General features: G+C 72.7%; 77 protein-coding genes and 1 riboswitch (1 of these 78 only partly in view). Of the genes, 29 read left to right on the top strand and 48 right to left on the bottom strand.

What is annotated here, in order from left to right:
* Nucleotides 1-217 precede the first annotated feature (217 nt).
* Nucleotides 218-1,693, bottom strand: a complete 1,476-nt coding sequence (locus ACFPL3_RS34710) for a DHA2 family efflux MFS transporter permease subunit (protein WP_343940960.1) — start codon at nt 1,691-1,693, stop codon at nt 218-220.
* Between the two features lie 144 nt (nt 1,694-1,837).
* On the opposite strand from ACFPL3_RS34710, the gene ACFPL3_RS34705 reads away from it, so the two are divergent.
* A complete protein-coding gene (locus ACFPL3_RS34705; protein WP_343940961.1) occupies nt 1,838-2,665 on the top strand; it encodes an NAD(P)H-binding protein in 828 nt (275 codons plus the stop codon).
* Between the two features lie 205 nt (nt 2,666-2,870).
* On the opposite strand, the gene ACFPL3_RS34700 is transcribed toward ACFPL3_RS34705, so the two are convergent.
* Nucleotides 2,871-3,662: an SAM-dependent methyltransferase gene (locus ACFPL3_RS34700; RefSeq protein ID WP_343940962.1), complete on the bottom strand. Its 792-nt coding sequence runs from the start codon at nt 3,660-3,662 to the stop codon at nt 2,871-2,873.
* A gap of 7 nt (nt 3,663-3,669) precedes the next feature.
* A complete protein-coding gene (locus tag ACFPL3_RS34695; RefSeq protein WP_343940963.1) occupies nt 3,670-4,419 on the bottom strand; it encodes an alpha/beta fold hydrolase in 750 nt (249 codons plus the stop codon).
* Nucleotides 4,420-4,511: 92 nt separating this feature from the next.
* Between ACFPL3_RS34695 and ACFPL3_RS34690 the strand changes: the two genes are divergently transcribed.
* Nucleotides 4,512-5,147: a DUF47 domain-containing protein gene (locus ACFPL3_RS34690; protein ID WP_343940964.1), complete on the top strand. Its 636-nt coding sequence runs from the start codon at nt 4,512-4,514 to the stop codon at nt 5,145-5,147.
* A complete protein-coding gene (locus tag ACFPL3_RS34685; RefSeq protein ID WP_343940965.1) occupies nt 5,148-6,143 on the top strand; it encodes an inorganic phosphate transporter in 996 nt (331 codons plus the stop codon).
* A gap of 12 nt (nt 6,144-6,155) precedes the next feature.
* On the opposite strand, the gene ACFPL3_RS34680 is transcribed toward ACFPL3_RS34685, so the two are convergent.
* The 3 genes from ACFPL3_RS34680 to ACFPL3_RS34670 are packed head-to-tail and all read right to left on the bottom strand — an operon-like array spanning nt 6,156 to nt 9,622.
* On the bottom strand, nt 6,156-7,625 hold the full coding sequence (locus tag ACFPL3_RS34680) for an amidohydrolase family protein (protein ID WP_343940966.1): 1,470 nt from the start codon (nt 7,623-7,625) through the stop codon (nt 6,156-6,158).
* Nucleotides 7,626-7,649: 24 nt separating this feature from the next.
* Nucleotides 7,650-9,008, bottom strand: coding sequence for an MFS transporter (locus ACFPL3_RS34675; RefSeq protein ID WP_343940967.1), 1,359 nt, complete (start codon nt 9,006-9,008; stop codon nt 7,650-7,652).
* Between the two features lie 29 nt (nt 9,009-9,037).
* Nucleotides 9,038-9,622: a CGNR zinc finger domain-containing protein gene (locus ACFPL3_RS34670; protein WP_343940968.1), complete on the bottom strand. Its 585-nt coding sequence runs from the start codon at nt 9,620-9,622 to the stop codon at nt 9,038-9,040.
* Nucleotides 9,623-9,731: 109 nt separating this feature from the next.
* Between ACFPL3_RS34670 and ACFPL3_RS34665 the strand changes: the two genes are divergently transcribed.
* Both ACFPL3_RS34665 and ACFPL3_RS34660 read left to right on the top strand, forming a co-directional pair.
* On the top strand, nt 9,732-10,175 hold the full coding sequence (locus tag ACFPL3_RS34665; protein WP_343940969.1) for a VOC family protein: 444 nt from the start codon (nt 9,732-9,734) through the stop codon (nt 10,173-10,175).
* 50 nt (nt 10,176-10,225) lie between these two features.
* Nucleotides 10,226-11,176, top strand: a complete 951-nt coding sequence (locus ACFPL3_RS34660) for a pyridoxamine 5'-phosphate oxidase family protein (RefSeq protein ID WP_343940970.1) — start codon at nt 10,226-10,228, stop codon at nt 11,174-11,176.
* On the opposite strand, the gene yjfF is transcribed toward ACFPL3_RS34660, so the two are convergent.
* From yjfF to ACFPL3_RS34635, 5 genes are all read right to left on the bottom strand, one after another.
* The gene (gene yjfF / locus ACFPL3_RS34655) at nt 11,073-12,074 is read right to left on the bottom strand and encodes a galactofuranose ABC transporter, permease protein YjfF (protein ID WP_343940971.1); all 1,002 of its coding nucleotides are present in this window, start codon (nt 12,072-12,074) and stop codon (nt 11,073-11,075) included. The genes ACFPL3_RS34660 and yjfF overlap by 104 nt on opposite strands.
* On the bottom strand, nt 12,071-13,126 hold the full coding sequence (locus ACFPL3_RS34650) for an ABC transporter permease (RefSeq protein ID WP_343940972.1): 1,056 nt from the start codon (nt 13,124-13,126) through the stop codon (nt 12,071-12,073). Before ACFPL3_RS34650 ends, yjfF begins: the two co-directional genes overlap by 4 nt.
* Nucleotides 13,119-14,642 carry a sugar ABC transporter ATP-binding protein gene (locus ACFPL3_RS34645; protein WP_343940973.1) on the bottom strand — a complete coding sequence of 508 codons (1,524 nt, stop codon included), beginning with the start codon at nt 14,640-14,642 and terminating at the stop codon, nt 13,119-13,121. Before ACFPL3_RS34645 ends, ACFPL3_RS34650 begins: the two co-directional genes overlap by 8 nt.
* The gene (locus ACFPL3_RS34640; protein WP_379590262.1) at nt 14,642-15,640 is read right to left on the bottom strand and encodes an ABC transporter substrate-binding protein; all 999 of its coding nucleotides are present in this window, start codon (nt 15,638-15,640) and stop codon (nt 14,642-14,644) included. Before ACFPL3_RS34640 ends, ACFPL3_RS34645 begins: the two co-directional genes overlap by 1 nt.
* Nucleotides 15,641-16,381: 741 nt before the next feature.
* The gene (locus ACFPL3_RS34635; RefSeq protein WP_343940974.1) at nt 16,382-16,807 is read right to left on the bottom strand and encodes a hypothetical protein; all 426 of its coding nucleotides are present in this window, start codon (nt 16,805-16,807) and stop codon (nt 16,382-16,384) included.
* A 166-nt stretch (nt 16,808-16,973) separates the two neighbouring features.
* Between ACFPL3_RS34635 and ACFPL3_RS34630 the strand changes: the two genes are divergently transcribed.
* The gene (locus tag ACFPL3_RS34630) at nt 16,974-17,222 is read left to right on the top strand and encodes a hypothetical protein (RefSeq protein WP_343940975.1); all 249 of its coding nucleotides are present in this window, start codon (nt 16,974-16,976) and stop codon (nt 17,220-17,222) included.
* Nucleotides 17,223-17,245: 23 nt separating this feature from the next.
* Here the strand turns inward: ACFPL3_RS34630 and ACFPL3_RS34625 are convergent, their stop codons facing one another.
* Nucleotides 17,246-17,944 (bottom strand): FadR/GntR family transcriptional regulator, encoded by a 699-nt coding sequence (locus ACFPL3_RS34625; RefSeq protein WP_343940976.1) that lies wholly within the window; start codon nt 17,942-17,944, stop codon nt 17,246-17,248.
* Between the two features lie 181 nt (nt 17,945-18,125).
* On the opposite strand from ACFPL3_RS34625, the gene ACFPL3_RS34620 reads away from it, so the two are divergent.
* The 6 genes from ACFPL3_RS34620 (at nt 18,126) to ACFPL3_RS34595 (ending at nt 25,070) form a co-directional block, all read left to right on the top strand.
* A complete protein-coding gene (locus tag ACFPL3_RS34620) occupies nt 18,126-19,373 on the top strand; it encodes an aminotransferase class V-fold PLP-dependent enzyme (RefSeq protein ID WP_343940977.1) in 1,248 nt (415 codons plus the stop codon).
* Nucleotides 19,370-20,671 (top strand): ABC transporter substrate-binding protein, encoded by a 1,302-nt coding sequence (locus ACFPL3_RS34615; RefSeq protein WP_343940978.1) that lies wholly within the window; start codon nt 19,370-19,372, stop codon nt 20,669-20,671. The genes ACFPL3_RS34620 and ACFPL3_RS34615 overlap by 4 nt, the downstream gene beginning before the upstream one ends.
* Before the next feature lie 2 nt (nt 20,672-20,673).
* Entirely contained in the window at nt 20,674-21,660 is a 987-nt protein-coding gene (locus ACFPL3_RS34610; protein WP_343940979.1) for a carbohydrate ABC transporter permease, read from the top strand.
* Complete coding sequence (locus ACFPL3_RS34605) at nt 21,657-22,493, top strand: carbohydrate ABC transporter permease (protein WP_343940980.1); 837 nt, start codon at nt 21,657-21,659, stop codon at nt 22,491-22,493. Before ACFPL3_RS34610 ends, ACFPL3_RS34605 begins: the two co-directional genes overlap by 4 nt.
* A 67-nt stretch (nt 22,494-22,560) precedes the next feature.
* On the top strand, nt 22,561-23,916 hold the full coding sequence (locus tag ACFPL3_RS34600) for a glutamine synthetase family protein (RefSeq protein WP_343940981.1): 1,356 nt from the start codon (nt 22,561-22,563) through the stop codon (nt 23,914-23,916).
* A complete protein-coding gene (locus ACFPL3_RS34595; RefSeq protein WP_343940982.1) occupies nt 23,913-25,070 on the top strand; it encodes an amidohydrolase family protein in 1,158 nt (385 codons plus the stop codon). Before ACFPL3_RS34600 ends, ACFPL3_RS34595 begins: the two co-directional genes overlap by 4 nt.
* Nucleotides 25,071-25,079: 9 nt before the next feature.
* Here the strand turns inward: ACFPL3_RS34595 and ACFPL3_RS34590 are convergent, their stop codons facing one another.
* On the bottom strand, nt 25,080-25,808 hold the full coding sequence (locus ACFPL3_RS34590; protein WP_343940983.1) for a GntR family transcriptional regulator: 729 nt from the start codon (nt 25,806-25,808) through the stop codon (nt 25,080-25,082).
* An 88-nt stretch (nt 25,809-25,896) separates the two neighbouring features.
* On the opposite strand from ACFPL3_RS34590, the gene mtnA reads away from it, so the two are divergent.
* The 7 genes from mtnA (at nt 25,897) to ACFPL3_RS34555 (ending at nt 33,368) form a co-directional block, all read left to right on the top strand.
* Nucleotides 25,897-26,934 carry an S-methyl-5-thioribose-1-phosphate isomerase gene (mtnA, locus tag ACFPL3_RS34585; RefSeq protein WP_343940984.1) on the top strand — a complete coding sequence of 346 codons (1,038 nt, stop codon included), beginning with the start codon at nt 25,897-25,899 and terminating at the stop codon, nt 26,932-26,934.
* Between the two features lie 27 nt (nt 26,935-26,961).
* On the top strand, nt 26,962-28,086 hold the full coding sequence (locus tag ACFPL3_RS34580; RefSeq protein ID WP_343940985.1) for a substrate-binding domain-containing protein: 1,125 nt from the start codon (nt 26,962-26,964) through the stop codon (nt 28,084-28,086).
* Nucleotides 28,087-28,102: 16 nt separating this feature from the next.
* A complete protein-coding gene (locus ACFPL3_RS34575) occupies nt 28,103-29,638 on the top strand; it encodes a sugar ABC transporter ATP-binding protein (RefSeq protein WP_343940986.1) in 1,536 nt (511 codons plus the stop codon).
* A gap of 6 nt (nt 29,639-29,644) precedes the next feature.
* Nucleotides 29,645-30,703, top strand: coding sequence for an ABC transporter permease (locus ACFPL3_RS34570; RefSeq protein ID WP_343940987.1), 1,059 nt, complete (start codon nt 29,645-29,647; stop codon nt 30,701-30,703).
* A 10-nt stretch (nt 30,704-30,713) separates the two neighbouring features.
* Nucleotides 30,714-31,970 carry an S-methyl-5-thioribose kinase gene (gene mtnK / locus ACFPL3_RS34565; RefSeq protein ID WP_343940988.1) on the top strand — a complete coding sequence of 419 codons (1,257 nt, stop codon included), beginning with the start codon at nt 30,714-30,716 and terminating at the stop codon, nt 31,968-31,970.
* Between the two features lie 203 nt (nt 31,971-32,173).
* The gene (locus tag ACFPL3_RS34560) at nt 32,174-32,563 is read left to right on the top strand and encodes a hypothetical protein (protein WP_343940989.1); all 390 of its coding nucleotides are present in this window, start codon (nt 32,174-32,176) and stop codon (nt 32,561-32,563) included.
* 25 nt (nt 32,564-32,588) lie between these two features.
* Nucleotides 32,589-33,368, top strand: a complete 780-nt coding sequence (locus ACFPL3_RS34555; RefSeq protein ID WP_343940990.1) for an alpha/beta fold hydrolase — start codon at nt 32,589-32,591, stop codon at nt 33,366-33,368.
* On the opposite strand, the gene ACFPL3_RS34550 is transcribed toward ACFPL3_RS34555, so the two are convergent.
* Nucleotides 33,355-34,245, bottom strand: coding sequence for an alpha/beta fold hydrolase (locus ACFPL3_RS34550; protein ID WP_343940991.1), 891 nt, complete (start codon nt 34,243-34,245; stop codon nt 33,355-33,357). The genes ACFPL3_RS34555 and ACFPL3_RS34550 overlap by 14 nt on opposite strands.
* An 81-nt stretch (nt 34,246-34,326) precedes the next feature.
* On the opposite strand from ACFPL3_RS34550, the gene ACFPL3_RS34545 reads away from it, so the two are divergent.
* On the top strand, nt 34,327-35,007 hold the full coding sequence (locus ACFPL3_RS34545; RefSeq protein ID WP_343940992.1) for a TetR/AcrR family transcriptional regulator: 681 nt from the start codon (nt 34,327-34,329) through the stop codon (nt 35,005-35,007).
* Between the two features lie 15 nt (nt 35,008-35,022).
* Here ACFPL3_RS34545 and ACFPL3_RS34540 read toward each other — a convergent pair whose 3' ends face one another.
* Entirely contained in the window at nt 35,023-35,571 is a 549-nt protein-coding gene (locus ACFPL3_RS34540) for a TetR/AcrR family transcriptional regulator (protein ID WP_343940993.1), read from the bottom strand.
* 90 nt (nt 35,572-35,661) lie between these two features.
* Here ACFPL3_RS34540 and ACFPL3_RS34535 point away from each other — a divergent pair, with 90 nt between their 5' ends.
* On the top strand, nt 35,662-36,357 hold the full coding sequence (locus ACFPL3_RS34535) for a molybdopterin-dependent oxidoreductase (RefSeq protein ID WP_343940994.1): 696 nt from the start codon (nt 35,662-35,664) through the stop codon (nt 36,355-36,357).
* 7 nt (nt 36,358-36,364) lie between these two features.
* On the opposite strand, the gene metH is transcribed toward ACFPL3_RS34535, so the two are convergent.
* The gene (gene metH / locus ACFPL3_RS34530; RefSeq protein ID WP_343940995.1) at nt 36,365-39,970 is read right to left on the bottom strand and encodes a methionine synthase; all 3,606 of its coding nucleotides are present in this window, start codon (nt 39,968-39,970) and stop codon (nt 36,365-36,367) included.
* A gap of 19 nt (nt 39,971-39,989) precedes the next feature.
* Nucleotides 39,990-40,068: riboswitch (S-adenosyl-L-homocysteine riboswitch) on the bottom strand.
* 225 nt (nt 40,069-40,293) lie between these two features.
* Between metH and ACFPL3_RS34525 the strand changes: the two genes are divergently transcribed.
* Nucleotides 40,294-41,103, top strand: a complete 810-nt coding sequence (locus ACFPL3_RS34525) for an alpha/beta fold hydrolase (protein WP_343940996.1) — start codon at nt 40,294-40,296, stop codon at nt 41,101-41,103.
* Here the strand turns inward: ACFPL3_RS34525 and ACFPL3_RS34520 are convergent.
* The 9 genes from ACFPL3_RS34520 to ACFPL3_RS34480 all read right to left on the bottom strand — a co-directional run bounded on the left by ACFPL3_RS34520 (nt 41,100) and on the right by ACFPL3_RS34480 (nt 49,807).
* Complete coding sequence (locus ACFPL3_RS34520; protein WP_343940997.1) at nt 41,100-42,269, bottom strand: acyl-CoA dehydrogenase family protein; 1,170 nt, start codon at nt 42,267-42,269, stop codon at nt 41,100-41,102. The two genes, ACFPL3_RS34525 and ACFPL3_RS34520, sit on opposite strands and share 4 nt — an antisense overlap.
* Before the next feature lie 106 nt (nt 42,270-42,375).
* Complete coding sequence (locus ACFPL3_RS34515; protein ID WP_343940998.1) at nt 42,376-43,578, bottom strand: cytochrome P450; 1,203 nt, start codon at nt 43,576-43,578, stop codon at nt 42,376-42,378.
* A gap of 129 nt (nt 43,579-43,707) precedes the next feature.
* The gene (locus ACFPL3_RS34510; RefSeq protein WP_343940999.1) at nt 43,708-44,739 is read right to left on the bottom strand and encodes a uroporphyrinogen decarboxylase family protein; all 1,032 of its coding nucleotides are present in this window, start codon (nt 44,737-44,739) and stop codon (nt 43,708-43,710) included.
* A 38-nt stretch (nt 44,740-44,777) separates the two neighbouring features.
* A complete protein-coding gene (locus ACFPL3_RS34505; RefSeq protein WP_343941000.1) occupies nt 44,778-45,731 on the bottom strand; it encodes a quinone oxidoreductase family protein in 954 nt (317 codons plus the stop codon).
* Entirely contained in the window at nt 45,728-46,090 is a 363-nt protein-coding gene (locus tag ACFPL3_RS34500) for a hypothetical protein (RefSeq protein ID WP_343941001.1), read from the bottom strand. Before ACFPL3_RS34500 ends, ACFPL3_RS34505 begins: the two co-directional genes overlap by 4 nt.
* Nucleotides 46,087-46,947 (bottom strand): DODA-type extradiol aromatic ring-opening family dioxygenase, encoded by an 861-nt coding sequence (locus ACFPL3_RS34495; protein WP_343941002.1) that lies wholly within the window; start codon nt 46,945-46,947, stop codon nt 46,087-46,089. The genes ACFPL3_RS34500 and ACFPL3_RS34495 overlap by 4 nt, the downstream gene beginning before the upstream one ends.
* Entirely contained in the window at nt 46,940-47,755 is an 816-nt protein-coding gene (locus ACFPL3_RS34490; protein WP_343941003.1) for a citryl-CoA lyase, read from the bottom strand. The genes ACFPL3_RS34495 and ACFPL3_RS34490 overlap by 8 nt, the downstream gene beginning before the upstream one ends.
* On the bottom strand, nt 47,748-48,917 hold the full coding sequence (locus ACFPL3_RS34485; protein ID WP_343941004.1) for a CaiB/BaiF CoA transferase family protein: 1,170 nt from the start codon (nt 48,915-48,917) through the stop codon (nt 47,748-47,750). Before ACFPL3_RS34485 ends, ACFPL3_RS34490 begins: the two co-directional genes overlap by 8 nt.
* Nucleotides 48,918-49,000: 83 nt before the next feature.
* Nucleotides 49,001-49,807, bottom strand: a complete 807-nt coding sequence (locus ACFPL3_RS34480; protein WP_343941005.1) for an IclR family transcriptional regulator domain-containing protein — start codon at nt 49,805-49,807, stop codon at nt 49,001-49,003.
* A gap of 160 nt (nt 49,808-49,967) precedes the next feature.
* On the opposite strand from ACFPL3_RS34480, the gene ACFPL3_RS34475 reads away from it, so the two are divergent.
* Genes ACFPL3_RS34475 through ACFPL3_RS34465 form a run of 3 tightly spaced genes read left to right on the top strand, consistent with a single transcriptional unit; the run spans nt 49,968 to nt 53,640 of the window.
* Entirely contained in the window at nt 49,968-51,425 is a 1,458-nt protein-coding gene (locus tag ACFPL3_RS34475; protein ID WP_343941006.1) for an amidohydrolase family protein, read from the top strand.
* Nucleotides 51,422-52,684, top strand: a complete 1,263-nt coding sequence (locus ACFPL3_RS34470) for an MFS transporter (protein WP_343941007.1) — start codon at nt 51,422-51,424, stop codon at nt 52,682-52,684. The genes ACFPL3_RS34475 and ACFPL3_RS34470 overlap by 4 nt, the downstream gene beginning before the upstream one ends.
* Before the next feature lie 56 nt (nt 52,685-52,740).
* Entirely contained in the window at nt 52,741-53,640 is a 900-nt protein-coding gene (locus ACFPL3_RS34465; RefSeq protein WP_343941008.1) for a ketopantoate reductase family protein, read from the top strand.
* Here ACFPL3_RS34465 and ACFPL3_RS34460 read toward each other — a convergent pair.
* From ACFPL3_RS34460 to ACFPL3_RS34405, 12 genes are all read right to left on the bottom strand, one after another.
* On the bottom strand, nt 53,637-53,981 hold the full coding sequence (locus tag ACFPL3_RS34460; RefSeq protein WP_343941009.1) for a VOC family protein: 345 nt from the start codon (nt 53,979-53,981) through the stop codon (nt 53,637-53,639). The genes ACFPL3_RS34465 and ACFPL3_RS34460 overlap by 4 nt on opposite strands.
* A complete protein-coding gene (gene hepT / locus ACFPL3_RS34455; protein WP_343941010.1) occupies nt 53,978-54,511 on the bottom strand; it encodes a type VII toxin-antitoxin system HepT family RNase toxin in 534 nt (177 codons plus the stop codon). Before hepT ends, ACFPL3_RS34460 begins: the two co-directional genes overlap by 4 nt.
* Complete coding sequence (mntA, locus tag ACFPL3_RS34450; protein ID WP_343941011.1) at nt 54,454-54,840, bottom strand: type VII toxin-antitoxin system MntA family adenylyltransferase antitoxin; 387 nt, start codon at nt 54,838-54,840, stop codon at nt 54,454-54,456. Before mntA ends, hepT begins: the two co-directional genes overlap by 58 nt.
* A 322-nt stretch (nt 54,841-55,162) precedes the next feature.
* Entirely contained in the window at nt 55,163-56,137 is a 975-nt protein-coding gene (locus ACFPL3_RS34445; RefSeq protein ID WP_343941012.1) for a glycine betaine ABC transporter substrate-binding protein, read from the bottom strand.
* A gap of 12 nt (nt 56,138-56,149) precedes the next feature.
* Nucleotides 56,150-56,911: an ABC transporter permease gene (locus tag ACFPL3_RS34440; RefSeq protein ID WP_343941013.1), complete on the bottom strand. Its 762-nt coding sequence runs from the start codon at nt 56,909-56,911 to the stop codon at nt 56,150-56,152.
* On the bottom strand, nt 56,908-58,086 hold the full coding sequence (locus tag ACFPL3_RS34435) for an ABC transporter ATP-binding protein (RefSeq protein ID WP_343941014.1): 1,179 nt from the start codon (nt 58,084-58,086) through the stop codon (nt 56,908-56,910). Before ACFPL3_RS34435 ends, ACFPL3_RS34440 begins: the two co-directional genes overlap by 4 nt.
* Nucleotides 58,083-58,727, bottom strand: a complete 645-nt coding sequence (locus tag ACFPL3_RS34430) for an ABC transporter permease (protein ID WP_343941015.1) — start codon at nt 58,725-58,727, stop codon at nt 58,083-58,085. Before ACFPL3_RS34430 ends, ACFPL3_RS34435 begins: the two co-directional genes overlap by 4 nt.
* Before the next feature lie 143 nt (nt 58,728-58,870).
* The gene (locus ACFPL3_RS34425; RefSeq protein WP_379590230.1) at nt 58,871-59,965 is read right to left on the bottom strand and encodes a Gfo/Idh/MocA family protein; all 1,095 of its coding nucleotides are present in this window, start codon (nt 59,963-59,965) and stop codon (nt 58,871-58,873) included.
* Complete coding sequence (locus ACFPL3_RS34420; RefSeq protein ID WP_343941018.1) at nt 59,962-60,654, bottom strand: ThuA domain-containing protein; 693 nt, start codon at nt 60,652-60,654, stop codon at nt 59,962-59,964. The genes ACFPL3_RS34425 and ACFPL3_RS34420 overlap by 4 nt, the downstream gene beginning before the upstream one ends.
* A gap of 15 nt (nt 60,655-60,669) precedes the next feature.
* Complete coding sequence (locus ACFPL3_RS34415) at nt 60,670-61,467, bottom strand: carbohydrate ABC transporter permease (protein ID WP_343941090.1); 798 nt, start codon at nt 61,465-61,467, stop codon at nt 60,670-60,672.
* A gap of 121 nt (nt 61,468-61,588) precedes the next feature.
* On the bottom strand, nt 61,589-62,482 hold the full coding sequence (locus ACFPL3_RS34410; RefSeq protein ID WP_343941019.1) for a carbohydrate ABC transporter permease: 894 nt from the start codon (nt 62,480-62,482) through the stop codon (nt 61,589-61,591).
* Nucleotides 62,479-63,801, bottom strand: coding sequence for an extracellular solute-binding protein (locus tag ACFPL3_RS34405; RefSeq protein ID WP_343941020.1), 1,323 nt, complete (start codon nt 63,799-63,801; stop codon nt 62,479-62,481). The genes ACFPL3_RS34410 and ACFPL3_RS34405 overlap by 4 nt, the downstream gene beginning before the upstream one ends.
* Nucleotides 63,802-64,019: 218 nt before the next feature.
* Between ACFPL3_RS34405 and ACFPL3_RS34400 the strand changes: the two genes are divergently transcribed.
* Nucleotides 64,020-65,108: a LacI family DNA-binding transcriptional regulator gene (locus tag ACFPL3_RS34400; RefSeq protein ID WP_343941021.1), complete on the top strand. Its 1,089-nt coding sequence runs from the start codon at nt 64,020-64,022 to the stop codon at nt 65,106-65,108.
* Nucleotides 65,109-65,237: 129 nt separating this feature from the next.
* The gene (locus tag ACFPL3_RS34395) at nt 65,238-66,881 is read left to right on the top strand and encodes an alkaline phosphatase family protein (protein WP_343941022.1); all 1,644 of its coding nucleotides are present in this window, start codon (nt 65,238-65,240) and stop codon (nt 66,879-66,881) included.
* A 19-nt stretch (nt 66,882-66,900) separates the two neighbouring features.
* On the opposite strand, the gene ACFPL3_RS34390 is transcribed toward ACFPL3_RS34395, so the two are convergent.
* Nucleotides 66,901-68,070 carry a C45 family peptidase gene (locus tag ACFPL3_RS34390; RefSeq protein WP_343941023.1) on the bottom strand — a complete coding sequence of 390 codons (1,170 nt, stop codon included), beginning with the start codon at nt 68,068-68,070 and terminating at the stop codon, nt 66,901-66,903.
* Nucleotides 68,071-68,093: 23 nt separating this feature from the next.
* Nucleotides 68,094-68,645, bottom strand: a complete 552-nt coding sequence (locus ACFPL3_RS34385) for a GNAT family N-acetyltransferase (RefSeq protein WP_343941024.1) — start codon at nt 68,643-68,645, stop codon at nt 68,094-68,096.
* A gap of 142 nt (nt 68,646-68,787) precedes the next feature.
* Between ACFPL3_RS34385 and ACFPL3_RS34380 the strand changes: the two genes are divergently transcribed.
* Entirely contained in the window at nt 68,788-69,708 is a 921-nt protein-coding gene (locus ACFPL3_RS34380) for a GntR family transcriptional regulator (protein WP_343941025.1), read from the top strand.
* 4 nt (nt 69,709-69,712) lie between these two features.
* Here ACFPL3_RS34380 and ACFPL3_RS34375 read toward each other — a convergent pair whose 3' ends face one another.
* From ACFPL3_RS34375 to ACFPL3_RS34345, 7 genes are all read right to left on the bottom strand, one after another.
* Complete coding sequence (locus tag ACFPL3_RS34375; protein ID WP_343941026.1) at nt 69,713-70,876, bottom strand: acyl-CoA dehydrogenase family protein; 1,164 nt, start codon at nt 70,874-70,876, stop codon at nt 69,713-69,715.
* A complete protein-coding gene (locus ACFPL3_RS34370; protein WP_343941027.1) occupies nt 70,861-72,099 on the bottom strand; it encodes a CaiB/BaiF CoA transferase family protein in 1,239 nt (412 codons plus the stop codon). The genes ACFPL3_RS34375 and ACFPL3_RS34370 overlap by 16 nt, the downstream gene beginning before the upstream one ends.
* Nucleotides 72,096-72,626 carry a MaoC family dehydratase gene (locus ACFPL3_RS34365; RefSeq protein WP_343941028.1) on the bottom strand — a complete coding sequence of 177 codons (531 nt, stop codon included), beginning with the start codon at nt 72,624-72,626 and terminating at the stop codon, nt 72,096-72,098. Before ACFPL3_RS34365 ends, ACFPL3_RS34370 begins: the two co-directional genes overlap by 4 nt.
* A complete protein-coding gene (locus tag ACFPL3_RS34360) occupies nt 72,623-73,969 on the bottom strand; it encodes an MFS transporter (protein ID WP_343941029.1) in 1,347 nt (448 codons plus the stop codon). The genes ACFPL3_RS34365 and ACFPL3_RS34360 overlap by 4 nt, the downstream gene beginning before the upstream one ends.
* Before the next feature lie 5 nt (nt 73,970-73,974).
* Complete coding sequence (locus tag ACFPL3_RS34355) at nt 73,975-75,909, bottom strand: oxidoreductase (protein WP_343941030.1); 1,935 nt, start codon at nt 75,907-75,909, stop codon at nt 73,975-73,977.
* A 172-nt stretch (nt 75,910-76,081) separates the two neighbouring features.
* Complete coding sequence (locus ACFPL3_RS34350) at nt 76,082-76,420, bottom strand: DUF3870 domain-containing protein (protein WP_343941031.1); 339 nt, start codon at nt 76,418-76,420, stop codon at nt 76,082-76,084.
* Between the two features lie 13 nt (nt 76,421-76,433).
* Nucleotides 76,434-77,099 (bottom strand): hypothetical protein, encoded by a 666-nt coding sequence (locus ACFPL3_RS34345; protein ID WP_343941032.1) that lies wholly within the window; start codon nt 77,097-77,099, stop codon nt 76,434-76,436.
* Nucleotides 77,100-78,085: 986 nt separating this feature from the next.
* Between ACFPL3_RS34345 and ACFPL3_RS34340 the strand changes: the two genes are divergently transcribed.
* On the top strand, nt 78,086-79,510 hold the full coding sequence (locus tag ACFPL3_RS34340) for a serine/threonine-protein kinase (protein WP_343941033.1): 1,425 nt from the start codon (nt 78,086-78,088) through the stop codon (nt 79,508-79,510).
* Nucleotides 79,511-79,515: 5 nt separating this feature from the next.
* Here ACFPL3_RS34340 and ACFPL3_RS34335 read toward each other — a convergent pair whose 3' ends face one another.
* Together ACFPL3_RS34335 and ACFPL3_RS34330 are read right to left on the bottom strand one after the other, a co-directional pair.
* On the bottom strand, nt 79,516-81,036 hold the full coding sequence (locus ACFPL3_RS34335) for a tripartite tricarboxylate transporter permease (RefSeq protein WP_343941034.1): 1,521 nt from the start codon (nt 81,034-81,036) through the stop codon (nt 79,516-79,518).
* A 1-nt stretch (nt 81,037) separates the two neighbouring features.
* Nucleotides 81,038-81,474: the 3' portion of a tripartite tricarboxylate transporter TctB family protein gene (locus ACFPL3_RS34330; RefSeq protein ID WP_379590259.1), read on the bottom strand. Its footprint extends 58 nt past the window's final position; only the last 437 of its 495 coding nucleotides appear in the window; the start codon falls outside the window, past its right edge — the gene reads right to left on this strand; the stop codon is at nt 81,038-81,040.

The following is an 81,474-nucleotide window of genomic DNA, read 5'->3' as shown; positions in this document are numbered from 1 at the left end:
AGTCGTAGATCGCGTCAACCACGGATGCGTCAACCCCCAGAGGACACAACGGGATCATGAATGGCCCGCGGGTCCGCCGGGATCACGCGAGGCGGCGCAACAGTACTGCCGCTGCCCGAACCGTTCGCGCGCACCCCACCCATTCGCAAAAACGCACGAACGGCACATTCGTACGACCTTAACGGACGAATGTGCCGTTCGTGCGAAAGCAGCTGGATCAGTGCGCGGCGGGCACTTCCCCGGACGCCGTGCCGCGGACGAAGAACGCGCCGGCGATCGCGGCCAGCGACAACGACGCCGCCACCAGGAACGCGCTGTGGATGCCGCCCGCCGTCTGCTCCACCAGCGACGCCCCCTGCTCCGCCAGCGCGCTCGAGCGGACCGACATCATGCTCACCAGGAGCGCGACGCCCGCGGCGCCCGCCAACTGCTGGGTGGTGCCGAAGATCGCACTGCCGTAGGAGTACAGCCGCGGCTCCACGGCGCCCAGCCCCGAGGTGAACAGCGGGGTGAACACGAACGCCAGCCCCACCGACAGCAGCAGGTGGAAGCCCAGGACCTGCAGCATGGTGCTCCCCGCGGTGAACAGCGTGGTGGACCACAGGGCCGCGCTCGTGGCCACGGTGCCGGGCACCAGCAGCGCCCGCGCGCCGAACCGGTCGTACAGGCGCCCGACGACCGGCCCGAGCAGCCCCATCAGCAGGCCGCCCGGCAGGAGCAGCAGGCCGATCGTGAACGTGTCGAGCGCGAGCACACCCTGCAGGTAGATCGGCAGCAGCACGACGGTGCCCAGCAGCACGGCCATCATCAGCATCATCATCGCGCTCGCCACGGAGAACGTGGGCGAGCGGAACGTGCGCAGGTCGAGCAGCGCGCGGTCGTCGCGCTGCAGCACGACCTGCCGCGCGACGAACGCCACGAGCCCGGCGACGCCGATGCCGAACGCCGCCCAGAGCGTGGCCTGCGAGGCGCTCTCGGCCGAGTGGCCGACGCTGCTCAGCCCGTACACGAGCCCGCCGAAGCCGAGCACCGACAGCACCACCGACGGCACGTCGATCGGGGCGGACGTGGAATCGCCCACGTCGGTGATCAGACGCATCCCGAGCAGCAGGGCGGCGAGCGCGATCGGGAGGACCAGCCAGAACATGTAGCGCCACCCGAACTGCGTGAGCACGATGCCCGACACGGCGGGGCCGATCGCGGGCGCGACCGAGATGACGATCGAGATGTTGCCCATCACCGCGCCGCGGCGGGCCGGCGCCACCAGCGTCATCACGGTGGTCATCAGCAGCGGGAGCATGATCGCGGTGCCGCCCGCCTGGACGACCCTGGCCGCGAGCAGCACGCCGAAGCCCGGGGCGACCGCTGCGAGGAACGTGCCCGCGCTGAACAGAGCCATCGCGATGCCGAAGAGCGCGCGCGTGCGCACCCGCCGGATGAGGAACCCGGTGACCGGGATGACCACCGACATCGTGAGCAGGAACCCCGTGGTGAGCCACTGGCCCACGCTCGCCGACACCGCGAGCTCCGTCATGAGGGTGGGCAGCGCCACGCTCATGATCGTCTCGTTGAGGATGACGACGAACGTGGAGACGAGCAGCACCCCGATCACCGTGCGGTCGCGGGCGCTCAACAGGCCCGCGGGATCTGGTGTGCTCGACGCGGGGTCGAGCACGTCGGACTGCTGTTCCACTGGGTCCCCCACAGAGAGTCTTCGGCCGGCGCGGCCGGTGGGCCCGGCGCCGGAGGTGCAATCTATGGAGTAGGACCGACGAAACGCGCAGGATTAATCCCTGCCCCGGAGGAGTCGCGCGTCACTCGCCGTAGGCTCGCGTCCGTGATCCTGGTGAGCGGCGCCACAGGCAACGTCGGGCGCGAGCTCGCGCGCGCCCTCGTCGAGCGGGACGTGCCGGTGCGGGCGCTGGCGCGCAGCCCGGGCGGCCCGATCGAGGGGGCCGCGCGCGTGGTCGGCGACCTCGACCACCCCGACACCCTCCAACCCGCGCTCGAGGGCGTGTCAGGGCTCTTCCTGCTCCCCGGCTACCGGGACATGCCCGGAGTGCTCGCCGCGGCCCGCGCGGCCGGGGTGTCGCGGGTGGTCCAGCTCTCGGGAGGCTCCGCAGGCAGCGGCGACACGGGCAACGCGATCTCGGCCTACATGATCCGCACGGAGGAGGCGGTGCGGTCCGCCGGGATCCCGTGGACCCTCCTGCGCCCCTGCGGCTTCATGACCAACGCGCTCGAGTGGGCACCCCAGCTGCAGGCCGGGGACGTGGTGCGGGCCCCGTTCGGCGGCGTCCGGGTGGCCGTGATCGACCCCGCCGACATCGCCGCCGTCGCCGCGGCGGCGCTCGTGGAGCACGGGCACGCCGGCCGGATCCACGCGCTGTCCGGGCCGGAGGCGCTCCTGCCGGCCGACCGCGTCCGCGTGCTCGGCGAGGTGCTGGGGCGCGACCTGCGGTTCGAGGCGCAGTCCGACGAGGAGGCCTGGGCCGACATGACGGCCCGCATGCCCGAGCCCTACGTGCGGGCGTTCTTCGACTTCTACGTCGACGGCTCGCTCGACGAGTCCACAGTGCTGCCGACCGTGCAGGAGATCACGGGCAGGGCCCCGCGGACCTTCCCCGACTGGGCCCGCGCCCACGCCGACGCGTTCCGGGGCTGAACTCGGCCCGGCCGTGCTGGTGCCGGCCCTGAGGGCGGTCCGGTAGTCCAGGAAAGCCACATCCAGGGCCTCTGCGGCCCTCGGCACGGAGATGCGGCGCCTGATCGGCGGATTGGCGCGTTTCCCGACGTGAGGTGTCGGGAACGCGCCAGACCAGTGATCATGGCCTTCGGGCGCTGCGCTGGGCGCTTCCGGGCGGGCGCCGTCAGCCGATCCGGCCGACGCCGCCGAAGAGGTACACCGGAGCCGGCCGGCCGTCGCTCGAGACCTCCGCGCGCCACTGGGAGCAGGACACCACGCCGGGTTCGAGCAGTTCCATCCCGTCGAAGAAGCGCTCGATCTCCGCGCGGGTGCGGGCGCGGATCGGGGTGCCGCCGCGCGCGGTGGTCTCGCGCATCACCTCGAGCATGGGCTCGCCGTGGACCTCCGCCGTGGAGTGGGTGAACACCAGGTGGCTGCCCGCGGGCAGCGCCGCCACCAGCCGGCCGACGCAGGAGTACGCCTCGTCGTCGTCCATCAGGTGGTTCACGACGCCGAGCAGCATCAGCCCGACGGGCCGGCTGAAGTCGAGGGTGCGCTCGGCGGCGGCGAGGATCGCGTCCGGTTCGCGCAGGTCGGCCTGCACGTAGTCGGTGACGCCCTCGGGGGACCCGACGAGCAGGGCGCGGGCGTGCGCCATGACGAGCGGATCGTTGTCGACGTAGACGATCCGGCAGGTGGGGTCGGCCTCCTGGGCCACCTCGTGGGTGTTGTTCAGCGTGGGCAGCCCGGTGCCGACGTCGAGGAACTGCCGGATGCCCGCCTCGCGCACGAGGTAGCGCACCACGCGCATGAGGAAGGCGCGCTCGGCGCGGGCCCCGTCGGCGATGTCCGGGATCTTGGCCAGCACCTCGTCGCCCGCGGCCCGGTCGGCGGCGTAGTTGTCCTTCCCGCCGAGCCAGTAGTTCCAGATGCGCGCGGACTGCGGGACGGACGTGTCGATCTGCGCCGGCTCCATGGCGCCATCATGGCAGGCCGTCGACGGAGGACCAGAACGAGCGCAGCGCCGCCGCGGCCGCGGCCGGGTCCTGCAGCATCCACCAGTGGCCCAGCCCGTCCAGCCGGTGCGTGCGGGCGCCGAGCCGGGTGGCGACCTCTCCGGATCGGGCGGCGTCGTCGTAGGGGTCGGCGGTGGGCTGGAGCACGAGCCCCGGCGCCGGGGCGGCGCGGTCGAGCTCACGGCCCCAGTCGGCGTGCGGGTTGGGCACGGCGGAGCGGTAGAGATCGAGGATGCAGGCCGCCATCGTGGCGTCCTGGGCCGCGGCGAGCGCTCCGGCGGCCTCCTCCGGCACCCCCGCCGCCTGCAGGCCCTTCGCCCGCATCTCCGGGGTCACGGCCAGGTTGGCCGCGTTGCGCTCCTCCCCCGCGCCCGCGGTCTGCCACACCTGCGCGAGCTCGTGCCAGACGTAGTCGGGGTGGAACACCGCGCCGACGTCCACGGCCCAGCTGCGCACCGGGACGTCGGCTGCGGTGGCCACCCGCAGCACGAACCCGGCGCCCCAGTCGTGCCCCACCAGGTCGACCGGACGGCCGAACCTGCGCAGCTCGCCCGCGAGCCACCCCGCGTAGTCGTCCTTCGTCGCGCCGAATCCCGCGGGCCGCGGCGTGCCGAAGCCGGGCAGGTCCACCGCGATCGTGTCGCCGTCGAGCCGGTCGCGCACCCCCCGCCAGATCGCGCCGGTCTCGGGGACGCCGTGTACGAAGACCACCGTCATACCCGCCATCCTCATCCCACGGGGCGCCCCCCGAACAGGTCGGACCCCCCTCGGTTCAAGCGCACCCGAGGGGGGTGGAGTACAACCTGGCAATGGCATTCAGGTTGACGCCGCACGAGCGCGGCTTCTACCCGCTCTTCACCCGGGCGGCCGAGAACATCGCCCGGGCGGCGGACGACCTCGCGGCGCTGGTGGCGGCACCCCCCGCCGAACGTGCCGAGCTCGCGAAGCGGGTGAAGGATGCCGAGAGCGCGGGGGACGACGTCACCCACGAGATCATGATCAAGCTGAACAAGACGTTCGTGACCCCGTTCGACCGCGAGGACATCTACCGGCTCACCTCGTCGCTCGACGACGTGATCGACGCGATGGAGGAGGCCGCCGACCGGATCGTGCTCTACCGGCTCGAGGAGCTGCCCGCCGGCATGAAGGTCCAGACCGACGTGCTGCAGCGCGCGGCCGCGGCCACCGCGGACGCGATGCCGCGGCTGGCCACGATGGGCAAGCTCCAGGAGTACTGGGTGCACGTCAACTCGCTCGAGGACGAGGGTGACACCGCCTACCGCAATCTGCTGGAAGAGCTGTTCTGCCCGCCGCACGACGTGGACGCCACGGGCGTGCTGACGATCCTCAAGCTCAAAGAGGTCATCGACTCCCTCGAGGAGGCCGCGGACGCGTTCGAGACGGTGGCGAACACCGTCGAGAGCATCGCGGTCAAGGAGTCCTGAGTGGTACTCGCCATCATCGTGGTGGTGATCGTGGTGGCACTCGTCTTCGACTACACCAACGGTTTCCACGACGCCGCCAACGCCATCGCCACATCGGTGGCCACCCGGGCCCTCACCCCGCGCGCCGCGCTGCTGATGGCCGCGGTGATGAACCTGGTCGGGGCCTTCCTCGGCACCGAGGTGGCCTCCACCGTGGGCAGCGGCATCATCGACCCGCCGCAGGGGATCGCTGGCCTGGTCGTGGTGCTCGCGGCGCTCGTCGGGGCGATCATCTGGAACCTGATCACCTGGTGGTTCGGCATGCCGTCCTCGTCGTCGCACGCGCTGATCGGCGGGCTCGTCGGCTCGGCGCTGGCGGCGGCGGGCACGGTGCACTGGGAGGGCGTGCTCGACAAGGTCGTCATCCCGATGGTGCTCTCGCCGGTGGTCGGCTTCGCGCTCGCCGGGCTCCTGATGACGGCCCTGTTGTGGATCTTCCGGCGGGCGCACCCGCAGCCGCTGAGCCGCGGCTTCCGTCACGCTCAGACGATCTCGGCGGCCGCGATGGCCCTCGGGCACGGCCTGCAGGACGCCCAGAAGACCATGGGTGTGATCGTCCTTGCGCTGGTCGTCGGCGGCTACCACGAGGGGTTCGAGGTGCCCTGGTGGGTGATCCTGCTCGCGGCGGGCGCGCTCTCGGCGGGCACGTACGCGGGCGGCTGGCGCATCATGCGCACGCTGGGGCGGCGGATCATCGACCTCGACCCGCCGCGCGGGTTCGCCGCGGAGGTCACGGCGTCGGCGGTGCTCTACACCACCGCGTTCGCCTTCGCCGCGCCGATCTCCACCACCCAGACGATCACGTCGTCGATCCTCGGGGTCGGCGCCACCAAGCGGCTCTCGGCCGTGCGGTGGGGCGTGGCGGGCAACATCGTGGTGGCCTGGGTGCTCACGATCCCGATGGCCGCACTCGCCGCCGCGATCGCCTTCTGGGTGCTGCACGCCGTGCTGGGCTGACGGAACCCTCGCTCAGCCACCCCGGACGGCCCGGCCTGGCAGCGCGCCCGGGTCGAGCTCGCCGTCGCGCACCACGAACGTGCCCCCGACCAGGACGTGCCGGATCCCCGTGGACGGGCGGGTGGTGTCGGCGTAGGTCGACCGGTCGCTCACCGTGGCGGGGTCGAAGACGGTGACGTCGGCGTCGCCGCCGGGCTGCAGCCTGCCCTTGCGGCGCATCGCCGGGGCCGCGTCCTGCACCACGCGGGCGGGCACGAGCGTGCAGCGGCGCACCGCCTCGGGGAGGCTGAGCAGCCCCAGCTCCCGCACCAGCAGCCGCAGGGTGCGACCGAACGTGCCCGCGGTGCGTGGGTGGGTGGCCACCTGCGGCGGCAGCGGCCACCGCAGCGGGTCGTGGTCCCCCGCGGGCCACTGGGGCGCGATCGCGTCGCTCGCCACCGCGGCGTCCGGGAAGGCGAGCGCGCGGTGCACGGCCCCGAAGGCGCGCGGGTCGGCCTCGTCGGTCTGGTGCACGAACGCGAGCGCGCCCGGGTCCTCCGAGCGCACCCGCCGCAGCTCGTCGGCGTCGGCGATGCGCCTGCCCAGGGCGAGGTGGCCGATGGAGGCCGGGGTCAGCCCGCGCCGGTGCAGGTTCTCCGGCGCGAGGAACGCGGCCCCGATGCCCGTCATCCCGGCGCCGTAGGGGTAGGCCTCCGTGGTGACCGTCGCGCCCTCGGCCCGCACCCGCTCCACCAGGGCGAGCACGCGGTCGACGTGCTGACCCGACGTCGAGTTGAGGTGGCAGTAGTGCATGTGGGCCCCGGTCTCGCCGGCCGCCCGCACGATCTCCTCGGCGCCGTCGACCGGGACGTCCGGGGTCATCTCCACCAGGTCGCGGGCGTGGGTGTAGGTGGGCACGCCGTGCCGGGCGGCCAGCGCGGCCACGGCGAGGTACTCGGAGGGGTCGGTGCCCGGGGCGTACCCGACGAGCACGCCGATGCCCAGCGCCCCCGCGGCGAGGTCGGCCTCCAGCAGCCCGAGGACGCGCTCGACGTCCGCGGGTGACGCCGCGGCCTGCCACCGCGGGTCGGCCACGTGGACGAGCAGCTCGTCGAGGTCGGCCACCGGGGGCGCGCCCGCGAGCACCCGCATCCGCGCCCCGGCCCACGACGTCGAGAACCCGTAGTTGACGGGCCGGCCGGCCGCGGCGGCCCGGCGGTAGGCGTGTTCCACCGGGAAGGCGCCCGCCTCCAGCTCGAGGGCGGTGGTGACGCCGTCGAGGGCCTGCAGCCGCCCTCCGGGGACGTCCTGGCTGTGGCTGTGGAGGTCGACGAAGCCGGGGCTGACCACCAGCCCCGACACGTCGACGGTGGCCGAGCCCTCGAGGTCCTGGCCGATCTCCCGCACGGTGCCACCGGTGATCCCGACGTCGCGCACGGCGTCGAGCCCGGACTCGGGGTCGATCACCCGGCCACCGCTGAGGACGAGGTCGTGGACGGTCATGGGCCGATGATCGCACCGGGCGGGTCAGGCCGCCGCGAGCTCGGGGGTGGGCGCGGCCGCCGGGACGTCGCGGTAGTGGCGGGAGAGGAGCCGGTACTGGCGCGAGCCGAGCGCCACGAGCGTGAGGACCAGGCCGAGGACGCCCGCGATGGTGAACAGCAGCGCCATGCCCCGCTCGGGGCCGGTGCCGAACCACGGGCCGAGCCACTCGGCACCGGCGCCGTCGGTCATGAACGGCATGAACACGAACTGGGCCACAGGGCTGATCAGGAAGGCGGTGAGCGGGGACGCGGCCTGCTCCACGCTCTGCGCGAAGCCGAACACGCGGCCCTGCCGCTCGAAGGGCACCACCTTCTGCAGCACGGTCTGCTCGGACGCCTCGGCGTAGGGCACGACGCACATGTAGATGAAGAACCCGACGGCGAGCAGGACGATCGAGGACCGCAGGGCGAAGACGCTGCACACACCCCAGAGCACGAGGTTCGCCAGCAGCAGCGTGCGCAGCGGGTTGCGCCCCAGCCCGCGCTTGCTGATGGCGAGCCCGCCGATGATGAATCCGGTGCTCAGCACGCCGAAGAGCAGGCCCCAGACCTCGACCGACACCAGCGACAGGCCGTAGGGGTCGGCGAGGGCCATCAGGACGCCGCCGAGCAAGTTGTTGATCGTCGAGAACGCGATCAGGGCGAGCAGGCCGGGCACGGCGGCCACGAGGGCGACGGTGCCGCGCAGATCGGTGCGGCGGCGGCCCCCGCCCGCGGTGGGCACGGCGCGCACCTCGGGGATCGTCAGGGTCGCGAGGTGCGCGATCACGGCCGCGGTGGCCGTGAGCGCCACGAGGAGCACCGCCAGCATGCCCGCCATGCCGATCAGCAGGCCGCTGATCACGGAGGTCACGAGGAACGCGACGCCCGTGACGGTGCCGACCATCCCGTTGGCGCGGTCACGCTCGGGCTCGGGCACGAGCAGCGTCACCACCGTGGACATCGCGATGCCGCGGATGTTGCCGACGATCACGCCGCTCATCAGCAGGAGCACGAAGCCCCACAGCACCGGGCCGGTGGGGTCGCGGAAGGGCTCCGGTCCGGCGGCGAGGTACACCGCGAGGCTCGCCGCGTACAGCCCGAGCGACGCGACGCTGGAGCCGATCATGACGTCGCGCTTGCGGTGGTGGTCGACGAGGCCCCCGAACCAGACGCCGGACAGGGCCGTGAGCCCCAGGAAGATGCCGGAGATGACGCCGGTGGCGAACACCGAGCGGGTCTCCAGGTACACCCAGAACGTCACCGCGAACCAGACGGTGGAGTTGACGACGGACGCCACGAGCGTGTTGGCGAGCGCATGCTGGAAGGTGCGGCGGGAACGAGGGCTGCTCGTGGCGGTCATGCACTTGAGACCCCCGGCCGCCGCGGAACTCATCGGTGGCGTCGGTGCCTGTCGTAGTGGCGCGCCACCCGGGCGCGGTTCCCGCAGCCCGCCGAGCACCACCCGCGCCGGGGGTGGTCCTTGCGGAAGTACAGGACGCACCCCGGCCCGTGGCAGGCCCGCAGCAGGTCCGCCTCCGCGCCGCCGAGGAGGCGTGCGGCCTCGAGCGCGAGCTCGGCCCGGGCCCGGTCGGCCTCCCGCCCGCCGGCGTGCCACCGCAGCACGGGGCGGCCATCGGCGTCGAGCACGAGGGCGGGCATGCACGCGGCGGCCTCGGCGTTCACGGTCGCCAGCGCGGCGTCGAGGTCGTCGGCGCCCGCGGACGCACCGGGCCGGTCGTCGCCGGTGACGTGGGCGGCGATGCGGCGCACCGCGTCGCGCAACCGCCGCAACGCCGCCAGGTCGGCCGGCTCGAGCTGCTCCGCCCCGGGCAGGCCCGTGCGCTCGAACCAGAGCCGGAGACCGTCGACGGTGGCCAGGTCGTCGTGCACGCGGTGCCGGCCGGCCCAGACCGTGTTCATCAGCCGCACCGGCAGCGGCTCGTCGGGCAGCAGGTCGCCGATCTCCTCAGGCACGAGCCCGAGCCTACCGCCACTTCTAATGTCACACTGGCTTGACTCCATTAGACACACCGTGCTGCGATGTCCCTAACGGCACCTCCTCCAGCATTCATTAGGGGAATTCATGGCCTTCCGCACCGGCCACATCGCGCTCAACGTCACCGACCTGGCCCGCTCCACGGCCTTCTACCGCACGGTCTTCGGCTTCGACGTCGTCGGGGAACGCACCGACGGCGACCGGCGGTTCGCGTTCCTCGGCCAGGACGGCACGCTCGTGCTCACCCTCTGGGAGCAGAGCGCGGGCACGTTCGCCACCGACCACCCCGGGCTGCACCACCTGTCGTTCGAGGTGGCGGGTATCGACGCCGTGCGCCGGGCGGAGACCGTGCTGAAGGGCCTGGGCGTCGAGTTCACCCACGACGGCGTGGTCGCCCACCGCGAGGGCGCCTCGTCCGGCGGCGTGTTCTTCACCGACCCCGACGGCATCCGGCTCGAGATCTACACCCCGACGGGCGCCGAGAGTGCCCCCGCGCCCACTGCGGACGCCCCGACCTGCGGGTTCTTCTGATCCGGCGCCGAGAGAGGACACCCCCCATGGAGCACAGGGGAGAACGAGCGGTGCAGCTGCGAGCCGGGTTCCCGGACCGGGCGTGGGGCTCGGCCCGAGTCGGGGACGCGGTGCCGCCGGTCGCGGCCGACTTCCTGCGCGGCAGGCAGCTGGTCGTGATCGGCGCCGCCACGCCGGACGGCGCGGTGTGGGCGAGCCCGCTCACCGGCCCGCCGGGGTTCGTCACCGCGGTCGACGAGCGGACGGTCGCGGCGCGGCGGGCCCCGCTGCCCGGCGACCCCCTCGCGGACGTGTTCGCGGACGAGCACGACATCGGGATGCTCGCGATCGAACCCGCGACCAGGCGCCGGATGCGGGTCAACGGCCGCGGCCGCCAGGTGGACGACCTCCTGGTCGTGCACACCGAGCAGGTCTACGCCAACTGCCCGAAATACATCCAGGCCCGCGCCGCCGAGGGCCGCGGGGGCGCCGCTCCCGGCGCCGTCGTGGAGTCCGGGGGCCTCGCGCCCGAGCAGCAGGCGTGGATCGCGGCGGCCGACACGTTCTTCGTGGCCACGCACGCGCCGGGGCTCGGCGCCGACGCCTCGCACCGCGGCGGAGCGCCGGGGTTCGTGGCCGTGGCCGGAGAACGGCACCTGAGCTGGCCCGACTACACCGGCAACTCCATGTACATGACGCTCGGCAACCTGGAACTCGACCCGCGAGCCGGCCTGCTGTTCCTCGACTGGGAGCGGGGCCGCTCCCTGCAGCTGTCCGGGCGCGCCTCGGTCGACTGGGACCCCGCGCGCGCCGCCCGCGTGCCGGGCGCGGAGCGGATCGTCGACTTCGCGGTGGAGCGGGTGGTGCAGATCGACGGCGCGGTGCCGATCCGCTGGTCGGCACCGGAGTACTCGAAGTTCAACCCGCCGTTCGACCCGCCGACCGGCGCGCCAGCACCCGCTGCAGCACCACGAACACCAGCAGCAGGAGCCCGATCACGATCCGGGACCACCACGAGCTGAGTGTGCCCTCGAACGACAGGATCGTCTGGATCGTGCCGAGCACCAGCACGCCCAGCAGCGAGCCGAGCACGAACCCGGAGCCGCCGGTGAGCAGCGTGCCCCCGATGACGACGGCGGCGATCGCGTCCAGCTCCATGCCCACGGCGTGCAGGCTGTAGCCCGAGAGCATGTAGAAGGTGAACAGCAGCCCCGCGAGCGCCGAGCAGGCGCCGCTGATCACGTAGACGCCCACACGGGCCCGGGCCACGCTCAGGCCCATGAGCATCGCCGACTGCGGGTTGCCACCCACGGCGTAGACGGTGCGGCCGAACCGGGTCATGTGCAGGACGTAGCCGGCCACGGCCACCACCAGGAGCGCCACGAGCGCGCTCGGGGACAGGAACAGGTCCTCACCGAGCGGCACCGCCGTCTGCGCCACCGTGCGGAACAGCGGGTCCTCGATCGGGATCGACTGCAGGTCGATCACGTAGCACAGGCCCCTGGCCAGGAACATCCCGGCGAGGGTCACGATGAACGGCTGGATCTCCAGGTAGTGGATCACCGCGCCCATCGCCAGGCCGAAGAGCGCACCGCCCGCGAGCACCAGGAGGATCACCACGACCGGCGACCACCCGGCGCGCAGCAGCGCGGCCACCACCATCGTGGACAGCGCCACGACCGACCCGACCGACAGGTCGATGCCGCCGGTGAGGATCACGAACGTCATGCCGACCGCGAGCACCACCAGGAACGCGTTGTCGATCAGCAGGTTGAGCAGCACCTGTCCCGACGCGAACGACTCGTAGCGCAGCCCTCCCCCGGCGAACATGAGCACGAAGAGGGAGAACGTGACCACCACGGGCAGGAAGCGGGTGGGCACGCGCCACCCGGCGCGGACCCGTTCGGCGAGCGCGGTCACCGGCTGCTCCCCGTGGTCTCCGCCGCGGCCGCCTCGACCGGCGAGGCGGGCGGAGTGGGCGGTGGCGCGGCCCGGCGGCGGCGCGCGAGCAGCGCGCGCACCTTCGGCGCCTGGGCCAGGAACACCAGGATCACGACGACGGCCTTGAACACCAGGGAGACCTCCGGCGGGATGCCGACCGAGTAGATCGTGGTGGTGAGCGTCTGGATGGTGAGTGCGCCCAGGAGCGTGCCCGCGATCGAGTAGCGCCCGCCCGCCAGGGAGGTGCCCCCGATGACGACGGCGAGGATCGCGTCCAGCTCCAGCCACAGCCCCGCGTTGTTGGCGTCGGCGGCGTGGACGTTCGCGCTGACCATCAGCCCGGCCACGGCGGCGCAGAGCGCGGCGAAGACGTAGACCGTCCACACGATGCCTCGCGAGCGCACTCCGGCCAGCCGGCTGGCCTCGGGGTTGATGCCGACCGCCTCCACCAGCGTGCCGAGCGCCGTGCGCCGGGTGACGAGCGCGACAGCCGCGTACACCGCGGCGGCCACGAGAACCGTCACCGGCACGGTGAGCAGCGCGCTGCCGCTGATGCCGGAGAACGTGGGGTTGTTGACGGTGACGATCTGACCGTCGGTCACGAGCTGGGCGAGCCCACGGCCCGCCGTCATCAGCACGAGCGTCGCGATGATCGGCTGGATCCCCAGCCCCGCCACGAGGAAGCCGTTCCAGGCCCCGAGCGCCACCGCGAGCCCGAGCGCGAGGCCGATGCCCGCGAGCGCGGCGCCGGGGCTCGCCGGGTCCGGACTGCCCGCGATCCACGTGCACGTCACCGCGCCCGCGATCGCCACCACGGCCCCGACGGACAGGTCGATCCCCCGCGTGGCGATCACGAGGGTCATCCCGAGCGCGGTCAGCGCCAGCGGGGCGCCGTTGTGCAAAATGTCGATCAGGCTCCCGTAGAGCCGCCCGTCCTGCACCCGCACCGCGAAGAAGCTGGGCGTCACGGCCAGGTTGAGCAGCAGCAACGCCACGAGCGGCCAGATCGGCTTGCGCAGGAGCTCACGCACCGGTCTCACCTCCGGTGGCGATCAGCTCCATCACCCGGTCGGTGTCCACGTCCGCGCCGGCCAGCTGCCCGGCGGGCGTGCGGTCGCGCAGCACGAGCACCCGGTCGGACAGGCGCACCACCTCGTCCAGCTCGGCGGAGATGAACACGACAGCGGTGCCCGCGCGGGCCTGCTCGGCCACCAGCGCCTGGATCTGGGCCTTCGCGCCCACGTCGATGCCGCGCGTCGGCTCGTCGAGGATGAGCAGGCGAGGTTGCGTGATCAGCCACCGCGCCAGCAGCACCTTCTGCTGGTTTCCGCCCGACAGGTTGCGCAGCAGCGCGTCCGGGTCGGCCGGGCGGATGTCGAGCAGCTCGATCCAGCGCCGGGCGAGCTCGTCCTGCTTGCGGCCGGGGATGCGGCGCATCCACCCGCGCGAGGCCTGCATGGCGAGCACGATGTTGTCGCGCACCGTCAGGTCGCCCACCACCCCCTCGGCCTTGCGGTCCTCGGGGCTGAACGCGATGCCCGCGTCGATCGCCGCGCGCGGGCTGCGGATCCGCACCGCCGCGCCGTCCACCACGATCTCTCCGTGGTCGGCGCGGTCGGCACCGAACAGCAGCCGGGCGAGCTCGGTGCGCCCGCTGCCGAGCAGCCCGGCCAGCCCGACCACCTCCCCGGGCCGCACCACGAGGTCCACCGGGTCGAGCGCGCCGCGCCGCGCCAGCCCGACGGCCTCGAGCACCGGCGTCTCCTGCTCACCCGCGGGGGCCGCAGGAGCGCGGTCGAGCCGTTCCAGCGCCTCCAGCTCGCGTCCGACCATCGCCGACACCAGCTGCATCCGGGAGATCTCCACCGTGCGGTGCTCACCGACTAGCCGTCCGTTGCGCAGCACCGTCATCCGGTCCGAGATCGCGTAGACCTGCTCGAGGAAGTGCGAGACGAACAGGATCGCCACGCCGTCGTCGCGCAGCCTGCGCACCACCCGGAACAGCTCGTCGACCTCGCTCGCGTCGAGGCTGGACGTCGGTTCGTCGAGCACGAGCACCCGGGCGTCCACCTCCACGGCCCGCGCGATCGCCACCAGCTGCTGCTGGGCGATCGGGTGCGAGCCCAGCGGCGAGGCCGGGTCGAGGTCGAGGTGCAGGCCGGCCAGCACGTCGGCGGCCCGCCGCCGGGCGCCGCGCCAGTCGATGCGACCGGCGCGGCGCGGCTCGCGGCCCAGGAGGAGGTTCTCCGCCACCGAGAGGTTCGGGCAGAGGTTCACCTCCTGGTACACCGTGCTGATCCCGGCGGCCTGCGCCGCGGCGGGCCCGCTGAACGCCACGGGCTCGCCCTGCACCCTGATCTCGCCCGCGTCCACCGGGTGCACACCGGTGAGGGCCTTGATCAGCGTCGACTTCCCGGCGCCGTTCTCCCCCATCAGCGCGTGCACCTCGCCCGGGTACAGCCGCAGGTCGACCCCGTCGAGGGCCTGCACCGGCCCGAACGCCACGGAGATGCCGCGCATCTCCACCAGCGGACGCGAGCTCGCCATCAGTACTCGCGGCTGGGCAGCGCGGCCTTGGCGGCGGCGGTGTCGAACGTCGTCTCCTCGGTGACGACGCGCGCCGGCACCTCCTCGCCCGCGGCCACCTTCTTGACCAGGTCCATCAACTGCGGGCCGAGCAGCGGGTTGCACTCGACGATGAAGTTGATCTTCCCGTCGGCCAGCGCCTGCATGCCGTCCTTCACCGCGTCGACCGTGATGATCTTGATGTCGGTTCCGGGCACCTTGCCCGCCGCCTCGATCGCCTCGATCGCGCCGAGCCCCATGTCGTCGTTGTGGGCGTACAGGACGTCGATGTCCGGGTGCGCCTTCAGGAACGCCTCCATCACCTGCCGGCCGCCCGACCGCGTGAAGTCACCGGTCTGCGACGCGATGACCTGGTAGTTCGGGTTCTGCGCGATCGCGTCGGCGAAGCCCTGCTGGCGGTCGATCGCCGGGGCCGAACCGGTGGTGCCCTGCAGCTCCACGATGTTCACCGGGCCCGCGGACGCGTCGACGTTCGCGAGCAGCCACTCGCCTGCCTTGCGACCCTCCTCGATGAAGTCCGAGCCGAGGAACGTCTTGTAGAGCGAGGTGTCGGCCGAGTCGACGGCGCGGTCGGTGAGGATCACCGGGATGTTGGCGCGCTTCGCCTCCATCAGCACCGTGTCCCACCCGGACTCCACGACCGGGCTGAACGCGATCACGTCGACCCGCTGCTGGATGAACGAGCGGATCGCCTTGATCTGGTTCTCCTGCTTCTGCTGCGCGTCGGAGAACTGCAGCTCGATGCCCGCCGCGGCCGCCGCGTCCTGCACCGACTTCGTGTTCGCCGTGCGCCACCCGCTCTCCGCGCCGACCTGCGAGAAGCCGAGCGTGATCGGCTCCTCGCCCCCGCCGGACGCCGAGCCACCGCCGTCCCCGCCCCCGCCGCCGCACGCGGCCAGCACCAGCACGGCAGCGGCTGCCGCCGCGAGCGCAGCGCCCCGCTTCCGGAGCGCGAACAACGTCGTCGTCGTGCGCACAGCGCCTCCCAGGCGTTCAGTGTGATGTGGGTCCCACCCCGGCGAAACTGTGAGCGCTAACATGCCCCGGCGTCAAGTGTGGGGCGCGTCAAGAGCCGATAACTTTTGCGGCCCCGGGCGCGGCGACCCGAGGGCCCACACGCTGGTCGTCACGCCCCGCACACCGGTCGCAGTCGCTGGGTGACCACACGATTTCGATGTGCGAGCGCGCCATCGCCTGCCGCCGGGGGCTCGCACACCACCAGTCGAGCCGACACACCGGTTGCAGTCGGTGTGTCGGCACCGAAGTCGATGTGCGAGCCCACCGACGCCCGCGGCTCGAGGGCTCACACACCACCAGTGGCGCCGACACACCGACTGCAGTCGATGTGCCAGCACCGAACTCGGTGTGCGAGCGCGCCATCGCCTGCCGCCGAGGGCTCACACACCACCAGTCGAGCCGACACACCGGTTGCAGTCGGTGTGTCGGCACGAATACCGGTGTGCGAGCCCACCGACGCCCGCGGCTCGAGGGCTCACACACCACCAGTGGCGCCGACACACCGACTGCAGTCGATGTGCCAGCACCGAACTCGGTGTGCGAGCGCGCCGTCGCCTGCCGCCGAGGGCTCACACACCACCTGTGGTGCCCACACACCGGTTGCAGTCGGTGTGTCGGCACGAATACCGGTGTGCGAGCGACGCACGCCGCCACGGCACGTGACTGCCTCCGGCCAGCAGCCGTCAGGGGCCTGCAGCGCCCTGTGCGGCTCGACGGCCGGCGAGGTTCACGTTCGCGGCGAACGCACGCGCCGCGGCGCTGGACTGCTCGATCAGGATCGGTGGGATGTCCGGGGCGAACGACCACGCGAAATCCGGGCCCTCGACGGTGATGTACAGCTCGCGGCCCTCGCCCTGCTCCACGCGTGCCCGGGCACCGGCGACGGGCTGCTCCTCCGGTCGCGATGGGCGGATCATCAGGATGCGGTCGGCGAAGAGGTGGAGCGTGACGGCCTCGCCGCGATCCACGTTCATCCCCAGCTTGTCGATCACCGCATCGCGGTGGGTCCTGACGTACTGCTCGAGCGCCTTCCGCTTCTCCAGCCGCTCGTCCCGCGCTGAGCGCGACGCACGCGTGCGGTCACGCCACGCCTGCCAGATTCCGGTCACGCCTGCACCACCGATCCACCGCGACGGGCCACCACGGGCGCCGCGACGATATCCGCGGACGATCGCGTACACGAGCGGCGGAGCCGGTCCAGCGCCACCGCGACGGCGTCATGGTCACGGAGGGTGGCGAACGGACGCCCCCACGGTAATCCGGTTGAATGAGGGCGTGCGTCACAACGGCACTGGTGACGATGAGCCGACCGGACCGCTCCCCGGCTGGTCGGCGGCGCCCGACGGCCTGTCCGCGGCGACCGACGATCTCGCGCCCGGCGACGTCTGGGAGTCCGAGGGCCCCGGCAGCACCGCGGCGGCCGCGCGCGGCTGCCTGTGCCCGATGCTGCCGAACGACCCGCGCGCCGGCCTGGGCGTGCTGATCGCGCCGGACTGCCCGGTGCACCGGTCGCAGCTGGAGTGACGCAGCCGGGGTGAAGGCGCCGCTCAGCCGGGAGCCGTCTCCTCCACCGGGGGCTCGAGGGCGCGCAGCCAGCGTTCGGTCTGCGCGACGTGGGCCTCGGCCGCGCCCGCAGCGGCGGCCGGGTCGCGTTCGGCGATGGCGGTGGCGAGCACGCGGTGGTCCTGGTCGCTGCGCTGCCGCAGTTCGGGGCCTTCGGGGAGGGTGAAGATCTGGTACTTGCGGGAACGCGCCCGGAAGACCGCGAGCAGAGAGGCGAGCGCGGGGTTGCCGGCGCTGCTGGCGATCTCGGCGTGGAAGCGGTGGTCGAGTTCGGAGGCCTCGGCGGGGTCGTCGGTGGCCTCCATCGCCTCGATGAGGGCGAACAGCGTCTCGACGGTCTCCGGTGTCCGGCGGGCGGCGGCCTTCGCCGCGACGTGGGCCTCGAGGACACGGCGGACCTCGTACATCTCCAGCAGGCCCGACAGCGGCAGGAGTTCGAACGTGAGCGACAGGCTGCCGATGACGTCCTCGGGGCGCAGCGGGGACACGTAGGTGCCGGAGCCGTGCCGCGGTTCGAGCACGCCGAGGGCCGCGAGCATCCGGACGGCCTCGCGCAGCGACCCCCGCGAGACCCCGAGCTCGGCGCAGAGGTCGCCCTCGGGCGGGATCCGCTCGCCCGCGCCGAGCCGGCCGGTGGCGATCATGTGCCGTAGGCCGTGGAACGCCTTCTCCACTGCGGACATCGACTGCCTCCTCCCCCGAGGCCACTGTAGCGAGTCATCAGAACTCTCGGACATCAAGGCGCAGAGTCATCTTATGACTTGTGCGTAACAGCCCTTGTTTGCGCAGATCTCCACTGCCAGGCTGTCGAGTCATCGGACATGCCGGGTCTGGTGTCCGATGACATCGAGGCATGGGAGTCATGTGAGCAAGACCGAGGTCGTCACCGCCCCGGGGCCGCTGCGGCTGGCCGATGGCAGGCCGGCCGCCGAGGCGTGGTCGCTCGACCCCACCATGACGCACCTGAACCACGGCTCGTTCGGCGCCGTGCCGCTGTCGGTGCAGGAGCTGCAGAACCAGCTGCGCGCGGAGATGGACCGCGCCCCGATCATCTGGTTCCCGGAGCTGCCGGAACGGATCGCCGCCGCGCGCGCCGAGATCGCCGCCTTCCTCGGGGTGGCGACGGGCGACCTCGCGCTGGTGCCCAACGCCAGCGCCGGCGTCACCGTTGTCCACGCCGCGCTCACCCGCCGCCGGGGCGGCGAGATCGTCGTGACCGACCACGGCTACGGCGCGGTGACCATGAGCGCCGAGCGCCTGGCGCGCCGCTGGGGCGGCCGGGTGCGCACCGCCCGCGTGCCGCTGGACGCCGGCGAGGAGGAGGCCGCCGAGGCGGTGCTCGCCCAGGTCGGCGACGCCACGGACCTCATCGTGCTCGACCACGTCACCTCGCCGACCGCCCGGTTGATGCCGGTGGAGCGCATCGGTGCGGAGGCCCGCAGGCGCGAGATCCCGATGCTCGTCGACGGCGCGCACGCGCCCGGCATCCTCGCCACGCCGCTGGCCGGGCTGACCTGCGACTTCTGGGTGGGCAACCTGCACAAGTGGGGCTGCGCGCCCCGCGGCACCGCCGTCCTCGTGGCGCGCGGTCCGCTGCGCGAGCAGCTCCACCCGCTGATCGACTCCTGGGGGGCGGCCGAGCCGTTCCCCGACCGGTTCGACCACCAGGGCACCATCGACGCCACCAGCTACCTGGCCGCGCCCGCGTCCCTCGACCTCATCGAGCGCACCTGGGGCTGGGACACCGCCCGCCGCTACATGAGCGACCTCGCCGACTACGCCGAGCAGGTCGTCGGCGCCGCCTTCGCCGAGATCACCGGGAACGCGAGCCCGGTCGACGTCGGCATGCCGGTGCCGGGGATGCGGCTGGTGCGGCTGCCCGAGGGCCTGGCCGACCACCGCGAGGCCGCCGACCGGCTGCGCGACCGGGCAGCCAGGGAGCTGGGCGTCGAGGCGGCCTTCACCAGCTTCGACGGCACCGCGTACATGCGCCTGTCCGCCCACGTCTACAACACCGCCGCCGACTACGAGCACTTCGCCGACGCGTGCGTCCCCGTCCTCGCCGAGTGGGCACGCACGGACGCACAACCAGTGGAGAAGGTCAGCCCATGAGAAGAACGAAGGCAGCGCTCGCGCTCGGCGTGGCCGCCGCGATGCTCCTCCCCGCCTGTTCCGCGTTCAGCGGCGGGGACAGCGGGACGGTCACGCTCACCATGGTGGAGAGCCTCACCAACCCGTCCCGCACGGAACTGCTGGAGGGCCTCATCGAGGACTTCGAGCAGCAGCACCCGGACATCGACGTGAACCTGGTGTCGCCGCCCACCGAGCAGGCCGACGAGAAGCTGCAGCAGATGCTCATGTCGGGCAGCGGCATCGACGTGCTCGAGGTCCGCGACATCACCGTCGGCCCCTTCTCGACCAACGGCTGGCTGCACGACATGAAGGCCGACCTCGAGAGCTGGGACGGCTGGCAGGCCATGACCGAGAACGCGGTCGACGCCGCCCAGGACGGCCAGGGCCGCACCTTCTACGTGCCGTACGGCTTCTACGGGCTCAGCCTGTTCTACCGCACCGACCTGGTCGCACAGGCCGGCTTCAGCGCCCCGCCCACCAACTGGGACGAGCTGCTGCAGCAGGCCGCGGCGATCAACGACCCGGCACAGCGCCGCTACGGCTACGCCTTCCGGGGCGGCAAGAACGCCAACAGCAACGTCACCGCCGCGATCTCGGCCTACGTCGCCGACCGGATCGACCCCGCCAACGGCTTCCAGCTGGAGGACGGGACCAGCATCTTCGCGGCGCCCGAGGCGCAGCAGGCCGTCGAGACCTACTTCCAGCTGTTCCGCACGGCGTCCGCGGAGTCGTCGGTGTCCTGGGGCTACCCCGAGATGGTGGAGGCCTTCGCCAACGGCTCCACCGCGTTCCTGCTGCAGGACCCCGAGGTGATCGCCACGGTTCGCGAGTCGCAGGCGATCTCGCAGGACCAGTGGACCACGGCCCCGCTGCCCACCGGGCCGAGCGGCAAGACCGTGCAGCCGCTGGCCAGCGCGGGCTGGGGCGTCGCGGCGTCGAGCTCGCACAAGCCCGAGGCCGTGGAGCTGGTCAAGTTCCTGGCCGGTGGTGACGCCGCGGCGGCCTTCGCCAAGGGCAACAGCCTGGTGCCGACGCAGCGGGCGGCCGGCGAGGACGAGTTCTACAAGACCGGTCCGTGGGCCAGCTACGTGACGATGACCGAGAACCCGCAGACCTACCTCAACATCACCCAGCCCCGGGGCGTCGCCTGGTGGACCGAGTGGGAGCAGAAGGCCGACGCCGACGTGCAGCAGGTGCTGCTCGGCACCATGACGCCCGCCCAGCTGCTGGCCGAGTGGGACGCGTTCTGGACCCAGAAGTGGCAGCAGGGGAAGTAGGCGTGCCCACCCCGGCGACGACCGAACGCGCGGCGGGGCGCCGCTCCCCCACGGGAGCCGCCCCGCCGCCGGGCGGGACGCGCCGCAAGCGCGAGTTCACCACGGGCCGCGGCCTCGTCATCGCCGCCTACCTGGCCCCGGCCGCGATCTTCGTCGCGATCTTCACCTACTACCCGGTGATCGCGGGCAGCCAGATGGCGTTCCGCAACTGGAAGCTGACCGACCTCACCGACACCGCGTGGGTGGGCCTGCAGAACTTCCGCGACGTCTTCGCCGACCCCGCCTGGGGCAGGGTGCTGGTCAACACCGTCGTGTGGGTGGTCGGCTCGATCGTCCCGCAGTTGGTGATCGGTTTCGCGCTCGCGCTGTGGCTGCGCCGGAAGTTCCGCTTCCGCGGCCTCTACCAGGCGTTGATCTTCTTCCCGTGGGCGGTCTCCGGCTTCCTCATCGGCATCCTCTTCCGCTGGCTGTTCAACAGCGAGTTCGGGGCGGTCAACGACCTGCTGCAGAAGGCCGGCCTGATCGACACCCCGATCCCCTGGCTGGCCTCGCCCGACACGGCCCTGACCGCCGTCGTGATCGCGAACATCTGGTACGGCGTCACGTTCTTCGCGATCATGATCCTGGCCGCGCTGCAGTCCATCCCCGACGAGCTGTACGAGGCCGCGGCCCTCGACGGGGCGGGCAAGGCGCGCACGCTGTTCCAGATCACCATCCCCTTCATCCGCACCACGCTCGTCCTGACCGTGCTGCTGCGGGTGATCTGGACCTTCAACTTCCCCGACCTGATCTTCGGCATGACCGGGGGCGGTCCGAACAACCAGACGCACATCGTGACCACGTGGATGATCCAGACCACGCAGCAGGGCGACTACGGCCGGGCCTCGGCGCTCGGGCTGCTCATCGTCGCCGGGCTGCTGCTGTTCGCGATCTTCTTCCTGCTGGCCACGCGCGAGCGGAGAGAGGTGAAGGGCGTGATCGGCTCGTGATCGGCAAGGAGACCGCCGCCGGGCGCACCACGAAGTTCGTGTTCCTGGGGCTGTGGCTGCTGTTCACCGTGTTCCCGCTCTACTGGATCGCGGTGACCTCGATCAAGGCACCCGGCGACGTCTTCGCGTGGCCCATCGCCTACTGGCCCGAGACGTTCTCCCTGGAGAACTACCGGGGCCTGTTCGACAAGGCCGACTTCGGGATCTACCTGGCCAACAGCCTCGTCATCTCCACGCTGGCCGCCGCGGCCGCCACCGTGATCTCGATGCTGTCCGGGTACGTGCTGGCCCGCTTCGAGTTCCGCACGAAGTCGGCGCTGCTGATGGCCGCGCTGGTCACCCAGATGATCCCGGCGTTCATCGCGCTCGGGCCGCTCTACCTGCTGATGACCGACCTGAACCTGGTGGACAACCGGTTCGGGCTCGTCCTGGTCTACATCGCCGTGTGCATCCCGTTCTGCACGGTGATGCTGCGCGGCTTCTTCGCCAACATCCCCGAGGCCCTCGAGGAAGCGGCGATGATCGACGGGCTCTCCCGGTTCGGGGCGCTGTTCCGGGTGCTGCTGCCCGTGATGCGCCCCGGCATCGTGGCGGCGTTCATCTTCAACTTCGTGAACTGCTGGAACGAGCTGTTCCTGTCGGTGACGCTGATGAACAGCGACGCGAACAAGACCATCCCCACCGCGCTCAACGGCTTCATCTCCAGCTTCAACATCGACTGGGGCTCGATGTCGGCGGCGGCCGTGCTCACCATCCTGCCGACGATGGTGCTGTTCGCGTTCGCCAGCCGGCACATCGTGCAGGGGCTCACCGCGGGCGCGGTCAAGGGCTGACGACCCGCCGCCACGGCCGCGGCGAAATCGGTCCGACGTGCAATTCGGAGCGGTAGCCTGCGCATTCGTGACCACGTACCCGATGCCGGTCCTCGCCGCCGAGGAGCTGACCACGGTGGCGGCCCGCCTGGAGGACGCCGGGGTCCGGATGGTCTCCGGGTCCGTCGTCGACCCGGCCGGGGTGGTCCGGGCCAAACACGTCCCGGCCCGCCGGGTCGGCGCGTTCCACACCGCGGGGATGGGCGCCTCACCGAGCTGGAACGTGTTCTGCGTCGACAACGCCATCGCGTTCACCCCGCGGTTCGGCGTGGTCGGCGACCTGCGGCTGCGCGCCGACCTCGCCGCCCTGCGCCTGCTCGGCGACGGGGTGGCCTGGGCGCCCGCGGAGATGTTCGAGCAGGACGGGGCCCCGGCCCCGGTCTGCACGCGGGGGCTCCTGCGCCGGACGGTGGCGGAACTCGCGCAACGGGGCCTCGAGGCCCGCGTCGGGTGCGAGGTGGAGATGGTGCTCACGCCCCGAGGTGGCCCGGGGTGGAACGCCTACGGGCTCGGCGCGCTGCTGGACGTCGAGAGGTACGTGCTCGACCTCCTCGCCGCCGCCGACCGGGCGGGGCTGCCGGTGGAGCAGATCCACGCCGAGTACGGCGACGGCCAGCTCGAGTTCTCGATCGGCCCGACCGACCCGCTCACGGCCGCCGACCACGTCGTGCTGGCCCGGCTGATCGCCTGCCGGGTGGCCCGCCGCCACGACGTCGCCGTGTCGTTCTCGCCGCTGCCGTTCGCGGGCGGCAGCGGGAACGGCGCCCACCAGCACCTCTCGCTGTCCCGGGCCGGGGCGCCGCTGTTCTCCGGGGGCGACGGGCCGCACGGGCTCACCGCCGACGGCGCCGCCGCCATCGGTGGGCTGATCGCCGGGCTGCCGGAGCTGACGGCCGTGTTCGCGGGGTCGGTGCTGTCGCCGCACCGGCTGCAGCCCGGCCACTGGTCCGGCGCCTACGCCTGCTGGGGACGGGAGAACCGGGAGGCGGCGGTGCGGCTGTGCGCCGACACGCGCGGCAACCCGCACGGCGCCAGCGTCGAGCTCAAGTGCATCGACCCGTCGGTCAACCCCTACCTCGCCACCGCGGTGTTCCTCGGGCTCGCCGCCGACGGCCTCGACCGGGGTGCGACGCTGCCGCCGGAGGTCACCGTCGCGCCGGACGCGCTCAGCCCCGAGGACGCGGCCCGCACCGCCACCGTGCGCCTCCCGGCCGACCAGCGGTCCGCGCTCGACGCGCTGGAGGGCTCGGACCTGGCCCGGCGCCTCGTCGGCGAGGAGACCCTCGAGGCGCTCCTCGCGGTGCGCCGGTACGAGCTCGACACCTACGGCGGGCAGGACGCCGCGGAGGTGGCCGAGACGCTGCGGTACGCCTGGTCAGCGTGACGACCGCCCTCGCCGAGCACGTCGACCAGCTGCAGCTGGTCGACCACCACGTGCACGGGGCGTTCATCACACCGCTCACCCGGGCGGCGTTCGAGACGCACCTCAACGAGGGCTCGCCCGACCCCGTCCCACCCTGGATGACGCAGTTCGACTCCCAGCTCGGGTTCGCGATCCGCCGCTTCTGCGCACCGCTGCTGGACCTCCCGCCGCACGCACCCGCCGACGAGTACTGGGCGCGGCGCGCGGAGCTCGGCGTGTCCGAGGTGACCGAACGGTTCCTGCGGGCCGCCGGCGTGTCGGACTGGGTCGTCGACACGGGCTACGGCGCCGGCTCGATCCTCGACGTCCACGGCATGGCCGCCGCGTCCGGCGCCCGCGGCCACCTGGTCGTCCGGCTGGAGTCCCTCGCCGAGGGGCTCGCCGCCGACGGCGTGGCCGGTGTCGACTACGCCGACGAGTACGGCGAGCGGCTGGAGCGGGCCACGCGCGACGCCGTGGCCGTCAAGTCGATCCTCGCCTACCGCGCCGGCCTCGACATCGACCTGTCGCCTCCCGCCCCGCACGCGGTTGCCGACGCGTCCCGGCGCTGGGTGGACGACCTCGCGCACACGGGCGAGGGCATCCGGCTCGTCGACCCGGTCCTGCTGCGCCACGGCCTGCACGCCGCCGTGCAGCGGGGGCTGCCGATCCAGATCCACACCGGCTTCGGCGACCGCGACCTCGACCTGCACCGCGCGAACCCTATCCACCTGCTGGACTTCCTGCGCACACCGGCGGTGGCCGACGTGCCGGTCGTCTTGCTGCACTGCTACCCCTTCCACCGCGAGGGCGGCTACCTCGCGCAGGCGTTCCCGAACGTCCACTTCGACGTCGGGCTCGCGCTCAACCACCTCGGGACGCGCGCCACGCAGGTGGTGGCGGAGTCGTTCGAGCTGGCCCCGTTCGCGAAACAGCTGTACTCCTCCGACGCCTGGGGCCTGCCCGAGCTGCACCACCTGGGCGCCGTGCTGTGGCGGCGCGCGGTCACCCGCGTGCTCGACGGCTGGGTGGCCGAGGGCGAATGGTCGGCCGCCGACGCCCTGCGCGTGGTCGACATGGTCGGCCGGGACAACGCGCGCAGGGTGTACGGGCTCGACCCCCTTGCGAGGTCGTGACCGGGGCCCTCAGTTGGAGCGCAGCACGACGAACTGGAACCGCCCCTCGACGAAGTAGGTGCGGCTGTGGGCGACCGCGCTGCCGCGCCGGCTGAAGTGCACCTGGTCGAGCAGGACGTAGAGACCCGGCACCGGCTTCTGCGGGCCCCACCCGATCGTCTCGTCGCTGATGGCGTGCACCTCGGCGAGCGCGCGGCTCGGCAGCAGACCCGCAGTGGAGAGCGTGGCGAACAGGCTCCCCGTCCCGAGCTCGTCGACCAGCCCGGCCGGGAACCCCTGCAGCGGCACCACGTCGTAGGAGTACGCCACCGCTTCCCCGTCGGCGAGGATCATCCGCTCGACGGCGAGCACCTCGGCGCCCTCCGGGATGCCGAGCTTCGCCGCCTCCACCGCGGTCGCCGGTCGCCGCGCCCGCGAGTGGCGCTCCATCCCCGGCTCGTGGCCCATCTCGCGGATGGTCTCGCTGATCGAGCGCAGCTCCTGCAGCCCGGCACGGATCCCGGTGCCGAAGTCGCTGACGAACGAACCGGTGCCGTGGCGGATGTCGACGAGCCCCTGCGCCTCCAGCGTGCGCAGCGCCGTGCGGACCGTGACCCGGGAGACCTCGTACCGGCGCACGAGCTCGGCCTCGCTGGGCAGCCGCTCCCCCGGCGCGTACTCCCCCGACATGATCCGGGCCCGCACGTCCTCGGCGAGCCGGCGCGCCAGCGAGGTGCGGGAACCCAACGACGTCGACACGGCCACAGCGTAGCGGCGGTTGACAGTCGTCCTACATCTCCATAGCGTGCGCGGCAGTCGTAGGACGACTGACAGCTCGGGAGGCCGCGTGGCCGTCAGGACGGTGGAGTGGCTCGACGAGCCGGTCCCGGCGGTGCGGCTGCTCGACCAGACCCGCCTGCCGGCCGAGGAGGTCCACCTCACCGCGGCCGACGTCGACACGCTCGTCGACGCGATCAGCCGCCTGGCCGTCCGCGGCGCCCCCGCCCTCGGTGCGGTCGGGGCGCTCGGCGTCGCGGTCGCGCTCGCCCAGGGCGCGCGGGAGGGCTGGGACGACGCCCGCCTGCGCCACGAGATCACCCGGCTGCGCGAGGCCCGCCCGACCGCGGTGAACCTCGCCTGGGCCGTCGACCGCGTACTGGCGTTCCTGCCCGACGGGCCGGAGGCGGTGCTCGCCGAGGCCCGGCGCGTGTTCGACGAGGACGAGGCCGCCAACCGGGCGCTGTCCGCCCACGGGGCCGACTGGCTGCTCCGGCGCTGCCCCGACCGCCCGCTGCGGGTGCTCACCCACTGCAACACCGGGACGCTCGCCACCACCGCGTGGGGCACCGCCCTCGGCGTCATCCGCGAGCTGCACGCGCGCGGACGGATCGAGCTCGTGCACGTCGACGAGACCCGGCCGCTGCTGCAGGGCTCGCGGCTCACCGCCTGGGAGCTGCGAGCCGACGGCATCGACCACGTCGTGCAGGTCGACAGCGCGGCGGCGGGCGCCATCCTGCGTGGGCTGGTGGACGCCGTCGTGATCGGCGCCGACCGCATCGCGGCCAACGGCGACACCGCCAACAAGGTCGGCTCCGTCGGGCTCGCGCTGGCGTGCGCCGACGCGGGCATCCCGTTCGTCGTGGCCGCGCCGTGGTCCACGGTCGACCTGGCGACACCGGACGGGGCGGGCATCACGATCGAGGAACGCGCTCCCGACGAGGTCGTCGCGATCGGCGGGGTGCCCGTCGCGCCCGCAGGCAGCCGGGTGTTCAACCCGGCGTTCGACGTCACGCCCGCCCGCCTCGTCGACGCGATCGTCACCGAACGCGGCGTCGCCGAGCCGAAGCTCCGCCCTGACATGACGGCGGTCCAGCAGCCCCTCTGACCAGCGCCTCCGACGAAGGAGATGTCAATGACGACACCTGTGACGCGCCTCCGGACCACGGTGCGAGGCGCTGCCGCCCTGCTGGGCTCCGCCCTGCTGCTCGCCGGCTGCTCCCAGGACCTCGGCCCGGGCGGCGGGCAGGCCGCGGCACCGGAGACGGCCACCGTGCAGGAGGCCACCGGCGAGGCCCCCGCCCCGTTCGCGGGCGACGAACCCGTGCGCGTCGCGCTCGTGCAGAACAGCGGGGCGGGCGACTACTTCCAGCAGTGGACCAACGGGGCCCGCCAGCAGGCGGCCGCGCTCGGCATCGAGCTGCAGGTCTACGACGCGCAGGCCGACAACGCGCGCCAGGCCACGGACATGCAGACCGCGATCGGCTCGGGTGTCGACGCGATCATCGTGGACCACGGGCAGTCCGACACCATGTGCCCGCTCATCAACGACGGGCTGGCCGCCGGGCTCCCCGTCGTCATCTACGACGTCGAGATCACCGAGTGCGCCCCGGACGCCGTCGAGACCGCCCAGGACGACGCGAACCTCGCGAGCCTGATCCTCGGCAAGATGACCGAGGACCTCGGGCCGGGGAAGCCGGTGGGGTACGTCAACGTGCTCGGGATCGCGCCGCTCGACCGCAGGCACGCCGTCTGGGAGCAGGTGCGCGCGCAGAACGGCTGGGACCAGAAGTTCTTCGTCGGTGAGTTCACCAACTCGGTGGCCACCGACAACGCGCAGCTGGTCGACGCCGCACTGAAGGCGAACCCCGACGTCGCGGGCATCTTCGCGCCCTACGACGAGCTGACCAAGGGAACGGTCTCCGCGGTGCAGCAGAACGGGCGCGAGGCCGACATCCGCGTCTACGGCGTGGACATCTCCACCGCCGACATCGAGGTCATGACGGCCGAGGGCAGCCCGTGGGTCGCCACCGCCACCACCGACCCCAACGCCATCGGCGCCGCCGTGGTCCGCGTGACCGCGCTCGAGCTCGCCGGCCGGCTCGGCACCAAGGAGGTGGTGTTCCCCGGGACGCTCGTGACGCAGGACCTCCTGCGCGAGAAGGGCATCGCGAACCTCGCGCAGCTGCGCGAGGTGCTCCCGGAGCTGAACATGACGGACGTCGCGACGGCGGACTGGATCCCCGTCGTCAACTTCTAGCGGCCGCGGCGCAGTGGTGGCGACGGTCGAGCTGCACGACGTGCGGCACGCGTTCGGCGGCAACCCGGTGCTGCGTGGGGTCAGCATCGGGTGGGACGCGGGCGAGGTGCTCGCGCTGATGGGTGCCAACGGCGCGGGCAAGTCGACGCTGATCAAGGTGCTGGCCGGGGTGCACCCCCTGCAGCACGGCCGGATCAGCGTGGGTGGCACGCCGCTGTCGGCCGCCGACGGTCCCCTGGCCGCCCGCAGGCTCGGCATCGAGACCGTGCACCAGCGGATCGACGAGGGCGTCGTCCCCGGTCTGTCGGTGGCGGAGAACCTGTTGTTCGAGCGCATCGCGCAGTCCGAGCTGCCTGCGGTCGGCTCGCTGCGCAGGTTGCTCCCCGCGGCCCGCGAGGTCGCGGCGGGCCTCGGGCTCGACTGGAGCGACGCGACGCTGCGCCGCGACATCCACGAGCTCGGGATCGCCGACCAGCAGCTCGTGCTGCTCGCGCGGGCGCTGTCGCGGCGGCCGCGGCTGCTCGTGCTCGACGAACCGACATCCGCGCTGTCGGCCGCCGAGACCGACCGGCTCTTCGGTGTCGTCGACGACATGCGCCGCAGCGGCGTCGCCGTCCTGTACGTCTCCCACCGCATCGGGGAGATCGACCGGCTCGCCGACCGGATCGCCGTGCTGCGCGATGGGAGCATCCGCTCCGAGCAGGCCAAGCCGTTCGACTGGCCGGCCGCGGTGCGCGACATGCTCGGCGAGCGGGGCGCGCAGGAGCTCGTCGAGATCCACGACCGGCGCGGCGACGAGGACGTGCTGCAGCTGCGCGGGGCGCAGCTGTTCCCCGGCTCCGCGCCGTTCGACCTCACGCTGCGCCGCGGCGAGGTCACCGGCGTCGTCGGCCTGCTCGGGGCCGGCAAGAGCGAGCTCGCGCTCGGCGTCTTCGGCGCGCAGCCGTTCGCGGCCGGGACGATGCGCCTCGCCGGTGAGCCGTACGCCCCGGCGTCCCCCGCGGACGCGGTGGCGCGGGAGGTCTACCTGGTGCCCGAGGACCGCGCGGCGCAGGCGATGCTGCCCGGCTGGTCGATCGCGCGCACCGCGTCGCTGCCGTTCCTGCGGGCGCTCTCGCCCCGCGGCGTCCTGCGTCGCGGGAAGGAACGGGCCGACGGGCGGGCCGTCGTCGAGCGGTTCGACGTCGTGGCGTCCTCGGAGACCCAGCCCGTGGACGCCCTGTCCGGCGGGAACCAGCAGAAGGTCGTGGTGGGGCGGTGGCTGCGCGGGCAGCCGCGGGTGATGGTGCTCGACGAGCCGTTCCGCGGCATCGACATCGGCGCCCGCCACGACCTCTCCCACCGGCTGCGCGAGCTGGCCGCCGAGGGGTCGGCCGTGCTCGTGCTCGCCTCGGACGTCGACGAGGTGCTCGAGGTGGCCGACCGCGTGGTCGTGCTGGTCGAGGGCGTCCCCCGCCTCGACGCGCGCAGCGTCGACGTGACCCGCGACCGGATCGTCGCGCAGATGGCGGCGCTCACCCGCGCCGAACCGCACGGAGAAGGGGTGGCCTGAGTGGCGATGCCGAAGACCGAGGCAGAACAGGCGGCCGCCGCGGCGGCCCCGGCCGAACCCCGCCCCGGCGTGCGCGAGCTCGCCGTCCGGTACGGGTTCATCGCCATCACGGTGGCGCTGTTCGTCTTCTTCGCCGTCACCGAGGAGACCTTCCGGCAGCCGAGCACCCTGTTCTCGATGCTGAAGTTCGCCTCCGTGGTGGCCGTCGTCGGGCTCGGGGTGACGCTGACGATGGTGGTGGGCGGGCTCGACCTGTCCGTCGGCGCCGTCGCCGGGATGGCGGTCACGATCTCCGCGATGACCATGGTGATCTACGCGCAGGTCGGGGGCGTGGCGATCGCGCTCGTGCTGCTCGCAGGAGCCCTCATCGGTGCGGTCAACGCGCTCCTCATCGTCGTCCTGAGGATCCCCGACCTGCTCGCCACGCTGGCCACGATGTTCGTCGTCATGGGACTGAAGCTCGTGCCCGTCGACGGCCAGTCGGTGTCGTCGGGCATGGTCCTGCGCGACGGGAGCGTGGCGCCCGGCCGGTTCACCCCCGACTTCCTCGCCATCGACCGCGCCTTCGTCGGCCCGATCCCGCTGCCGGTCCTCATCGTCGGGCTGATCTCCGTCGCCACCTGGTTCTTCCTCAACCGCACCCGCTGGGGACGCCTGATGTACGCCGTGGGCGCCAACCCGGAGGCGTCCCGGCTCGCCGGTGTCCGGGTGGGCCGCTACCGCGCGCTCGCCTACGTCCTGTCCGGGGTGTTCGCCGCGATCGGCGGGCTCATCCTGTCCGCGCGCATCGGCCAGGGCGACATCAGCGCAGGCAACTCCCTGCTGCTCGACGCGGTCGCCGTCGCGCTGGTCGGCACGTCGGTGCTGGGCATGGGCCGCCCGAACGCCTGGGGCACGATCCTCGGCGCCGTCCTCGTCGGCATCCTCATCACCGGCCTCACCATCGCCGGGTTCCCCTACTACGGCCAGGACGTCGTCAAGGGGATCGTCCTGCTGCTCGCCCTGCTGTTCTCGTTCACGCTGTCGCGGCGCCGCTCCCGCTACACGCCCGCCGCGGTCATCTGAGGAGCGATCGATGACGACCGACACCGCTGTCGAGGCCCCCTACGAGATCCTCACCCCGCAGACCGTGCCCGCGTTCCTGCGGTCCCGGCCCGCCCTCGCCGAGCGCGTCGACCCCGACGACCTGCGCTCCGTGCGCGAGGTCGGCGACGGCAACCTCAACCTCGTGTTCGTGCTCGCCGACGGCGCGGGGCGCGGTCTCGTGCTCAAACAGGCCCTGCCGTACGTGCGGCTGGTGGGCCCGAGCTGGCAGCTCACCCCCGACCGCGCCCGCCACGAGGCCGAGGCCCTCCGCCTGCACGGGCGGCTCGCCACCGACCTCGTGCCGCAGCTGTACGACTACGACCCCGACCGCTACGTCCTCGCCATCGAGGACCTGTCCGATCACCGCGTGTGGCGCACCGCGCTGAACGACGGCCTGCGCCACGACGGCGCCGCCGAGGCGATGGGCCGCTTCGTCGGGAGGATCGCGTTCGGCACCTCGGTGCTCGGCATGGACGCGGGCGAGCGCGCCGCCACCCTCGCCGCCGCCGTCAACCCCGAGCTGTGCCTCATCACCGAGGACCTCGTGTTCACCGAGCCGTACGTCGACGCCGGGCGCAACAGCGTGCTGCCGGCGAACGAGCGCGACGCCGCCGAGCTCGCCGCCGACCGCACGATGGTCGACGCGATGGGGCAGGCGAAGTGGGCGTTCATGACCCGGGCCGAGGCGCTCCTGCACGGCGACCTGCACACCGGGTCGGTGATGGTGCGCGCCGCCGACGGCGAGGAGGGCCCGGCAGACTCGGTGAAGGCGTTCGACTCCGAGTTCGCCTTCTACGGCCCGGTGGCGTTCGACCTCGGCGCGCTCTGGGGCAACTACGTGATCGCCGCCGCGCGCGCCACCGCGCTCGGCGACGACGAGCGGGCCACGTGGGCATTGGGGCTGTGCACCCGCACCTGGGACGCCTTCGAGGCCGAGTTCCGCGGCGCGTGGGCCGACGAGCGTGCCGACCCGCGCATGTTCGGCGACGACCTGCGCGAACACCTGCTCGCGACGTGGCGGTCCGAGGCCTGGCTCTTCGGGGCGGCGAAGATGACCCGCCGCATCGTCGGGCTGGCCAAGACCACCGACATCGAGACGCTCCCGCCGCCGCTGCGTGAGGGCGCCGCCCGCGGCGTGCTGCGGACGGCGCGCCGCTGGGTGCGCGAACGCGTGGTCGACAGCACACCCCGCCGGGCCGGGGACATCGCCGGGGAGGTGCTCGCGGCCACGGCGACGCGCGGCTGAGCCGGACGGGGCCGACCCAGCCCGATGAGGTGATCGGCCCTTTGTGCGGGTGCGTGGCCGGCAATCGGTTCCAGCTGGTGTGTGGGCCTTCGAGGCGGCTGCGCCGGGTTGCTGGCACATCGGTTGTGGTACCGGCACATCGGTTGCAGTCGATGTGTGAGCACCAGAGGTGGTGTGCCGGCGTCTGAGGCGGCCGGGGCGAGGTGCTCGCACATCGGTTGTGGTACGGCGAAGCTGCTCATGGCGCACGGTTTGCCGGTGGCCACCAGGGTGGCGTCGTCGCCGGGGCGGCGGCGGGCGAACTCGGCCAACAACCGCGCCTGCCGCGCCTGCGCCCACCCGGCGAGCCGTTCGAACCCCACGTCCGCGTCGATCAGCTGCGCATCCGACAACCCGGCCGGAACCGACGTGTCGGTGTCGATCTCCAGGGCGAACAGCCCGGACAGGGCGGTGTTGCCCCAGGTGCGGTCCTCCACGTCACAGCGCAGGTCACGTTCGATGGCCGCCCGGTCGAAGGCGTCCTCGAGTTGAGGATCAGCGGGATCGAACATGTGTTCGATGATGCGCGCCACGGCGGTAATTCGCAATCATGAGCGGGACCTGCGGCACGATCAGTTCGTGACCCGCGTACCGGCCCCGGACGGAGCGCACCTCGCCGTCCGGACCTCCGGCGCGGAGGCGCCGTTGCTGCTGCTCAGCGGCCAGGCGGGCTCGCACGAGTGGTGGACGCGGGTCCGCGCCGACTTCGACGCCTTCCGCCGCGTCGTCACCCTCGACTGGCGCGGCACGGGCGACAGCGACGCCCCGCCCGGCCCGTACAGCACGCAGGGGTTCGCGGAGGACGCGATCGCCGTCCTGGACCACCTCGGCATCGACCGCGCCGACGTGTACGGCACGTCGATGGGCGGTCGCGTCGCGCAGTGGATCGCCATCCGCCACCCGCACCGCGTGCGGCGCCTCGTGCTCGGCTGCACCTCCCCCGGCGGGCCGCACGCCGTGGAGCGCTCCGCGGCCGTGCGCAAGGCGCTGGCCGACCCCGACCCCGCGGCGGCCCGGCGCGCCCTGCTCGACCTCATGTACTCGCCGGAGTGGACGGCACGCCACCCCGGGCCGTACTGGACGCTCGGCGACCCCACGATGTCCCGGCAGGCCCGCCACCAGCACCTGCTGGCGAGCAACGGGCACGACGCCTGGGCGGAGCTGCCCCGGATCACTGCACCCACGCTCGTGCTGCACGGCGACCGGGACGACCTCAACCCCACGGCCAACGCCCCGCTGCTGGCCGACCGGATCCCCGGGGCCCGGCTGCAGCTGATCGCCGGCGCCCGGCACGCCTACTTCGAGGAGTGCCGCGACGAGGCGAGCGCCGTGGTGCGGGAGTTCCTCACGGCCGGCTGACGGCCCGCCCGGCGAGCGCCCGCACCTCGCCCGCGAGGCGCGGCCAGAGCGCTCGGGGCAGGTCGTGGCCGACGCCGGGTAGCAGCAGGAGGCGGGCACCGGGCACGGCGGCGGCCGTCGCCCGCGCGGCCGAGGTCCGCAGGAGCGGGTCCTGCTCCCCGTGCACGACGAGGGTGGGCGCGGAGATCTCGGCGAGTCGCCCGCCGCTCCACGGGGCGCCGGTCTGGCGGCTCTGGGCCCGCACGTCCCGCACCCCGCTCGTGACCTCCCGGTCCACGGCGGCCCGCACCTGGTCCTCCTCGAACGGGTAGCCCGGCGACGCGATCATCCGGGCGAGGGCGAGCCCGGCGGCGACGTCGCCGTCCCGTCCCTCGGGAAACCGCAGCCGTGAAGCCCGCAGCACGAACCGGAGCCGGATGTGGCGCAGCTGCGCCAGGCCGGTCGCGTCGCTGGGCATGGCGCCCGAGACCGTGATGCTGCAGACCCGCTGCGGGTGGCGCAGCGCGATCCGCTGTGCGAGGAGGCCACCCATCGAGTGCCCGAACACGTGCGCGGAGTGCCACCCGACCGCATCGAGCACGGCCACGGCGTCGTCGGTCATGTCCTCGGCCGTGTAGAGGGCTCGGCGGGCGCGGAACAGCGCCGCGAAGGGGTGGACGTGGTCGGCGTCGGGGAACCGGGTGGACCCGCCCGCGTCGCGCTGGTCGTAGGCGACCACGTGGAACCCCTCCCGCACCAGCGCGGACACGAAACCGGCCGGCCACCACGCCCGGGAGACCCCGAGCCCCATCACGAGCAGCAGCGGGTGGCCGCCCGTGCCGCCGAGGTCCTCGTAGGCGATCCGGACCGCCCCGTTGTGCGCGTAGCCGGTGGCCATGCCGTCCTCCTTGTGCGATCAGTGTTCGCAGACCCGAGCGTACGGCACTGGGTACGCTGTTCGCAAAGAACGGGAGGGCACGTGACGGATCGGCCGCGCAGCATCTGGCTGCGCCCGGAGCGCACCGGGCGCGGCCCGGTGCCCGAACACGACCGTGCCGGCATCACGGCGGCGGCGGTGTCGCTCGCCGACGCCCACGGTCTCGGCGCCGTGTCGATGCGCAGGATCGCCGCGGAACTGGGCACCGGGCCGGCCTCGCTGTACCGCTACGTCGATTCCCGCGACGAGCTGCTGGAGCTCATGGCCGACGCCGTCGCGGGCGAGGTCGACCTGTCCCGCCCGCCGTCCGGGAACTGGCGCGCCGACCTCGTTGCACTCGCCCACCAGGTGCGCGCCGCCTACCGCCGCCACCCGTGGCTGCTCGACCTCGTCCCCGGCCGCGTCGGGATCGGCCCGCGTGCGGTCGACCAGCTCGAACACGCTCTCGCCGCGCTGGCCGGGCTGGACGTGCCGGGCCCGGTCAAGCTGGAGGCTGTGGCGATGCTGAACGGAATCGTCGCGCTCGCCGTGCGGACCGAGCTCCAGGCCGGGGGCTCCGCCACGGCGTGGAGCGCCGCCCAGGGCGAGTTCCTCGGGGCCGTCACCTCGGCGGGCACCCACCCGCACCTCGCCGCGGCGCTCGCCGGGGCCCCGCCCGCCGCCGAGGAGGACCTGCTCGACCGGATCCTGCCGCGCATGCTGGCCGGCCTCCTCGAACCGTAGCGGCCCGGCACGCCGCTACGCCCGCAGCAGCTCCACCACCGACTGCATCACGTCGGCCCGGCTGCGTCCACCGTGGTCCGCGGCGATGAAGTGCGAGCCGACCGCCACCGCGAAGGCGATCAGGCACCGGGCCTCGAGCTCGTCCTCGTCGGTGCAGAAGGTGCCGAACTGCGCGCGCAGGTAGTCCATGCGCCGGTTGTCGACGCGGCGGAGCCGGGCCGCCACCGCGCCGTCGCGGCGGGCCCAGTCGCGGACGGCGAGGTCGATCTCGCGCAGGTCGTCGGCGAAGGTGAGCACGCCGGCCCGGCGCGCCTTGGTCATCGGGTCGCCGCCTTCGCGTTCGACGCGCTCGAGCACCTCGTCGGTGCTCCGCCGTTCCCAGGTGTCGAGCATCTCGGCCAGCAGCTCGTTGCGGTCGGCGAAGTGCCCGTAGAAGCCGCCCTTGGTGACGCCGATCGCCTGCGCGAGCGATTCCACCCGCACGGCGTCGGGCCCGCCTGCGGCCAGTGCCCGCAACGCCGCGGCCACCCAGGCACTCCGGGGCGTGCGGACGGGTGGCGGCATGGCATCGAGTATCCCGGATCGGCTTGACACGCGTTCCGGCAGTGCTAGTTTCCACGATATATACGGTGCCGTATACATCGAGGGGAAGCGATGCACGAAGAACGTGGTCTGCCGCCGGGACAACGCCAGGTCGAGGGGTTCCCGCGCTTCGGCGCACACCTGGCCCGGCCCGCGCCCGCTGTGCCCGCCCATCCGGTCATCGAGCTGGGCGGGGCGCTGAGCGAGCCCGTCGAATTCCCGCTCTCACAGCTGCCCGGCCTCCCCCGCACGGAGATCGCGGCCGACTTCCACTGCGTCGCCGGCTGGTCGGCCACCGGCCTGCGCTGGGAAGGGGTGTCGTTCGCGACGTTCTACCGGGCGGTCGTCGAGCCGGCCCTGCCGCCGGGGACGGCGATCACCCACGTCGTGTGCCGCGGGCTCGACGGGTGGCGGTCGGTGCAGACCGTCGAGGACGCGATGGCCGACGACGTGCTGCTCGCCGAGCACCTCGACGGCCGGCCGCTGGACGGCGACCACGGAGCGCCGGTCCGGCTGGTCAGCCCGCGCCAGTACGGGCACTTCAGCGTGAAGCACCTCTGCGGGATCGACGTCCTGACCGCCGCGCCGGCGTGCACCGAGGGCCCGCTGCTGCGCCCCCACCCGCGCGGGCGCGTCTGGGAGGAGGAGCGCCACGGCCTCGTGCCCGGCCGGCTCGTGCGGCCCGTCTACCGGGCGTTGATCGCGCCGATCCGGGCCCTCAGTGCCCGCGGCGCGGGCCGGACCGCCGCGCCTGCGCCGCCGCGCTGACCCGCCGTCAGTCGAGGTTCGGCCGCAACCAGTCCTCGACCTCGGACTGCGGCAGCATGCGGCGCTCGGCGTAGTCGCGCAGCTGGTCGGCACCGATGCGCCCCACCGTGAAGTAGCGCGACCCCGGGTGGGCGAAGATCAGCCCGCTGACGCTCGACGCGGGTGTCATCGCGTACGAGGTGGTGAGGCCGATGCCCGCGGCCTCGGCCCCCAGGAGCTCGAACAGCTCCTTCTTGAGGCTGTGGTCGGGGCTCGCCGGGTAGCCGAGGGCGGGGCGGATGCCGCGGAACCGCTCGGCGTGCAGGTCGGCCATCTCCGGCTGGGCGTCGGGCTCGAACCAGGCCCGCCGGGCCTCCAGGTGCGCGTACTCCGCGAACGCCTCGGCCAGCCGGTCGGCGAGGGCCTTGACCATGATCGCCCGGTAGTCGTCGTGCTCGGCCTCGAACCGGGCGGACAGCTCCTCCGCGCCGTGCACGGACACCGCGAAGCCACCGAGGTGGTCGCCCGTGGGCGCGACGTAGTCGGCGAGGCAGCGGTTGGCCCGGCCCGCGGGCTTCTGCGTCTGCTGGCGCAGCATCGGGAAGCGCACGCCGTTCTCGAGCACGATGTCGTCGCCCTCCGCGTGCGCGGGCCAGAAGCCGTAGCGGCCCCTGGCCTGCAGCGACCCCTCGGCGATGATCTCGTCGAGGAGCCGGTTGCCGTCGTCGAAGAGCTCGCGGGCGGCCGGCGTCTCCAGGATGGCCGGGAACTTGCCCTTCAGCTCCCAGGCCAGGAAGAAGAACTGCCAGTCGATGAACTCGCGCAGCGTCGACAGCGACGGCGCGACGTCGCGGATCCCGGTGAACGCAGGCACCGGCAGGTCGTCGAACGCCACCTGTTCCCGGTTGGCGCGGGCCTGCTCGATGGTGAGCATGGGCCGCTGCTGGCGGGCGGCGTGCTGGGTGCGCAACCGCTCCTGCTCGGCGCGGTTGTCGGCGTCGAGCAGCTCGGCCCGCTTCGGGTCCAGCAGCTGCGACACCACGCCCGTGACGCGCGACGCGTCGAGCACGTGCACGGTGCTGGCGTCGTACTCGGGCGCGATCCGCACGGCCGTGTGCTGGCGGGACGTGGTGGCGCCGCCGATGAGCAGCGGGAGCTTGAGGCCGCGGCGCTGCATCTCCTGCGCCACGTTCACCATCTCGTCCAGCGACGGCGTGATCAGCCCGGACAGCCCCACGACGTCCGCGCCCTCGGCCACGGCGGTGTCGAGGATGACGCTGCCCGGCACCATCACGCCGAGGTCGACCACCTCGTAGTTGTTGCAGGCCAGCACCACGCCGACGATGTTCTTGCCGATGTCGTGCACGTCGCCCTTGACCGTGGCGAGCACGACCTTGCCCTGGCCCTGCCGCTCGTCCTCCTGCACCTTGCCGGACAGGCGCAGCTGCTCCTTCTCCGCCTCCATGAACGGCTCCAGGTAGGCGACGGCACGCTTCATCACCCGCGCGCTCTTCACCACCTGCGGGAGGAACATCTTCCCCGAGCCGAACAGGTCGCCGACGATCTTCATGCCGTCCATCAACGGCCCCTCGATCACCTCGAGCGGCCGCGCGGCCTGCGTGCGCGCCTCCTCGGTGTCGGCCTCGACGAAGTCGACGATGCCGTGCACGAGCGCGTGGGAGAGCCGCTGCTCCACCGGGGCGTCGCGCCACGACAGGTCCACCTCGCGCTTCGTGCCGGACCCGGTGACGGTGCCCGCGAACGTCACCAGGCGGTCGGTGGCGTCCTCGCGCCGGTCGAACAGCACGTCCTCGACCAGCTCCAGCAGGTCGGCGGGGATGTCCTCGTACACCGCGAGCTGGCCCGCGTTGACGATGCCCATGTCGAGGCCCGCCCGCACCGCGTGGAACAGGAACGCCGAGTGGATCGCCTCGCGCACCACGTCGTTGCCGCGGAACGCGAACGAGAGGTTCGAGATCCCGCCGGACGTGCGCGCCCCCGGGCACCGCTCCTTGATCAGCGGCAACGCGTCGAGGAACGCCTTGGCGTAACCGTTGTGCTCGGACATCCCGGTGGCCACCGCGAGCACGTTCGGGTCGAAGACGATGTCCTCGGGCGGGAAACCGACCTCACGGGTGAGCAGGTCGTAGGCCCGGGCGCAGATCTCGACCTTGCGCGCGGCGGTGTCGGCCTGCCCCTTCTCGTCGAAGGCCATCACCACCACGCCCGCGCCGAACGAGCGCACCCGGCGGGCGTGGTCGAGGAAGACGTCCTCGCCCTCCTTCAGGCTGATCGAGTTGACGATCCCCTTGCCCTGCACGCACTTGAGCCCGGCCTCGAGCACGCTCCACCGGGAGCTGTCGATCATCACCGGCACCCGGGCCACCTCGGGCTCGGTGGCGATCAGGTTGAGGAAGGTGGTCATCTCCCGCTCGCTGTCGAGCAGGTCGGCGTCCATGTTGACGTCGATGATGTTCGCCCCGCCGCGCACCTGCTCCAGCGCCACGTCGACGGCAGCCTGGTGGTCGCCCGACTCGATGAGCCTGCGGAACCGCTTCGACCCGGTGACGTTGGTGCGCTCGCCGATCATCAGGAACCCGGTGTCGGGCCCGATGGTGAGCGGCTCCAGCCCGCTGTAGCGCGCCGCGTCCGGCGGGGCGGACACCGCGCGCGGGGAGCGCCCCTCCACCGCGGACGCCAGCTGCGTGATGTGCTCGGGCGTGGTGCCGCAGCACCCGCCCACGACGTTGACCATCCCGGCGTCGGCGAACTCGCGCAGCAGGCCCGCGGTCTCGTCGGGGGTCTGGTCGTAGCCGCCGAACGCGTTGGGCAGGCCGGCGTTCGGGTGGCAGGCCACGTAGGTGTCGGCGAACCGGGCGAGCTCCGCGACGTGCGGGCGCATCTCCGCGGCGCCCAGCGAGCAGTTGACCCCGACGACGAGCGGCGAGGCGTGGCGCACCGAGTTCCAGAACGCCTCGACGGTCTGCCCGGACAGCGTGCGCCCGGACAGGTCCACGATCGTCACCGAGATCCACAGCGGCAGGTGCGGCGCCACCTCCCGGGCCGCGGCGATCGCGGCCTTCGCGTTCAGCGTGTCGAAGATCGTCTCGACGAGCAGCAGGTCGGCGCCGCCCTCGGCGAGCCCGGCGATCTGCTCGGCGTAGGCCGCGCGGACCTCGTCGAAGGTGACGGCGCGGTGAGCCGGGTCGTTGACGTCCGGCGACAGCGACAGCGTGACGTTGAGCGGGCCGATCGAGCCGGCCACGAACTTCCCACCCGCCTCGTCGGCGGCCTGGCGGGCCAGCTGCGCGCCGCGGACGTTCATCTCCCGCACCGCGGCCTGCATGCCGTAGTCGGCCTGGCCGATCGAGGTGGCCGTGAACGTGTTCGTGGTGGTGATGTCCGCGCCCGCCGCGAAGTAGCGGCGGTGCCCCTCGAGCACGACGTCGGGGCGGGTGAGGTTGAGCAGGTCCGGGTCGCCGGTGACGTCGTGCGGGTGGTCGGTGAACCGCTCACCCCGGTAGTCGTCCGGGGTGAGGCGCATGCCCTGCAGCAGCGTGCCCCAGGCGCCGTCGAGCACCGCGATCCGGCTGTTCAGGAACCCGACAAGCTCCTCGGTGCGACTGTTCGACATGTGCACGCGCCCCCTCCGTTGACCGGAGGCGCCCTTGCTGCACGTCGTGCGGGCCGAGCGTGGCGGACGTGATGTCCGTTGCAGCGCCTCTCGACCCGTGCGGACGAGGGTACCCGGCGCCGCAACCCGCTCAAGGAGGCCGTCTGCCGGGTCGTCCGGAGTTCAGGAACGCCACGTTGCTGTACCCCAGGTCCATGAACGTGGCGTTCCTGAACCGGCGGGCTGCACGCCCCACCGCGCTCGTTGACTCCTGCCGCGCTGTCGACCAGGGTCACGTGAACAACGGACACATGTCCGCCCGCCGACTCGAGGAGGAGTAGAGCGTGAGCGTTCCCGGCACCGGTCCGCAGGCGACGAGGATCCCGATGGGCTCGGGGGAGATCAACCTCTTCCGGCAGGGGTCGGGCCGGCCGACCCTGGTCCTGCACGCGGCGGGCGGGGCGGGGGCGTGGAACCCGTATCTGGAGCGGTTGTCGCAGCACGCCGACGTGCTCGCCCCCGACCACCCCGGGTTCGGCCAGAGCGACGAGCTGCCCGAGATCGAGACGGTGCCGCAGATCGCGCAGCACTACGTGCGCCTGCTGGACGCGCTGGGGTTGGAGCGGATCGATCTCGTCGCGGCCTCGTTCGGCGGGTGGATCGCGGCGGAGCTGGCCGCCACCGCGCCGGAGCGGGTGGAGCGGCTGGTGCTCATGGCCCCGGCCGGGCTGCGGGTCCCCGGCGCGGATCCGGCCGACCTGTTCACGATGTCGCCGGAGCAGGTCGTGCGCGCCCTGTTCCTCGACCGGTCGATCGCCGACGCGGCACTGGCGGCGCCGCCGAGCGAGGAGGCCGCGCTGCAGGCCGCGCGGGACGGCGCGGCGTTCGCGCGGTTCGCCCGCGACCCGTTCCTGCACGACCCCGAGCTGCCCGGGCGCCTGCCGTCGATCGCCGCGCGCACCCTCGTGCTCGCCGCGGAGGTGGACGAGATCATCCCCCGCGCCCACAGCGAGGCGTACGCGGCCGCGATCGAGGGCGCCGAGCTGCGCGTCGTGCCCGGCTGCGGGCACGCGCTCTACCAGGAGCTCCCGGACCGGGTGGCCGACGAGGTGATCGGGTTCCTCGCCACCAGCGAGGCACCTGCGCGTGGCTAGCCCTCGGCCGGCACCAGGTTCATGTAGAGCCAGTCGTGCCCGGGTGCGAGGCCACCGAGGTGGCGCCCGCAGGCCTCGATCACGCCGGGTGCGGACGTGACGTGCTGGGTGCCGGCGTGCATGTCCCGGAAGTACTGCTGGATCGCACCGCTGCGCAGCGCCGTGGTGCCGCCCGCCCGGTACACGGCCTGGCTGATCTCGTGCGCGGCCCACGTGGCGTTGTAGAGCGCCAGGCGCACCATCGTCTTCTCCTGCACGTCGAGCGGCCGGCCCGCGCCGATGGCGGCGGCCGCCGCGCGCCAGGCGTCGTGGACGAACGCGCGCGCGGCGTGCCAGCGCGCCTCCGCCTCGCCGTAGACCGTGTGGAAGTGCGGGTTGTCGGCCATCGTGCCGGGGCGGCCCGCCTTCGAGCGGACGAGGGCGGCCAGCTCGTCGAGCATCCGGCGCGAGACGCCCAGCGCCCACCCGGAGTGGCCGATCAGCGCGAAGTGGATGATCCCGAGCCGGAATACGTCACCGCCACGCACCGGGGTCTCGGTGGGCCCGTGATGGGTGAACGCCGCGGGAACGGGGACGTCCTCGATCGTGTAGTCGATGCTGCCGGTGGCCTGCAGGCCCATGACGTCCCAGTTGTCGACGAGCTGCGCCTGCTCCACCGGGAGCACGAAGATCAGCGGCTCCCCCGTGTCCTCGACCACGCCGAGCGTGTGGATCCACTGGGCGTGCTTGATGCCCGACGCGAACGACCAAGAACCCGACAGCCGGTAGCCGTCGCCGTCGCGGACGGCCCGGCCCGGGCGAGTGCCCTGACCGGCGACGACCGGGAAGCGTGGCCCGGTGAACATCGCGGCCACCGCCTCGTCGCCCAGGTAGGCGCCACCGGTGCCGGTGGCGAGCGCCGCCGCCATGAGCACCCACGCCGCGGACGGGTCGGCCTCCGCGAGCGTCTGCACGACCTGCACGGACGACAGGGGGTCGAGCTCGGCGCCGCCCAGCGGCCGCGGCACCCACATGCCGAACAGGCCCGAGTCGTGCAGGGCGTCGGCGACCGGCGCGACGAGCTCGCCCGCCTGCTCGCTCGCGGCCGCGTGGTCGCGTAGCAGGGGCTGCAGGTCACGGGCGGCGGCCACGAGGTCGCCCGGGAGCTGGGTGCGGGTCGTCGTCATCGATCGCTCCTGTTCCATCGCTCCTGATGTGCCCTCAGCGGGGCAGCGTCAACGGGCCACGCGCGCCTGCTCCTCGCAGCGGTCGTGCTCCAGGACCATCCGCACGTCAGGCCCCCTTCCCGGCGGTCTCGACGGTGACCGGGACGGTGCCGAACGCGCGGATCAGGTTGTTGAGGGCGCGCTCGGGCGTGCCGTCGAGGCGGAAGCGGACCACGGAGCGGGCGAGGGCGGTGAGCAGCGACTCCGCCTCCATGCGGGCGAGGGCCTGGCCCGCGCAGCCGTGCTCGCCGACGCCGAAGCCGAGCTGCTGCACGGCGTCGGGGCGGGTGACGTCGAACTCGTCGGCGCGCGTGAACTTGCGCTCGTCGCGGTTGGCGGACGCGTAGATCACGAGCACCCGGGAGCCCGCGGGGACCGGCACGCCGTCGATCTCGGTGTCGGCATCGGCCAGCCGGCCGAACGCCCGGATCGGCGACTCGTACCGCACGACCTCGTTGACGGCGTTGGCGACGAGGGAGGGGTCGGCCCGCACGGCGTCCCACTGGTCGGGGTGCTGCGCGAACAGCCAGATCGCGCTGCCGACGGCGCTGATCGTGGTGTCGAGCGACGGCGCGAGGTAGTCGAGCATCAGCATCATCGCCTGCTCGGTGGTGATCTCACCGCGGTCGCGGGCCTCGAGCACGCCCGCGCCGAGGCTGCCGGGCAGGACGTTGCCGGTGCGGACGAGCTCCGCGCCGAACGCGGCCATCTCGCCGCACTTGGGCATCGCCCGCTCGGCGCGCGGGTTCATCGGGCCGAAGGAGTCGAAGTTGGCGCCCGCCCACTCGAGCAGGTGCTCGCGGCCCTCCTGAGGCCAGCCGATGAAGTCGGGCACCACCGACAGCGGCAGCGCCCGCGCGAGATCGGACACGGCGTCGAAGGAGCCGCGCTCGACGAGCCCGGCCACGAGCTCGTCGGCGCGCTCCGCGACGAGCTCGCGCATGGGCCGCAGCGACCGCGGCATCATCCGGTGTGCCACCACCTTGCGCAGGTGGGCGTGCAGCTCGCCGTCGCTGGCGAGCGTGCAGCCCAGGATCGCCTGGTTGGCCGGTTCGTTGAGCGCGATCCCGTTGGCGGACCGGAAGGTGTCGCTGTCCAGCAGGACGGCCCGGGCGTCGGCGTAGCGCGACACCGCGAACGCCTCGTGCTGCTCCAGCCAGACGGCCGGGCCGAGCTCGCGCAGGGCCCGGTAGTGCTCGTAGGGCTCCAGGAGCGCCTGGTCGGTGTAGATGTCCGCGCCGTAGCTGGGGGCGGAGACGCTCGCGGTCATGTCCGAGGTCCTTCCGGCAACGCTGCAGGCCAACAATGGACAGGTGTCCGCCACGCGGACAGCGGTGGTTCGACGCTGCCGGAGCGTCCCGGTGAAGTCAAGAAGACGCCCGGCAGGCGGAAGGGTCGGTCAGCCGAGCTCGGCGCGCAGCGTCCGCGCGGCCCCGGCCATCGCCTGCATCTTCCCGAACGCCGAGTCGCGGGGCAGGTACTTCATCCCGCAGTCGGTGGCGATCACGATCCGCTCGGGCGGCACGTGGTCGAAGGCGCGCCGGGTGCGCGCCGCCACCGTCTCGACGGTCTCGACGGCGTGGTCGGACAGGTCGATGACGCCGAGGATGATCGTCTTGTCGGCGAGGTCGGCGAGCACGCCGAGGTCGAGGCCGGACTGCGCGGTCTCGATCGAGATCTGGTCGGCGGTACAGCCCGCCAGCTCGGGCAGGAAGGAGTAGCCCTCCGGCCGCTCGTGGATGATCGCGGCGTAGCCGAAGCACAGGTGCACCGCGGTGGTGCCGGTGACGCCGTCGAGGGCGGCGTTCAGCGCCTGCAGCCCGTACGCGCGGGCGGCGTCCGGGCGGGCCTGCAGGTAGGGCTCGTCGATCTGCACGATGTCGGCGCCCGCCGCGAACAGGTCCTTGATCTCGGCGTTGACGGCGGCGGCGTAGCCCATCGCGGCCGCCTCGGCGTCGGGGTAGTGGTCGTTCTGGGCCTGCTGGGCCATCGTGAACGGGCCCGGAACCGTGATCTTGATCGTGCGGTCGGTGTGGGCTCGCAGGAATTGCAGGTCCGCCACCTGCACGGGGTGCGGGCGGCTGATCGGCCCGACGATCCGCGGCACCGGGTTGGGGTGACCGCTGCGGTCGAGCGCGGTGCCCGGGTTGTCGATGTCGACGCCCTCGAGCGCGGTGGCGAAGTGGTTGCTGTAGCTCTCGCGGCGGATCTCGCCGTCGGTGACGATGTCGAGCCCGGCCTCCTCCTGCGAGCGGATCGCCACGATCGTGGCGTCGTCCTGCGCCTCGGCGAGGTGCTCCGGCGGGATCCGCCACAGCTCCTTGGCCCGAACGCGGGGCGGGAAGCGACCGGCGAGCTTCGCGCGGTCGATCAGCCACTCGGGCTGGGCGTAGCTTCCGACGAGGGACGTCGGCAGCAGCGGCAACGACACGGATCCTCCTCCAGGAGATCGATCAGGGTGTGGCGGCACTATGGCCTCAGCACGGCGCGGCCCGCCACCCGGCCGTCGGCCTGCCGCTGCCACGCCGTGCCCGCCTCGGCGAGCGGCACCACCTCGTGGGCCACGGTGAGCGCGCCGCGGACGGCGTGCTCGGCCACCGTGGCCACGGCGGCGGCCCGCTGCTCGCGGGTGAGCGCGTTGTTGGTGTATCCGAGCAGGCGCAGCGAGCGGCTGCGCAGCGTCGAGGAGTCGATCGGGCACGTCTCCGAGGCCGAACTGCCGAGGTTCACCAGCCGTCCGTGCGGGCACAGCGCCCGGGCGGCGGCCGCGGCCGGCGCGCCGTAGAGCGGGTCGAGCACGAGGTCGACGGGCCCGTCGGCGACGGCGGTGAAGCGCCGGGCGAGCTCGTCGACGTCCTCGGTGTCCAGGGCGACGACGGCGTCCGCGCCCGCCTCGGCCGCCCGTTCCTGCGCGGCCGGTGACCGGGCCCCGGCGATCACCCGCCGGGCTCCCGCGGCGCGGGCGAGCTGCACGGCCGCCTGGCCCACCACTCCCCCGGCGCCGAGCACGATCACCTGCTCGCCCGGCGCGAGCTCGCCGCGCCAGGTGAGGGCCATGTGTGCAGCGACCGCCGAGAGCCCGAGGGCCGCGATCTCCACCGGGTCGGCGCCGTCGGGCAGCGGCACGAGGTCGGGCTCGGCCACGGCCGCCCGCTCCGCCATGCTGCCGTCGCCCGGCGCCATCCCGGCCGACGTCGGGAACCACACGAGCCGCCCGCCCGCGCGGCCCACGCCCTGCACCCCGGGCACGTACGGCGTGGGCGGCTGCCCGAAGTACGAGGTGCCGGTGGCGCACAGCAGGTCGAGCGGGGTGATCGGGGCGGCGAGCACCTCGACCACCACCTGCCCCTCGGAGCCCGCGGGCGCCTCCCGGTCGGCCACCACGGGCGGGCGGCCGAGCTCGACGACCTGGGCGGCCCTCACGTGGAGATGTCCGGGTAGGGCAGGGAGAAGTGGGCGAGCTTGCGCGCGTACTCCAGCTGGAACCCGAGCGGCTCCTCGTAGTCGCGCTCGAACATCGCGATGAACAGCGTCAGCGTGAGGAACGGGTGCGCACCCAGCTCGAACAGCTTGGGGTAGTCGTGCCCGGCGAGGGCGGCGCGCTCCTCGTCGTCGAACGCGAGCCAGGTGCTCTGCTCGGTGGCGACGCAGTTGAGGAGCCGGTTGGCCTCCTCGGCCTCCCACCAGGCGACCGTGCCGGCCGGGTCCTCGCGGTAGCGCTCGACGAGGTCGGCGTCGCGGTCGACGGTGAACAGGAACTTGTTCAGCAGGTACTTGCTCACTTGTCACCGCCCGGGTACCAGGTGAAGTAGGCCTCCATCGTGTGGAACAGGTCGTAGGTGTCGACGTAGTCGGCCTTCCGCCCCTCCCCCGCGACGCCCATCATCAGCATGAAGTCCATGAACCCGTGGGTGGCGTTGCCGGGGGCGTGCAGGCTGTCGAGGGTGACCTCGGCGAGGCAGCCCTCGATGTCGCCCGAGGAGATCCACTCCACGGCCTTCTGGTCGAACTGCGGGTCGGGCCCGTGCGGGCCGAACTGGCGCGGCCCGCCCAGCTCGAGCGACAGGTGCCCGGTGCCGATCACGGCGACGCGCTGGTCCGACGGCCACGACTCGACGAGCTCCCGGATCGTGCGCCCGAGCTGCACGAACCGCTTCGGCTGCGGCAGCGGCGGGGCGAAGATGTTCGTGTAGACCGGCACGATCGGCAGGTCGGCGTCGGGCCGCAGCGTGATGATCGGGCACGTGATGGAGTGGTCGATCCGCAGCTCGTTGGAGAACGCCAGGTCGAAGCCCGCGTCGAGGCCCTCGCGCAGGATGTACGCCGACAGGTCCTCCTGCCCCTGCAGGCGCATCCGCGGCAGCCCGAACTCGCGTTCCTCGTTGTACCAGTTGGCGTCGTACACCGGCGCCTTGCCGACGAGGAACTGCGGCATGTTGTCCAGCCACAGCTGGTGGAAGTGGTCGGAGCCGACCATCACCAGCACGTCGGGCCGCGCGCGCGTCAGCGTCTCGCGGAACGCCTCCACCTTGCGCACCCACTCGTCGGCGAAGGGTGGGCGCTCCTCACCCGTGGACGTGCTCGCCCGGTAGTAGAAGGGGTGGTGGGTCGAGGCGATCACCGCCACCAGCTCAGCCACGCGGACCTCCCGGCTCGTAGGGATCGGGGTCGACGGATGTGTTGTTCAGGTCCACCGACAGGAAGATGTCGTTCGCCACGGGGTGGCGCAGTTCCTCGGCGAGCTGGCCGATCAGCCCGGCCGTGCGCGCGAGCAGGGCGAACCCGCGCAGCAGCTCCAGCGGGAGGCCCAGGTCGGCGAGTGCGGCCCCGCAGACGCCTGCGCCGTTGAGCGGCAGGGTCTTGCCGAGCACCGCCGGGTGCACCCGCCCGATCGCGGCGAACAGCTGCAGGTGCGGCCCGAACAGGCCCTCCTCCCGCGCGATCTGCACCAGGCGCGGGGTGCGCGGGTCGCCGTTCTTGTGGACGTGGTGGCCCAGGCCGGGCACGAACTTCTTCGCGGCCCGCTGCTCCCGCACGATCTCCAGCGCGACCGCGTCCCAGCCGGCGTCGTCGGCGGGGAGCTCCGCCGGGAGCTGCGCGTGCAGGAACCGGCCGCAGTCCTCGGTGACGCCGAGGAAGCGCGAGCCGCCCCCGAGCAGCCCGGCGGCGAGCGCGCCCTGCACGGAGTCGGGTGCCGAGAGGTAGGTGAGCCTGCTGACGATCGCGGTGGGGGTGAAGCCGTGGTCGGCGAGCGCGGCGAGCACGGCCTCGAACACCCGCGTCTCGCCCTTGGTCGGGCGGCGCTGCGTGGCGAGCCAGAACGACAGCTCGCCGAACCCGACGGAGCCCATGACGTCCTCGGCGAGGTCATGGCCGAGGAGCGTGATCTTCTCCAGGCTGGAGGCGCCCAGTGCGGTCGGGTACTGCGGAACGGGGTACTCAGGCATGCCGGTCATCCTGCGGGGTCGCCAGCCACTTGCGCAGCTCCGCGCCGTGCTCGTCCAGCTCGGGCGGGGGCAGCTGGTAGCCGGCAGGGGTGGCGGAGAAGCGGATCGGGTGCCGCGTGGTGGGCATCGCCCGCTCCCCCTCGCCCGCCTGCACGACCGGGTCCAGCCCGAACCGCTCGGCCATCGCGAAGCCGCCGTCGATCGTCTGGATCGGCCCGCACGGCACCCCGACGGCGACCAGCGCCTCGAACCACTCCACCGCGCCGCGGCGCGCCAGCCGCTCCTCGAGCACCGGGCGCAGCTCCTCGCGATTGGCGGTGCGGTCGACGTTGCGGGCGAACCGCGGGTCGTCGGCCACCTCGGGGATCTCCAGCACCTCGCACAGCTTGCGGAACTGCCGGTCGTTGGCGGCGGCGATGATGATGTCGTCGTCGGCCGTGGGCAGGGGCTCGTAGGGGAAGACGCTCGGGTGCGCGTTGCCCATCCGGTAGGGCACCACGCCCCCTGCCACGTAGGCCGAGCTGTGGTTCACGAGCCCGGTGAGGGCCGACGACAGCAGGTTGACCTCCACCAGCTGGCCCTCGCCGCTGCGGTCGCGGTGGCGCAACGCGGCGAGGATGCCGATCAGCGCGTGGTTGCCCGCCATCACGTCGAACACCGAGATGCCGGCGCGGTACGGGGGCCCGTCCGGGTCGCCGGTGAGGCTCATCAGGCCCGACATCGCCTGCACCATGAGGTCGTAGCCCGGCACGTGCCTGCCCTCGCCCGACCCGAACCCGGTGATCGAGCTGTAGATCACGCCGGGGTTGCCGGCCCGGACGGTCTCGTAGTCCAGGCCGTAGCGGGCGAGGCCGCCGGGCTTGAAGTTCTCGATGAGCACGTCCGCGCGGCGCGCCAGCTCCCGGGCCGCCTGGGCGTCGGCCTCGTCGCGCAGGTCGAGGGCGATCGAACGCTTCCCACGGTTGATGCCGAGGTAGTAGGTCGAGACGCCGTCGTGCTCCGGGGGCATCCAGGTGCGCGTGTCGTCACCCGCGGGGCCCTCGACCTTGATCACGTCGGCGCCCATGTCGGCCAGCAGCATGGTGGCGTACGGGCCGGCCAGGATGCGGGAGAAGTCGGCGACCAGGATCCCGGCCAGCGGTCCCGTCGCGCTCGAGGTCATTACCCTGACACACCTTCCGTCCGTGATGCGGACATCCGTCCGCTGCGGCGGATCCTTCCCCGCGCCGGAAGGCGCGTCAAGGCTCAGGAGGCACTGACCGTCACGTGCGGCACCGCGTCGAGGCGCGCGAAATCGGCGCTGATCTCCCCCGCGGTCTGCAGCAGCAGGGGCAGGTGGTGCTCCAGGAGCCGCTCGACCGGCGTCTCCGCGGCGTGGCAGTTGACGTTGACGCCCGCGATCACCTTGCCCGACCCGTCGCGCAGCGGCGCGGCGATCGACCGGATCCCCAGGGCGAGCTGCTCGTCGGTGAGCGCCCAGCCGCGCGCCCGCACCTCGCGCAGCACGGCGTCGCGCTCGGCGCGGTCGGGCTGCCAGCGCGGCACGAGCCCGGAGCGGGTGGGCTCGGCCAGCACCCGCTCCAGCTCGTCCGGGTCCAGGGCGGCCAGCTGCACCTTCCCGAGCGACGTCGGCAGCGCCGGGAACCGGGTGCCGATCTGCACGGCCAGGGCCACGATCTTCGGCACGGCCACGCGGGCGACGTAGACGATGTCGGACCCGTCGAGCTGGGCGATGGAGCACGACTCGCCGGTGCGGGCCACGAGCTGCTCCAGGTGCGGGCGGGCCACCTCCCACAGCCCCGTCGACCGCACGTACGACACGCCCAGGTCGAGCACCCGGGGGGTGAGCGTGTAGCCGCGCTCCGCGGTGCGGACGTAGCCGAGCTCCTCGAGCGTGAGCAGGATGCGGCGCGCGGTCGGGCGCGCGAGCCCGGTGGCGGTCGCGACCTCGGCGAGGGTCATGACCGGCCGGCCGGGCCGGAAAGCCGTGATGACGTCGAGCCCGCGGGCCAGCGCCTCGATGAAGTCCGGACCGGTTCCTGCGCGTGGCATCGCACGAGGGTAGGGCACTGTCCGCGAGGCGGACACCCTCGACCGGGTGCGGATCGGCCGGAGAGCGGATTGACACCCGCACCGCGCTGCACGAAGCTGCGCGTCCAAGGGCGACCGGCACGCGGACGTCCGTCCGCCCGCCCGCTGCGAAGGAGCACCTGTGACGCACGAGTCCACACCGGTCGTCCTGCGGGGCGGCACGGTCCTCACCGTCGACGCCGACCACACGGTGCTGCCGGGGCACGACGTGCTCGTGGTCGGGGAGACGATCGCCGCCGTCGGCCCCGACCTCGACGTGCCGGAGGGCACCCGGGAGATCGACGCCACCGGCGGCATCGTGATGCCCGGGATGATCGACACCCACCGCCACATGTGGCAGACGGCCATGCGCGGCTACGGCGCCGACTGGACGCTCACGCAGTACTTCGTGTGGAACTACCTGGAATGGGGCAAGGTCTTCCGCCCCGAGGACGTGCACGCGGGCAACCTGCTCTCGGCCATCGAGGCGATCGACGCGGGCGTCACCACCACCGTGGACTGGTCGCACGGCCTGCAGACCCCCGAGCACGCCGACGCCGCGGTCGACGCGCTGACCTCCGTGCCCGGGCGGTACGTGCTCGCCTACGGCAACATCCAGGACGCGCCCGCGAACTGGACGGCCTCACCCGGGTTCCGCGACTTCGTGGCCCGCCGCTTCCCCGATGGGCGCGGCGACGACCTGCTGGGATTCCAGCTCGCGTTCGACGTGACCGGGGACCCGGCGTTCCCCGAGAAGCCCGCGTTCGAGGTGGCCCGCGAGCTGGGCGTGCCGGTCACCACCCACGCCGGCGTGTGGGGCGCCACCGGCGACGACGGCATCCGGCTCATGCACGAGCACGGGTTCATGACCCCCGAGACGGTCTACGTGCACGCCGCCTCGCTGTCCCCCGACTCCTACCACCGCATCGCCGCCACCGGCGGCTCCGTGTCGGTGTCCACCGAGAGCGAGCAGAGCGCGGGCCAGGGCTACCCGCCCACCTGGGCGCTGCGGGCGCACCGCATCCCGGTGTCGCTGTCGATGGACACCTCGGTGTGGTGGAGCGCCGACCTGTTCTCGGCCATGCGCACCACGCTGGGCGCCGACCGCTCGCGCGAGCACCTGGAGGCCCACGCGAAGGGCGACACGGTCACGCACTCGTCGCTGCGTGCCGCGCAGGTGGTGGAGTGGGCCACCCGCGGCGGTGCCCGCGCGCTCGGGCGCGAGGACCGGCTGGGCAGCGTCGAGCCCGGCAAGCTGGCCGACCTCGTCCTGATCAAGAACGAGCACTCCCCGGTGATGTTCCCGCTGCTGCACCCGCACGGCCACGTCGCGTTCCAGGCCCAGCGCGGTGACGTCCACACCGTGCTGGTGAACGGGCGCGTCGTGAAGTCCGAGCACCGGCTCGTCGGCATCGACCTGGCGGCCGCGCGCCGCGAGGTGGAGCGCACGGTGGAGCACCTGCGCGCCCAGCTCGGCGAGGAGGCCTGGGAGAAGGGCATGAACCCGGACGTCCCCGAGACCAAGATCCTCGACAACCCCTACACCTACACCGACTACCGCAGCGCCAGCACCCACGAGCGCCGTCAGGAGATCCGATGACCACGGGAGCGTCACAGCCGACGACCCGGAAGACGGCGGCCCCGGTGGGGCCCGTGGCGATCGCGCTCGGTTTCGCGGTCCTCTGCCTGTCCTACGGGCTGAACGCGATGGACCGGCAGGTGTTCTACCCGCTGGTGCCCGAGATCCGCGAGGAGTTCGGCTTCTCGCTCGACCAGTCCGGCCTGCTCGCCACCGGGTTCACGCTGGGCCTCGCGCTCACCGGCGTGCCCGCCGGGTACCTGCTCGACCGGATGTCCCGCAAGACGATCGTGATCGCGAGCGTGGTCGTCTACTCGGCCGGCACGCTGGCCATCCCGCTCGCCGCGGGTTTCCTGGACATGGCGGTCTACCGCCTGATCTCCGGGGTGGGCGAGGGCGTGCAGGCCACCGCGATCTACGCGATCGTCGGCGCCTACTACTTCCACCGGCGCGCCTTCGCGGCCGGGTTCATCGGCGTGGCGTTCGGCCTCGGCGTGTTCCTCGGCCCCCTGATCGGGCAGGCACTGGCCGGGGCCACCGAGACGTGGCGCACCCCGTTCTACGTCTTCGGCGTGGCCGGCCTCGTCGTGGCCCTGATCCTGCTGCTCACCGTGCCGCGCGCGATGAGCGAGGCCGTGGCCGGCCGCGCCACATCCATCGACGACGCGAGCTACGACCACATCCCGGCGAGCCCCTACAACCGCAACACGCTGGCGTTCGCGATCACCTCGGCGGTGTCGGGCCTGGTGTTCTACGGCTTCCTCGGCCTCTACCCCACGTTCCTGCGCGAGCAGCTCGCCCTCGACCCCGGGCAGGCCGCGCTCGCCGCGTCGCTGGTCGGGTTCGGCGCGATGATGGCGCTCCCGGTGGGCTGGCTCGCCGACCGCATGGACCAGCGGATCCTCATGGCTGTCGGGTTCGTCGGCACCGCGTTGTCCGCCCTGCTCGCCTACACCGTGGCCACCGGTGCCGTGGCCCAGTACCTGCTGGCGTTCCTGATGGGCACCTTCGCCAGCGGCGTGCTGTTCACCAACTGCACCACGGTGCTGCAGCGGTCGGTGCGGCCCGAGCACGTCGGGCGCGGGGCGGGCCTGTTCATCCTCACCTACTACGTCGCCGCCGCCGTCTCGGGGCTGATCTTCGCCCGGCTCGTGGCCGGCATCGGCTGGCAGGGGGCCGGGATCGTGCAGCTCGCCCTGCTCCCGCTGCTCGGGCTCGCCGCGCTCGCGATCGTCGACCCGAAGCAGATGCTCCTGCCACCCGCGCTGCGCCGGGCCTGACCACCGCCGCGGTCCCGGCCTGACACGATGGCGGGACAACGGCGGAGGGAGCGGACGTGGCAGGGCAACAGGTCGGGGCGCGGATCGGGGTGCTCGGGGCGGGTGCGGTCGGCGGGATGCTCGCCGTCCTGCTCGCCGAGGCGGGCCACGAGGTCACCGTGCTCGGCTCGGAGCGCACCAGCACAGCGATCAACGTCGCCGGGCTGTCGCTGCGCAGCGGCCGGTACGGCGAGCGGCAGGTGCGCGTGTCCGCGCGGCCCTACCTCACCGCGCCGGTCGACGTCCTGTTCGTCGCGGTCAAGGCACCGGACCTGCTCACCGCCCTCGACCGCGCGCCCGCCGCGCTGCTCACCGACGCGGCCGTCGCGCCCCTCCTCAACGGCACCGACCACGTGGCGCTGCTGCGGGCGGCCCGCCCGCAGGCCGCGGTCGTGCCGATGACGGTGTCGGTCGAGGCCACCCGGGTGGCGCCGGGCGTGATCGAGCACCTGTCGCCGTTCGCCGAGTACGGGATCGCCGCGGAACGCGAACGCGCCCGCGTCGACCCGGAGGACGTGCTGCGCTCGGCCGGTCTCGACGTCGACGCCTCCGCGCCGGACGAGGCCGTGCTCCTGTGGCGCAAGCTCTCCTTCCTCGCCCCGCTCGCCCTGATCACCACGCACGCCCGGCAGCCCATCGGCCCGGCGCGCGACGCCCACCCCGACCTGCTCGAGGGGCTCGTCGCCGAGACCGCGGCGGCCGCCGCCACCGCCGGGGCCGAGATCGACCCGGCCGCCGTCGCCAAGCGGATCGCCGGCCTGCCCGAGGGCATGCGCTCGTCGATGCTCAAGGACGCCGTCGCCGGCGCCACCCTCGAGCTCGACGCCATCGCCGGCCCGATCCTGCGCGCGCTGCCGGACGCCGCCCCGGTCACCCGCAAGGTCGTCGCGGAGATCGCCGAGGCGGCGGGGAGCTAGGCCGCGGGCGCGCCGCCGAACGCGAACTCGTTGCCGTCGGGGTCGTGGAAGATCGCCTTGCGCACCCCGTTGTCGTAGACCTCGCGCTGGGCCGCCTGCAGGCCGCGCCCGGAGATCGCGGCGACCCGGTCGTCGAAGTCCTCCACGAACACCGTGTGGCTGGCGTGACCCGCGTGCTCGGGTCGCACCTCGACGAACACGTAGCGGTGCTCGGCCAGCTCCCACACCGCCTCGACGTCGTTGGGCTCGAACGACGGCGGAGCGCCGAGCAGTCGCTCGTACCAGGCGGTGGCCGCGGCGTAGTCCCGCACGGGGATACCCGCGAACAGGTCGATGGTCATGGGGTCACGCTAGGCCCCGCGCCGCCGGCGTCCCCGCCGCCCCGGCCGTCGGCAGCGTGATCACGGAGGGCCGCCAGGAAGGCCTTGAGATCAGCAGGCCCGGCCGTGGCGATCGCGTGGACGCGCCGGAGGTCGAGCCGTCCGTAGCCGTGCACGACGAGGTTGCGGAATCCCGCGGCCCGCCCCAGCCGCTCGGCGAGCGGATCGGGGATGACGTCGGCTTCGGCCAACGTGCGGAACGCGGCGCCGTACGTGGGCGGGCTGCCGAGACCGAGCCGCACGCAGGTCGAGACAGCGAGATCGATCACGACCTGCACGGCCTGCCACAGGTGCAGGACGACCGTGTCGGTGGCGGAGCTCAAGGGTTGCAGATCGTCCGGGTTCGGCGGGAGGTGCGCGGCAACCCGGTTGAGGTGGCGCAGCACGGCAGCCGTTCGCTCGGCCAGGAGTTCGCGATCGATGCGATCCGCCATCACAGCGCCGCGAGAACGTCGTCCTGGGCGGCGCGGATGATCGGGCCCGCGTCGCACCAGAACTGCACGGCTTCGAGCTGGAACTCGCGGAACGCGCCCTCGCGCCGCTCCACCAGCACCACGCCGTCGCGCGCGGCGCGGTACCGCAGGAGAGCACTCGCCCTCCGCAGATCGACGACGTCGACGGCGTCGGTGACCAGGGCGTCCGTGAGGGCCGCCGACAACCCGGCGAGGTCGGCCGTTCCGTCGGTGAGCACGCCGAAGTCCCAGTCCGACGCCGGCCCTTCCTCACCTCGCGCCCGCGATCCGTGCAGTACCAGCACCTGGACACCTGTCATCGCCGGATGCCCGTGCAGCTGCGCGACGATCTTCTGCTCCGGCGTCACGCCCGAGAGCGTAGCCGCAGTCAGCGCGCCGCGAGGTCCACCGCGCCGTCCGCCGGGGCGGGTCGCTCGCTGAGCAGGCATGATCGATGCTTCGGCGCAGAACCCGACGCACTCCGTCGGGGAACGCGCCAGTTCGCCGATCAAGGGGAAACGGCGGTCATTCGATCTTGAACGACGACCACTTCTCCTCGATCGCGCTGTTCGACGACCATCGGCCCTTGATCAGCGCGCCACACCGGCGTCGACAAGTCGATCTCGAGGAGACCGCCTCCTGGTGGCGCCGCGCGCACGGCGGGGCAGGCCCCGGCCTGCCCGCGGTGCCTCACCCGATGAAGCCGTTGTCCCGCAGGAAACTCTCGGCGACCTCCTCGGGCAGCTCGCCACCGACGTCCACGCGCTCGTTGAGCCCGCGCAGGAGTTCAGTGGTGAGCTTCGCGGCGATCGGGTTGAACACCTCGGCGAGCTGCGGGTGCTGGTCGAGCACCTCCTGCCGCACGGTCATCGCGGCGTTGTAGGGCACGAAGAACTGCTGGTCGTCCTCGAGGAGCACGAGGTTGTTGGCCGCGACGGCGCCGTCGGTGGCGGTGACCTCACCGAAGTTGCAGTTCTGCCCGCTCGCGATCTCCGCGGGGACCAGTGACAGCTCCAGCTCCGCGATCCCGTCGTCGGGCAGGTCGAACCCGTAGGCCTTCTCGAGGCCGGGCCAGCCGTCGTCGCGGGTGAGGAACTCGGCCGCGGCGCACATCCGGGCCTGCGCCGGGTCGCGGTTGACCAGCGCGGCGTACTCGCTCAGGGTGCGCACGCCCAGCTCGGCGTCCCGCCCCTGTGCGGTGGCGATGGCGTAGGTGTTGTCCACCGGCGCGGGAGCGAGCCACGCGATCCCGTTGCCCTTGTCCTCGGCAGACACGGCGTCGTAGAGCTCCTGGTCGCCCTTGGGCGCCGACTGCGGCTCGTGGCGCAGGTGCGTGGTCCACCCGGTGCCGGTGTACTCCCAGTACATGTCCAGCTCGCCGGCGGTGAGCGCGGTGCGCACGTTGGTGCTGCCGGTGATCGTGATCAGGTTGCCGACGTCGGCGCCGGTGGCCTCCAGCGCCTGCACGGCGATCTGACCGAGCACGATCTGCTCGGTGAACTCCTTCGAGCCGACCTGGAACGTCGCGCCGGACAGGTCGATGGCCGACAGCGAGCCCTCGCCGCCTCCGCCACCCGTGCCGGCGTCACCCCCGCCGCCACCACCTCCGCAGGCCGTGACCGCCAGTGCCGCGGCAGCGAGCACCGCCATCAGTCGGATGCGCATGGCCGCTCCTTCCTAGAGTCCTCGTGGCCGGAGCACGTCCTCGGCGACGCGACCGACGTAGTCGATGAACAGGGCGAGCACCGCGGTGAGCACGCTGCCGACGACCGTCACGATCGGCCGGTTCTGCACCAGGCCGGTGATGATGATCGTGCCGAGCCCGCCCGCGTTCGTCAGCGCGGCGAGCGCGGCGGTGCCGACGTTGATGACGAGGGCCGTGCGCAGCCCGGTGAGGATGACCGGGACGGCGAGCGGCAGCTCGATGCCGGTGAGGACGCCCCGGCGGCTCATCCCCATCCCGCGCCCCGACTCGATCACCGCGGGGTCCACCTGCTGCAGCCCGACCACGGTGTTGCGCAGCACCGGCAGCGCCGAGTAGGCCGCGAGCGCGACGACGGCGGGCCAGAACCCGATGCCCCACACGATGGCCAGCAGGACCAGCAGCCCGATCGACGGCACGGCCTGCCCGATGTTGAACACGGCGACGGCCGGGGCCACCAGGCCGCGGGCGAACGGGCGCGTCAGCAGGATCCCGACCGGGACGGCGACCACCAGGACGACCGCGGTGGACACGACCGTGAGCACGATGTGCTCCACCGTGGCGGGGACGATGAAGTCGAGGGTGAGGCGGCGCTCCTCGATGCTGTCGAGGCTCTGCGCGCTCACGTACAGGCCGAGCGCGACCAGCGCCACCGCGAGCACGGCGGGCGTGACGAGGTACCCGGCGAGCGACCGTCGGCGTGGTGCCTCGACCTCCTCGGCGATCGCGACGGTCATGGCGCCGGATCCACCGGTTCCGCCTCGAGCCGATCGTGCGCGGCGTTGCCGTTCCGCGTCCGCATCCCGCGGGCCGCCTCGTTGATCGTGTCGATGTCCACGACGCCCGCGTACGCACCGGAGTCGTCGACGACGACGGCCGTGCTGCAGTGGGCGGTGACCATCTCGTTCAGCGTGTCGGAGAGCGTGTCGTCCGGGGTGACCACGGCGACGGGCAGCCCGACGCCGGCGAGCCCGCTCCCCCCGCCGCCGGCCAGGTGGTCGGTCTTCACCCAGGTGCGCGGCCGCCGCGCATCGTCGAGCACGAGCAGGCTGTCCTTGTGGCCCGCCGAGAGCGCGCGGCGGACATCGGCCGGATCGGCGTCCTCCGTGGTGGTCGGCCACTCCCCCAGCTGGATGTCGCGCACCCGCGACAGCGACAGCCGCTTGAGCGACGCGCCGCGGCCGATGAAGTCGGCGACGAAGTCGTCGGCCGGGTCCACGAGGATCCGCTCCGGGGTGTCGTACTGGGCGACGTGCGACCCCTCCCGCAGCACGGCGATCCGGTCACCCATCTTGATCGCCTCGTCGATGTCGTGGGTGACGAAGACGATCGTCTTCTTCAGCTCGGCCTGGATGCGGAGGAACTCGTTCTGCAGCCGGTCGCGGGTGATGGGGTCGATCGCGCCGAACGGCTCGTCCATGAGCATGACGTCGGGGTCGGCGCTCATCGCCCGCGCCACGCCGATGCGCTGGCGCTGGCCGCCGGACAGCTGCTTGGGGTACCGGTCGCGGTAGGTGACCGGGTCCATCCCGACGAGTTCGATGAGCTCGTCCACGCGCTTCGCGATCCGCGCCTTGTCCCACTTCAGCAGGCGCGGGACCGTCGCGATGTTCTCCGCGATCGTCCGGTGCGGGAAGAGCCCGATCTGCTGGATGACGTAGCCGATGCGCCGGCGCAGCTGATCCGGGTCGACCTGGGTGACGTCCTCGTCGTCGAGGAAGATCCGGCCCGACGTCGGCTCGATCAGCCGGTTGATCAGCTTCATCGTGGTGGTCTTGCCGCATCCCGACGGGCCCACGAGGATGACGATCTCGCCCTCGGGGATCTCCAGCGTGAGGTCGTCGACCGCGGGGTCGCGCTGGCCGGGGAAGCGCTTGGTGAGGTGCTCGAGGCGGATCTTGGTCCGGGTCATCGGATCCCCCTCGACGTGGTCAGGCGGTTCAACAGCAGGTAGAACAGGTCGAACAGCACCGCGAGGACGACCACACCGAGCGTGCCACCGAGCACGAGGTTGAGCGCGTTGGGGCTGGACAGGCGCGACACCCCGGCGAAGATGTCGTTGCCGAGGCCGGGGCCCTGGATGTAGGCGCCGATCGCGGTGATGCCGAGCGTGATGAGGGTGGACACCCGCATCCCGGTGAGGATCACCGGCCAGGCGAGCGGCAGCTCGATGCGCAGGAGGACCTCACCGCGGCTCATGCCCATGCCGAGGGCGGACTCGACGATCGCCGGGTCCACCTCACGCAGCCCCACCACCGTGTTGGCGACGATCGGCAGCAGCGAGTACATCACCAACGCGACGACCACCGAGGTCGTCCCGATGCCGAACACGTTGATGAAGAGGCCGAAGAGCGCCAGCGACGGGATCGTGAGGAACACCGAGGTCGTGGCGATCGCGAGCTGCCGCGACCGCGGGCGGTTGTAGGTGACCATCCCGAGCGCCACGCCGACGACCGTGGCGATCAGCACCGCCACGATCGTGACGACCGCGTGCTCGATGCCCAGCTCGAGGAGGTTGTCCCAGCGGCTGGCGAGGTAGTCGAGGAAGTTCACGTCACGCCCCGGGAAGCGGCTCGGCGCGAACCCTGCACGACCACCTCCTGATCGGATCGTCGGGCGACTCTGACACGGAGGTGCCCGGGGCACAAGGCGACCCCCCGAGCGGCGGCACGGTCGAGACCTGCGCCCGCCGGCCCTCAGCCCCGGGCGAGATCCACCGCGCCCTCCACCGGAGCGGGTCGCTCGCAGGTGGTGGTGAGCTCCACGAACGCGCGGGTGTCCGCGGCCTGCTGCACCGCCTCCATGATCTCGAGGACGTGCAGGCCGAGCTCGTCGCCCGCGCGGTGCGGGCGGTCCTCGGCCACGGCGAGCGCGAGGTCGGCCAGGCCGTAGCCGCGGCCGGAGTCGACGTAGCCCGCGGTGGCGCCCAGGTCCACCCAGCCGTCGTCCACCGCGGCGGCCGAGAACAGCTCGACGGGGCCCGCGAAGTGGTTCGGGTCGGGCACCGACAGCGAGCCGGCGGTGCCGTGCACCTCGATCCGGGGCAGGCGGGCGGCCCAGATGTCGAAGCTCATGATGAGCGTGGACAGCGCGCCGGACGCGTGCTCGAGGATCCCGGTGACCGTGGAGTCGACGGTGACGTCGAACGAGGTGCCCGCGCGCGTGCCCCCGCCGATGGTGCGGGTGGCCGAGGGCCGCCCGGACGCGCCGACCACGCGCGTGACCGGGCCGAGCAGGTGCACCAGCGACGTCAGGTAGTAGGGGCCCATGTCCAGCAGCGGGCCGCCGCCGGGCTGGTAGTAGAACTCGGGGTTGGGGTGCCAGCGCTCGTGGCCCGGGGTGGTCATGAACGCGGTGGCGGCGTGCGGGGTGCCGATGCGCCCGGCGTCGACGGCGGCGCGCGCGGTCTGCACGCCCGTGCCGAGCACGGTGTCGGGCGCGCAGCCCAGCCGCAGCCCGGCGGCGGCCGCCGCCTTGACGACCTCGCGGCCCTCCGCCACCGAGGCGGCGAGCGGCTTCTCCACGTAGACGTGCTTGCCCGCGGCCAGCGCGGCCAGCGCCACCTCGGCGTGGGTGGCGGGCAGCGTCAGCACGAGCACCGCGTCGACGTCGTCGGCGGCGAGCAGCTCCTCGAACGTGCGGACCGTGGCGCCCTCGTGCCGCGCGGCGAGCTCGGCGGCGCGGTCGGCCTGCAGGTCGCAGACGGCCGTCACCTGCAGCTGCGGCAGCCGCGAAAGGCTGGCGGAGTACTGGCCGGAGATGTTCCCGGCGCCGACGATCCCGACCCTCATGAGCGGGCCGCCCACAGGATCCCCCGCTCGATGATCGTGTTCACGTTCGCGTCGCGGATCACGTCCATGTCGTGGCCCGGCGTGCAGACGAACACCCGGCCCTGCCCCCAGTCCCGCGTCCAGATCGCGGGCGAGGTGATCGGCCGGTGCCACGGCTCCCACTCGTTCTTGGCGAGCGTGGTGGTGGCCAGCACGGTGTTGTACTCGTCCGACAGCACCCAGTACTGCTCGGTGACCAGGTCGAAGTCGGCAATGCCCGCCGTGACGGGGTGGTCGTGGTCGGTGATCTCCACCCGGTAGGGGATGAAGTAGTCCGACTGCTCCCCGGTGCGCTCCCCGGGCGCCTTCGGCGGGTGGCAGGCGAACTGCCCGCCCACGAGCTGCAGGTAGTCGCTCGAGTTGCGGTAGGAGTCGGCGATCCCGCCGTGCCAGCCCGCCAGGCCGGTGCCGTTCGCGACGGCGCGCGTGAGCCCGGCCAGCTCGTCCTTCTCGATCGTGCTCATCGTGACGCACTGCACGATCAGGTCGACGCCGTCCATGTAGCTCGTCTCGGCGTAGACCTTCGGCGAGTCCTCGACGCGGACGGCGAACCCGTTCGCCTGCAGGTGCGGGACGAAGTGGTCGGTGGACTCGACCGGCTGGTGTCCTTCCCAGCCGCCGCGCACCACCAGTGCCTGCCGTTCGGTCACGGGTGTCCTTTCACTTCACTTCGAGAAGCCGGCGGTCATGCCGGCCAACAGGTGCCGCCGCCCCACCACGTAGAGGGCGAGGATCGGCAGCGTCGCGAGCACCACGGACGCGAGCACCGCGGGCACGTTGATCCCGTACTCGCCCTGGAAGGCCCACAGCGCCAGGGGGAGCACCCGCATCTCGGGGCTCTGGGTGAGCACCAGCGGCAGCAGGAACGCGTTCCACACCTGCAGGCCCTGGTAGATCGACACGGTGATGAGCGCGGGCTGGGTGAGCGGGAACGCCAGCCGCCACATCGTGCCCCACTCGCTCGACCCGTCCATCCGCATCGACTCGAACAGCTCGTTCGGCACGTCGCGGATGAAGTTGGCGAGGATCAGCACCGACAGCGGGATCGCGAACGCGATCGAGGGCAGGATCAGCGCGAGGTGGCTGTCGTAGAGGCTGAGCCGGATGATGATCAGGTAGACCGGGATGATCACGGCCTGCGTCGGGCAGGCCAGCCCCATCAGGAAGACGGTGTTGCTCATCCGCAGGAACCGGCCCCGCCCGCCGCGGACGATCGCGAACGCCGCCATGAACGACAGCAGGACCGCGGGCACCGTGGCGCCCACGGTGACGATCACCGAGTTCAGGAAGTACCGCAGGAAGTCGGCCTCGAGCACCGCCTGGTAGTTCTCCAGGGTCGGCTCGGACGGCAGCATCGGGTTGCTCGTGTAGTAGGCCGACTGCGGCTTGAAGCTGGTGATCACCACCCAGTAGACCGGGATGATGATGATCCCGAGCCACACGAAGCTCGCGAATCCGCCCAGGTAGTTGGGCCGGTCCGCGCCCGCGGGCCGCCTGCGCCGCGGGCCCTGCGCCCGCCCGGGGGCAGGCGCGGGCACCGCGGCCGGGGTACCGGTGGCGGTGGTGCTGGTCGGTGTGGCCACCTCAGGCTCCTTCCAGCTGGCTCTCGCGCGCGTCCTTGCCGCCGAGGCGCTGGATGCCCATCGCCAGCAGCACCGCGACGACGACGATGATCAGCGCGATCACGCTCGCCGGGCCCATCGCGTTGCCGCGGAACCCGCGCAGGTACATGTCGAGCGCCAGCACGCGGGTGGCGTCGCTCGGGCCGCCCACGGTGAGCACGAAGATCAGGTCGAAGAACGCCATCGAACCCGCGACCATCAGGGTCGACGAGGTGATCAACGTGTACTTCAGCTGCGGCATGGTGATCGAGAAGAACTGCCGCACCCGGCCGGCGCCGTCGATCCGGGCCGCCTCGTACAGCGACGCCGGGATCTGGCGCACCGCGCCCTGGTAGATCAGCGAGTGGAACGGGATGAACTGCCAGGACACCACGAAGACCACCGTGCCGACCGCGAGCACCGGGTCACCGAGCCAGTTCTGCACCAGCAACGGGATCCCCAGCGAGGCGCCGAGGCCGAAGTTGGGGTCCAGCAGCGCCTTGTACGTGATCGCGATGGCCGCCGAGCTCAGCAGCAGCGGGGTGAAGTACAGCACCGCGAGCACCGCGCGGTAGCGCTGCTGGCCGGCGATGAACACCCCGACGAGGATGCTCAGCGGCGTCTGCACCGCCCAGGACAGCGCCATGATCAGGAACGTGACCCAGAGCGAGTGCAGCAGCCCGGGGTCGGAGAGCACCGACACCCAGTTGTCGAACCCCGTGGGCGTGATCTCGCCGATGCCGTTCCAGCTGGTGAAGCTCAGCGCGAGCACGCCGATCAGCGGGATCACGCCGAACGCCGTGAAGAGCGCCAGCGCCGGCAGCACGAGCCACGTGAGCGACCCCTGCTGCCGGGCTCCGACCGAAGGGCTGGTCACGAGCTGGGCACCGCGTTCATGTTGGAGGCGAACTGCTCCGGGGTGATCGACAGCGAGAACAGCTGCTCGATGTTGTTGAGCAGCTGCTCGGCCGGACCGGGCAGCAGCGCCTGGTCCCAGGAGTGCACCCACGAAGCGGCCTGGGTGGCGGTGTCGTAGACGAACTGCTGGAACGGCGCGTCCGGGCCGGAGAACTTGCTGTCGACGCCCTTGACGATCGGCACGGCGCCGCTCGCGACCCAGCCGTCGACGTCCGCGTCGGAGAGCAGACCGCTCTTGAAGTACTCCAGTGCGATCGCCTTCTGCTCCTCGCTCGCCTGGGAGGACAGGGCGAGGAACGAGGCCGGGTTGCCCACGCCGGTGCTCGGGTCACCGGTGCCGTCCTCGAGGGCGGGGAACGGGATCCAGCCGAGGTTGCCGCTCGGCACGAAGTCGCCGCCCTCCTCCTTCATGGAGCCGTAGGTCCAGGCGCCGTGCAGCATCATGGCCGCGCGGCCCTGGTGCAGCAGCGCCTGGTCGGCGTTGGCGTCGGCGGCGATCGACTGGAAGCCGTTGACGAACCCGTTGGCGCGGACCAGGTCCTGGCACTTCGTGAGGCCCGCGATCGCGGCCGGGTGCGACCAGGCGTTCGGCTCGCCCGCGGCGATGGCGTCGAAGACCTCGCCGCCGCCCTGCCGGTCGAACAGGAACTCCAGCCACATCATGTTGGTCCAGCGCGACTGCCCGGCCAGCGAGAACGGCGCGATGCCCGCGTTGTTGAACACCGGCACGAGCGCCATCAGCTCGCCCCACGTGGTGGGCGGCTGCGCGCCGACCTGCTCGAACAGCTGCTTGTTGTAGAACATGACGATCGGCGAGACCTGCTCGCACGGCACCGCGTAGATCCGCCCGTCGATGGTGGCGGCGGGGAACGAGGTGTCGAAGCGGCGGTCCCGGACCTCCGGGTTCTGCGCGAACCAGTCGGTGAGGTCGTCGACCTGGCCGTTGTTCACGTAGTCGCGCAGGCCACCGCCGCCCCAGGTCCAGATGGCCGTGGGCGCCTGGTTCGCGCCGACCGCCGTGCGGATGCGGGTCTTGTACGCGTCGTTCTCGAAGAAGGTGGCCGCGAGCTGCCCATCGGGGTGGGCGGCGTTGAAGGCGTCGACCGACGCCTTGCGAAGACCTTCCTGGGGCTGGCCCGTGAGGTACCAGATGCTGGCCTCGCCACTGCGGGCCTGGCCTGGGCCGGTCGTTCCACAGGCGGCGAGCGCGCTCGCCGCCAGGGGGGCGGCCGCTGCCATTGCCAGGAACGACCGTCGGGAGAACCGGTTCTGATCCACGTCGATCTCCGTTGCGCCGGGCCGCTGCAGTGCGGCCTTTCGAGCCGGGACAGGGGAAGAGCCGCCCCCTTCGGGACAGCTCCGAAAGTTTTCGAAACTGGAACGTGCGAACGCACCATATGAGTGCACGATCTGGCAGTCAAGCGTCGTTATACGGGCGATAGAGACCGAAAGGTTTCGACATACAGGCTTCCGCGACGGGGCTCCCGCGGGATACGGTGCGCCGACACCACCCCCGGCCGAAGGAGGCCCTCCTGACCGCATCGCAGCGGTCTGCCGGCGGCCGGCAGGCCGGACGCACCACGCTCGCGACGATCGCCGCGTCGGCGGGCGTCTCGGTCGCCACCGTCTCCAAGGTCCTCAACGGCCGCGAGGACGTCGCGCCCGACACGCGCGCGCTCATCGAGGACCTGCTGCGCCGCCACGCCTACGTCTCCCCCACCGCGCGGCGCTCCTCCACGACGGGCGCCACCGTCGAGCTCATCGTGCACGGCGAGTTCGGCGCCTACGCCACGCAGGTGATCGAGGGCGTCGTCCGCGCGTGCGAGGAGGCCGGTGCGGCGGTGGTGGTCAGCCAGCTGGGCGAGGACCGCCTGCCCGCCGGGTCACCCGAGGGCTGGGCCCGCCGCCTGGCCAGCAGCGGGCGGGCCGGGGTGATCGTCGTGACCGGTGCGCTCACCAGTGCCCACATCGACGCCCTCGCGCTCACCGAGGTGCCCCTCGTCGTCCTGGACCCGATGAGCCTGCCGCGGGTCGAGGTCACCAGCGTCGGCTCCACGAACTTCGCGGGCGGGCTCGCGGTCACCCAGCACCTGCTCGCGCTCGGGCACCGCCGGATCGGCTACGTCGGCGGCCCACCCGGCTCCGGCTGCAACCAGGCCCGCCTGCACGGCTATCGCGCCGCGCTCGAGAACGCCGGGATCCCCGCCGACCCCGTGCTCGTGCACAACGAGCACTTCCGCTACGACGCCGGCGTGCGCGCCGGCGCGCTGCTGCTCGACCTGACCGACCCGCCCACCGCCGTCGTCGGCGGCAGCGACACCATCGCCCTCGGCGTGGTCGAGGCCGCCCGGATGCGGGGGCTGCGAGTGCCCGCCGAGCTGTCCGTCACCGGGTTCGACGACACCGAGCTGGCCCGCATGGCCTCTCCCCCGCTCACCGTCGTCCGCCAGCCGTTGCGCGAGATGGGCCGGGTCGCGGTCAAGACCGTGCTGCAGATGGCCGCGGGGGAAACCCTCGATTCCCACCACGTCGAGCTCGCCACGGAGCTGGTGGTCCGCAGCACCACGGCGCCGCCCGCGCGCTGAGGCCCTCCCCGGAGTTCAGGAACGCCACGTTCCTGACCCTGCAGTACAGCAACGTGGCTTTCCTGAACATCGGTCGGGCCCGCCCGCACCGTAGTGAACCCCGTGCGGGTGTGCACCGTGTGTCGGTTCGTGACCGGCACTCCCCCACGGCCCGTCGCCGGCCGTGCGCTCACCGCACTGGCCGGCGTCGTGGTGTTCGGCGCCCTGCTGCTGCCGAACGACGTCGACCTGATCACGCCGGCCGCGTTCCTCGGCGTCCCGGTCGAGGCGCTGTTCGCGGCCACGCTCGTGCTCGCCGTGCCCGCGCGGATCCGGCCCGCGCTGGCCGGGCTGATCGGCTCCGGGCTCGGCGCCGTCACCGTGCTGAAGGTCCTCGACATGGGGTTCTTCGCCACGTTGAACCGGCCGTTCGACCTGCTGTCGGACTGGCGCAACCTCGCCAACGCCGCGATCTTCGTGCGGCAGGCGGCGGGTGAGGGCGGGGCGATCGCCGCGGGCGTCGCGGCGGCCCTGCTCGCGGTGGCCGTCGTCGCCCTCACCTCGTGGGCGGTCGCGCGCCTCGTCCGGTGCGTCGTGGTGCCGCACCGGCGGGCGGCGATCGCCACCATCGCGGTGGGCACGGCCGTGTGGACGGCGTGCCTGGGCGCCGGGGCCCGCTTCGTGCCCGACGTCGAGCTCGCCTCCGACAGCACCGCGACGCTCGCCCTGTACCGCGCGCTCGACGTCCGCCGCGACGTGCTCGACCTGGGGCGGTTCGCCACCGAGGTGCCCGTCGACCCCTTCCGGGCCACCCCGGACGACCAGCTGCTCACCGCGCTGCGGGGCAAGGACGTCGTGTTCGCGTTCGTCGAGAGCTACGGGCGGGTCGCGCTCGACGACCCGCAGCTCGGCCCGCCGACGCGGGCCCTGCTCGACGACGGCACGAAGCAGCTCGAGGAGACCGGGTTCGCCTCGCGCAGCGCGTACCTCACCTCGTCGACCACGGGGGCGGGCAGCTGGCTCGCGCACGCCACCTTCCTGTCCGGGCTGTGGATCGACAGCCAGCACCGCCACGACGCGCTGGAGCACACCGACCGGCAGACGCTCGTCACCGACTTCGGCCGCGCGGGCTGGCGCACCGTCGGCGTGATGCCGGGAGTGTTCCTCGACTGGCCCGAGGGCGCCTGGTACGGCTACGACCGCATCTACGACTTCTCCCAGCTCGGCTACCAGGGCCCGCGGATGAGCTTCGCGACGATGCCCGACCAGTACACGCTCAAGGCGTTCGAGGAGCTGGAGCGCGCGCGGACCGACCGAGGACCGCTGATGGCGGAGATCCCGCTGGTCACCAGCCACGCCCCGTGGACGCCGCTGCCGCCGTTCCTGCCGTGGGACGAGGTGGGCGACGGCTCGGTGTACGACTTCCTCGACGGGCAGACCGAGCAGCCCGAGGCCATCCTCACCCGCGACCCGGCCCGGGTGCGCGAGGACTACGCCCGCTCGATCCGCTACTCGCTGACCAGCCTCGTCTCCTACGTGCAGACCCACGGCGACGACGACCTCGTGGTGGTGCTGCTGGGTGACCACCAGCCCTCCCCCGTGGTCACCGGCACCACCGAGAACCGCGAGGTCCCGATCTCGATCGTCGCGAAGGACCCCGCGGTGCTCGACCGGATCTCCGGGTGGCGCTGGCAGGACGGGCTGCGGCCCGGCCCGCACGCCCCGGTGTGGCGGATGGACGCGTTCCGCCAGGAACTCCTCCAGGCGTTCTCCGACACCGTGCACGGGCCCTGAGCGGCTCCGCGCGTGCCCGTCAGCGCGGCACCGACACGGGCACGGCGAACTCCAGTTCCGGGCTGAAGCGCGACGTGCCGTCCGGTGCGTCGCCCAGGTAGAACCGGGTCGTCATCGTCGCGCTCTCCAGGTCGAACACCGTGCGCCACAGCGTCCGCATCGGCCACGCGACGTCTGCCGTCGCGTCGAGGCCGACCGCATCGAGGGCGTCGCGCATCAGGCTCGCCGACAGGTCCGGACCCGAGGAAAGCTCGGAGAGACGGCGGTACCGCCGGTAGGTGAGCAACGACTCGGCGTTGTCCTCGGGCAGGTCGGCCGGGTCGCCGTGGCGGTGCACGAAGTGGTTCGTGACGCACAACGCCCCCCGGTCCGCACGCACCGCGTGCTCGTCGCCGCCCCGGCCGCGCTCCCAGACGAACGCGTCCCCGGAACGGTCACCGATCAGGTAGTGCACCGGAACGCCCTCGTCGTACTGCTTGGCGCCCAGCAGGGCCTCGTGGGCTTCGTGGGCCGTGGCACACGTGTCCAACAGGAAGCGCGGAACCTGCGTGGTGGTCAGACCGACCTGCGGGCTGGGCTCGGGGGGATCGGTCACGTTGTCGACGTCGTTCATCAGCAGAGCGACCGCGAGGCCGTGCTCGTTGACACCCTCGTAGCAGCAGTCCAGCTCGCTCATCGTGATCAACGTCGTCGCGGGCCCGTCGTCCGGCACGCTCGTGAGCACGTGGGGACGCGAGGCGATGGGTCGCTCGTCCCCGCCGGGCACCGGCCCTCCCGACATGAGCGCGAACAGGTCGGTCTCGCTCGTGGTGAAGAAGTCGTAGTTGCGCCCCAGCACGGGCCGCCCGTCGACCGTGACGGCGGGCGGGTAGTAGCTCGCCGAGCACGCCGCCCCGTTCGGGATTCCGGTGAGGCCGTCCAGGTACACCTCGTCGGCCTCGAGGTCGACACCCAGCACCTCGGCTGCTCCCCGCATCCGGGCCAGGTGCTGGGGCCAGTGCCGGGCGAACCACGCGCGGCGGGCGCGCGCCTTGACCGGGTCCGCGCGGACGGGCGTCCAGTCGAAGACGCGGCGGGCCTGCTCGGCGTACGCGCGGCCGATCTCGACCTGGCTCCCGGTCGCGGTGAGGTGCGGCACGGTCATGAAGTCGGCGTCGCCACCGGCGACGATCTCGCGGGCGATGGGCATGGAGGCTCCTCGGGGTGGTGGGGTCAGGGACGGGGTTCGCGCCACATCGGCCACAGGCGCGGACCGTCGGGCAGGACGATCGGGGCACCCGTGGTGCGGAACCCGTGGCGCTCGTAGAGCGACCGGCTGCGCGCCGAGCTCGCCTCCAGGTACGCGGGCACGCGGTCGGCGTCGGCACGGGCGAGCCGCTCCCGCAGCAGCGCCCCGCCGGTACCTCTGCCGCGCACACCCGGCACGACGCCGAGGAACGCGAGGTAGAGGTGCGGCCGGCCGACCGGGTACCGCTGGTCGACGAGGGCCGTGAAGGTGGCCGGCCGGGCGAGCTCGTCCGGGAGCGGCGCCTCGTCGCCGGCCGGGGGCTCGGCTCCCCGGCGCAGCCACACGGCGGTACCCGCCCCGTCTGGACCGACGACGAGCTCGCCCTGCCCTGCGGACTGTTCCACGACCGGGAGGACCAGCCGCGCGACGTCGACACCCGGAACGTCTCCGAACAGGAGCCAGCGGAACACGGGATCGTCGGCGAAGGCCGCCGTCAGGACCTGGATCGCGATCTCACAGTCCGATGCACTGCACACACGTACACCGTAAGGAGCAGCCGCGGCGGCGTCGATCAACAGCAGTGCACTTCTCAAAGTGCACCATTTTGCTGGCCGTACGAGGGGTTCTCTCCTCTGACTACCTGCCCGCCCCAGCCGTCCGCACTAGTACGCTTCGGTCGTGGACAGCAGCGAGGAGAACGCGCGGCCCTACCTCCGGGTGGCCGCGGTCATCCGGCAGCGGATCGTCTCGGGCGCTCTGGGGCCCGGCCAACGGGTCCCCTCCACCCGGCAGGTGGTCCGTGACTTCGGCGTGGCGATGGCCACCGCCACCCGGGCGCTCGCGGTGCTGCGCGAGGAGGGACTGGTGGTCAGCCGTCCCGGGTCGGGCACGATCGTGCGCCCCTCGGAGACACCGGCGCGGCGCCCGACCCGGCCGCGGGACGACGCGCTCAGCGCCGGCCGGATCGTAGCCGTCGCACTCCGCATCGCCGATCGCGAAGGCCTCGATGCGGTGTCCATGCGACGGCTCGCGGCCGAGCTCCGCGTCGCTCCCATGTCGCTCTACGGGCACCTCTCCGGGCGCGAGGAGCTCCAAGATCTACTGGTCCGCGCCGTGTTCGGTGCCCACCCGCTGCCCGAACCGGGGCCGGATGGATGGCGGGCGAAGCTGGAGCTGGTCAGCCGGGTGCAATGGCAGGCCTACCGCCGGCATCCGTGGCTGCCCGAGCGGGTCTCGCTGACGCGGCCCCTGCTCGTCCCCGAAGCGATGGCACACACGGAATGGACGCTCAAGGCTCTGGACGGCCTCGGCCTCAGCCACGCGGAACGCACCAGGGAGACGCTCGCCCTGACCTCCCTGGTGCGCGGACTCGCCGCCAGCGCCGCGGCGGAGAACCGCAGCGAACGGGAGACCGGGCAGGCCAACGACCAGTGGTGGATCGCTCTCGACCACGAGTTCGGCCGATTGGTCTCCTCGGGGCGCTACCCGCACCTGGCAGCGATACCCGAGAACGCCGTGAGGGACCTGGACGCCCTCCTGGACCACGCCCTGACCCGCCACCTGGACGGACTGGCCGCCCACCTCGCTCGTCGCGGATGACCCTTCACCCGATGCTCGCCCGCCCCGCGAGCAGCGCCTTCGCCACCACGGTCCGCAGCACGTCGTTGGTGCCCTCGCCGATGGACAGCAGCGGCGCGTCGCGGTAGAGCCGCTCGATCTCGAACTCGGTCGAATAGCCGTAGCCGCCGTGGATGCGCATCGCGTCGGTGGCGCAGGCCAGCGCCGCCTCGGAGGCGGCGATCTTCGCCAGCCCGGACTCGGTGTCCATGCGGACGCCGTCGTCCATGCGCGAGGCCGCCCAGTACGTCATGAGCCGGGCGCTCTGCAGGCGCACCGCGATCTCGGCGAGCCGCAGCTGGATGGCCTGGAAGTCGCCGATCGGCCCGCCGAACGCGGTGCGGGTGCGGGCGTAGTCGAGGGCCTCCTCGTAGGCGCGCTGGGCGATGCCCACGCCGCGGGCGGCGATGTTGATCCGGCCGGTCTCCAGCGCCGACAGCGCCTGTTGCAGCCCGCGGCCCTCGGTGCCGCCCAGGAGGTTGGCGGCGGGCACGCGGACGTCGGTGAGCACGACCTCGCAGGACTCGGGGCCCTTGTAGCCGAGCTTGCCGATGTCGGCGGTGACCTCGAAGCCGGGCGTGCCGGCCTCGACCAGCAGGATGCTCATCCCGCGATGCGCGGGCTGCGCCGTCGGGTCGGTCTTGACCAGCACCGGCAGCGGGTCGGCGTGCCGCGCGTTCGTGATCCACATCTTGGTGCCGTTGACGACGTAGGAGTCGCCGTCGCGGCGCGCCGTGGTGGTGATGCCCTGCAGGTCGGTGCCCGCGCCGGGCTCGGTGAGCGCGATGCCGGTGCGCCGCGCGCCGGTGGCGAGGTCGGGCAGGAACCGGGTGCGCTGCTCCTCGGTGCCGTGCTTCGCCAGCATCCAGCAGGCCACCGAGTGGCTGCCGAGCACACCCGCGACGCCCATCCAGCCCCGCGAGATCTCCTCGAAGGTGAGCGCGAAGGACACGGTGTCCGCGCCCAGCCCGCCGTACTCCTCGGGGATCACCAGGCCGAACAGGCCCAGCTCGCGCAGACCCGCGACGATCTCGGTCGGGTAGCGCCCGGACTGCTCGTAGGAGCGCGCGACCGGCTTGATCTCGCGCTCGACGAAGCTGCGCAACGTGTCGCGGAACAGGCGCTGCTCGTCGTTCAGGCTGAAGTCCACCGGTCTGTTCCCTCCGCGGGGATCGGGCCGAGCGCGCCGGAGCGGGCGAGCGCGGCGATGCGGTCGTCGTCGTAGCCGAGCCCGCGCAGCACGGACCCGGTGTGCTCGCCCATCGCGGGCGCCCCGCGGGTCGGGGCGGTGTCGGCGCCGGGCGGGCCGAGCCGCACCGGCGAGCGCAGCGCGCGCACCCGGCCGAAGCGGGGGTGCTCGGTCTCGGTGATCAGCTCCCGAGCCGCGGCGTGCGGGTCGCGCAGCGCCTGCGCGACGTCGTGCACCGGTGCGCACGGCACGGGTGCGGCGTAGAGCGCGTCGAGCCAGTCGGCCACGGTGCGCGTGCGGAACAGCTCCTCCAGCAGCGCGACGAGCTCGTCGGCGTGGCGCGCCCGGTCGGCGAACGTGGCGAACCGGGGGTCGTCGGCGAGGTCGGGGCGCCCCAGCACCACGGTGAGCCGCTGCCAGAACTTCTCCTTGGCGCACCCGACGACGAGCCAGCCGTCAGCCGCCTCGAACGCCTGGAACGGCACCAGCGAGGGGTGCGCTGAGTGTCGGGTGCGGCGCGGCTCCCAGCCCTCGGTGAGGTGCCAGGTGCCGGGGTAGGTCAGCAGGCTGATCGCGGTGTCGTAGAGGGAGAGGTCGCAGTCGGTGCCCACGCCGTCGCGGCGCGCCGCGTGGATGCCGGCGAGCAGCGCGATGGCCGCCACGAACCCGCCGCTGTAGTCCACCAGCGACAGCCCGGTCTTCTGCGGGGCTCCACCCGGCTCCCCCGTCACCGACATCCAACCGGCGAGCGCCTGCAGGACGTAGTCGTAGCCCGGCTCGCGCGAACGCGGGCCGGTCATGCCGAACCCGGTGAGCGAGCAGCACACGATCCGCGGGTTCACCGGCGCGAGGTCGGCGTAGCGGATGCCGAGCTTCTCCGGCACGTCGCCGCGCAGGTTGGAGAACACGGCGTCGGCGCTGCGGACGAGGTCGTGGAAGACCTCCCGGCCCTCCGGCGTGCGGATGTCGAGCACGACGGAGGACTTGTCCTGGTTGAACGACTCGAAGAACAGCGAGTCGCCGCCCTCGGCGTACGGCGGGACGTGCCGGCCCACGTCGCCGCCCACCGCCGGGTCCTCGATCTTGATGACCTCCGCGCCGAGCTGCGCGAGGTGCGACGAGGCGAACGGGCCCGCGCCGTACTGCTCGAGCGAGACGATGCGGACGTCCTCGAGCGGTCTCACGGCGCGTCCTCGAGGGTGAGCGGGGTCTTCGCCCGCGGCCGTGGCGCGGCGGCGCGGGCCGCGCCTCGCCGGTGCACGTAGAAGGTGCGCTCGAACGTCAGCACCTCGACGCCGTCCTGGTTGATCGTCCGGGTGCGGATCGTGACGATCCCCGCCTCCGGGCGCGACCGCGACTCCCGGGTGCCCAGCACGATCGACTCCGACCAGAGCGTGTCGCCCGCGTACACCGGGGCCGTCAGGCGCAGCCCGTCGAGCCCGAGGTTGGCGAAGGCGTTCTGCGTGGTGTCGGTGACCGACTGGCCGATCGCGATCGCGATCGTCAGCGGCGACGCGACGAGCATCCGGCCGAACTCCGACGACTCCCCCGCCTGCGCGTTGAAATGCGCCTGGTTGGTGTTCATCGTCAGCAACGTGAACCAGGTGTTGTCGGTCTCGGTGACGGTGCGGCCGAGCGGGTGCTCGTAGACGTCGCCCACGGCGAAGTCCTCGAAGTAGCGACCCTGCCAGCCGGGCTGGACGCGTGTCATGGTGTCTCCGATCCGGTCGCGCGCAGCGGCTTCCCGGCCATCTCGCGGTAGCGCGAGACCGCCACCACGCAGAGCAGCGAGCCCGCGACGATGAGGTAGGCGGGCATGAGCGTGCTGCCCAGCAACCCGCCGAGGTAGGTGGCGAGCAGCGGGGTGCCACCGCCGAAGATCGCCGCCGAGACGTTGTGGCCGATCGAGAACCCGCCGAAGCGCACCTTGGTCGCGAAGATCTCCGCGAACGCCGCGGCCACCGCGCCGAGGTAGGTGCCGTGCAGCAGGCCGAGGATCCCGAGCCCGACGAACGTGGCGGCCCCGCCCTGGCCGATGAGCAGGAACACCGGGATCGTCGCGACGACGAACCCCACCGCCGCGGCCATCATGATCGGCTTGCGGCCCCAGCGGTCCGACAGCCGCCCGGAGATCGGGATCATCACGATGTTGAGCACCACCACGGTGGTGGTGGCGAGGAACGCGGTGGACGGCGCGAAGCCGAGCACCTTCGTCAGGTAGGTCGGCATGTAGACCAGGGCGAGGAAGTAGCCCAGGTGCACGACGATCCCGATCCCACCGGCCAGGAGCACCTCGCGCCAGCCCTTCACGACGGCCTCGCGCAGCGGGTGGCGCACCACCTCGCCGGAGCGTTCGAGCTGCGCGAACCGCGGGCTCTCGCCGAGGCGCAGCCGGATGTAGAGCCCCACCACCCCCAGCGGCCCGGCCACGAGGAACGGCAGCCGCCAGCCCCACGCCGCGATCTGCTCGGGGTCCAGCAGCAGGTTCAGCACGGTGGGTGCCGCCAGCCCGAGGAAGAAGCCGAGGGTGGCCGAGAACTGGATCCAGCTCGTCACCCGCCCGCGGATGCGGTCGGGCGAGTACTCGGCGATGAACGCCGTGGCCCCCGTGACCTCGCCGCCCGCGGTGAAGCCCTGCACCAGCCGCAGCACGACGAGCAGGGTCGGCGCGAGCACGCCCACCGCGGCGTGGGTCGGCAGCAGCCCGACGCAGAACGTCGCCGCCGACATCATCAGGATGATCACGCACAGCACGCCGCGGCGGCCGACGCGGTCGCCGAGCGGGCCGAAGAACATCCCGCCGAGCGGGCGCACCACGAACGCCGCGCCGAACGCCGCGAACGACAGCAGCAGTGACGACGCCGGGTCGTCGGTCGGGAAGAACAGCTGCCCGAGGACCACCGCCATGTAGCCGTAGACGGCGAAGTCGAACCACTCCAGGCAGTTGCCGATCGAGGTGGCGAGCACCGCGCGGCGCAGGTCCGCGGGCGAGACCTCCGGCGTCGCACCGGGTTGCCGGGTTCCGGGTTGCTCGGTACCGGGTTGCAGCGCCATTGCTGTCACTCCCCCTTCTCGCGGCCCAGGCGCACGACGACGTCGTGGGCCTCCTGGCTGACGGCGACGTAACTGCGCGGCGACGAGGCGTCGCCGATCACGAGGGCGTCCCGGGCGCCCGCCGGGTGCGGCCCGGGCGCCGCCGGCCCGGCCAGCACCACCGTCCCGACCGGCCCGAGATCGCGCTCGCGGCCGGAGTAGACGTGCCGCGCGACGAGGCGGCCGTCCTCGGCGCGCACCGGCTCGACCAGCGCGTGCACCTCGACCCCGGCCTCGTCGAGGCGCCGGGAGACCCCGATGCGGCTGACGTAGGCCACCCGGCGCGCCGGCGCCTCCCGCCGCGTCACGAGCCGGACCTGCGTGCCGCGGGTGGCGAGGTCGGTGACGAACGCGTACACGGGCTCGTCCTCGAGCTCGTCCACCACCACGACGGGCCCGGCCAGCTCACCGGCCCGGCGGACGGCCTCGGCCAGCGCCACGGTGGTGACACCGGGGACCTCGTCGACGACGGGCACCGCGCCGGTGGCGACCACGACCACGTCGCCTGCGTCCCACCCGGCCACGGTCTCGGGCGTGACCTCGGTGCCCAGGTGCACGCACGCGCCTGCGTCCTCGACCGCCGCGGCGAGCCAGTCGGCCGCGAGCCCCATCCCCTCGCGCCCGGGGGTCTGCGCGTCGCGGCGCAACCGGCCCCCGAGCCGGTCGGCACGCTCGTAGAGGTGCACGTCGTGGCCGCGTCCCGCCGCGGTGCGGGCGGCCTCCAGCCCCGCCGGGCCACCGCCGACGACGTGGACGGTCCGCCGCTCGTCCGCGGCCGACGGGTCGGCGTGCCACTCCCGGCCGGTGTCGGGCGCGTACATGCAGGCGATGCGCCGTCCGGTGTGGATGAAGTCCCAGCAGACGTTGCAGTACGTGCACGGGCGCGGGGTCTCGCCCCGCTCGACCTTGCGCACGAGGTCGGCGTCGGCGATCCAGGCCCGCGCCATCCCCACCAGGTCGGCGGTGCCGTCCTCCACGAGGCGGTCCGCGGTGGCGACGTCGGGCACCTTGGCCAGCGCCATCACCGGCACGTCACCGGCGACCTCGCGCACACCGGCCGCGAGGTGCACGAACGGGACGTCGTCGAACGCCATGTCCGGCACGTGGTACTCGAGGCTGGGGCTGAAGTTCGCCTGGCTCACCGCCAGGTAGTCGACGGGCGCGGTGTCCCCCAGGACCCCCACGATCCGCTGCGCCTCGGCGAGGTCGATCCCGCCGTCCACGTACTCGTGGGCGCTGAGCTTGAGGCCGACGGCGAAGTCCGGACCACACGCCTCCCGGATACCCCGCACCACCGCGGCCACGAACGCCGTGCGCCGCGCGGTGTCGCCGCCCCACGCGTCGTCGCGGTGGTTGCTCCACGGCGAGAGGAACTGGGTGATCAGGTAGCCGTGGGCGCCGTGCAGCTCCACCCCGTCGAACCCGGCCACGTACAGGTTCACCGCCGAGCGCACGAACCCGGCGACGACCTCGCGCACCTCGGCGTCGGTCATCGTGCGCGCCGTGACCCCGCTGTACGGGTCGCGCCCGCCCGAGGGGGCCCACGGCTGCAGCGTCGGGTTCCACAACGCCTGCCTGCCCACGTGCCACAGCTGCCCGAACACCCGCGCGCCGTGCCGGCGGCAGGCGTCGGCGAGCCGGCGGAAACCGGGCACCAGCGACTCGTCGTAGGCCAGCGGTGTGGTGCCGTTCGGGATCGACGTCGGGTGCACCGACAACCCCTCGGTGATCACCATCCCGGCACCGCCGCGGGCCCGGGCGGCGTAGTAGGCCACCAGGTCGTCGGTGATCTCGGTGTTGCGGCCGAGGTTGTTGACCGTGGCGAGGAACGCCAGGCGGTTCGGCAGATCCAGGCGGCCCGCGCGGTACGGGGCCAGGACGGTGTGCGCGGCGTCGGGCATGCAGTCACCTCACCACCGCACGACGGCGTGCGGTGCAGGGCTGCCTCACCTCGACCTGCGCGGGAGACCCTCGCCTGCGGGCGAGCACCGTGCAGCGGACTCGGCACCCACCGGGGCCGTCCGGCCGTCCGACGGGGTGTGCCGGTATCCGATCAACCGGCCGCCGCGGTTGTCAACCCCCGAGCTCGGAACGGCACTCCTCGTACCGCTGCACGAGGTCGCGGAACGCCCCGATGATCGCCTTGCGGCCGTTGCCGAAGTAGTGCCGCTCCAGGGTGGTGAGGATCCGCTCGGAGTCGCGCACCGGGTCGCTGCCGATCAGCAGCTCGCGCACGAACTGGTCCGCCACGGCCGTGGCGAGCGTGGTCGACGCGTCGACGACCAGGCCGGAGTCCAGGTCGATGCGCGCGATCACCGTGAGGTGCCGCCACATCTGGCCTGCACCGGTGCTCTGCGGCAGCTGGGCGTAGCCCGCCACGAGCACGACGTCGGACAGCCGACCGTCTTCCACCCGAACCACCCGATCATCCGCTACCGCCGTGTCCGACCCGGATCCACAGCATCCGGTCGCCGCCCCGCTGGAAACGGTAAGGCACCTGCCGCAGCTCCGTGCGGTGCCCGCCCGCCTCCAACTCGGCGCGCAACCGGTCGAGGAACGCCACCGGCTCCCCCGTCGCCTGCGCCACGACGGGGAACACCCGCACCTCGCGGCGCGCCACCCGCACCAGCTCGGCCAGCGCCCGCCGGTGCCACTCCTCCCCCAGCTCGGCCCAGGTGAACAACAGGTGCGAGCACAGGGCGACCTCGACGCCGCCGGTGGCCAGCGGCAGGTCCGGCAGTGCCCCGGCGACGTAACGCCCGGCACGTTCACGGAGGTCGGCGAGGAACCGCTCCCCCGCCGACCGGCGCATCGCCGCCCGCCCGCCGGGGTCGCCGTACCAGCCCCACTCGAACCGGTCCGCGTTCCTCGCGATCATCCGGTCGCCCTCGTCGAGCCCCTCCCGCACCCGCTCCGCGAGGTCCCCGGGCCCCAGCGCGTAGGCCGGGTCGACGGCCACGACCCACCCCCCGGTCTCGGCGGCGAAGCTCGACCCGCCCGCGCAGCAGTCGAGGACCGGTCCCACCAGGTCCCCGGCAGCCAGGTCGAACATCGCCCGGTACTCGGCCGCCGATCGGGATGTCACCAGCATGACCGCGTCCCTACCGCACCTCGAAGATCAACAGTGCTCGGCGACACCACGACGCCCGTCCGAGGCGGGCGAGCTGCACACCGCGGTCCTGCTGGGCACCCTGACGTACGACTCGCGCTCATCACCGAAGATCAACAGCACCCGGCAGTTGCGACGACCGCACTGACGTGCGACTCGCGGCGCGGGTAGCGGACGAGGATCGCCGACTCGGCGAGGCGGCGACGACCAGTCGAGGCCGCGAGCCGAACACCACGGTCGTAGTGAGGCCCCTGACGTACGACTGGCGCCGATCACCGAAGATCAACAGCACCTGGCAGTTGGGACGACTACATCCGTGCACTGCTCGGCTGCGGCACGCGGGGCGCCTCTCGAGGTCGCCCACCCGGCGCGGCGACGGCGACCGGTCCGAGGCGCGCGAGCCGAACACCACGGTTTGCCGAGCGCCCTGACGTACTGCTCACACCGACCGCCCGAAGGTCAACAGCACCTGGTCGTTCTGCGGAAGGCGCTGGTGTGCGGCTCGGTGCGGGAGGCCGATGCCGCCACCCGGACGGACCCAGACCCCACGAGCCGTACACCACGTCCGTGGCGGCGACCGTGGCGTACGGCTCACAATGATCACCGAAGATCAGCAGTACCTGACGGTCATCAGACCGCACTGGTGTACTGCTCGCCGATGAGCGTCCCCCCACCATCCGGCTCGAGGCATCTCGCAACGTGGAACGGCCGCACCGAGCGGCTGGGGGCTCGACGACCGTCTCAGCGCCGCATGATCCGCATGAGTCGTACAGCGGTGTTGTGGTGAGCACCGTGGCGTACTGCTCACGCCGATCACCGGAAGGTCAGCAGCACCTCAGGGTCGTGGGACCGCGCTGAGGTGCGCTCGGCGCGGGAGCCGGCCGTCGGCCGGATGGGGACGAGGGCTCGGTTAACGATCTGCGGCCGATCGCGACGGTCTACAGCGACCGACGAACCGGGGAGCGCATGTGACCGCCGACAGAACCCTCGTGCTGGGGCCGTACCGACTCGAGGGGCTTCTCGGGCGCGGCGGGATGGGCGAGGTGTACCGCGCGTTCGACCAGCGCCGGGGGCGGGCCGTCGCGCTCAAGGTCCTCCCTGCCGAGTTGGCGCACGACGAGGACTTCCGCACCCGCTTCCGCCGCGAGTCGGACAGCGCGGCGCGCCTGCAGGACCCGCACGTCGTCCCGATCCACGACTTCGGGGAGATCGACGGGCGGCTCTTCATCGACATGCGCCTGATCGACGGGGTCGGGCTGGACCGGATCATCGCGTCCGGGCCGATGGACCCGCGTCGCGCCGTCGCCCTGGTCAGCCAGGTCGCCGAGGCGCTCACCGACGCCCACGCCCATGGCGTGCTGCACCGCGACGTCAAACCGTCGAACGTCCTCGTGACGCCGTCCGACTTCGCCTACCTCGTCGACTTCGGCATCGCCCGTGCCCTCGACGAGCACCTCACCGCGGTCACCCGCAGCGGCAGCACGGTCGGGACCCTCGCCTACATGGCGCCCGAGCGGTTCGACGGAGGAGCCCCGGACCACCGGTCGGACATCTACTCCCTCGCCTGCACCCTCGCCGAGTGCCTCACCGGACGCCGTCCCTTCGACGGCACCAGCCTGCCGTCGATCATGAAGGCGCACCTCACCGCGGATCCGCCCCGCCCGAGCCTGCAGCGCGGCGACGTGCCGCCCGCGCTCGACGAGGTGATCGCGCGGGGCATGGCCAAGGACCCGGCGGCCCGGTACGCCACGGCGCGCGACCTCGCCGCCGCCGCGCAGTACGCGCTGCAGCAGTGGGACACCCCGCCCGTCGCCGCCCCGGCTCCGCCGGCACCCACCGCGACCCTCCCGAGCGCACCGCGCGGCGCCCGCCGCGTGCTCGTCCTCGCCACCGCGGCGGTCGTCCTCGCGGTGGTCTCGGGCGGGGCCGGGTTCGCCGCGGGGCGCGCGTCCGCCCCCACGGAAGCGGTCGTCGCCGCGGGTCCGGCGACCGCTGCTCCGACATCGGCCGCTGCACCGACACCCCAGGCTACGGTCGCGCCGCCCACCGCCGCGGCGGCGCCGACGACCGGACCGGGCCCCTTCAGCCGCGTCGAGGGCGACCGGCCGGCCTCCTACGTCTACACGGTCGAGGCGAACTACCCGGTGACCTTGAGCTACACGGACAGCAACGGCGACCGGATCACCGTCTCCTCCGTGCCCGCTCCGTGGAACCTCACCGTCGACACCTCGGCATGGGGTGCCGACGCAACACCATTGTTGTCGGTGGTGTCGCCCTCCACGAAGGGCGACACCACCGTCACGTGCTCGATCAGCGACGACAGCGGGCGAGTCCTGGCCACGCAGACCAAGGAGTCCGCATTCGCCGCGGCGAGCTGCATGGTCTACTCCTGACCGGATTACACCCCCACCCGCTCCCGCGGCGGGGTGTCCGAGCCGGACCCGCGCCGGCGGGCCCTCGCGATCAGTGGGAACACCAGCAGCCCGATGATCACCAGGTACACGATCACCGAGAGCGGGGTGGAGACCAGCGTGGTGACGTCGCCCTCGGCGATCTGGAGGGCGCGGCGCAGCTGCAGCTCCGCGTCGGGCCCGAGGATCACGCCGATGATCGCGGGGAGGACCGGGAGGCCGTAGCGGCGCATCAGGAACCCGACGGCGCCGATCGCGAGCAGCACGAGCAGGTCGACGGGCTGGCCGCTCACCGCGTAGGCGCCGACGCAGGCGAAGAAGAGGATGCCGGCGTACAGGTAGGGCCGGGGGATCCGCAGCAGCTTCGCCCACACGGGTGCGAGGGGCAGGTTCAGCACCAGCAGCAGGACGAGCCCGATGAACAGGCTCGCGATGAGCGTCCAGACGAGGTCGGGCTCGTTCTCGAACAGCAGCGGGCCGGGCTGGATGCCGAACTGCTGGAACGCGGCCAGCATGACGGCGGCGATCGCGGTGGTGGGCAGGCCGAGGGTGAGCATCGTGGCGAGCGTGCCCGCCGACGAGGCGCTGGCCGCGGCCTCGGGCCCGGCGACGCCCTCGATCGCGCCCTTGCCGAACTCCTCGGGCCGCCGGGAGAGCCGCCGCTCGGCCACGTACGACATGAACGTGGACATCTCGGCGCCGCCTGCCGGGATCGAGCCGAACGTGAACCCGATGAACGGGCCGCGCAGCCACGGCTTCCAGGTGCGGCGCAGGTCGTCGCCGGAGAGCCAGGGCCGGCCTACCGGGATCGGCCGGTCGACGGTGCGGCGCAGGTGCGCCGCCACCCAGAGCGCCTCGCCCACCGCGAACAGCCCGACGGCGACGATCACGACGTCGATGCCGTCGGCGAGCTGCGGGACGCCGAACGTCAGGCGTGGCTGCCCGGAGAGCGGGTCGAGGCCGACCAACCCGATCGTCAGGCCGATCGCGAGGGCGGCGAACCCGCGCACCCGGGAGCTGCCCAGCACGGAGGTGACGGCGACGAAGGCCAGCACCATGATCGCGAAGAAGTCGGGGGCGCCGATGTCGACGGCGACCGAGGCCACCAGCGGCGCGAGCAGCACCAGGCCGAGCGCGCCCGCGACGCCCCCGATGAAGTGCCCGATCGCGGCGGCGGCGAGTGCCTGGGCGCCGCGGCCGGAGCGGGCCATCGGGTTGCCCTCGATCGCCGCCATCACCGAGGCGCTCTCGCCGGGGGTGTTGAGCAGGATCGAAGTGGTCGACCCGCCGAACATGGCCCCGAAGTAGATGCCGGCGAAGAGGATGAACGCCCCGGTCGGGTCGAAGGCGTACGTGACGGGCAGGAGCAGCGCCACCGCCATTGCCGGCCCGATGCCGGGCAGCACGCCGATCGCGGTGCCCAGCAGCACGCCGATCGCCGAGAACAGCAGGTTGGCCGGGGTCAGCGCGTTCCCGAAGCCCTCGAACAGGAGGGTGAGGTTCTCCACGTCAGATCAGCCCCATCAGCGGTCCGCCGGGCAGGTCCACGCCGAGCAGCGCGTCGAACACGAGCCACGTGGCGAGCGAGACGCCCGCCGCGATGAGCAGGTCGCGCGGGAAGGCGCGCGAGCCGAGGGCGTAGGTGGCGCCCCAGAACAGCACGGTGCCCGCGATCGGCCAGCCGAGCAGCGGGATCAGCGCCGCGGTCGCGACGATCACGCCCGCGAGCAGGAGGACGGTGCGCCGGTCGGCGGGCACGGCGAGGTCGACGTCCTCGCCGCCCTCGGCTTCGCCGTGGCCCCCGCGCAGGACGTCGACGGCGAGCAGCGCGGCCAGCACCAGCAGGAGCAGGCCCAGCAGGATCGGCACCGCGTTGGGGCCGAGCGGGTCGGCGGCGTTGCCGGAGCGGGGCGCGAGCGTCACGTCGGCCAGCACCAGCAGGCCGG

The sequence above is a fragment of the Pseudonocardia zijingensis genome (assembly GCF_042657305.1).
Classification (GTDB): domain Bacteria; phylum Actinomycetota; class Actinomycetes; order Mycobacteriales; family Pseudonocardiaceae; genus Pseudonocardia; species Pseudonocardia zijingensis.
The sequence above is the reverse complement of the archived record's forward strand: the minus strand, read 5'-3'. Positions and strand labels throughout refer to the sequence as shown.

Excerpts from the sequence above, each read along its gene's own strand:
- ACFPL3_RS34700 (WP_343940962.1), bottom strand. The coding sequence starts at position 3,662 with ATGGAGCCGGCGCAGATCGACACGTCCGTCCCGCAGTCCGCGCGCATC.
- ACFPL3_RS34695 (WP_343940963.1), bottom strand. The coding sequence starts at position 4,419 with ATGACGGTGGTCTTCGTACACGGCGTCCCCGAGACCGGCGCGATCTGG.
- ACFPL3_RS34690 (WP_343940964.1), top strand. The coding sequence starts at position 4,512 with ATGGCATTCAGGTTGACGCCGCACGAGCGCGGCTTCTACCCGCTCTTC.
- ACFPL3_RS34680 (WP_343940966.1), bottom strand. The coding sequence starts at position 7,625 with ATGACCGTCCACGACCTCGTCCTCAGCGGTGGCCGGGTGATCGACCCC.
- ACFPL3_RS34675 (WP_343940967.1), bottom strand. The coding sequence starts at position 9,008 with ATGACCGCCACGAGCAGCCCTCGTTCCCGCCGCACCTTCCAGCATGCG.
- ACFPL3_RS34665 (WP_343940969.1), top strand. The coding sequence starts at position 9,732 with ATGGCCTTCCGCACCGGCCACATCGCGCTCAACGTCACCGACCTGGCC.
- ACFPL3_RS34645 (WP_343940973.1), bottom strand. The coding sequence starts at position 14,642 with ATGGCGAGCTCGCGTCCGCTGGTGGAGATGCGCGGCATCTCCGTGGCG.
- ACFPL3_RS34625 (WP_343940976.1), bottom strand. The coding sequence starts at position 17,944 with ATGTCCGCAGTGGAGAAGGCGTTCCACGGCCTACGGCACATGATCGCC.
- ACFPL3_RS34615 (WP_343940978.1), top strand. The coding sequence starts at position 19,370 with ATGAGAAGAACGAAGGCAGCGCTCGCGCTCGGCGTGGCCGCCGCGATG.
- ACFPL3_RS34580 (WP_343940985.1), top strand. The coding sequence starts at position 26,962 with ATGACGACACCTGTGACGCGCCTCCGGACCACGGTGCGAGGCGCTGCC.
- ACFPL3_RS34570 (WP_343940987.1), top strand. The coding sequence starts at position 29,645 with ATGCCGAAGACCGAGGCAGAACAGGCGGCCGCCGCGGCGGCCCCGGCC.
- mtnK (WP_343940988.1), top strand. The coding sequence starts at position 30,714 with ATGACGACCGACACCGCTGTCGAGGCCCCCTACGAGATCCTCACCCCG.
- ACFPL3_RS34550 (WP_343940991.1), bottom strand. The coding sequence starts at position 34,245 with ATGGCCACCGGCTACGCGCACAACGGGGCGGTCCGGATCGCCTACGAG.
- ACFPL3_RS34540 (WP_343940993.1), bottom strand. The coding sequence starts at position 35,571 with ATGCCGCCACCCGTCCGCACGCCCCGGAGTGCCTGGGTGGCCGCGGCG.
- ACFPL3_RS34535 (WP_343940994.1), top strand. The coding sequence starts at position 35,662 with ATGCACGAAGAACGTGGTCTGCCGCCGGGACAACGCCAGGTCGAGGGG.
- metH (WP_343940995.1), bottom strand. The coding sequence starts at position 39,970 with ATGTCGAACAGTCGCACCGAGGAGCTTGTCGGGTTCCTGAACAGCCGG.
- ACFPL3_RS34520 (WP_343940997.1), bottom strand. The coding sequence starts at position 42,269 with ATGACGACGACCCGCACCCAGCTCCCGGGCGACCTCGTGGCCGCCGCC.
- ACFPL3_RS34515 (WP_343940998.1), bottom strand. The coding sequence starts at position 43,578 with ATGACCGCGAGCGTCTCCGCCCCCAGCTACGGCGCGGACATCTACACC.
- ACFPL3_RS34490 (WP_343941003.1), bottom strand. The coding sequence starts at position 47,755 with ATGCCTGAGTACCCCGTTCCGCAGTACCCGACCGCACTGGGCGCCTCC.
- ACFPL3_RS34485 (WP_343941004.1), bottom strand. The coding sequence starts at position 48,917 with ATGACCTCGAGCGCGACGGGACCGCTGGCCGGGATCCTGGTCGCCGAC.
- ACFPL3_RS34480 (WP_343941005.1), bottom strand. The coding sequence starts at position 49,807 with ATGCCACGCGCAGGAACCGGTCCGGACTTCATCGAGGCGCTGGCCCGC.
- ACFPL3_RS34470 (WP_343941007.1), top strand. The coding sequence starts at position 51,422 with ATGACCACGGGAGCGTCACAGCCGACGACCCGGAAGACGGCGGCCCCG.
- ACFPL3_RS34460 (WP_343941009.1), bottom strand. The coding sequence starts at position 53,981 with ATGACCATCGACCTGTTCGCGGGTATCCCCGTGCGGGACTACGCCGCG.
- ACFPL3_RS34445 (WP_343941012.1), bottom strand. The coding sequence starts at position 56,137 with ATGCGCATCCGACTGATGGCGGTGCTCGCTGCCGCGGCACTGGCGGTC.
- ACFPL3_RS34440 (WP_343941013.1), bottom strand. The coding sequence starts at position 56,911 with ATGACCGTCGCGATCGCCGAGGAGGTCGAGGCACCACGCCGACGGTCG.
- ACFPL3_RS34435 (WP_343941014.1), bottom strand. The coding sequence starts at position 58,086 with ATGACCCGGACCAAGATCCGCCTCGAGCACCTCACCAAGCGCTTCCCC.
- ACFPL3_RS34425 (WP_379590230.1), bottom strand. The coding sequence starts at position 59,965 with ATGAGGGTCGGGATCGTCGGCGCCGGGAACATCTCCGGCCAGTACTCC.
- ACFPL3_RS34390 (WP_343941023.1), bottom strand. The coding sequence starts at position 68,070 with ATGCCCATCGCCCGCGAGATCGTCGCCGGTGGCGACGCCGACTTCATG.
- ACFPL3_RS34365 (WP_343941028.1), bottom strand. The coding sequence starts at position 72,626 with ATGACACGCGTCCAGCCCGGCTGGCAGGGTCGCTACTTCGAGGACTTC.
- ACFPL3_RS34360 (WP_343941029.1), bottom strand. The coding sequence starts at position 73,969 with ATGGCGCTGCAACCCGGTACCGAGCAACCCGGAACCCGGCAACCCGGT.
- ACFPL3_RS34355 (WP_343941030.1), bottom strand. The coding sequence starts at position 75,909 with ATGCCCGACGCCGCGCACACCGTCCTGGCCCCGTACCGCGCGGGCCGC.
- ACFPL3_RS34345 (WP_343941032.1), bottom strand. The coding sequence starts at position 77,099 with ATGCTGGTGACATCCCGATCGGCGGCCGAGTACCGGGCGATGTTCGAC.